Source organism: Streptomyces sp. NPDC047028 (genome assembly GCF_040644095.1).
Taxonomy (GTDB): Bacteria; Actinomycetota; Actinomycetes; order Streptomycetales; family Streptomycetaceae; genus Streptomyces.
The window spans coordinates 1-111,549 of record NZ_JBEYVS010000028.1 but is presented as its reverse complement, the minus strand read 5'-3'; the positions used below and the strand labels follow the sequence as shown (position 1 = coordinate 111,549).

The following is a 111,549-nucleotide window of genomic DNA, read 5'->3' as shown; positions in this document are numbered from 1 at the left end:
CCGTTCCAGCGGCGGAACGCGGGCTCGGCGAACCGGTCGGCGGTGGTGACGAGGGCGTGCTCCCCGCCCTTCCCGGCGAGCAGCCAGGCGGCCGCGGTCTGGAGGGCCAGGGCGCCGCCGTTGCACATCTGCTGCACCCCGAAGGGCACCGCGCGGCGTGCGCCGAGCCGGTCGGCGATGTGGTGCGGCGGCGACCAGAAGTCGTGCCCCTGGTGGTAGAGCCAGGAGTGCACCAGTACGTCGATCCCGTCGGCGTCGGCGCCGGCCGCGCCCAGGGTCTGCCGGGCCGCGAGCACCGCCATCTCGGGCGGGGCGAGATCGGAGACGGGCAGCTCGCGGGTGCCGAGCTTGGCCAGGTCGTCCGGGGAGAGCAGGCCCTCGGAGAGGGCGTCGGCCGCAGTGGACCGCTCGTGCGGCAGCCAGGTCGTCACCGCCCGGATGCCGATGCCGTCGCGCAGGTCCATGCCGCTCACTCCCCGGCGGGCAGCGCGTCGCCCAGTTCGACGGTGACGGCGGCGGCCTCGACGCCGTTCTGCCGTACCGACACGCGTACGGCGGTGCCGCCGGCCGGGTCCGCGTCGACCGGGGCGGCCTCCAGGAGGACCGGCGCGTCCAGTTCGACGTATGTGGTGAAGGTGGCGGAGAAGGCGGTGACGGCCTGCCGGGAGAGGGAGCCGCGGCGGTCGTTCGCCGTGAACAGGGCGAGCTGGCGGGCGGCCTCCATCAGCACCATGCCGGGCACGTGGTCCAGCGGGTGGTCGAACATGCTGGGGTGGTCGGCCGGCACGCGCAGCCGCGCTCTCGCGCCGCCCCGGCCGTCGGTCCGGGCGTCGCCGAGCACGACGTTGCGCGGGTCGGTACGGCCCACCTGGTGCGGGGCGACCTCGGGGCCGGCGTCCGGCGCCATATGGGTGTCGGAGCGGGGGGCCGGGGTACGGCCGCGGACGTGGCTGCGCGCGGCCTCGTACATCGGAGCCGACAGGTAGCTCGCCTCCAGCCGTACGGCGCCGACGGGGGCGCCGCCGAGCCAGAGGTCCATGTGGTACTCCAGGCCGCGCAGTTCGCTGCCGCGGTACTGGGGCCGGACGGTGGACACCTGGACGGCGAGGCGGGCCGGTCCGGGCGGCAGCACGGCCGCCGGGCCGAGGCCGCGCCAGGACCACGAGCGCAGGATGAACTTGGCGTCGCGGGGGACGTCGTGGAAGACGTGCGCGGCGTACGTCTCGGCCTGCCGGCAGCACTCGATCAGCAGCAGCGGGTCCGGCACGCGGCCGTCGTGGACCAGGTGGTCGGTGTAGTAGGGGTGCGTCGGCGGCAGCTGGGCGGCGGCCAGGAACCGGGTGTCATCGACGCGCCGGGCGTCGGTGAGGAAGACCTCGCTCAGCGCCCAGCGGTGCAGCAGTGTGCGGTCGACGGTCCGCAGGTACTCCAGGTCGTCGATGCCGGTCAGCTGGTCGACCGTGCCCTCGGTCAGGGGCGGCATGGCAACTCCTCGCGCATCCGGTGACGTTGCAGGTCCGAGGGTTCCGTGTCGGGCGGTCCGCCGATGGCATACATCCGGCCGGAATATCCGTCCTCGAATCTGTATCAGAACCCTGATTCGATGCAGTACGCTACACACCAGAGCCGGGTGGCGCAAGGTTTCCGCCAATCCGGCCCGTCACACACCGACCGCACACCCCGCCCCACCGACTCCACTGGAGGCAGACATGTCCCGCTCCGTCCTCGTGACCGGCGGAAACCGCGGCCTGGGCCTGGGCATCGCCCGCGCCCTGGCCGCCGACGGCGACCGCGTCGCCGTCACCCACCGCAGCGGACCCGCCCCCGAGGGCCTGCTCGGCGTGCACTGCGACGTCACCGACAGCGCGTCCGTCGAGGCCGCGTTCAAGGAGGCGGAGGAGGCGCACGGGCCCGTGCAGGTCCTCGTCGCCAGTGCCGGCATCACCAAGGACGGGCTCTCGCTGGCCATGACCGACGAGCAGTTCGACTCCGTGCTGGAGACCAACCTCTCCGGCGCCTTCCGGGTGGCCCGCCGCGCCGCGCGCTCGATGCTGCGCACCCGGGGCGGCCGTATCGTCTTCATCTCCTCCGTCAACGGGCTGCGCGGCAACGCCGGCCAGGCCAACTACGCGGCCTCCAAGGCCGGTCTGGTCGGCCTCGCCCGCTCCCTCGCCCGCGAGCTGGGCCCGCGCGGCATCACCGCGAACGTCGTCGCCCCCGGGTACGCCCGCACCGACATGACCGCCGCGCTCTCCGAGGAGTTCCTGTCGGGCATCACCGCCCAGGTGCCACTGGGCCGCCTCGCCGACCCCGAGGACGTCGCGGAGGCGGTCCGCTACCTCGCGAGCGACCGGGCCGGCTACGTCACCGGGGCGGTCCTCCCGGTCGACGGCGGCCTCGGCATGGGCCACTGACCCCGTCCCGGCGACTCCGCCGGGCGCTTGGCCATTGAACCCGGGCCCACCTGCCCGCCCCGCGACGGGCCACTGAACCCGCCTTCGACTCCCCACTCCGCGATGCGCCACTGAGCCCGCGCCGGACTTCCCGCCCCGCGACGGGCCACTGAACCCACGCCGGCCTTCCACCCCACGACGGGCCACTGAACCCACGCCGGCCTTCCACCCCACGACGGGCCACTGAACCCACGCCGGCCTTCCACCCCGCAATGGGCCACTGAACCCGCACCGGCCTTCCACCCCCCGACGGGCCACTGAACCCGCACCGAACTCCCGCCCCGCGACGGGCCACTGAACCCGCCCTCGCCCAGCCACCCCGCGCGCCAGTCCACCCAGCCCACACCAACGCCAGGAGGACCCAGCCATGCCCACACCCGCGCCCACGAACACCCCGGCAAGCGGCACGTCCGCACCGGTTCATGTGCCTGCGCCGTTCCGCGTGCCCAGGCCCATCGAGGTGCCGACGGCGGTCCACGCGCCTGCCCTCACCGACATGCCGGCGGCAGCTCACGCCCCGACGCCGGTCCACGTGCCGACGCCCGCCGACAGGGCGACGCCCGTCCACAGGCCGGCGCTCTCCGGTGGGCCGGCCCCCACCGGCTCGTCGGCGGTGGCCACCACGCCGGTCGCCGACGGCGCGCCCACGCTTCTCGCCGCCTCGGCAACCGCATCCCCCACCGCGCCCACGGCTGCGCCGCACTCCCCACCCGCGCCCGCACACGCACACGCACCGGCACCGGCACCGGCACCGGCCCCCATGCGCGCACCCTCGCCCGCACCCGCATCGGCGCCCCCGCTCCAATTCGGCCTCGGCGACCCCGTCGGTGCCTTCTTCGACGTGGACGAGACCCTCGTGACCGTCAAGAGCATGTTCCGCTTCCTGGCGTACTACTGGGCGGCGACCGGACAGCCGCCCGCGCGGTACGAGGCCGTGGCGGCGGAGTTCGCGGGGCTGCCCGCGCAGGGGGTCACCCGGGAGGAGTCCAACCGGCGCTTCTACCGGCTGTTCGCCGGGGACCGGGCGGAGGAGGTGGCGCGCCACGGCCGGGAGTGGTTCGCGGCGGAGTCCGCGCGGCCCGGCTTCTGGCAGCGGGCCGGCGTCGAGGCCTTCCGCCGGCACCTCGCGGCCGGCCACCACACCGTGCTGGTCTCCGGCTCCTTCCGGCCCTGCCTCGACCCGCTCGCCCGCGCGCTCGGCGCCCACACCGTGCTCTGCTCGGAGCCGGAGATCGTCGACGGCCACTACACCGGCCGGCTGGCGACCCCGATGATCGGCGACGCCAAGGGCACCGCCGCCCGCTCCCTGATGCGCCGCCTCGGCCTCTCCCCCGCCGCCTGCCACGCCTACGGCGACCACTCCTCCGACCTGCCCCTGCTGGCCCAGGTCGGCCACCCGGTCGCGGTCGGCGACGACCCCGTACTGCTCCGGCACATACGGACGCACGGGGGCCGGCGACTCGCCGTATGACGGCTTCCGGACGACATGCGGGCGCCCCCGGTACGAATGCCGTACCGGGGGCGCCCGCATGCCGGGGGGAAACCGGCCGCGCGTGCGGTCAGAGCGTGACCAACTCACTCCCCACGGCAGCGAGTTGTTCCGGGGTGGATACAGACACCGTGGACACCGCGGGCGCGATACGACGAGCCAGCCCGGTCAGCACCTGCCCGGGACCGAGTTCGACGAAGCGGGTGCAGCCGGCGTCGGCCAGGGTGCGGACCGTGTGCTCCCACCGCACGGGCGCCGTCAGCTGCCGTACGGCCAGGTCGCGCCAGTCCACGTCGGGCCCCCGGTGCGCGGTGCCGTCGACGTTGGTGACCACCGGCACGCGGCCGGGTCCCGGAGCCACCGCGGCCCAGGCCGCCGCCAGCCGGGGCCGGGCGGAGTCCATCAGGGGGCTGTGGAAGGCGCCGCCGACGGGGATCCGGGCGACCCGCGCCCCCACTTCACCGGCGCGCGCGGCGACCGCGTCCACGCCCTCCACCGTGCCGGAGATCACCGTCTGCCCCGGTGCGTTGAGGTTCGCCACCCAGACCTGTCGGCCCGCCGCCCGCTCCTCCTCGACCAGCGCGCGCAGCCCGTCGGCGTCGCCGCCGAGCAGGACCGCCATGGTGCCGGGGGCCCGTCGGGCCGCGTCCGCCATCGCGGCGCCCCGCTCGGCCACCACCCGCCCGGCCTCCTCGGCCCCGAGCACCCCGGCCGCGACCAGGGCGCTGTACTCGCCGAGACTGTGCCCGGCGGTGCAGGCGACGGGAAGCTCGCCGGCCCGGTCCCGGACCGCCGCGAGAACGATCATCTCCAGCGTGAACGTGGCGAGTTGGGCGTTGTCCGTGCGGCGCAGCTCCTCCGCATCCGCCGTCGTGAGCAGCGCCGCCAGGTCCCGTCCGACGGCCTCGGACAAGGACTCGACGACGCCCCAGTAGGGGGTGTCCCGCCAGGGCTCGCCCATCGCGGGGCGCTGGGCGCCCTGCCCGGGAAAGACCAGGGCGACCCGCTCACCACCGTCGCTGTCACTGCCGTACGTCATCTACTGCCTCCTGCGTTCCATAGGGTGGGTGGGGTGGGACGGGTCGGACGCTCAAGTCGGACTGGTCGGACTGGTCGGAAGGGGTGTGCCGGGGTCCTCATCGGACCGGGGAAGCCGCCACCGGCCGCAGCGCCAGGGCCTCGTCGAAGCGGGCGGCTAGCGTGCGCAGGTGGGCGGCGTCGTGGAACATGCTGTAGTGGTCGCCGGGCACGTCCAGCAGGCGCGGGGCCGGTTCGAACCGCTCGGCCCACAGGTCGGTGCGCCCGGTCTCCACGCCCAGCCGGCGCAGCAGCGCCGGGGTCGGTTCCTCGGCCCGCAGCAGCGTGGCCGGCGCCCGCAGCGCGCCGTCGTCGCGCCAGCGGTACCCGGACAGCGCACGGTAGTTGAGCCAGAGGATCCGCAGCACCCTGCGGTACTCCTCGGCGACGGTCTCGCTCCACTCGGGGTGCCGCAGCAGTTCGACGGCCGCGTCGAAGTCGGCGGGCGGCTCCATGGCGGCGGGCTCCAGGCTCAGGACGCAGCGCGCGAGTTCGGGTACGGCGGCCAGGAACTCCCGTTCACCCGCCGCCGGGCGGGTCACCGGCTGCGGTACGTCCATCAGCAGCAGGTTGTCGACACGCTCGCCCTGCGCCTGGAGGGTGCGGGCCATCTCGAAGGCGACGACGCCGCCGAAGGAGTAGCCGCCCAGCAGGTACGGGCCGCGCGGCCGGACCCGGCGGATCGCCTGCACGTAGGCCCGGGTGAGCGCCGGCACGGTGCGCAGCTCGCGCAGCCGGTCGGCGGGGAAGCCGAGGCCCCATACGGTGCCCGGTTCCCGGCTGTGGCGCAGCAGGTTGTGGTAGCAGAAGACGTTCCCGCCGGCCGGGTGGACGAGGAAGACGTCCCGGCCCGGGGTGCCGGCCCGCAGCCGGGTGAGCACGGACACGCGGCGCGGCACGCGGGGTGCGTCGGGTTCGAGGTGGGCGGCGATCCGGGCGGCGGAGCCCAGGGTGAGCACCTCGGGGCCGGTGAGGGGGGCCGAGAAGCGGGCGGAGAGGGCGGCCGCGGCCTGGGCAGCGAGTGCCGTGTCGCCGCAGACCGCTTCGAACGCGTCGTGCATGCCGAGGTCGTCGGCTCCCAACTGGGTGCGCAGGGTGCGCAGGACCTCGATGGACGCGTCCTCGGGTGCGGGACGAGGTCCGGTGGGCAGCGGCGGGGGGCCGGCCCAGTACCGGGTCTCGTCGAGGGGCCGCGGGGGGAGGGTGACGCGCCGGGCGTACCGCAGGGCGACGGGGTCGGGGGCGCCCTGTGCGGGGTCGGCCTCCACGGTTCCGGTGATGAGCAACTCCGTGAGTGCCGCGCGCACCTCACCCACATCGCGGGCCGTGAACTCGACGGCGAGGCTTTGCCGTTCGCGTTCGGCCAGCGTGCGGGCGAGATCGTCGGCCCGGATTCCGGGTCGCGCCCGCAGCGCACCGATCAGTTCCTCGGCGGCCCGCCGCAACAGCCCGTGCTCCCGGGCCGACAGCACGAACCGCCAGGGCCCTGCGGGAGTGCTGGGCCGGGGCGGCGCGGGGGGCGCGAGGCTCACGAGGCGGGCCTCGGCACACTCCCCGCGCTCCAGTCCGGCCACCTCGGCCAGCAGGCGTGCCATTCCCGCCGCCACGTCCAGCTCGCGGGCGTCGGTGCCGGTCGCGGTGCCGGTGCCGGTGCCGGTGCCGGTGCCGGTGCCGGTGCCGGTGCCAGGCAGCGTGTGCGGCAGCTGCTCGCGGAGGAGGGCCAGCAGGGGCGCGCCCTCGCGGCGGGCGTCCTCCTCGCGTTGCAGGAGCACGACACCGCAGCCGTCGGCGTGACCGGACACGGTCACAGGCGCGGTCACAGGGACCGACGAGAGTGAAGGCGACGGCGAAGGCGAAGGCGCCGACGACGGCGTTCCGTCGGGTGCGATGTCGATGCGGACCGCGCCGGTCACCGCGAGGTCGCATTCACCGGCCTCCAGGGCGGCGCGTGCGGCGCGTAGTGCGGCGAGGGCGTCCGGCGCGCTGTGCTCGACGGTGACGCGGGCGCCGCGCCCGGTCAGCCACAGGCCGGCCCGGGTCGCGAGGTAGTCGCGGTCGTTGTCGAGCAGCAGCCGGGGATCGAGCCCGCGCGCGCCGAGCACCGGGTCCTTGGCCAGCCGGTGCTCCAGGTAGCCGCTCGGGGCCGCGGCGACGAAGACGCCGACGCGTACGGCGGGCCCCAGGGGTGGTCCGGCGCTGTCCAGGGCCTGCCACAGACAGGTCAGTAGCGCCCGGTGCTGGGGATCGAGGGTGCGGGCCCGTGCGGCCCGTACCCCGAAGAACTCCGCGTCGAACCGCTCGGCCCCGTACAGCGGGAACCGGCCGGCGAGTCCGATGACGGTCACGGCCATGATGCCTCCTTCGCTCGGCCGCGGGGACCGACCCACAGTATCAGAACTCTGATTCAAATACGTATACACGTTACGCAAAGAGCCCTGCTTGACGGCCACTCGAAATCAGATATCGCCTACTTGCTTGCATCAGAACCCTGATACATGCCAGACTCATCGCACCGGCCTCGGCTGGACGAGATCGACAGATCCCTCTCGCAGAGCTACGAAGGAGTGCCTTCCCATGTCCACTCGCGCCTCCACGGAGCGCACACCCCGCACCCGTACGGGAGCCGTTCTCGCCGCCGTTGTCTTCGCCGGCGCCCTGCTCCCCATCTCCCTCACCGGCGCCTCCGTGGCGCTTCCCGGCATCAGCGACGACCTCGGCAGCTCGCTGCCCGCCGCCCAGTGGGTCGTCAACGGCTACGACCTCACCTTCGCCAGCCTGATGCTGGCGGCCGGCTCGCTCGCCGACCTCTTCGGCCGCAAGCGGATGTTCCGCGGCGGCCTCATCATCTTCACGCTGACCGCGCTGCTCGCGGCCTTCTCCCCCAACGTCCTGGTCCTCGACATCCTGCGGGCAGTGGCCGGCGTCGGCGCGGCGGGCGTGCTCACCGCGGGCTCCGCGATCCTCGCCCAGACCTTCCAGGGCCAGGCCAGGGCCAAGGCGTTCGCCGTCCTCGGCACGGCCTTCGGCGTGGGCATCTCCTTCGGCCCGGTGCTCTCCGGCTTCGAGGTCAACACCCTCGGCTGGCGCGGCATGTTCCTCAGCCACGCGGCCGTCGGCACCGCCGTACTCCTCTTCCTCGTACGTCACATCAAGGAGTCCAAGGCCGGCGAGGCCGGCAAGGTGGACTGGCCCGGCACGCTCACCTTCACCGCGAGCCTGTTCCTGTTCATCCTCGCGCTGGTGCAGGGCCCGCAGTGGGGCTGGGGCAACCCGGTCATCATCGGCTCGCTGATCGGCTGCGCCGTCCTGCTGGCCGCCTTCGCGGTGGTCGAGAAGCGCCAGGCCCGCCCGATGTTCGACATCTCGCTGTTCGCCAACCCGCGCTTCGTGTCCGTCTCGCTCGTCCCGGTGGTCCTCGCCTTCGGCTTCACCGCCGTGCTGATGTTCCTGCCGTCGTACTTCATGTCGGTGGACGGCGTGTCCGCCTCCACGGCCGGTCTGATCCTGCTCTTCCTGACCGTGCCCACCCTGTTCCTGCCGATGATCGCCGGCACCCTCACCAAGTACCTGTCCAACCGCGCCCTGATGACCCTGTCCCTGCTGGTCACCGCCATCGGCGCGGCCTGGCTGACGGTCATCGCGCCGCACGCCTCCATGGCGCTGCTCGCCGGCCCGCTGATCACCATCGGCGTCGGCTTCGGCATCTCGCTGGGCATCCTGGACGGCGCGGCCGTCTCCACCGTCGAGGCGGAGCGGGCCGGCATGGCCGCGGGCATGTTCAACACCATGCGCCTGGCCGGTGAGGTCGTCGCCATCGCCGCGATGGGCTCGCTGCTGGTCTCCTTCACCCAGAACGAGGTCTCCGGCGGCATCGGCCGGTTCTCCGGCGCCTACGACGGCTCCGCGTCCTCCCTCGCCAACACCCTGGTCCAGGGCACGCTGCCGAGCGAGGCCGGCAAGGTCGGCTCCGGCGCCCGCGGTGCCTTCGAGACCTTCGCCTCCGGCGGCTACACCAGCGCCCTGCACTCCGCACTGTGGCTGCTGGCCGCGGTCTGCGCGGTGGGCGCGGTGGGCATCTTCGCCCTCCTGCGGGAGAAGAAGCCGGCCACCGCCTCCGCCGTGGTCACCTCCGCCCAGGACGCCGCCGAGGTCCCGGCGAAGGACAAGGAACTCGTCTGACCCGCCCCCTCCCCCGGGGCGCCCCACCCCGCAGGGCCCACGCTCCCCCCGTGGGCCCTGCGGGCATGGACGGCACGTACAAGCACAGGCCCGCACACCAGCAGCGACAGAAAGGCAAGCGCCATGCAGCAGTCCACCACCCTTGCCGTCGGCAACGCGCTCGTCGTCTTCGAGGGCGCGCCCCGCCTGAAGTGGCAGTGGCAGAGCCTGACCCAGTGGACGCCGACGGGGCTGTGGCCCAGCCCCGAGGAACTGAGGGAGATCACCGCCCGGTTCGACCGCGGCGACCCCGTCCTGATCGTGCTCGGCGAACGCGAGGCCGGCGTCACCGTCACCCAGGAGGAGATGTCCCAGGCCCCGCCCGAGCTGCGCTCCCTGGCCACGTTCTCCGAGGGCACCGGCGGCATAGGCGAACTGCGAATCCCCCAACTCGACTGGCTCCCCGAGGACCTGCGCGCCCGCGGCCTCCGCTTCTTCGACGACTCCGACCTCGTCATCGCCCGCACCCCGGCCCCCCTGCGCCCCCCGCTCCTGCTGGACGAACCGGCCCCCTACGACGCCCAGGTCCGCTTCGTACGCCAAACCGGCCCCGGCGGCTGCTCCCCCGCGGCCCTGACAGCCCTGGTCAACCACGCCTTCCCGGAACAGCCGACACCGCCCACCCCCGAACCCCTCACCGAGCCGGACCCGTTCGCCTGGTCAGTAGCCCTCCCGGAAACGGACTGACACCGACCGCGTTCAACGCGCCCTTCAGGGGCACGGGGCTGTGTCGCCATGCGGCTCCGCCGCGCGGGCGCGAGAAACCACAACACCCCCGCAGGCGCACACCGCGCCGACGGGGCAGCGCCCCTCAAGGAGCGCGGGGAACTGCGCGAGCAACCACCACGCACCCGCACCCGCGCATCCCGAGAAGCCCACCCCCCTTGGGCGAACCCAAACTTGAACAAGGAGTAACCACATGCGCAAGGGACTGATCCTCACCTCAGTCTGCCTGGCCGGAGGCATCCTCCCCGCCTCCCTCACCGGCTCCTCCGTAGCCCTCCCCGGCATAGGCCACGCCCTCACCCCCTCCCTCGCCACCCTGCAGTGGGTCGTCAACGCCTACAACCTCACCTTCGGCGCGTTCATGCTCGCCACCGGCTCCCTCGCCGACCGCTTCGGCCGCCGCCGCATGTTCACCTTCGGCACCGCCCTGTTCGCCCTCTGCTCCCTGATCAGCGCACTCTCCGGGAACATCTACCTGCTCGACGCCGCCCGCGCACTGGCCGGCGTCGGCGCCGCCGCCGTCCTCACCTCCGGCAGCGCCATGCTGGCCACCGTCTTCGAAGGCCCCGCCCTCGGCCGGGCGTTCGGCATCCTCGGCTCGGCCTTCGGCGCCGGCCTCGCCCTCGGCCCCTCCACAGCCGGCCTCCTGGTCAGCGGCTTCGGCTGGCGCGGCGTGTTCCTGTCCCACCTCGCGGTGACCGCCGTCGCGATGCTCGCCATCCCGCTGATGCCGGGCGAGCACCACGCACCCGCGGGCGGCCGCGTCGACTGGCCCGGCACCCTCACCTTCACCGGCGCCCTGTTCCTGCTCACCTTCGCCCTGGTCGAGGCCCCGCAGACCGGCTGGCTGAGCGGCGGCGTCGTACCCGCGATGATCGTCGGCAGCGTCGTCCTGCTGGCCGCGTTCGCCGTCGTGGAGCGCCGCCGCCGGGACCCGATGTTCGACCTCACCCTGTTCCGCAACCGCTCCTTCGTCGCCGTCTGCCTGATGCCGGTCGTGCTCGCGTTCGGCTTCGTCAGCCTGCTGGTGCTGCTGCCCTCCTGGTTCGTCACCGCCGGCGGCTACAGCACCACCCGCGTCGGCGTGACGATGATGGCGCTCACCCTGCCGGTGCTGCTGCTCCCCGCCGTCGCCGGCCACCTGGCCCAGCGGATCCCGGCCCGGGTGCTGCTCGGCCTGAGCCTGCTGCTGATGGCGGGCGGCACCGCGTGGCTCACCGTGATCCACCCGGGCGTCTCCACCGCCGTCCTCGCGGGCCCGCTGCTGCTCATCGGCAGCGGCATGGGCGTCTCCGCCGGACTGCTCGACGCGGCCGCCGTGTCGTCGGTGGAGCCGGAGCGGGCCGGCATGGCCGCGGGCATGTTCAACACCATGCGGCTTTCCGGGGAGACCCTGGCGATCGTCATCATGAGCGCCTTCCTGGTCACCTCCACCGGCAACCGGCTCTCCTCCGGCGCCGACCGCTTCACCACGGCGGACAGCGGCAGCCTCGCCGACAAGCTGGTCGGTGGCGACCTGTCCGGCGCGCTGTCCCTCGCCCCGCGCGCGGACCGCGACGCCTTCACCTCCTTCCTCGCCGGCGGCTACACCGGCGCCCTGCACCTGACCCTGTGGGTGCTCAGCGGCATCTGCCTGCTCAGCGCCGCCCCGATCGCCCGCCTGCTCCGCCCGCGCACGCAGCCCACGGTCGCCGTGGCCGAGCAGCCGGCGGTGAGCGAGAAGGAGGAGGTCACCGTCTGAGCGGACGACGCGCACGACGACGCCGTACGACGCCGTACGACGAGACCGGCGCCGGTGGACTCCCAAGGTCCACCGGCGCCGGTCTCGTCGTACCGGACACCGCCCTCAGCCGCCCGCCACCTCCCGCTCCTCGCGGACGTCCACCACCAGCTCGGCGGCGACCACGGCGAGCAGCCGCAGCCCCTGGGCCGAGTCGCTGCCCGGCTCCGCCGTGTACGTGACCAGTTGCTGGTCGGCGCCGTCGGGGAGGGTGAGCGCCTCGAAGTCGAGGGTGAGCGGGCCGACGTCCGAGTGCTGGAACTCCTTGCGGCCGAACAGCTTGCCGCTCACGTCGTAGCGCGACCACAACAGCCGGAACTCCTCGCTCTTCACGGCGAGTTCTCCGACCAGGGCGGCGAGTTGCGGATCGTCGGGGTAGGCGCCGCAGATCACCCGCAGCCGGGCGATGGACTCACGGGCGATGCGGTCCCACTCCCGGTAGAACGTGCGCGAGCGCGGATCGAGGAAGACGGTCCGCAGCATGTTCCGCCGGCCGGGCACGAGAGCGCCGACGTCCTTGAGCAGGGCGGCGGCCAGGGGGTTGAAGGCGAGGACGTCCATCCGGTGGCCCAGCACCAGCGCGGGCGTCGTCTGCGACAGCGCCTCCAGCAGCCGCTGCACACCGGGCCGTACCCGTTCCGCGGTCCGCTGCCGCCCGCGCGGGGCGGGGACCGGGGCGTCGGCCAGGGTGAGCAGGTGGCGCAGTTCGTGCTCGTCGAGGCGGAGCGCCCTGCCGATCGCGGTGAGCACCTCCGGGGAGGGGTTGCGGCCCCTGCCCTGCTCGATGCGCACGTAGTAGTCGACGCTCACGCCGGAGAGCTGGGCCACCTCCGAGCGGCGCAGCCCGGCGGCGCGGCGCCGGCCGGTGCGGGGCAGCCCGACGTCCTCCGGCTGCAGGCGTTCGCGCCGGGTGCGCAGGAATTCGGAGAGTTCTCGGCCTCGGTCCATGAAGTTCATCATGAGTCGACTCCCACCCGGTCCGACATGGCTGAAGGGGGGCCTGCGAGAACCAGGTCCGCCATGACCGGGCGAGGGGTTCCCAGGCAGACCGGGGTACTCCCTGAACCCCTTGCCCTCCGGGCAGGCTTGGTCTCGCAGCCACCACCGGACGGCCGTACGGCGAGACCGTCCGCAGGCTCCACCGCAGCTTGCTTCCCCTTGCCCTTGCCCGACGCACGCGTCACCGCACCCAGGAGGACGACCCCATGACCACGCAGACGACCGAGACGACCGCGACCGCCCAGGCCACGCAGGCCCCCCAGTCCGGCACCGGCCGCTACGACCGCGGCATCGAACTCCTCACCAACGCCTACGGCGCCGAGGCGACCGAGCAGACGGTGGCCTACCTCGACACCCTCAGCCCCGACTACTCGCGGTACCTGGTGGAGGCCTGCTTCGGTGACGTGTACGGCCGTGAGGCGATCGACCAGCGGCGCCGCGAGGTCGTGAACGTCATCGCGCTGACCTCGCTGGGCGGTCTGGACGGGCAGCTGGAGCGGCACCTGGAGGCCGCGCTGTCGCTCGGGACCTCGCCGCGGGAGATCGTGGAGACGCTGTTCCACCTCAGCCTGATCGTCGGGCACCCGCGCGCGAACGCCGCGCTGGCGGTGGCGAAGCAGGTCTTCGACCGGCTGGGCCTGGACCCGGTGAAGGCGGCCTAGCGGGGCCGCCGGGCGGCGGGTCCGGGGGACAGGGGTGACGGGGCCGTGGGGGGCTCCGGTCCCACTCGGGGACGACTGTGCTCTCCGTGCGGAATCCATACCCTCAGTTGTATCAGACCTCTTGCATAAGACCTCTGATAACTGACAGGATCAAGCCACGGAGCAGGAGGCGGCACAGCCGTCACCGGGAACACTCCCGTCACCCCCACCCCGCCCTGCCCATCCCGCCCACCCCGGAACGGAACGAGGAACCATGTCCGCCCAGCGCACCTCCCGTCTGCGCACCGCCACCGTGACGGCTGCCGCCTCCCTCCTGGTCGCCCTGTCGGCCCAGACCGCCTCGGCCACCCCGCACGCCGCCCCGCACGGCCGCTGGCACGAGAAGGTCGTCACCGTCCCCGCCAGCCCCGCCCCCGGCCCCAAGAGCACCAAGGAACTGCACGTGCTGGAGGTCGGCCCCGCCGACGCCGGCCGGGTCCTGGTGCTGATCCCCGGCCGGGGCGAGGCGGCGGGCGGCCTGCGCCAGGACGCCGAGCACCTGTCCCGCACCGTGCCCGGCCTCCAGGTGTGGGTGATCGACCGGCGCGAGCAGGGCCTGGCCGACCTCGGCGGCTTCAAGGGCGACGCGGCCTCCGCGACCGACTACTACCTCTCCGGCCGCTACCGCGCCCAGACCTCCGCCACCGCCTCGTACGAGGCCGACTGGGGCCTGGCGACCGAGCTGAACGACGTCCGCCGGGTGGTGAAGCGGGCCTCCGACGACGGCCGCCGCAAGGTGATCCTGGGCGGCCACTCGCTGGGCGCCACCGCCGTACTCGACTACGCAGCATGGGACTTCGACGGCACCCCCGGCTACCGGGACCTGTCCGGCCTGATGGTCATCGACGGCGGCGTGCGCAACGCGCTCAGCGGCGCAGGCATCGACTTCAGCCTCACCAAGGACCAGGAGGACACCTGGCGGCAGCAGATCACCGACGGCGCCGTCTTCGACAACGCCACCAGCGTCTACACCGGCTTCGGCGACTCCCCCGAGGGCGCCGCCCTGTGGTACCAGCTGGCCGCCAAGTGGGCCTTGCAGGACCCGCACGGCCCGTCCGTCCTCGCCGACAAGGTGCCCGCCGCCCACCGCCCCGACCGGCCCGTCACCAACGCCGGGCTGCTCGGCTGGATGGTGGACCAGCACGCCCCGCTGCCCGGCTACTCCGTGCACTCCGGCCACCTCGACGACCAGGGCGACTGGGTCGACGACGGCAAGACCCCGCTCGCCTCCGTCGCCCGCGCCTTCGCCGACCCGCAGCTCGCGGCCTGGGAGTGGTACTCCCCCAACCGCCTGGCCCTCGACTACTTCGCCGGCGCCGCCTTCACCGACGACGCGGTGGCCCGCGCCCAGGGCCTGCGCCTGTTCCACACCAAGGACATCGACATCCCCCTCTACGTCTTCCAGTCCGACCTCACCCACGGCACGGCCGGCCAGGCCGCCCGCGACCTGGCGTCCGACACCCGCATCCCCCGCGTGGACGTCACCACGGACGAGTCGATGACCCACCTGGACATCCTCTTCGCCACCCCGCAGAAGAACACGTTCCTGACCTCGGCGACCCGCTTCCTGGGCACGATCAACCCCTGACACCCCACCACCGGCGAGGTCCCCGCCCGGCCGACCGGCCCGGTGGGGGCCTCGACGTGTCGGTCGCGCGAGTCGTGCGAATCCCCTTGCCCAATGGTCAAGGATCGTTGACCATTACTCGCATGCCTACCGATGAGCTGCCCGAGACGTTTCACGTCACGACGGACGAACAGCTGCGCGCCGTCTCCAATCTGACGCGCCACCGGATCATGGCCGTGCTCCGCTTCGAACCGGCGACGATCACGCAGATCGCCGAGCGCGTGGGCCTCGCGAAGGGGAGTTCCAGCTACCACGTGCGGCTGCTGGAGCGGGCCGGCCTGGTGAAGGTCGTACGGACGCGGAAGGTGCGGGGTGTCACCGAGCGGTACTACGCGATGGCCGCGCGGTCCATCGTGCTGCCGGATCCGGGCGAGGGCGGCCCGGATGTGCTCATGCGGCACGCGGTGGCGGACCTGGAGGAGTCACCCGTGGACGGCGAGCGGCAGGTGCGCATGGCGCATCTGCGGCTCACCGACGAGCAGTTCGCGGAGCTGGGAGCCCGGCTGCACGCGCTGGCGGACGAATACCGGAAGCTGTCCGATCCGTCCCTGCCGGACACGAAACTCGTCTTCGCGCTGTTCCACCCGGCATCGCGGGGGCGGACCGAGGAGGGCGCCAAGTGACCTCCAGCATCAGCAAGTTGCCGGCCGGGTTCGGACGGCTGTGGACGGCGCAGACGGTGTCCTCACTCGGTGACGGGGTGTCGCACGCCGCGCTGCCGCTGCTCGCGCTGACCCTGACGCGGGATCCCATGGCACTCGCCGTCGTCACGGCCGCCGGGACGCTGCCGTGGCTGCTCTTCGGCGTGCTCGGCGGCGCCCTGGTGGACCGCTGGGACCGCCGGCGCACGATGTGGGTGATGGACGCGGCGCGTGCGGTGCTGCTCGCGATACCGGCGGCGGCCGCGGCGCTCGACGGCTTGAGCATCCCGCTGCTCGCGGCCGTCGCCTTCCTGCTCGGCCTCGGTGGACTCTTCTTCGACACGGCCGCCACGGCCTACCTGCCGGAACTGCTCGGCCGCGACCCCGCGCTCCTGGAGCGGGCCAACTCCCGCCTGCGCGGCACCCAGACCGCCATGTCCGGCTTCGCGGGGCCGCCCGCGGGCAGTGCGCTGCTCGCACTCGGACGGTCGGTGCCGCTGCTCACCGACGCGGTGTCGTTCCTGCTCTCCGCACTGCTCGTACGCTCGCTTCCCGCCACCCCCCGGCCCGTGCCGGAGGCCCGGGAGTCGCTGCTCCGGCAGGCGCGCGCCGGGGCCTCGTACGTCTTCCGGGACCGGCTGCTGCTCGGGCTCGCGCTCCGCCCGGCGGTCGGGAACATCGCGTTCCTCGCGGTGGAGACCGTCCTCGCCCTGTTCGCGCACGACCGCCTCGGCATCGACACCTACGGCTTCGGCCTGCTCCTCACGGCGGAGGCCACCGGCGGCCTGCTCGGCGCGGGCATCGCCTCCCGGCTCGGCCGACGACTCGGCACCGGCACGGCACTGACCTGCACAGCCGCCGTCGAGGGGCTCGCCATCCTGGGCCTTGCCGCTGCCCCGAACCCGTACGCGGCCGGGCTGGCGCTCGCCGTCTGCGGAGCCGCCATGGGCGCCACGATGGTGCTCGGCCCCTCCCTCCGGCAGGCCGTCGTCCCGCCCCGCCTCATGGGCCGGGTCGCCTCCACCTCCCGCATGCTGGCCATGTGCGCCGCCCCCCTCGGGGCCTTCGTCGGCGGCTGGCTGGCCACCGGCTACGACATCCGCACACCGCTCTACGCCGCCGCCGGCCTCCTCCTCGCGATGACCGCCGTCACGGCATCCATGACCAACAACCGCCGGGTCGAAGCGGCCCTGCGCACCGCCTCCGCGACCGGCACCCCGGACCACCCGGCACCCGAGGAACCCGAGGAACCGGCCCGGGAGAGTGCGGCCATCGTGTAGCGACGGTCGCCGACACATACGAAGATCCCGCCCGATCTTGCGATCGGACGGGATCTCATGTGCGTGGACCTGAGCGGATTTGAACCCCTGGCCCCCTCGATGCGAGCTACGGGCGGGGAGGTCGCTGAGGTCATCCGGCCTGGTCACTCGGCCGTCAACGGTTTGAGACGACTGCCGGCGGTCGGTCGGCAAGGTTGCTGTACTTCTCTGCGGTACCGCACTCCCCAGTACCGAGGCATTGCGGTGTGGCCTCATTCTTGCCAGGTCCTTCACGGGCTCAGTTCGACGTCGACAGATGCGTCCCGGCTCCGAGACCGCGTGCCGTAAAGAGTGGCGCCGATCAGCTTGGTGCGCGGCTGTTGGTGTCAGGCAGTGACCGCCGGTCGTAGGGGCTGCGTCCGGGTGAACGGAAGGCAAACGGGTCAAGCGGGGCTGCCGATTGATCACGTTCGTCCTATATTCCGAGATATGAACCGTCGCCGCTTGGCCGTATACATCGCTGGGTTCCTTGCGGCACTCGCGCTTGTAGGCTGTGGGGGAACTGCTACCGCCACCCCACTGGCTGCTGCCCCGGCTGTTACTCGGGCCATAAAGCCGCTTGCTCCGCCGGCAGGTGCCCGGCCCGGCATTCTGGGACTGGTGGAAGAAGCGACGTGCAGCATCCTGTCTAACGAGGGCAATTGTTATAGCGCAGGCGAGTTCTGTCGTCAGAGCGACCTCGGCAAGACCACTACCGATGCTTCCGGCCGGTCGATCACATGCAACATCGAGTCAGGACGACCGCACTGGCAATACACGAATCCAGCTTCACCGTCCATGAGCTCGACAGGACCTACCCGGACGCCAAGCGGAGGAGTGGCTGCTGGCGACGGCGCTAGTCAGACCGGCGAGTTTTCCCTGGTCATCTTGTTGACAGCGGTAGGTGTAGCCACCGTGGCAATCGCCTTGTTGATTCTGCCTGGGCAACGTCGTGGAGCACACCGGTGATACGTCGTTTCTGAGCGGTCCTCGAGACTGGCGCTGCCTGCTTGGGTGGACGAGTACGTGCAGCACGTGGCCTCCCAGGCTGAGGCGGTGTCGGCGTGACCGGGAAGCGTGGCGACGGCGAGGGATCGATCTACCCGTACAAGAACGGCTTCGCCGCGTACGTCTGGGTCGACACCCCGCACGGTGCAAGACGCGCGCGCTGTTCTGCGGTCGGCGCTCACCAACGCGATGACGGAGGAGCTGATCTCCAAGAGCGTCGCGGCCCTGTCAACCTGGGCGCCGGCGAGATCACGGTGCAGACGCAGCTACAGCGGATCAACCGGCGCTTGGTCCATGACGTGACCAAGACTGAGGCGTCGACGGCCACGCTGCCGCTTCCCGAGATCTGCGCAGCGGCCCTGCGACTGCGGCGCAAAGAACAGGAGCTCTCTCGGCAGGCGGCCGGTGAGGTGTGGACGGCCAACGGCTTCGTGTTCACCACGCGTTGCGGCACTCCGTTCGAACCGCGCAACTTCAACCGCCGGTTCATGGACCGTTCCGCCCGTGCCGGCGTCCGCCGAATCCGGTCGCACGACACCCGTCACACGTGCGGCTCGCTGCTCGCGGCCTTGGACACGCATCCCCGCGTCCCCATGCAGATCCTCCGGCACAGCAAGATCGCGATGACCATGGAGGCGTACACGCACGTGCCGTTGGAAGCCACCCGCCGGGCACTGCGCAAGCTGGGCAAGCGCCTGGGGAAGCAAGATCCGAAGTAGTTGCTGTACTTCGCTGCTGTACGACACGTCAAAGCCCCGGTCGGGAGATCCCTACCGGGGCTTTGAGCTGCGTGGACCTGAGGGGATTTGAACCCCTGGCCCCCTCGATGCGAACGAGGTGCGCTACCGGACTGCGCCACAGGCCCTTGCAACGAGTGAAACTCTAGCATCCCGGGGACAGTGCTCGGAAATCCGTTGGCGGACTGGTCAGGGGCGGGATGCGGGGCCCGTGACCGGGGTCACTCGTTGGCGGCGCGGGGGCGGTCGCCGTCCTCGTACTGGTCGAAGAGGGGGGTACGGCCGCGCTCGCGCGAGCGGCGGGCCGAGGCGGCCGGGGACGCGGAGGAGGCGCCGCCGCGGGGGCGGGTGCGGGCGTGCGGGAGGCCGTCCGCCGGGCGGTCCTCGGCGGCGGAGGCGGCCGGCTGCTCGGCCGCGGGCGGCGCCGCCGCGTCCTGCTCCGGGATGACCGCGCTGGAGCGGGCCGAGCTCCAGGTGCCGGGCGCACCGAGGTCGACGTCGGAGGTGGCGCGCGGGGCGACCGGCGCGGTCACGTACGTCGGCAGCGGCACCGGTACCGGGTCCCAGCTGTCGCCGTGGCCGGGCCGGCGCTGCCGCTCGCGCTGCTGGTCGACCCACTCGGCGTGGTCGGTCTGCTCGACGAGGGCGCGGCGGTCGGCGGCGAGCGCGGACATGCCTGTGCCGGTGTGGTGGGTCTCGGTGGCTGGGCCCTCGTCCGGTTCGTCGGCGCCGAGTTCCGCCTCGACGGCCACGGCCGCGGCCGTGCGCCGGCGCGGCTGGCGCTCGCGCAGCCGCTGGGCCGCGATCTCGGCGCGGCGGCGGTCCATCTGGTAGGCGAAGCGGCGGCGCTCCTGGGAGCGCAGGTAGACGATGTACGCGCTGAGCATGACGGCGGGGACGCCGGGCGCCCAGAGGAAGGCGAGTCCGCCGACGGCGGCGACGACCGCGCCGATCGTGAAGCCGAGGAAGAGCAGCACGGTGGTACGCCGACGGCGCGCGAGCACCTTCGAGCGCCGGGCGCGCGCTGCCGCCGCCTGCGCCGAGGGCGCGCGCTGCGGGGCCGGCCCGCGCTGCTGCGCCGGGAGGGACGGGGCTTGAGGGGTCGTCGGCGCCGGGGCGCCGGCCTCGTCGTGGGCCGGCTCCGGGCGCGCGGACGCCTTGGGGTCGGTGTCCGCCCGCGCCTGACGGCGAGCCGGAGGCAGATCCGTGTCCGTCCGCGCCTGACGGCGGGCCGGAGGCAGGTCCGCGTCCGCCCGTACCTGACGGCGGGCCGGGCGCATGGCGAAGGCCCGGACGTCCACCGAGTCGGTGACCGCGCCCGGTTCGCCGGAATCCGGCTCCCCCTCCTGGGCGGAGCGCGTCCGCAGGTCCTTGGCGTACCGGCGCTCCATACCCGCCCGTCCGGACAGCAGCCGGATGGCGGTGCTGAAGCGTTCCGTCGGACGGGCCTCGTTCAGCTCGTCCTGCCTACGGAGCCACATCGGCACCAAGTAGGCGGCCCAGGCCCCGACGATGACTGCGTAGATGAGGCCGCTGCTGCTCACGTCTCACACGGTAGAGGGGTTTGCGTGAGGCCATCTGCCAATTGAGCCGGTGTGTCGCACGATCTGGCTGATATTTCGAACTTTTTTTGCGACCGATGCGATCAGCGGACTGCCCGAACCCGCGAATTCAATGCCAAGAGATGGTCACCAGGCGATCAATTTCGAACACATATTCAATTCGAGAGCGGGGTCACTTGAGGTGCTCGGGATTGCCCGGCGCCCCGCCGCTCGTGTGCCGCGCGGCCCTCTCGGAGCGTGCCCGCTGCCAGCGGGTGAGCAAACCGTCCGGCACCTCTTCCGCGGTGAGCGCGAAGACCATGTGGTCGCGCCAGGCCCCGTCGATGTGCAGATAACGCGGCCGCAGCCCCTCCTCGCGGAATCCGAGTTTCTCCACCACCCGGCGGCTCGGCCGGTTCTCGGGGCGAATGCAGACCTCGATGCGGTGCAGCCCGACGGAACGGAAACAGTGGTCCACGGCGAGCGCGACGGCCGTCGGCATCACCCCGCGCCCGGCCACCGACTCGTCCACCCAGTAGCCGACGTGCCCGGAGCACATCGACCCCCAGGTGATCCCGGCGACCGTCAACTGGCCGACCAGCCGCCCCTCGTACTCGATGACGAAGGGGAGCATCCGGCCGGAGTTGGCCTCCGAGCGCAGGTGGCGGACCATCTGGCGGTAGGTCGGCCGGTGCGCGATCGGCCCGCTCGGCGTGGGCGGCGGGATCGTCGCCTCCCAGGGGCGCAGCCAGTCCCGGTTGCGCCGGTTCACCTCGCGCCAGACCCGCTGGTCGCGCAGCCTTATCGGCCGGAGGACGACTCCCGCGTCCGCCAGCACGACCGGCCAGGAGGGGGTGTTCAGCTCGCACCCCCGGTGCCGGGCCCGGGGTGGTCGCCGCCGCGGATCTGCTCGACGGCGTGGACCAGCAGCGGCTCCAGGACGGCGAGGCCGTCGCGGACCCCGCCGGTGGACCCGGGCAGGTTGACGATCAGCGTGCCGCCGGCCACCCCGGCCAAACCCCGGGAGAGCGCGGCGGTCGGTACCTTGTCGCGGCCGTACGCGCGGATCGCCTCCGCGATGCCCGGCACCTGGCAGTCCAGGACCGCGCGGGTGGCCTCAGGGGTCCGGTCGGTGGGCGAGATGCCCGTGCCGCCGGTGGTGACGACCACGTCGTAGCCCGCCGCCACGGCCGCGCGCAGGGCGGCCTCCACGGGGTCGCCGTCGGGCACGACCTGTGGACCGTCCACGGCGAAACCGAAACGCTTCAGGGCGTCGGCGATCAGCGGGCCGCCGCGGTCCTCGTAGACCCCGGCGGCGGCCCGGTTGGAGGCAGTGACCACCAGGGCGCGGCGGGCCGTGCCCCCGGCCGACGCGTCCTGTGTCATGCCCGGCTCCAGTCGCCCGACTTGCCGCCCGTCTTCTCCTCCACCCGTACGTCCGTGATGACCGCTCCCTTGTCGACCGCCTTGACCATGTCGATCACGGTGAGCGCGGCAACGCTCACCGCGGTGAGGGCCTCCATCTCGACGCCCGTACGGTCCGTCGTCTTCACGGTGGCCCGGATCTCCACGGCGTCGTCCGCGACCGACAGGTCCAGTTTCACACCGGACACCGACAACGGGTGGCACAGCGGGATCAGGTCCGGTGTCCGCTTGGCCCCCATGATGCCCGCGATGCGCGCGGTGGCCAGGGCGTCGCCCTTGGGCATCCCCTCACCGCGCAGCAGCTCGACCACGCGGGGCGAGACGAGGACCCGGCCGCTCGCGCGGGCGGTGCGCGCGGTGACGTCCTTGCCGGACACGTCGACCATGCGGGCCGCGCCCGCGTCGTCGATGTGCGTCAGTCGGTCCTGCGCAGGGGCTCCGGGGGTCTCCCCCCGGGAAGGCTCAGTCATGCTGTGTGGCGCTCCCGGTCCTGGCCCGTCGCGGTGCGGTGCACGGACCTGCTCTGTGCGCGACACGGTACCGCCAAGCCGGGCCGCTCAGCCGAGCAGGACCACCCCGACCTCGGCGCCGGGCTCCACCGACTCGGTGTCCTCGGGTACGACGATCAGCGCGTCGGCCTGCGCGAGGGCCGCGATCAGATGGGAGCCGGCACCGCCGACCGGGGTCACCGCACCGTCGGCGAAGCTGCCCCGCAGGAACTGTCTGCGGCCCTTCGGCGAGGTCAGGGCCTTGTCCCCGGCGAGCGTCGCCCGGGTCGTCGGCCGGTGCACGTCCGGCAGGCCCATCAGGGTGCGGATCGCGGGCCGGACGAACAGCTCGAAGGACACGTACGACGACACCGGGTTGCCGGGCAGCGCCAGCAGCGGGGTGTGCTCGGGGCCGACGGAGCCGAAGCCCTGCGGCTTTCCGGGCTGCATGGCGAGCTTGCGGAACTCCACGCCCGCGCCCGGCTCGTCCTCGTCCCCGACGTGGGACAGCGCCTCCTTGACGACGTCGTACGCCCCGACGCTCACGCCTCCGGTGGTCACCATCAGGTCGGCACGGACGAGCTGGTCCTCGATGGTGGACCGCAGGGTGTCGGCGTCGTCGGCGACGGCACCCACCCGGTAGGCGATGGCTCCCGCGTCCCGGGCGGCGGCGGTCAGGGCGAAGCTGTTGGAGTCGTAGATCTGCCCGGTGGCCAGCGACTCGCCGGGCTGGACGAGCTCGCTGCCGGTGGACATGACGACCACGCGCGGGCGCGGGCGCACCCGCACCGTGCCGCGGCCGATCGCGGCGAGCAGCGCGATCTGCGGCGGGCCGAGGACCGTCCCGGCCTCCAGCGCGAGAGCACCGGCCTTGACGTCGCTGCCCTTGGTCCGCACGTGCGCGCGTGCCTCCGCGGGGCGGTGCACCCGCACCTGTCCCTCGGCACCCTCGGGTGACAGGCTGCGCGCCCGCATCCCGCTGACCGGCCCCTCGCCGAGCCCGCCGTCGGTCCACTCGACGGGTACGACGGCCTCGGCACCCGGGGGCAGCGGGGCGCCGGTCATGATCCGGGCGGCCTGGCCGGGGCCGACCCGGACGAGGTCGGCGGCGCCCGCCGCGACGTCCCCGACGACCTCCAGAACGGCCGGGTACTCCTCGCTCGCGCCCGCGACGTCCGTGACCCGCACCGCGTAGCCGTCCATGGAGCTGTTGTCGAACGGCGGCAGGGAGAGCGGCACCGTGACGTCCTCGACCAGGACGCAGCCCTGGGCGTCGAGCAGCTGCAGCTCGATCGGGTCGAGGGGGCGGACGGTGCTGAGGATGTCCTCCAGGTGCTCGTCCACCGACCACAGGTGGTCCTGGCCGGCGGAACGGGTCGCGGTGCTGCTCAAGGTGCTACATCTCCTCGGCTACGTAACTGCGAAGCCAGGCACGGAAGTCCGGGCCCAGGTCTTCACGTTCGCACGCGAGTCTGACAATGGCACGCAGATAGTCGCCACGGTCCCCGGTGTCGTAGCGCCGGCCCTTGAAGACGACGCCGTGCACCGGGCCGCCCGCCTTCTCCTCCTGGGCGACCTGCTGGAGGGCGTCGGTGAGCTGGATCTCGCCGCCGCGGCCCGGCTCGGTCTTGCGCAGCACGTCGAAGATGCCCGCGTCCAGCACATAGCGGCCGATGACCGCGTAGTTCGACGGGGCGTCCGCCGCGTCCGGCTTCTCGACCAGGCCTGTCACCCTGACGACGTCGTTGTCGACCATGCCGTCCACGGCGGCACAGCCGTAGAGGTGGATCTGCTCGGGGGCGACCTCCATGAGCGCGATCACGCTGCCGCCGTGCTGCTCCTGCACGTCGATCATGCGCTGGAGCAGGGGGTCCCGGGGGTCGATCAGGTCGTCGCCCAGCAGGACGGCGAAGGGCTCCTGCCCGACGTGCGGGGCGGCGCACAGCACGGCGTGACCGAGCCCCCGGGGGTCGCCCTGGCGCACGTAGTGCATCGTGGCGAGATCGCTCGACTCCTGCACCTTGGCGAGCCGCGCGGCGTCGCCCTTCTTACCGAGCGCCGACTCCAGCTCGTAGTTGCGGTCGAAGTGGTCCTCCAGGGGGCGCTTGTTGCGCCCCGTGACCATGAGGACGTCGTCCAGTCCGGCCGCCACGGCCTCCTCGACCACGTACTGGATCGCCGGCTTGTCCACGACCGGCAGCATCTCCTTGGGAGTCGCCTTGGTCGCGGGCAGGAACCGGGTGCCGAGGCCTGCCGCGGGAATGACAGCCTTGCTGATCCTGGGGTGGGGGGACTGAGTCATGCCCGCAACCTTATCCGGTGTGTTTGTGGGGAATCTGTGGCTCTGATGAGAGAGCCCTCATCTGAGCATATTGAGAAGGGTAAGAGAACGGCCTGTGGAAAACGTCGGACGGACGGCCGAGCCTGACAAGCGGAGGTTGCGGCGCGAGTTCCTCGCGGTGAGGAACGGGTTGACGGCGGATGTCGTCACGGAGACGGGCCGCACGCTGGCGGAACGCGCGCGGGAGCTGCCCGAACTGGCGCGTGCGCGCACGGTGGCGGCGTACGTCTCCGTGGGGAGCGAACCCCCCACGCGCGCGCTGCTGGACGCGCTGCGCGCGCGGGACGTGCGGGTGCTGCTGCCCGCGCTGCTGCCGGACAACGACCTGGACTGGGGCGAGTACAGCGGTCCGGACTCCCTGGCCCGGGTCCAACATGGCGGGAAAATGGCGTTGTTCGAGCCGTCGGGCGAGCGTCTCGGCCCGGACGCCGTGATATCCGCGGACTGCGTGCTGCTGCCCGGTCTCGCGGTGGACGGGCGCGGGATGCGGCTGGGCCGCGGCGGAGGGTCGTACGACCGTGTCCTGGCCCGCCTGGACCGCGCGGGCGCGCATCCGGCCCTGGTGGTGCTGCTCTACGACACGGAGGTCGTCGACCGGGTGCCGGCCGAGGCGCACGACCGCCCCGTGCACGCCGTGGTGACGCCGTCGGGTGTGCGCCGCTTCCGCGCGTGACGCCCTGCATCCCGTAGGGCGGACGAACGGCCCCCCACGCGCGCGTGGAGGGCCGTGTGCCGGGCTGGGCCGGGCCTCAGGGCTTGAGGACCAGCGTGTCGCTCGTGCTGTCGTCGACCGCCTTCGTCGAGAACGACCAGGGCAGTAGTTCACCCTTGACCCATTTGTCGGTCTGGTCGGTGTAGTGGGCGCTGTACGCGTGCCCGGAGGCGCCGGTCAGGTTGATCCACTTCGACTTGTCGAGGTCGGCCATGTTGACGACCATCCGCATCGACGGCACCCATTCCACGCCGTAGCCGCCGGCCGCGTTCCAGCCGGTCGCGTCGACCGCGGCCTCGCCGCCGCCGAGCTTCCAGGGACCGCGGTTGAGGACGTACTGCAGGATTCCGGGGCCCTCGGTGCCGAGGGTCTGGTTCTTCAGGAACAGCCGGTGCAGCCGTCCCCAGCTCCAGGTGTCGATGTCCTTGCCGAGCTTGGCGGTCAGCTCCCAGCGGGCGTCGATCATGGCGCGGGCGAACAGCTGGTCGCGGTTGACGGCGCCGGGGCGGGCGTTGGCACGCGAGGCGGGGGTCTTCCACCAGTCGCTGTCCGGCTTGTCCAGCAGGTTGCGGACCACCTCGAACCAGCGGTCGCCGCCGTCGGGCTGGGCCTGGTCGGCGTCGCGCTCGCCGCACTCGCGCACCTTGGTGTCGTCGTCCAGCGGCCCGGTGCTGTCGATCTTGTCGACCCACAGGCACTGGCCCTTGACCCGCAGCTCCTTGGGCAGCTTGTTGCCGAAGGCGAGCTTGAGGATGTTGCGCCAGACGGCGTTGAAGTAGGCGGCGGCCGCGGAGTCGGAGGTCTGGGTGTAGTCCCAGCCCTCCAGGAGCTTCTGCGCCTGGCGGACGTCGGGGTCCTTCAGGTCGATCTTCAGCAGGTAGGGCGTCAGCATCCTGGCGATCTCACTGCTGTCGTCCAGTTGCATCTGCCGCATGTCGTCGGGGGAGATCCTGCCGCCGTCCTTGATCTTGGACTCGATCAGGTCGGTGATGCGCTGGCTGCGGGTGCCGTAGCCCCAGTCGGTGGTGAGGGTGTACGGGTACTTGTCCTTGTCGATCACGGCCTGGTTGGCGGTGACGATGTACCCCTGCTTCGGGTTGAACTCGTACGGCAGTTCGTCCTCGTTGATGAAGCCGGTCCAGCGGTACTTCTTGTCCCAGCCCGGCGCCGGGATGGAGCCGTCGTCCGACGCGGAGCGCGTGGGGATCTTGCCCGGCAGGGTGTAGCCGATGTTCTTCTTGTCCGCGTACACCAGGTTCTGCGAGGGCACGTCGAACAGGGCGGCGGCGGCTCGGAAGTCCTTCCAGTCCTTCGCCCGGTCCATCGCGAAGACGGCGTCCATGGTGGTGCCGGCGTCGAGGGCGGTCCAGCGCAGGGCGATGCCGTAGCCGTCACCGCGGTCGGGGGCGGCGGCCGCGACGCTCGCCTTCTTGCCGACCTCGACGAGTTCGTCGTCGCGGTCGGACAGCAGGGGCATCCCGTCGGCGGTCTGGCGTACGACGATCTTCTTGGCCTTGCCGCCGGCGACCTCGATGGTCTCCTCGCGGTTGGTGAACGGGCGCACCTTGCCGTCGTACAGGTAGCCGTCGCCGGTGAGCTTCTCCAGGTAGAGGTCGGTGACGTCGACCCCGGAGTTGGTCATGCCCCAGGCGATGTCGGCGTTGTGGCCGATGACCACGCCGGGCATGCCGGCGAAGGTGTAGCCGGTGACGTCGTACGGGCACGCGCCGGAGACCGTGCGGCAGTGCAGGCCCATCTGGTACCAGACGGAGGGCAGCGACGGGGACAGATGCGGGTCGTTGGCGAGCAGGGGCTTGCCGGTGATCGTGTACTTGCCGGCGACGACCCAGGAGTTCGAGCCGATACCGTGGCCGTTGACGCCGACGGCGGTCGGGACGTTGTCGAGGACCTTGTAGAGGCTGGTCAGCTGCGACGTGAGGGCCGAGCCGCCCGTGCCGGAGCCGGTCCCCGTGCCGTTCGTCGTGCCGTTCGCGCCGGTCGTGCCCGTCGCGACCTGGGAGCCGCTCTGCGAGCCGCCCTGCTGGAAGCTCTTGGTCAGCGTGTCGTACTGGCCCTCGCGCACGATCGGCTTGTTCCGGCTGTACGGGTACTCCGGGTACAGGTCGGCGATCTGCTGCGGGCCGAGACGGCTGGTCATGAGGGCGCGGTCGATCTCGTCCTGCATGTTGCCCCGCAGGTCCCAGGCCATGGCCTTGAGCCAGGAGACCGAGTCGACCGGCGTCCACTGGGCGGGTTTGTAGTCGTTGGTGAACCCGAGGGCCGCGTACTCCAGGGAGATGTCCTTGCCGCTCCTGCCGTGCAGGTAGGCGTTGACTCCCTTGGCGTACGCCTGGAGGTACTTCTTGGTGGAGGCCGACAGCTTGGTGTCGTACTCCTTCTTCGCCACCCGGTCCCAGCCGAGGGTCCGCAGGAACTCGTCGTTCTTGACCTGGCTCTTGCCGAACATCTCAGACAGGCGCCCGGAGGTCATGTGGCGGCGCACGTCCATCTCGTAGAACCTGTCCTGCGCCTGGACGTACCCCTGCGCCATGAACAGGTCCTGGGGCGAGGAGGCGTAGATCTGCGGGATGCCGTAGCCGTCCCGCTTCACGTCGACCGGGCCTGACAGGCCGTCGAGCGTGATGGTTCCCGTGGTCTGCGGGAAGGAGGCGCGGACGGTGCTGATCGACCAGTACGCCCCGTAGGCGATGCCGCCGATGATGGCCAGGACGAGCACCAGCACGACGAGTCGGGCTTTTCGCCCCTTCTTCCTGCCGGACTTGCCGGGCTTGTCACCCGTTGTGGCGGTGGTGTTGGGGGGCATCGCTGTCCTTGCTGTCCTAACGCGAGCGGCAGGCGGTACTGGAGTGCTGGAGCAACCATAGGCGCAGGGCTCCGTGCCACTTGACGCGGAGTCGGGAACAAGCACGCACGGACGTTCGATCTTGCCCGGGCCGAGCGTCAAGAAAGCGTCAAGAGTTAGGTAAGGTAACGAAGTAACGGGACCGCGCAAGCAAGTACCGGGACCGCGCAAGCACTGCCGTGAAAGTACTCAGGGGAGGAAGCGCCGCTGACTGTTCACCACCTCAACCAGCTTCTGCTCGTCGGCTCGATCGTCCTGCTCGTCGCCGTGGCGGCCGTACGGCTCTCGTCCCGCAGCGGGCTCCCCAGCCTGCTCGTCTACCTGGGCATCGGCATCCTCATGGGCCAGGACGGCGTGGGGGACATCCACTTCGACAACGCCGAACTGACCCAGGTCATGGGATACGCGGCCCTGGTCGTGATCCTCGCCGAGGGCGGTCTGGGCACCAAGTGGAAAGAGATCCGGCCGGTGCTGCCGTCCGCCTCCGTGCTCGCCACGGCGGGCGTCGCGGTGAGCGTCGGGGTCACGGCGGCGGGCGCGCATCTGCTGGTGGGGCTGGAGTGGCGGCAGGCCCTCATCATCGGGGCCGTGGTGTCCTCCACGGACGCGGCTGCGGTGTTCTCGGTGCTGCGCAAGATCCCCCTCCCCGCGCGCGTGACGGGCACGCTGGAGGCGGAGTCCGGCTTCAACGACGCCCCGGTGGTCATCCTCGTCGTCGCCTTCTCCACGGCGGGCCCGGTCGACCACTGGTACGTCCTGCTGGGCGAGATAGCCCTGGAGCTGGCCATCGGCGCCGCGATCGGCCTCGCGGTGGGCTGGTTCGGCTCCTGGGGACTGAAGCACGTGGCCCTGCCGGCCTCCGGTCTCTACCCGATCGCCGTCATGGCGATCGCCGTCACCGCCTACGCGGCCGGCTCCCTCGCGCACGGCAGCGGCTTCCTGGCCGTCTACCTGGCCTCGGTGATGCTCGGCAACGCCAAGCTCCCGCACTGGCCGGCCACGCGCGGCTTCGCCGAGGGGCTGGGCTGGATCGCCCAGATCGGCATGTTCGTCCTGCTCGGCCTGCTGGTCACCCCGCACGAACTGGGCGACGACGTCTGGCCCGCCCTGGTGACCGGGCTGGTGCTCACGATGGTGGCCCGCCCGCTGAGCGTGGTGTTCAGCCTCGCGCCGTTCCGGGTGCCGTGGGCGGAGCAGGCGCTGATGTCCTGGGCGGGACTGCGGGGCGCGGTGCCCATCATCCTGGCGACGATCCCGATGGTGAACGGCGTCGTGGGCAGCCACCGCATCTTCAACATCGTCTTCGTCCTCGTCGTCGTCTACACCCTGCTCCAGGGGCCGACCCTGCCCTGGCTGGCGCGGACCCTGCGGCTCGGCGAGAAGGGCGAGGCGGCCGACCTCGGCATCGAGTCGGCGCCCCTGGAGCGGCTCAGTGGGCACCTGCTGTCCATCTCCGTCCCCGAGGGCTCGCGGATGCACGGCGTCGAGGTGGCCGAGCTGCGGCTGCCCGCCGGCTCCGCGGTCACCCTCGTCGTCCGCGGAGGAGAATCGTTCGTTCCGTTGCCGTCGACCGTGCTGCGGCACGGGGACGAACTCCTCGTGGTCGCCACCGACCCGGTCCGCGACGCGGCGGAACGCCGGCTGCGCGCGGTCGCCCACGGCGGCAAGCTGGCGGGCTGGCTGGGCACGAACGGGACGCGCTAGCGGCAGCGGGGGTTCATTCCGGTTGAAATAGGCCCCAATTGCGCCCCCATGGGTCGCTATGGGTCGTTCAATCCCAGGCGTACGGCCCTGACGTGCTCGCTTTCACAGGCGCACAAGCCTTTGATCCCTGTAGGATAAAGGCACACTGATCGAACCAACTCCGCCTGACGCAGAGCTGGCGCGACCGTATGGCGGCCGGGACACCCTTATCGCAGAGGCTCCGGTATCTACCGCAGTTCCGCGCGAGAGGACAGCTTTCGGCGCCCCCACGACGGGCGCGCTACCAGGCCGAAGAAAGGCACGGGCCGTGGCGTCCACGGTCACCAGCGAGCAGGCGGCGAACTCGCCCGCTCCGCCCCGACCGGGATACGGCCGGCTGCTGCGCACCCGCGGCGCCTGGACGTTCCTGCTCCCCGGCTTCGCGGCACGCCAGCCGTTCGCGATGCTCACCATCTCCATCGTGCTGCTCGTCCAGCACACCACCGGCTCGTACGGCGCCGCCGGTGCCGCCGCGGCCGTCACCGGCGTGGCCATGGCCCTGTTCGCGCCGTACAGCGGCCGTCTCGCCGACCGCTACGGGCAGCGCGCCGTCCTGCTCCCCGGCGTCCTCGTGCACACCCTGTCCGGGCTGTCGCTGACGGCGCTCGCCCTCGCGCACGCCCCCCTGTGGGCGCTGTTCGTCGCGGCCGTCCCGACCGGCGCCTCGGTGCCCCAGATCAGCCCCATGGTGCGGGCCCGCTGGGGTGTGAAGCTGCGGAACTCGCCGCTGATGACGACCGCCGCCGCGTTCGAGTCCGTCACCGACGAGCTGACCTTCGTCTTCGGCCCGCTACTGGCCACCGCCCTGTGCACCTCCGTCACCCCGGCCGCCGGTCTGGTCACCGAGGCCGGGCTGACGCTCGTCGGCGGCCTGCTGTTCGCCGCCCAGAAGGGCACGCAGCCGTCGGTGACGCCCCCGGCCGGCCACGCGCGCGTGGAGCACGTCTCCGCACTGCGCGTACCGGGCGTGCGCGTGCTGGCCGTGACCTTCCTGGGCATCGGCTCGGTCTTCGGCGGCATGCAGGTCGCCCTGGCGGCGTTCACCGAGTCGATCGGCGAGCCCGGCCTGAACGGCGTCCTGTACGGCACCTTCGCCGCCGGCAACATGCTGTCCGGCATCGCCTGCGGAGCCATCGCCTGGAAGGTCGCCCCGCAGCGACGTCTGGTGATCGGCTACGTCGCGCTCGCGCTCACCGCGTCCGCCCTGTGGACGGCGCACTCCGCGCTGCTGCTGGCGGGGCTCGGCCTGCTGGTCGGCATGTGCATCGCCCCGGCGCTGATCACCGGCTACACCCTGGTCGAGAGCCTGGTCCCGGCCGGCGCCCGCACCGAGGCGTTCACCTGGCTGACCGGCGCCGTCGCGCTGGGCCAGGCCGCCGCCGTCACCGTCGCCGGCCAGCTGGAGGACCGGCTGTGGGGCGGCGCCGGGTTCCTGGTGCCGATGGGCGGCACGGTCCTGGCGCTGGCGACCCTGCTGGCGCTGCGCTCACGGCTCGCGCCCCGCGCGCGGAACCGTACCGTCGCACGTGGCGTCGGTCACCGCGTGCCGGTGACAGTGGACTGATCCCCGGGAATGCGTCACTATGGACCGTCGTTAGCACTCATTGAGTGAGAGTGCCAGGAGGAAGACAGTGCCGACCTACCAGTACCAGTGCACCGCGTGCGGCGAGGGCCTCGAGGCGGTGCAGAAGTTCACCGACGACGCCCTGACCGAGTGCCCCAGCTGCCAGGGACGCCTGAAGAAGGTGTTCTCCGCGGTCGGCATCGTCTTCAAGGGCTCCGGCTTCTACCGCAACGATTCCCGCGGCTCCTCGTCGAGCAGCAGCCCGGCGTCGAAGCCGTCCGCGTCGAGCTCGTCGTCCGACGCGAAGTCGTCGTCGGCCTCGTCGTCCTCCTCTTCGGCGTCTTCCTCGTCGACGTCCTCGTCGTCCTCCTCCTCGACGGGTTCCGCGAGCAGCTCGGCCGCCTGAGAGGCCGACTGAGACCTCTTCCGGGGACCCTGCCGCCGTACGACGGCAGGGTCTTCGGCGTTGTCCGGCACCGGCTCCGGCTCCCCCGCCGCCGGTCTTCCGCGTCCCCGCAGGGGCGTCTCGCGGGCTCGCACGCTCGTCTAATGTGCTTGTCATGGCGAACGCAGAGATCGGCGTAATCGGCGGCTCGGGTTTCTACTCGTTCCTCGACGACGTGACCGAGGTCCGGGTGGACACCCCCTACGGGCCGCCCAGCGACTCCCTCTTTTTCGGCGAGATCGCCGGCCGGCGGGTCGCCTTCTTGCCCCGGCACGGCCGCGGCCACCATCTGCCGCCGCATCGCATCAACTACCGCGCCAACCTGTGGGCGCTGCGCTCCGTCGGCGTCCGCCAGGTCCTCGGCCCGTGCGCCGTGGGCGGCCTGCGCGCCGAGTACGGGCCGGGCACGCTGCTGGTGCCGGACCAGATGGTCGACCGTACGAAGTCCCGCGAGCAGACCTACTTCGACGGACTGCCGCTGCCGGACGGCGGCCTGCCGAACGTGGTGCACGTGTCCATGGCCGACCCGTACTGCCCGAACGGCCGCGCCGCCGCGCTGAAGGCGGCCCGGGGCCGGGACTGGGAGGCGGTGGACGGCGGCACCCTGGTCGTCGTCGAGGGGCCGCGCTTCTCGACCCGCGCCGAATCGCTGTGGCACCAGGCGCAGGGCTGGTCGGTGGTGGGCATGACCGGCCACCCGGAAGCGGCCCTCGCCCGTGAGCTGCAGCTCTGCTACACCTCGCTGACCCTGGTGACCGACCTCGACGCGGGCGCCGAGACCGGCGAGGGCGTCTCCCACGAGGAGGTGCTGCGCGTCTTCGCCGCCAACGTGGACCGGCTGCGGGGTGTTCTCTTCGACGCGGTGGCGGCCCTGCCGGCGACGGCGGCGCGGGACTGCCTGTGCGTGGACTCGCTCGGCGGGATGGATCCGGGGTTCGAGCTGCCCTGAGGGTGTTGGGCGTTGCGAGGGCGGAACTCCACGTTCGAGTGAGCGAGTTGTCCACAACCCGTCGGTAGTCCACGGGCTCCGACGGACTTCGGCGCGAGGCGTCATCGTGGCAGGGCCAACCGAATCCCTCGTCGCAGGCGGTGACCCCCATGCCCGTCATGTCCTCGCCCTCCTCCCTCTCCTCCCTCTCCTCCCCGTCCTGGTCCTCCTCGGCCTTGCCGCACTCCCCCGCCGGGCCGCCTGGCCGCCTCCCGCGTCCCCTCGGCACGGACGCGCCCGCGACCCGTGAGGTCCCGGACTTCGCGCCCGTGCGGGTGCGCGGCGGGCGGTACCGGCTGCAGCGTCTCGTACGGCGGCGCGGGCGGGCCGTGGCCGCCGGTCTCGTCGTGACCGCGGCGGCGCTGGTGGCGGCCGGCCCGCGGACCTCCGCGGACCCGCACCCCGCCGAGCGGGCCCGTGGGCGTCCCGTGGCCCGGCCCGCCCAGCGGCCCGGCCCTCCGGGAGCGGCCGTCGCTTCCGTCGGCGCACGGATGGTGACGGCGCCGGTGCGGATCGCGGACGCGGCGACCGTCCGGCTGCTGCGCCCCGGCGACCGGGTGGATGTCATCGCTGCGGAGGATCCTGCGGCAGGAGGCCGGGCGCGGGTGATCGCGCGCGGGGTGCGGGTGGCGCAGGTCCCCGAGCCCCTGGCGGGCACGGAGGGGGACGGCGCGCTGGTCGTGCTGTCGGTGCCGCGCGGTGCGGCGGCGCGTCTGGTGGGCGCGACGGCACGGCTGGCGGTGACCCTGTGCTGACCCCGACCCCACGGCCCCGTCCGCTCGACGGCCCCCCGGCGGGACCCGCGATCAGCCTTCCGATCGGTCCCTCGGCCGGTCCCTCGATCGGCCCCACGATCGAGCTACAGGATTGGACACGACGGCCGCCCGGTGCCGTATGTTGCGGAGCGCTTTGTTCCACACCCTGTCGATACGAGGAGAGTCCCCGAGGTGAGCGCGAAGAAGGAGAAGACGGAAACGAGCGTCTTGCAGGGCTTCAAGGCCTTCCTGATGCGCGGCAACGTCGTCGATCTGGCGGTCGCGGTGGTCATCGGCGCCGCCTTCACGAACATCGTGAACTCGGTGGTGAAGGGACTCATCAACCCGCTGGTCGGCGCGGTCGGCACGCAGAACCTGGACAACTACAGCACGTGCCTCAGCAGTTCGTGCAAGGGGACGCACGGCATCCAGCTGATGTGGGGCTCCGTGCTCGGCGCGACGCTCACGTTCCTGGTGACCGCGTCGGTGGTCTACTTCCTGATGGTCCTGCCGATGGCGAAGTACCTGGCCCGGCAGGAGACCCGCCGCAAGGCCCGCGAGGGCGTTCCTGCGACGGAGGAGATCGTCGAGGTGACCGAGCTGGAGGTGCTCAAGGAGATCCGGGACGCGCTGGTCGCCCAGCGCGGTGGGCAGCACGACGCGATCATCAACCAGCGGGGCCCCCGGCACGACGCCCGCTGAGCGCTCTCCGGGCGGTCGCTCAGAGGTGGTGGGGCGGCTTCTCGTCGAGGAAGCGCTTCAGGTCGGCCGCGCTGTCGGCGTTCCCACGCTCGCCCCACCCGCGGTCGGTGTCGTCCGAGGACTGCTGGTTCAGCGGGTCGTCGAAGATCAGCGCGGCCTTCGGGTCGCGGGGCGCGGGCTCGGGGGCGGTACTCATGCCTCAAGGGTACGGCCCTCCCTCCGGCCCACCGGGGGTACGAGACGGGCGGCCAGGGGCCCAGGGCAGTCCATCCGTTTGTGCGCTTGTGAATCCGGCAACAGGATTTCGGCCCGGATTTCTGCTGTCCTGGGGGCATGACGTCGAGTTCCGCTGCCGCCTCCGCCTCACCGAGCGCACCCCAGCGCCAGGGGCCCCTGCGCCGACTGACCGCACGCGGGCGCGACGAACCGCACCGCGTCTCGTCCCCGCTGGAACTCTTCTTCGACCTGTGTTTCGTCGTGGCGATCGCCCAGGCGGGTGTGCAGCTGGTGCACGCCGTGGCCGAGGGCCACGCGGGGGCGGGGATCCTCAACTACGCGATGGTGTTCTTCTCCATCTGGTGGGCCTGGGTCAACTTCACCTGGTTCGCGTCGGCGTACGACAACGACGACGCGCTCTACCGGGTCGTCACCCTGGTGCAGATCGCCGGTGTCCTGGTGCTTGCGGCCGGTGTGTCCCGGGCCTTCGACCACCACGACTTCCTGCTGGTCTGGCTGGGCTACCTGATCATGCGCGTGGCGATGGCCGCGCAGTGGCTGAGGGCCGCGAGGTCGGCGGCCGGCGCGGAACGGACCGTGGCTCTCAGGTACGCGGCCGGGGTGCTGCTGTGCCAGGTCGGCTGGCTGGGCCTGGTGCTGCTGCCGGAGCCGGCCCGGCCCTGGGCGTTCCTGGTGATGGTGATCGTGGAGCTGGCGGTGCCGGTCTTCGCCGAGCGGGCCCAGGAGACCCCCTGGCACCCGCACCACATCGCCGAGCGGTACGGCCTGTTCACGATCATCGTGCTCGGGGAGAGCATCGCCGGGGCCACGGTCGCCGTGAAGTCCGCGGTGGACGACCACGACGCGCTGGGCGAGCTGCTGCCGATCGCGGCGGGCGGGCTGCTGATCGTGTTCGCCGCGTGGTGGATCTACTTCGTGGTGCCGATCCACGGACACCTGCGCTCCAACGGCCAGGCGTTCCTGTGGGGCTACGGCCACTACCTGATCTTCGCGTCGGCCGCGGCGATCGGGGCGGGGCTGGAGGTGGCGGTGGAGCAGGCGGTCGGCGCGGCGCACATCTCCACGCTGTCCGCCTCGGCCGCGGTGACGCTGCCGACGGCGCTGTACCTGCTGACCGTGTGGGTGCTGCACTCACGGCACTTCAAGGTGGGCATCGCCCAGCAGTTGGTGCTGCCGGGCACGGCGCTGCTGGTGATCTGCTGCACCTTCCTCGGCACCTGGGCGGTCCTCGCGGCGGGACTCGTGTCGGCCGCGGCGGTCGCCACCGGCACCACCCTGACGGCCCGCATGGCCTCCCGGAACCGGACCCTGCCCACCACACCGGCGGCCTGACCCGACGGGGTCCCCGGGCCCGGGCGACGCCGACAACCCGTGGAGCGGCGGGCCACGACGGCCTCGCCGTCATCCTCCGCCGCTGCGCCAGACTGGCCCCCATGACAGTGGACGCATTGACGGACGTGGCCGGGCTGCGCGTGGGGCACGCCGATCGCCGTGGGGACGGCTGGCTCACCGGCACGACCGTGGTCCTCGCCCCGGAGGGCGGCGCGGTGGCCGCGGTGGACGTGCGCGGCGGCGGCCCCGGCACCAAGGAGACCGACGCGCTCGACCCGCGCAACGTGGTGCGACGCGTGGACGCGGTGGTGCTGACCGGGGGCAGCGCATACGGACTCGACGCGGCGTCCGGGGTGATGGCCTGGCTGGAGGAGCGGCGGCGCGGGGTGCCGGTCGGCGTGGACCCGGCGCACGTCGTGCCGGTGGTGCCCGCCGCGTGCGTCTTCGACCTCGGCCGGGGCGGGGACTTCGGCGCCCGTCCGGATGCCGCGCTGGGGCGCGCGGCGGTGGAGGCGGCCGCGGCGAGCGAGCGCGGCGCGCCGGTGCGGGAGGGCTGTGTGGGCGCCGGCACGGGAGCCGTGGCGGGGCGGCTCAAGGGCGGGGTGGGCAGCGCGAGCACGCTGCTCGGCTCGGGGATCACCGTGGCCGCCCTGGTCGTGGCAAACGCCGCCGGATCGGTGCTGGACCCCGAAACGGGCACTCTGTACGGGGAGTTCTTCCAGGGGCGGGTGGAGTACCCGCGGGCGGCGGTGCACGAGGCCGCGCGGCGGCGGCTCGACGGGGCCGCCGCCCGGAACGCGCCGCCGCCGCTCAACACCACGCTCGCCGTGGTGGCGACCGACGCGGACCTGTCCAAGGCGCAGGCGCAGAAACTGGCGGGCACGGCGCACGACGGCATCGCCCGCGCCGTACGACCGGTGCACCTGCTGCACGACGGCGACACCGTGTTCGCCCTGGCGACCGGTGACCGCCCGCTCGACGGCCACCCCCTGGCCCTCAACGAGATCCTCGCGGCCGGCGCGGACCTGGTGACCCGCGCGATCGTCCGGGCGGTCCGGGCGGCCGAGCCGGTGGACGGACCCGGTGGAGTGTGGCCGTCGTACGGCGAGTTGTACGGCTCCAGACCGTGAATTGTCGCGGTTCTGTCACGTCAGGGCGCTGACGGTCACCGGCGGGAACCTCCCCCGGTGTCCCGGCCCTCTCTCCTGACGCCTGGACGGACCACGCACATCACAGCAACCTGGAGCAGCCCGTGACAACGCCGGACACCGCAGCACGGCGCACACTGGTGGCCTGTGCCGCCCTGATGGTCGGCGCCCTCACCCTGACCGCCTGTGGCGGCAACGCCAGCGCCAGCGACGACGGCAAGGCCACCGGCAGTCACAAGGAGAACACCCCGAAGACGTCGACGGCGAAGATCGTCATCTCGTCCGAGGACGGGGCGACCAACGCGTCCATCAACGCGACCGGTGTGAAGGTCAGCGGCGGCAAGCTGACCGATGTGAAGATGACGGTCGCCGGGTCGGGACAGGCCGTGGCGGGGGCGATATCGGCGGACGGCACCAGCTGGAAGCCGAAGGCCCAGCTGGAACGTGGCACGAAGTACCAGATCGCGGCGACCGCGAGGGACGCGCACGGGCTCACCGCCGCGGCCAACTCCATCTTCACCACCGTCACCCGGGCGAACAGCTTCATCGGCACGTTCACGCCGGACAACGGCACGACCGTCGGCGTGGGCATGCCGGTGCGGTTCGACTTCGACAAGGCGATCACCGACAAGAAGGCCGTGCAGTCGCACATCACGGTCGACTCCAGCAGCGGCCAGCAGGTGGTGGGCCACTGGTTCGGGAACAACCGGCTGGACTTCCGTCCCGAGCACTACTGGAAGGCCGGCTCCAAGGTCACGGTGAACATCGACCTGGAGGGCGTGCGGGGCGCGAAGGGCGTCACCGGCGTGCAGAAGAAGACGGTGTCCTTCACCGTCGGACGCTCGCAGGTGTCCACGGTCGACGTCAGCACCCAGACCATGACGGTGGTCCGGGACGGCAGGACGATCAAGACCGTGCCGGTCTCCACGGGCAGCCCCCAGCACACGACGTACAACGGGCAGATGGTGATCTCCGAGAAGTTCCAGCAGACCCGGATGGACAGCAGGACGGTCAACCTGGGCGGCGAGTACGACATCCCGGACGTGCCGCACGCGATGCGCCTGACGCGGTCGGGCACGTTCATCCACGGCAACTACTGGTACAGCCAGAGCAATCCGCCCTTCGGCCGTGAGGGCACCAGCCACGGCTGCGTCGGCATGGCGGACGTGAAGGGCGGCCAGGGCGCCACCAACGCCAAGTGGTTCTACGACAACTCGCTCATCGGGGACGTCGTCGTCGTGAAGAATTCCCACGACCGGACGGTGGACCCGGACAACGGCCTCAACGGCTGGAACATGTCCTGGAGCGCCTGGGTCGCCGGAAGTGCCACCTGACCGGCAGGGTTTGACGGCGGGGCCGGGTCGCGCGGGAACTTCTCGCGCGGCCCGCGCGTTTTCCGGGCAGACGTTTTCCCGGTTCCCGGGCACGATGTCCGACCGAGGGGCTACGGTATGCACCCACAAGGTGACATGCAGCGATGCCGGGAGAAACCTTGAGCGTTCCGTACGAGACGGCAGCGTACGAACCCGCCGAGTCGCCGGAGTCTCCGGAGGAGCACCTCGCGCGACTGCTCGGCCGGGCCCTGAACTCCTTCGAGCTGCCCGACGAGGTGCTGCGACGGTTGGACTGCGCGCTGGCGCACGACAGTTCGCTGCACTCCGCGCACCACAGCGCGGGCCTGCACCGGGAGACGTACCGGCACACCTGGCTGCTCGCCGACGGCTCGGCGGTCACTCTGTGGGAGCTGGTCCACAACACCGCCCCGGGCGGCGGCGCGCAGCACGAGGTGTACGTCGACGAGGAGGAGCTGCACACGGCCACGAGCCGGCTCGGGCTCCCCCCGCACACACCGGACTTCGAGCTGCCGGTGCTCACACAGCTGTCGGCGATCCCCGAGCCCCGGCACGTGTACGCGCCGGAGGACTCCGCGGACCACGTGCGCCGGCTGCTGCGCCGGGCGGAGAACACGGACCGGCCGGACCGCGAGACGGCGGCCCTGCTGGCCACCGCGGCGGGCCACCAGATCACCCAGGCGTTCGGCCGCCCGGCCCGCACCGGCCGGACGAACCTGAGCCTCGCCCTGTACGAGCACGCGTTCCTGCTCCCCGACGGCAGCGAGGTCTCCCTGTGGGAGGTCGAGCACACGGCCACGCCCGACGGCCGCCACATGTGCGAGGTCTACACGACAGAAACAGCAGCCCGCACAGCTATGGAACACCGAGCCACTCGCCAGTCCTGACCGAGGCAGAAACGGCCCGCGCCTCGCAGGGGCCGGGGCCGGGGGCCGTGCCCCGAAGGGGCGCGGGGCTGTGTCGATATGCGGCTCCGCCGCGCGGGCGCGACCAGCCACGACGGACCCGCGCCGAAGAGACGACCGCACACCCCCGAACTCGGCGGCCGCCATACTCACCCGTGCCCGAGCCGCCGAACCAATCCAGCGAACGCGTCCTGTTCGGCCGGAGTCAGTTCGACCACCTCTCTCGGCGGCCCCGCCTGCCGCTGGTGCGGCAGGCCCATGAGCGCACCGGCGCGATACCCCGCCGCGGACTCGACGCCGGGACGGCAGAGCTGGCGAACCAGGCGGGTCAGCCCGATCAGCCAGGCCAGGGACGCGACGGCGAGAAAGACCACGCCGGCCAGCTGGAGAGTCGAGACATGCTCAGGCATAGCCCCCAGTACACACCACGGCCCCGGACTTTGGTCCCGGACCGTGACGTATCTCGCAGGTGCCGTGAACAACTCACAGCGCGCCAAAGGGACAAGGGACGGGCCGCCCGGGTCAGGCCGCGACCGGCGGGGGCGCCTCCCTCGCCGCCGCCCCGGAGTCCACGGCCACGTCGCCGTCCGCTGCCCTCGGCGCCCCGCGCCTGCCCTTGAGGACGACCACCAGTCCCGCCGTGACACACGTGCCGACGGCGATGGCGAGCAGGTGGAGGAACGGGTTGCCGATCAGCGGCACCACGAAGACACCGCCGTGCGGGGCGCGCAGCGTCGCGCCGAAGGCCATCGGCAGGGCGCCGGAAAACAGGTTCGGAAACGAACCGGGCGCGATCGGACTTCCCCTCCCGCGCCCCCGCACGGAAGTGATCCGGCCCGCGGACAGCACGAAGCCCGGCACCGCCGCTAGGTGCCGGGCCTCGGGCTGCGAATCCCCGCTCAGGACACCAGTTCCCGCTCCCGCTCCTCCGCCCCGGCGGAGGCGGGCTCCTCGGCCGCACCGCCCTCCACGTGCTGCGCCGGGCGCTTCGGCAGCGCGGACATCAGCAGGAAGATGACGCCCATGATCGCGGCCACCCACCACAGGGCGTGCTGGAAGGCGTGCACGAAGGCCGCTCCGACCTGGTCGCGGGTGAGCCGTTCGCCGACGCTCCCGAAGAACACCACCGACACCAGGCCGAGGCCGAGCGCATTGCCCATCTGCTGCACGGTGTTGATCAGCCCGGACGCGGACCCGGCGTGCTCGCGCGGCACCTCGGAGAGCACCGCGTCGGTCAGCGGGGCGACGATCAGGCCCATCCCGGCGCCCATCACGACCAGCGGCAGCGCCATCTGCCAGGAGGCGATGGACTGGCCGTACCGGTGCGCCTCCCAGATGTAGATGAGGACGCCCGCCGCCATCACCAGCGCGCCCGCCTGGAGCACCTTCCGGCCGAACCTCGGCACCAGCTTCTGCACGCTCATCCCGGCCGCCGTGGACACCGCGATCGAGAACGGCACCCCGGTCAGCCCGGCGCGCAGCGGGGACCAGCCGAGGCCGATCTGCATGTACAGCGTCCAGACCAGGAAGAAGACGCCGAGCGCGACACCGAAAACGGTCTGTACGGCGATACCCGCGGCGAAGCTCTTGACCCGGAACAGGGACAGTTCGATCAGCGGGGAGCCGTCCCGGCCGGCCTTGCGCCGCTCGTACGCCACCAGCGCCGCGAACACCACGACCGCGCCGCCCATCGAGAGGTATCCCCACAGCGGCCAGCCCAGCTCGCGGCCGCGGGTGAGCGGGTAGAGCAGCATCAGCAGGCCCAGCGTCACCAGGGCCACGCCGACCAGGTCCAGCTTGAGGGCCTTGGGGGCCTTCGACTCGGTGATGAAGCGGCGGCCGAGGAAGAAGGCGACGACGCCGACCGGCAGGTTGATCAGGAAGATCGGCCGCCATTCGAGGCCGAACAGGTTCCACTCGGTCAGCAGCGCGCCGAGCAGAGGCCCGGAGACCGCGCCGAGCCCGATGATCGCGCCGAACAGGCCGAACACCTTGCCGCGCTCGTGCGGCGGGAAGGTGGCGTGCACGATCGACAGCACCTGCGGCACCATCAGCGCGGCCATGGCGCCCTGGAGGATGCGGGAGGCGACCAGCATCTCCGGGTTCGCGGCGAAGCCGCACAGCGCGGAGGCGACGGTGAAGCCGCCTATGCCGACCAGGAACAGCCGCCGGCGGCCGTGGATGTCGCCCAGCCGCCCGCCGGTGATCAGACCGGCGGCGAAGGCCAGTGCGTATCCGGCGGTGATCCACTGGATCTGGCTGAAGCTCGCGCCCGCGTCCTTCTGGATCGAGGGGATCGCGATGTTGACGATCGTCACGTCGACGAGGTCCATGAAGGCCGCCGTCATGACGATGGCCAGCGCGAACCACCGCCTCCGGTCGGCCGCGGTTTCGGCAGGCGCGGCGGATCCGGGAAGCGCCGCGCGCTCGGGAAGCGAGGTGTTGTGGCTGTCGTTCGGGGTCATGAGAACAAGCTAGAACCCCAGTAGGTCAGATCATGTCCTACTTATGGGGCATGCTCGATGGCATGACGACGGACACTCCGGCACGGCTGCTCCAGCTCCTCTCCCTCCTCCAGACCCCGCGAGAGTGGCCCGGCGGCGAACTGGCCGACCGGCTCGGGGTGTCCCGCCGTACCGTGCGGCGGGACGTCGACCGGCTGCGCGAGCTGGGCTATCCCGTGCAGGCCACGATGGGCGCCGACGGCGGGTACCGGCTGGTCGCGGGCAAGGCGATGCCACCGCTCGTGCTGGACGACGAGGAGGCCGTGGCCATCGCCGTCGGCCTGCGCGCCGGCGCCGGACACGCCCTGGAGGGCGTCGACGAGGCGTCGGTACGGGCGCTCGCCAAGCTGGAGCAGGTGCTGCCGGCCCGGCTGCGCCACCGGGTCTCCACGCTCCAGGCCGCGACCACCCCGTTGACCAGCGGCGACGGGGCGACCATCGCACCCGAGACGCTGACCGTCATGGCGTCCACGGTGGCCGGCCGGGAACGGCTGCGGTTCGCCTACCGGGCGAAGGACGGCAGCGAGTCGCGCCGGCTGACGGAGCCGTACCGGCTGGTCTCGACGGGTCGCCGCTGGTACCTCGTCGCCTACGACCTCGACCGCGAGGACTGGCGCACGTTCCGCGTGGATCGGGTGAGTGAGCCGTTCGCGACCGGGGCCCGGTTCACCCCCCGGGAGCTGCCGACGGGCAGCGCGGCGGAGTTCCTCCGGCAGTCCATCCACCGCCGGCAGGAGACGTACGCGTTCGAGGTGCGGTTCGCGGCGCCGGTGGAGTCTGTTGCGGCACGGGTACCGGCCTGGCTCGGGACACCGGAGGCGGACGGCGCCGACGGCTGCGTGCTGCACGGGACGTCGGGCGACCCCGTGGAGTGGCTGGCGGTGCGGCTGGCGATGACGGGGTACGAGTTCACGGTCCGGTCGCCGGATGAACTCGTCGAGTGCGTAAGCGCGTTGGGGGCGCGGCTGAGCCGGGCGGCGGGGTGAAACCGGGCCTGGTGGAGACGCGGTGCCGATGTGGCAGAATCTGGCATCCGGCGGTGCCACCCCGGCGTTCAGGTACGGGGTGGCCCGCCGTATTCGACACTCGGCGCGCAGGAGCCTCCGTCGCCCGCCCGCCGCCGCCTGCCACGGCCCGCGCCGCCCCGCCGTCGCGCCCCCCACGAAGAACAGCCGGGCTCCGGCGCCCGGGGGGGGTAGGCGCCGAAGCCCGGCTCTGGAAGGTCCCGACGCCGGGGGGGATGTGCGTCGGGACGTGGCTCTCAGGTGGTGGCCGGCCGTGCGGTACTGCGTGGGGGTGTGGAACCGGACGTGCGGGCTGGGGTCAGGCTGGTGAACCGTGGGGGGAGTGCGGTCCTGGGAGTGCTGTGAGGGCCCAACTCCGGGGCCCTGGAGGGTTTTTCCCGCGAACCCCGGCCTTGAAGCGGCGGTACCGCGCCATGTTTGCGCCGTCTTTCGCCACCCGGCGTACGCCGGTACGGCACACTCCGCTTGTGCCGCTACGGCGAACAACTCCCCGAGTCACGCGGCCGCGTGGGCGAGGACCGCGCCCGATCACGTGGTCGAGGACCGAGTCCGATCGCCTGGGCGAGGACCGCGCCCGGCCGCGTAGGCCAAGACCGCGCCCCGTCGTGTCGGCGAGGACCGTACTCGGCCGCCCCCAACGGTCACCTGGCACCGGACCAGTCGGCGAACCGCCTACGCCGCCGCGTCGAACCCGGTGTCGCGGGCCAGCTTCTTCAGCTCCAGCAAGGCGTGCTTCTCGATCTGGCGGATGCGCTCGCGCGTGAGGCCGTGCTCCTTGCCGACCTCGGTCAGCGTGCGCTCCCGGCCGTCGTCGATGCCGTACCGCATCTTGATGATGGAGGCCGTGCGCTGGTCGAGGCGGCCGATCAGGTCGTCCAGTTCCTCGCTGCGCAGCAGCGTGAGCACCGACTGCTCGGGAGACACCGCCGAGGTGTCCTCCAGCAGGTCGCCGAACTGCGTGTCACCGTCGTCGTCCACGGACATGTTCAGCGAGACCGGATCACGGGCCCAGTCCAGCACGTCGATGACGCGCTCCGGGTTCGAGCCCAGCTCGGCGGCGATCTCCGCCGGCTCCGGCTCCCGGCCGTGCTCCCGGTTGAACTCCCGCTGGACACGGCGGATACGGCCCAGCTCCTCCACCAGGTGGACGGGGAGCCGGATCGTGCGCGACTGGTCGGCGATGGAGCGGGTGATGGCCTGCCGGATCCACCAGGTGGCGTACGTCGAGAACTTGAAGCCCTTGCGGTAGTCGAACTTCTCGACGGCACGGACCAGACCCGCGTTGCCCTCCTGGATCAGGTCGAGCAGGGGCAGGCCACTGCGCGGGTAACGCCGGGCCACCGCCACGACCAGGCGGAGGTTGGAGCGGATGAAGACGTCCTTGGCCCGCTCGCCCTCGGCGACCAGCGCCTCCAGCTCCTCGCGGGAGGCTTCCGCCCTGGTCTCCTCGTCCCCTTCGAGAACCTGCCGCGCGAACACGCCCGCCTCGATGGTCTGGGACAGCTCGACCTCCTTGGCGGCGTCCAGCAGCGGCGTACGCGCGATCTCGTCGAGGTACATGCCGACCAGGTCGCGGTCGGCGATCTCGCCGGCGTGGGCGCGAACACTGCCTGCCGAGCCGCCTGTCTCGCCGGTGGCGGACTGACGACGGGCGACGGCACGGGTTGCCATGCGTGCTCCCTTGCGATGGTGGACTGGCGGGTGATCCTGACGAACGCTCGGCACTTCGGGGGCGGTCTCCGGTCTGTCTGCCGGAACTCTGGCCGAGTGCCCTGCATCCGATGGAAACAACGACTGGAATCCGGACAGAATTCCCAACCCGCCCCTCGATTTTTCTGATCTTGCAGTACCCTGTCGCCCCACGACGATTGCGCTCGGCCACCGGACCGTACGGAAGCGCAGGTCAGGCGAGGATTCGCGCCCGTCCCGCCGCCCCCGTGGATCTCCGTGGGCACCGCCGGAAAGAGACGCCCATCACGCCACTGTGCTGCTCGGCTCTCCCACACCGGTAGACGGCCCACTCCCCCGGAAGGTTGCCGCGACAGCGGACCGCGCCCTTCCCCGCCCCCCCCTGGCCGGCCCCTCAGCCGAACTGCACCGACCGCTTCGCCAGTCCCATCCAGAACCCGTCGATCACGGACCTCTGGTCGGCGAGTTCGCCGGCGGCCTCGGCCGCGCCCATGGTCACGAACAGCGGGGCGAAGTGCTCGGTGCGCGGGTGGGCGTAGCGGCCGGCCGGGGCCTTGTCCATGAAGTCCAGCAGGGTGTCCCAGTCGCGGTCCTCCAAGGCGCGCCGCCCCCAGTCGTCGAACTCGGCGGACCAGCTCGGCACGCCGCCGCCGGTGTGGCGCAGGGCGGCCAGGTTGTGGGTGAAGAACCCGGAGCCGACGATCAGCACGCCCTCGTCGCGCAGCGGGGCGAGCCTGCGGCCGATGTCCATCAGGCGGGCGGGATCGAGCGTGGGCATGGAGATCTGCAGGACGGGGATGTCGGCAGCCGGGAACATCTCGACGAGCGGGACGTAGGCGCCGTGATCGAGGCCCCGGTCGGCGATGTCCTGGACGGGGGTGCCGGGGGCGCGCAGCAGCTTGCGGACGGAGTCGGCCAGCTCCGGCGCGCCGGGGGCGCCGTAGCGGACCCGGTAGTAGTGCTCGGGGAAGCCCCAGAAGTCGTACACGAGGGGCACGGTCTCGGTGGCGCCGAGGGCGAGCGGGGCCTCCTCCCAGTGGGCGGAGACCATGAGGATCGCCCGGGGGCGGGGCAGGCCGGCGGCCCAGGCGGCGAGCTGGCCGGGCCAGACGGGGTCGTCGGCGAGCGGCGGGGCGCCGTGGCTGAGGTACAGGGCGGGCATGCGCTCCGGGGTGACGGGGCGGTGCTCCTCGGCGGCGAAGGACGACATGGCGGCGGCTCCCCAGGAAAAGTCCTTTAACTCTCAAACTTTTCTCTCCACCGTACGCCTCACCCACAACTAGTTCAAGTTTCAAGAACCCGCCCCGTACAGTGGATCCCATGAACACGGCAACGGACCCCGCCGACCGGCACCGCTGGCTCACCGACGACGAACAGCGCGTCTGGCGCGCCTATCTGCACGCCACGACCCTGCTGGAGGACCACCTCGACCGGCAGCTCCAGCGGGACGCAGGGATGCCGCACATCTACTACGGCCTCCTCGTCACCCTCGCCGAGGCGCCGCGCCGCCGACTGCGGATGACCGAGCTGGCGATGAGGTCGAAGATCACCCGCTCCCGGCTGTCGCACGCCGTCGCGCGCCTGGAGAAGAACGGCTGGGTGCGCCGCGAGGACTGCCCGGGCGACAAGCGGGGCCAGTTCGCCGTGCTCACCGAGGAGGGCCTGGAGGTGCTGCGGCGGACCGCGCCGGGCCATGTGAACGCCGTACGCCAGGCCATGTTCGAGCGGCTGACGCCGGAGCAGCAGAAGGCCCTCGGCGAGATCATGGAGATCGTCGCCGAGGGCCTTCAGCCCAACGAAGCGGGTGCGGACCTGCCCTGGCTCCGCTAAGCCGTCGCCGTACGCCCGGTCAGTGGGCCACCACCGGCACCGGCACCTCGTCCTCGACGCCCTGGCCGTCGCCCGTGGCCACCGTGGTGGAGCCTGGGCGGCCGGCGTTGATGAAGGTGAAGGCGATCAGCGCGGCCAGGCCGAGGATGCCGACGGCGAACCAGATCGCGGTGGTGTAGCCGTGCACCATGCCCTGCAGCCCGACCAGCTGCTGCTGCGGCTTGGAGGCGGCGCCGGCGATGTGGTCCTTGATGTACGACGTCTTCGCGGACGCGGCGATGGTGTTCAGCAGGGCGGTGCCGATCGCGCCGCCCACCTGCTGCGAGGTGTTGACCATCGCGGAGGCGACACCGGCGTCCCGGGGCTCGACACCGGTGGTGGCCAGGGACATGGCCGGCATGAACGCCGTACCCATGCCGAGGCCGAGCAGCAGCATCGCGGGCAGCAGCAGAGCGGCGTACGACGACCCGATCTCCATCTGCGTCAGCAGCAGCATGCCGATGCCGGCGACCAGGAAGCCGGGGCCCATGAGCAGCCGGGCCGGGGTCCGGGTCATCAGGCGGGCGCCGATCTGGGTGGAGCCCGTGATCATGCCGACGATCATCGGCAGGAACGCGAACCCGGTCTTGACCGGCGAGTAGCCCTTCACGATCTGCAGGTAGTAGGTCAGGAAGAGGAACAGGCCGAACATGCCGATGATGGCGAGGCCGAGCGAGAGGTAGACACCGCCGCGGTTGCGGTCGCGGACCACGCGCAGCGGCAGCAGCGGGGCCTTGACCCGGGACTCGACGAGCACGAACGCGAGCAGCAGCACCACGGAGGCGACGAACATCGAGACGGTCAGGGTGTCGCCCCAGCCGTCGGACGCGGCGCGGGTGAAGCCGTAGACCAGGGCGACCAGGCCGAGGGTGGAAAGGATCACGCCGGGGATGTCGAGCGGGGAGCGGTTGCGGCCGCCCTTGGGCTCACGGATGACGAAGTACGCGCCGAGCGCGGCGACGATCGCGAACGGCACGTTCACGAAGAAGGTCCAGCGCCAGTCCAGGTACTCGGTGAGGAAGCCGCCGAGGATCAGGCCGACGGCACCGCCGCCACCGGCGATCGCGCCGTAGATACCGAACGCCTTGGCGCGCTCCTTGGCGTCCGTGAACATCACGGCGAGCAGGGACAGCGCGGCCGGGGCCAGCAGGGCGCCGAAGACACCCTGGAGGGCGCGGGCGCCGAACATCATCGCGCCGGTGGTGGCGGCGCCGCCGAGCGCGGAGGCCGCGGCGAACCCGGTCAGACCGGTGACGAAGGCCCGCTTGCGGCCCCACAGGTCGGCGATCCGGCCGCCGAACAGGAGCAGGCCGCCGAAGGCGAGGGCGTAGGCCGTGATGACCCACTGCCGGTTGCCGTCGGATATGCCGAGGTCCTGCTGGGCGGAGGGCAGGGCGATGTTCACGATGGTGGCGTCGAGGACGACCATCAGCTGGGCGAGCGCGATGAAGACGAGCGCTTTCCAGCGGTTCGCGTCGCCGCTGTTGGCGGTGGCGCCGGGAGCCTTGAGGGCTGTTTCGGACATGGTGGTACCCACTTCGGGACTTCGTGACGGAAAAAGAGCAGGTGAGGGCAGGGTCGGGTGGGGGCAGCGGTCAGTGAGGCGGTGGGCGCCGGGCGCGGCGCGCGTACACAGAGGGAGACTGGTGCCGTCCCCCGGACTCATCGGCTACGGCGTGGTCGGTCGCGGCCGGATTCGGTTCCGCTGCCGGACTCGAAACGGTGACCGGACTCGGTTCGGTGACCGCCGGACCGGGCGGTTCAGTGACCGCCGGTCCGCGTGGTCAGCACTGACGCAGTTCCTCCAAGGTGATGGCCGTACCCGGAAGGACGGCGTGGGCCGGGGCCCGCAGCCCGTCCAGGAACAGCTGCAGATGACGGTGGACGAAGCGGTCGGCGACCAGGCAGTCCGTGCCGGCCGGGGGCCGGCTGATCTGCGCGACGCCTATCAGCAGGTCGCCGACGCCCACGTCGGGGCGGAGCTGGCCGGCCGACTTGGCTCTGATCATGACCTCCTCGACGAGGTGCTCGACCCGGGTGCGGGCCGCTTCCAGGTCGGGGTGGTGCTGGTCGAAGGTGCTGGACACCATCGGGCACAGCGCGCTGATCCGCTCGTCGGCGGCGCTGTGCGCGAAGCGTTCCAGCGCGGCGAAGGCGTCCCCCTCCGCGAGGGCCCGCTCGGCCGCCTCGGACGTACGGTCCATGACGGTGCAGACGACCTCGCGGACGAGGGCGTCGCGGTCGGGGAAGTTCCGGTACAGCGTGGCGTTGCCGACGCCGGCCCTGCGGGCGATCTCGTCGAGCGGCACCCCCGCGCCGTGCTCGACGAACATCTCCTGGGCGGCGGTGACGATCCGCTCCCGGTTGCGCAGGGCGTCGGCGCGGGGCCGGGGCACCTTGCGCTGTACGGGGGTGGCGGTCTGCACGGCGGACTCCTCGACTGCTGGGCTGATGGTGGCCGGCTGAGGCCGGCGACCTTCTCGAAGCTGGTGGCGATCCGGGGAAGCTCTCCCCGTTTCGTTCGGACACACTGCTAAACGGGGAACGGCTCCCCGTTTGTTTCCCATCTCGGGAAAGATTTCCGGTGACCTGGCTCACAGCACACACGGCGGCCCTCCGGGCGGCCGACTCACCCCACTTCACCCCGATTTCACACCCCTGCGGGCTGTAAATCCCACGATCGGTCGCCTCCAGCGCGCGCCTCCCGCGCCCGCGACACAGGGTGAGCGCATGGGTGCAGTCGGAAACCGGCGGCTGCCGTGGAGCGAAGGGTCCATGCATGCAGCCGCAGCCGCACCGCCGTCTCATACGCCCGCGCCGTGTGGCCGCCCTCGCCCTCGTGACCGCCCTGACCTTCGCGCTGAGCACCGCGGCCGGCACCGGCCACCTGGCCACTCCGACCACCGCGGGCCCCGTCGGCCAGGCCCGCACCCCCGCGCTCGCCTCCTGCATGATCAACGGCGGTCTCGGCGTCCAGATGACCGAGGGCATCCCCACCCCGGGCGGCTACGCCCCCTCCACCGGCACCGTCCACGCCCTCACCCTGATGATCGACTTCTCCGACGCGCCGGGCCGGGGCAGCGCCCTCAGCCGCTTCCACGAGTTCTTCCCGCAGACCCGCAAGTGGTTCGCGACCGCGTCGTACGGCCGTCTCGACTACCGCCCCGAGACCCCCATCCCCACCTGGCTGCGCATGCCCAGACCCTTCCGGTCCTACGGCATAGAGCGCGGCGCCCCCTTCGACCCCGGGTACCGGCAACTGGTCCAGGACATCGTGGCCGCCGCCGATCCCAAGGTGGACTTCCGCTCGTACGACCTGCTGAACGTGCTCGTCACCCCCAACGCGGGCCCCTCCGCACTCGACACGGTCCTGTCCGTGACGTTCGCGGGCAACAGCGAGGCCCCGGTCGCCGACGGCGTGCCCATCGCCAACGCGTCCTTCGTCTACTCCCGCCAGGACGACGGCTCCGGCTCCTACGCCAAGACCGGCTACCGCGTCCTGCCCCACGAGAACGGCCACGTCTTCGGCCTGCCCGACCTCTACACCCAGGCGGGCGGCGGCTCCGTCGGCCACTGGGACATCATGAGCGAGGACTGGGGCGCCGACAACGACATGCTCGCCTGGCACAAGTGGAAACTCGGCTGGCTGGACGCCTCCCAGGTCGCCTGCGCCGCCCGCTCCGGCTCCACCGACTACACCCTGACCCCGCTCTCCCGGGCGGGCGGCGGGAAACTCGTCTTCGTCCCGCTGGACGGGCGCACCGGCTACGCCCTGGAACTGCGCACCCAGAGCGGCAACGACGAGGACGTGTGCCGGCCGGGCATCCTCATCTACAAGGTCGACTCCACGATCGACACCGGCCGCGGCCCGGTCAAGGTCTACGACTCCCACCCGAACAGCGGCGGCTGCACCCGAAGCCCCAACGTCCAGGCCGAACTCTCCGACGCCCCCTTCACCCCGGGCGAGTCCTTCAGGGACGTACGGCACGCCGTGACGATCCGGGTCCTGGGAACCGACATGGACGGGAACTACCGGGTACGGGTGACGCGGGGCTAGCAGACACCGGCCCTCTCCACCAACATCCGCACACATTTCCTCAAGCGCGGCGTGCAACGGCGGCACGAAGGCGGCCAGTTCAAGATCCGGCACCTCATCCCCCGCCTCCAGCACGGCCCCCAGCACGGCGAGGAGCACCGCAGCCGCCTCCACAGCGTGCACATCGGCGAGCGCCTCCGGATACCCCCCCCCGTCCCGCGCGACGACGAACGCCTCCTTGCCGGTAGCCGGATCGACCCCGATGCTGCGGGCCCGCCCACACCCGCTCATACGGCACCCCCGATGCCGACGCACCCCTCAAGGGCGTCCCGCTCGCGCTCCCACAGCACGAGGTACGGCCGCACCAGCGGGGCTCCGTCAACGAAGACGACCTCGACCTGCGGCCGACTCCGGACCCCCTGACCGGCCCACCTCGCCGCGAGGTACGACGGCACGGCACCGGCCCGGCGCCTGCCGCGCGGCGGCAAAAGGAGGTCCAGGACAGCGCCCACTGGGCTGCGCACAGGTCGACTCCTACTCAGTCGTCTGTGGCCCTGGTGAGGAAGCAGCCGCTTCCCACCGCGGCCGCTGCGTTTCGAGCCCACCATATCCATAGATAACCGTGGATAACTACGGATGCATGGAAAGCCGTGGTCACCCACGCTGAACGGATGGAGCTTGATCGCACCCGTCCACTCTGGCGGCAGATCGCGGCAGAGATCATCAGCCGCATCGAGAACGGCACCTACCCGCCGGGCAGCCGCGTGCCGTCCACCTTGGAGATCGCCCAAGAGTTCAGCGTCGTCAACGCGACGGCGGCCAAGGCGATGCGCCACGTACGGGAGAAAGGTTGGACCCGGGGCGAAGTCGGCCTCGGCACCTTCGCCTCCGACCCCCTGCCCGGCTCCCCCGGCGCACCAAGCTAGCCATGCGGGCCTGACGCACCAGGCTCCATCCCCCATGCGGCCGCATCCGCTACCCTGTTCCTCAGTCAGCCGGTTTCCCGGCGACCACTTTGCCGGGGACTCCCGACATCGCCCCGCCTTCGTAGCTCAGGGGATAGAGCACCGCTCTCCTAAAGCGGGTGTCGCAGGTTCGAATCCTGCCGGGGGCACCAGGCAAAGGCTCCGGACCGATCGTGGTCCGGGGCCTTTGACATCTACTTTTGACATCAGCGGGGCGGTCACTGACGACCGGGGCGCTTCCGCAACAGCCGATCCAGGTGGCTCATGGCCTCGCGCTGCGTGTCCTGGACGACGTGGGTGTACAGGTCCGTGGTGATGCTGATCCGGGAGTGCCCCAGAATCTCCATCACGACGCGGGGCGCCACTCCGGCCGCCGTGAGCAGGGTCGCCGTGCCCTGGCGCGCATCGTGCAGCCGGATCACGCGGAGGCCGGCGGACTGGGCGACGCGGGTGAAGGAGCGGTAGAGGTTGCGCGGCTCGACCGGGCGGCCTGTCCGAGTGGTGAAGGCGTACGCGGACTCCTGCCACCCTCCCCCGCCTTCACGCGAGCAGCCGCCTGACGCCGGCGATGCCGGCGCAGGGGCGCGATGCAGAGGGCGGGCAGAAAGAAACGGCACGGCGGCAGCGGCTCTTCGGATCGTCGTGGTGGAAGACGCCAGGGCGACGCTGCATCTACTGGCGGACGTAGAGCACCCGGTTGTCGAGGTCGATGTCCGACCAGCGAAGCCCGACGATCTCTCCCCGACACAGCCCCACCCCGACAGCGAGCGCGAAGGCCGCGCGGAGCTGGTCGGTGCGGGCGGCTCGCCGATCGGGTCTTCGACCACGACAGCGACCAGGGCCACACAGTCACCGCGGAGCTGTACGCAAAAGCACTCCGGGGAGGTCATCCGTGCTGCGTCAGGAAAGTCCCAGCGGCTTCCGGCGCGAGTGCTGGAACGAAGACCTCCTGAGCAGCTGGGGCCGGCACCTGGCATCCTTCGACGCCTACTCGGCACCACAGGCCGACCGATGGGTGACGGTGGCACTCCGCACGATCTCACCGGCCTTGCACCCGGACGCTTCCGACGAGGCGCGGGAGTGGCTGCACGACGGCCGCACGGAGACCAGACGAGACCTACTGCGCTCGGAGCTCTGCACGGTGTCGGTCACACACGTCGGCACCCGCGCCCACTTGGACCATCCGACCAATGGCCTTCCTGCCATTCGCACACCGCCAGAGTGCCGAACTCCCGCCTTGCTCAGAGGAGTTCAAGCCCACGCCAGGCCGTCAACAGCACATGACCCTCAGTGAGGTGATCGCGTGGCGGAGACGCACGAGACAAGGCGCATACCCAAGCAACGCGGAGAACTCACCGATGTGTACTGGCGCCTTCAGCCAGCGATCTTGGCTCGAGCCTCGAAGACCATGGCCCCAACGTCGTGCTTTACCGGGCAGGTCCACAGACTGCCCGACGCGCCGGAAGCTAACGGGGCCATGATCACTCGCGCCAAAGCAGCTCCCGGCCGAAGCCGCTCCACCGCCCACGGGGTCACAGCTTGGACCATGGCCGGTTGGCGCCCAGGCTTAGTACGCTCAAGGACTCGGTGCGGGACTCAGGGGGACAAATGGTGGGCATTCTGATCTGGCTTATCGGAAGCTGCTTCCTCTTTTTCGGATTGTTCTGTTTCTTCATAGCCCTTCTGATGTTCTCGAGCTGGCGGCAGGGCATAGAGCGAGCGACGTTCCCGAAGTTCCTGCTGTGGGCAGGCGCGGGGTTCGGCTCGGAGGGGCTCATGTACGTTTTCTACTCGTGGAAGCCGTGAAGGCTGACGTCGGCTGCGGTTCATGAGCCGTACGCCGGCTCGATCGAATCCGGGGCCGCCGGCGGGCCGTCCAAGGGCGCTCAACGACAGCCAACGCTGACAACCGCCGACGGCTAAGTCACAGGTCGCAGCGTTGGTCGAATCCAGAGCCGCAGGTCAGAGCCCGGCCCTTCACTTCTTCTACTGCCCCGCCACCGGCGAGAGGAACGGCTCCGCCACTCCGCTGTCAGTGCCACATGCTCTACTACGGCACAGAACAGGACCGGTGAGCGACGGAGACCGACATGGGCGTGTTGTACGACTACTTCCACGCGATCGACCACGCCACGGCGGTTACCCAGGCAATCGGCCCCGATGGCGACTGGCTCCGCGGGACACCGCTGGAGGAGACGGGCGCGGACTGGATCGACGCGAAGGGATTTGACCCGAACGTCGTGGTGGCCCAACTGGTCGCGTACGCCCATGGCGTCTCCTTCTCCGGTGAGCAGGATGCGCCGGAACTGATCTGGCCCGAACCGCCGTGCCCCGAGGGTGAGTCCACCGACCTTGACTCGCCCTGGAACACGGGCCTGGTGCTCGAACAACTCCCCGATCGCTGGCGGGATGTCCTCGCCACCCTCCCAGAGGACGCAGTGCCGATGGTGGCGGCTCAGTGGTACGAGATCGAGGAGGTCGACTTCGCCGACTACCTCCACGCCAAGGAGGCGGTCGCCATGTTCACGGCCCTGGCCCGCCGCGCGCAGATGGCGGGCGCCCACCTTTACTGCCGATGCAGCCCGTGAAGCTGCCCATCAACCAGCGTCTGCAAATGGCTCGTAGCGTGTGTCCGATTCTCTGTTGCCAGGACCCGTACGGCGATCTGATTCCACCTTCACGGGCAGGTCACTGCGTCAGTCCGCGCAGCCTCGGGGTAGTTTCCGGGCCGGCCGGGGGGGGGACAGCGGCGGCCGCAGACGGGGAGCGTCGGAGACAGGTGCGACATTTCTCCCGCCCGACGCCGCACGGGGCGCGTGGGTGGCTACGAGAGACCAACGGCTGACTACGTCCGTTTTCAGCCAGTGGGTTCGGCGGTCCAGATGATGGCCGGGGGAACGACGCGGGCGCACAGTGGGCAGCCGGTCGCGTCGGTGAGGCCGAGGCGTCCGACGAGCAGACCGGTGTGCGTCGCGGCGTCGAGTACGTCGGTGGGTACGGCGCCGAGGAGCAGTTTGGCGCGGCGGAACATGGTGAAGGTGCCGGTGTCTTCGACGGTGCCCCAGGAGAGGTAGATGAACCGTTCGCCGCAACGGCCCTGGATGTACGGGCCCTTGACGTCGATGCCGCTGGGCGCGGCGGTCGCCGTGCACGGCAGGGTCCAGGTCACCGCGGTGGCGTTTCCGGGCTGAGGGTCGAGGAGTTCGCCGGGGGGGGCGCTGCGCTGTACGGCGACGTGAATGTTGCGGTAGGCCTGCGCAGCGGCGTCGGCGAAGGCCGCCGGCGGGCAGAAGAGGCCGGGCAGGTCGGTGGCGTCGATGCGGATGCGCAGGTCGTTCGTCATGTCCACCGTCCTCGTCGCGCGAACCGGTGCGCACGTTCGTCTCCCACGGCTGCTCCAGCGAGTTCCAAGTGTGCCCGCAGGGCGCCCGATGCAAAGCGGTCCGGTGCCTCCACGCGCTCCTGGGCATGGCTTCGCCGGTGAATTCCGGGTGCTGGGTGAGACTTCTCCCCGGGGCCTCGTGCACTCATCGGCGATAGGCGGTGGCTGCGACGGCCGGCAGGACGGCGAGGGCGAGGACGCCGCCGGTGAGGGCCAGGACGGGGTAGCTGGTCGCGGCGACCACGATCCCGGAGGAGATGCCGCCGGTGGCGCCGGCGATCGCGATGGAGACATCGACCATGCCCTGGGTCTTCGCACGGGTGGCGAGCGGCACGGTGTCGGTGATGATCGCCGTGCCCGAGACGAGCCCGAAGTTCCAGCCGAGGCCCAGCAGGGCCAGGGCGAGCGCGAGGACTGCCACGGAGTCACCTGGCGCGTCGGCGGCGACGATGCCGGCGGCCAGGAGGGTGAGGCCGGAGGCAGCGGCGACCTTCAAGCGGCCGAAGCGGTCGACGAGCCAGCCGGTCAGCGGTGACGGCAGGTACATGGCCCCGATGTGGACGGCGATGACGAGGCCGGAGGCGGCAGTGCCATGACCGTGGTCGCGCATGTGGACCGGGGTCATCGTCATGATCGCGACCATGACCAGTTGGGTGAGGACCATGATGAGCGCGCCCAGAACGACACCGCCACGACCCGCCTGAGCGGACGCGGTTGGGTCGGCGGTGGTGGCGCTCGGCTCGGTGGCGGCGAGGCTGCGGGCCACCAGCAGCGGGTCGGGGCGCAGGCGGGTCGCCAGGACGAGGGCGGCGAGGGCGTAGGCGGCGCCGGACAGCAGGAACGGGCCTGCCAGGCTGGGGATGCCGAGGCCGTCGGCGAGGTGGCCGGCGGGGGCAGCGAGGTTGGGTCCCGCGACGCCGCCGAGGGTGGTGGCGACCAGGACGGTGGAAACGGCGCGGGCGCGGTGGGCGGGGTCGGCGAGGTCGGCACCGGCGTACCGGGCCTGAAGGTTGGTGGCGGTGCCCGCGCCGTAGACGAACAGGGCGAGGAACAGCAGGACCGGGTTGTCCAGGACGGCTGCGGTGATGACGCCGACGCTGCCGATGGCTCCCGTGAGATAGCCGGCGGCCAGGCCCGGTCTGCGGCCCCGGGCCTGGGAGACGCGGCCGACGGCCACCGCGGTGAGCGCCGACCCGGCGGTGAACAGGGCGCTGGGCAGCCCGGCGAGGCTGGTCGTGCCGAGCATGTCCTGGGCCAGCAGGGCGCCGACGGTGACGCCGGCGGCGAGACCTGCTCCGCTGAGGATCTGGGAGGCGACCAGGACACGCAGAATGCGGCGCTGTGCTTGGGCGGCGTCGGGTATGGAGCCCGTCCTACTGGACGGTGCGGTACTGGTCATGTCTCTTCCCAGGTCAGGGGCGGCCAGGGCCGCGTCGCCTTGAGGCGGGCGGTAGGGGGGCGGGTGGCGGGCAGACGGTCAGGTGGCTGCCGGGGACCGTCCCCGGAGATGAGATGTGCGCCCGGCTCCGGACGTACGCGCCCGGCCCCGCCTCACTCCGGATCCCTGGGATCGACGGTCAGCTCGGCCAGGCGCCACTCCAGCATGCCGTCGTCGAGGCGGATGGCCCGGCGTCCCCGATCGGTCAGCAGCCGTACGGCGTCGTACGCCAGTACGCAGTACTCACCTCGGCAGTAGACGACGATCTCTGTCTGTTCGGGCAGCTCGTCGATGCGGTCGGCCAGTTCCTCGACCGGGATGGAGACCGCCCCCGGGATGTGCCCGGCCCGGTACTCCTCCGCCGGCCGCACGTCCAGCACCACCACGTCACCCGCCGCCGCACGGGCACGCAGCTCCTCGCGGCTGACCTCGGCCGTGCCGTCGTCACCCAGGTAGGCGTCCCGCGCTGCGGGCACAGCGGCCTGATGGCGCTCGGCGACCTTGCGGAGCAGCGCGAACAGTTGCGCCACGTCGTCCCCGGCGAGCCGGTAGTGGATGCGCACCCCCTCACGGCGGGTGGCGACGAACCCGGCCTGCTTGAGGGTCTGCAGGTGCGCCGAGGCCGTCGTCAGGTTCAGTCCCGCCGCCTTGGCCAGGGCGTCCACCGTGCGCTCGCCCTGCGCCAGGAGGTCCAGCAGCTCCAGGCGTTTTCCGCTGGCCAGCGCCTTGCCGCTGGTCGCGAAGGCGTCGTACAGCCGCGTCTTGGCATCCGCCCTGCCGTTTCCCGTCATGCCATCCTCCATAGATCCATGGAATAGTGTAGATGGAAGGGGAGGCCGTGACCACACGCCCTCCCGCATCCGCCTCCTGGAGGACCCATGGGCTTCGCCGACGATCACCTGATACCCCTGGTCGACAACGGACTGGGCAACAGTGCCTACCTGGTCGACCTCGGCGACGGCCGCGCCCTGGCCGTGGATGCGAGCCGCGACCTGCGCGCACTGCGGGAAGCCGCCGAGCGGCGCGGCCTCGTGGTGGCGTACGCGGCGGATACGCACCTGCACGCGGACTTCCTCTCCGGCGCCCTCCAGCTCGCGCACGACCAGGGAGCCACCGTCCTGGCCTCCGCCGCCGGCCGGCGCGCCTTCTCACACCGCGGTCTGGCCGAGGGGGACGAGGTCGATCTGGGCGGACTGACCCTGCGTGCCCTGGCCACCCCCGGCCACACGGACGAGCACCTCGCCTTCCTCCTCCTGGACGGCAGCCGCGAACTGGGCGTCTTCACCGGGGGCTCGCTGATCGTGGATTCCGCCGCCCGCACCGATCTGCTCGGCGCCGAGCGCACCGAGGATCTCGCCCGCGCCCAGTATCGCTCGCTGCGGCGGCTGGCCGCCCTGCCCGACGAGACCCGGGTGTGGCCCACCCACGGAGCGGGCTCCTTCTGCTCGGCCCCGCCCGGCACCGAACGCACCTCCACCGTGGGAGAGCAGCGGAAGGCCAACTCACTGCTGACCGCCCCGGACGAGGACACCTTCGTACGACGGCTGCTGGCCGGCCTGGGCAGCTACCCCGCCTACTTCGACCGGCTCGCCGAGGTGAACCAGCGGGGCGCCGCCGTTCTCACCTCCACCCGACCGCTGCCCGCCCTCGACGTCGGTCAGGTCAAGGCTCTGCTCGCCGACGGCGGTCACGTGGTCGACGTGCGCCCGGCGGCCGACTACGCGGCCGGCCACATCCCCGGCTCCCTGTCCATCCCGCTTCGCGACCAGTTCGCCACCTGGCTGGGCTGGCTCCTGCCCGACACGGCCCCGCTCGCCTTCGTCGCCGACCACGACCAGGACCTCAACGAGATCGTCTGGCAGGCGTACAAGATCGGCTACGAGCGTCTCGCGGGGCACCTCGCAGGAGGCATGGCCGTCTGGCCGGCCGACGGCGACCAGCGATCCACCACCACGTTCGCCACCGCCGACCGCATCGGCGACGGCCCCTACCTCGACGTACGGCAGGAAGCCGAGTTCGCCGCCGGGCACGTCCCCGGCGCTGTCCACATCGAACTCGGCGACCTCGCCGATCGCGCTGCCGAAGCCCCCGTGGAGCCGATCGTGGCCTGCGGCCACGGGGAGCGCGCCATGACCGCCGCCAGCCTCCTCGAACGCGCGGGCCACACCGGCATCACCGTCCTCGACGGCGGACCGGCCGACTACGCCACCGCCCACGGTCAGCGGCTCACCGACGGCTCTGAGGGAACAGAGGGAACTGAGGGCGAGCGCACCGTCTCATGAAGACCCCACCAGGGACCACGGCACCGTCCGACGCGGCCGGGCGTCCCGTCCGCCTGGGCCTGCGGGAGAACCGGCTCCAGTTCACCCTGCTCGTCGTGGTCAACATCTGCGTCGGCGGCCTCGTCGGCCTCGAACGCACCACCGTCCCCCTGATCGGCGGCCGCGTCTTCGGCCTCACCAGCGACCTGGCCGTCTTCTCCTTCATCATCGCCTTCGGCGTCAGCAAGGCACTGACCAACCTCGCCGCAGGTGCGCTGACCGCTCGGTTCCGCCGCAAGCAGCTCCTCGTCACCGGCTGGCTGATCGGCATCCCCGTCCCCTTCGCTCTGGCCTGGGCGCCCTCATGGGGCCTGATCGTCGCCGCGAACGTCCTGCTCGGCCTCAACCAGGGCCTGACCTGGTCGATGACTGTCAACATGAAGATCGACCTCGTGGGCCCCGCTCGCCGAGGCTTGGCGACCGGCCTCAACGAAGCCGCCGGCTACACCGCCGTGGGCGCCACAGCCGTCCTCACCGGCTACCTCGCCACCACCCACGGCCTGCGCCCCGTCCCGGAGCTCATCGGCGTGGTCTTCGTCGCCGCCGGGCTCGCCCTGTGCCTCGTGGTCCGCGACACCGCCGCCCACGTCGCTCTTGAAGTCGCCCAGCACGACAAGCCCCTGACCACCGGCGAGGACACCGGCCTGAAGGCCACGTTCGCCCGTACCTCCTGGCACGATCGCTCCCTGCGCGGCGCCAGCCAGGCCGGACTCGTCAACAACCTCAACGACGGTCTGACCTGGGGCGTTTTCCCCCTGCTCTTCACCGATCACGGACTCGGTCTGGCCGCCGTCGGTCTCATCAAGGGCCTCTACCCGATCCTGTGGGGCCTCGGGCAGACCTACACCGGCCATCTCTCCGACCGCGTCGGCCGCAAACCCCTCATCGTGTCCGGCATGCTCGTCCAAGCCGTCGGATTCGTCCTCGCCCTCGCCCTCCTCGGCCACCCCCTGCTCGCCGGAATCCTCTCCGCGGTGTTCCTCGGCATCGGCACCGCCATGGTCTACCCGGCCCTGATCGCGTCCGTATCCGACCACGCCCACCCCGCCTGGCGCGCCAACGCCCTCGGCACCTACCGCTTCTGGCGCGACGTCGGCTACGCGGCGGGCGCCCTGGTGGCCGGCGTCCTCGCCGACACCCTCGGCCTGAACGCCACCGTCATCGCCGCCGCCGTCCTCACCGCGGCCTCCGGCCTCCTCGCCGCCCGCTGGATCAGCGAACACCGAACCCTACGAACCTGCCCGTGACGTCGCTTGTGGCGCCGCAGCTCTCGCATCCGGGGAGACGTCTCCGAGGTGCCCCTCGTCCTGGTTCCTCAGTGAGCGGGCTCGCTGGTCGGGCACCGGCAGAGGGGGGAGGCGTGAGCGACATCAGCGTGTCGGTCAGGAGGGCGGTGAGGGTGGGGTGGTGTTGGCGGGCGTGGTGGATGGAGGCGGCCTTCATCCAGTGGCCGTGGCCGTGGCCGCGGTGCCGGGGGAGGACGGCGGTGCCGTAGTGCTGGGCATCGCCCTTGCCGTCGCCGGGGACGACCAGTTCGGTGAAGCCGGCGATGGAGCCGTCCGACTCGGCGGCCCCAGGAACGTGGTTGCACCGCTTCGGACTCGGCAAAGGGTTGAGCAACGGCACGTCGAATCCGGCGAACCGCCAGGTCACGGGGCCGACGAGCAGCCGGGGTTCCGGGCCGGTTACCGCTTCGCGCGCGCTCCCTCTCTGGGTGCGGCCATCCTGGAGGCGACGGCACGGACTCGCCGGGTCCGGCCCGGGAATGACTGGACGGTGGCGCGATGACCATCGATGTGACCAGGCAGCGTGTGATCCCTCTGTCTGTGGAGGAGGTGGCCGCCTATGCCATGGACTGGCGTCATGACGTGGAATGGACGCAGGGGATCCGCAGGGCGGAGCTTTCGCGGCCGGCGGACGGGGGTGGGTTCGGGACCGGGGCCGAGGTCACTCGTACGGCGTACTTCCTGGGCCGGCGCATCGACTACGTGCTGCGTGTGGCCGTCTGGGAACCTCCGCGGCTGCTGGACATGGTCTCCGTGACGGCTCCCATGCCGATGCACGTCACGTACTCCTTCGACCCGCACCCGGGCGGCGGCACCCTCGCCGGCATCCGCGTCCGGGGCGGCTCCGGGGGCGTCTTCCGCCTGCTCTCGCCCCTTCTGGCCCGGCAGGTCCACTCCTCCATCGGCAAGGACCTACGCGACCTGGAACGCCGGCTCACCGTCGCGAAGGGAGCGAGCTGATGGCGTACGACGAGGGGCTCGCCCAGCGGGTCCGGGAGCGGCTCGGGACGGACCCCGGTGTCACCGAAAGGAAGATGTTCGGCGGCATCGCCTTTCTGTGCCACGGCAACATGGCGGTCGGTGTGACCGGCGACGACCTCCTGGTCCGTGTCGGACCGGACGCCACCGATGCCGCCCTGGGCCGCCCGGGCGTGCGGCTCTTCGACATGACCGGCCGTCCGATGCGCGGCTGGGTCGTGGTCGCGGGCGAGAGTGTCGCGGAGGACGTGCGACTGGATGCCTGGATCGACGAGGGGCGTGCCTTCGCGGCAAGCCTGCCCGCCAAGTAGCGTCCCTGGGGCCCCGGGGATTCCCTACGACCTGCCTATCGTCAGGTCGGCCCGTGCCGCCCTGTGCAGGGTGTTCATGGCGTCGATGAGGGCCGAGCCCAGATCGGCGCGGCGGGCGGCGGGGGCGCCGGCCGGTTGCCGGGCGGATGTCAGCAGGGCCCAGAGCCGTTGGTTGACGGTCGCGGCGGCCTCGGCGGCGGCCTCTTCCGCCAGCAGGACGAGCCCTTCGAACAGTACCGAGCGGCGGGCCTCCGAGGTCTCCATCTCCACGAGCGCCTCGGCAGGGTCCTCGCCTCGTTCACGGGCTTCGAGTACGCGACGGGCGGCGCGGGACGCTTCCTTGACGCAGGCGACGTACTCGACGTAGGTGTCGAGTTTGCGCTCGTCCCACCGGGTGGCCATGCCCTGACGGAACTTGGCGCGCTCGGCCAGGGTCGTGGCGATGAACGAGGTGACCGCGCCCAGCAGAACGCCGATGATGGTGATGATCTGACTCGCCATGAGGTCAAGTTAGCGGGTGACTCTCACCCGACTGCCGTACGTGGGCGTGGGCCATCAGGCCGAGCAGGACTGCGAGGAGGACGGCGGACGAGCCGGCTGTGCCCAGGTTCAGGCCGCCCTTGACGGCCGGCTTGGTGAGGAGGTCCCCCGCGGTGGCGCCCAGGGGGCGGGTGAGGACGAAGGCGATCCAGAACAGGAGCACGTTGGGGACGGCGGGCACCCTCGTCAGGGCCAGCAGCGCGGCGAGTGCGGCGGTGACCAGCAGGGCGCCGCCGCCGTAGCCCAGGCCGGAGCTGTCCGAGAGGAAGTCGCCCATGGAGGTGCCCAGGGTGTTGGAGACGAGGATCGCGGACCAGAAGAAGGCCTCGCCCCGGAAGGTGACGATGTCCTGGATCTGGAATGTCAGACCGCTCAGCTTCCAGGCCAGGAAGATCGCCAGGAGGAGCGAGACGAGGATCGCCGCGCCGGTCGGGTAGCCCAGGCCCAGGCCCTGCGGTCCCCAGCCGAGCCTTGTCGCGCCGGGGGTGAGGTAGGCGGCGCTGGCGTCGCGGTTCATGAAGTCGGACATGGTGGTGCCGGCCATGGAGGTCGACAGGATCACGGTCCAGTAGAAGAACGGGTGGTAGCGGGACGAGCGCAGCTGGACCACCAGCGTCACCACGAAGACCAGGAACAGGGCGACCGTGGTGAGGAAGTAGCCGAGCTTCAGCGTCTGCGAGAAGAGGTCGCCCGCCGTCTCGCCCAGGGTCGTGGCGGCGATCTTCATGACCCAGAACGCCAGGGTGACCTCGGGCAGCTTCTTCATCACCGATCTGGCCGGGGCCGGGGTCCCCTCGGCCGTACTCGCGCCGTTCACACCGGTGAGGACCTCAGGTTGCTGCAAGCCGACCACTCCTGTGCGATGAGCCGGCCGCCGAAACGACGGCCCACTCCTGTGCGATGAGCCGGCCGCCGGAACGACGGCCCACTTCCGTGCGATGAGCCGGCCGCCAACGAGGGCCCACTCCTGTGCCGTGGAACGGCCGTCGGTGACGGCCGCTGTCTCCGACCGTGGCAGGGCAAGGCAAGAGGACCGGTGAAATGGGTCGCGTGGCTGGTCGGCTCGCGTGTCGGGCGGTGGGGGCGGGGGGGCGTCGGCTCACTTTCCTTCCTTGGCCGCGCACCGGGTCGTAGTACCGCGGTACCACCCGGACTCCGCCGTTCAGCCCCCGGTGCCACCGGATCCCGTGGCTCCCGCGCCTAGCGTGAGTGAGGAGGCGTCAGGCGGTTCGGGCGCCGGAGTCCGAAAAGAGAGAACGCCCATGATCGAGGCACAGCGGCTCACCAAGAGGTACGGGGAGAAGACGGCCGTCGACGGTCTGGACTTCACCGTGAAGCCGGGCACGGTGACCGGTTTCCTGGGCCCCAACGGCGCGGGGAAGTCCACGACGATGCGCATGATCGTCGGGCTGGACGCGCCGACGCACGGGTCCGTCACGGTGAACGGACGCCGTTACGCCCGCCACCGGGCACCGCTGCAGGAGGTCGGGGCGCTGCTGGAGGCGAAGTCGATCCACCCGGGCCGCTCGGCCTACAACCACCTCCGCGCGCTCGCGCTGACCCACGGCATCCCGCGCCGCCGCGTCGACGAGGTGGTCGACCTCGCCGGGCTGGGCAGCGTCGCTAAGAAGCGCGCCGGTGCGTTCTCGCTCGGCATGGGGCAGCGGCTGGGGATCGCGGCGGCCCTGCTCGGCGATCCGCAGACCGTGATGCTGGACGAGCCCGTCAACGGCCTCGACCCCGAGGGCGTCCTGTGGATCCGGAACCTGCTCACCTCCCTCGCGGCGGACGGGCGCACGGTGTTCGTCTCCTCGCACCTGATGAGCGAGGTGTCCCTGGTCGCCGATCACCTGATCATCGTGGGGCGCGGCCGGCTGCTGGCCGACACGACCGTGCGGGACCTCGTGCGCGAGGCGGGCGGTGACTCCGTGAAGGTCGCCACCGACGCCCCCGCGCGGCTGCGGGACGTGCTGGCCGGGCCCGGCGTCGACGTCACCGGCCGCATCGGTACGGAGGAGTTGCAGGTCACCGGGATGTCCGCCCGGGAGATCGGGCTGAAGGCCGCCGAGCACGGCATCCCGTTGTTCGAGCTGACCACCAAGGCGGTGTCGCTGGAGGAGGCGTTCATGGAGCTGACCCGGGACGCGGTGGAGTACCACGGCTCGACCACCACCGGCACCGGCACCGGCACCGACGCCTTCGACGGCACCGACACCCCTTCCTCCCCCGTCGAGACCTCCGGGAGCGCCGCATGAGCACCCTGACCGCCGCACCCCAGACCCCCGGCAGCCCCGGCACCCCCGAGACCGCCCCGGCGGCCCAGGACCGGCCCGCCTACCGCGTGACCGGCCGGCGCGTGCTCGCCTCTGAGTGGGCCAAGCTGTGGTCCCTGCGTTCCACCTGGATCACCCTCGGCCTCGGCCTGCTCTTCCTCGTCGCCTTCGGCGTCATCGCCGCGAGCCACTACAAGTCGAGCCTCGACTCGGGCCGCCACCTGGACCGCGACTTCGCCACCGCCACGGCCGTGAGCCTGTCCCTGTTCGGCACGAACTTCGCCCAGCTCGCGCTCGGCGTGCTCGGTGTGCTGGTCACGGCGGGCGAGTACTCCACCGGCATGATCCGCTCGTCCCTCGCGGCCGTACCGCGCAGGCTGCCCGTGCTGTGGTCCAAGGCGGCGGTGTTCGGCGTGGTCGCGCTGGTGGTCGGGACCGTCGGCGCGTTCGTCGCCTTCCTCGTCGGCAGCCAGGTCGTGTCGGGCACGCCCGCCGCCATGGGCCTCGCTCACGCCGGTGTCGTACGCAGTCTGCTGGGCGCCGGGCTCTACCTCGGCCTGGTCGGGGTGATCGGCACCGCCCTCGGGGCGCTGCTGCGGTCGGTCGCCGGGGGCATCTCGGTCCTGGTCGCCTCCCTCATGCTGGTGCCCGGACTGGTCTCGCTGCTGCCCACCTCGTGGCAGGGGAACATCGACCCCTATCTGCCGAGCAACGCGGGCGAGTCGGTCTTCGCGCTGACCCACGACTCGACCAGCCTGTCGCCCTCCGCCGGTCTGCTGGTCTTCCTCGCCTGGACGGCACTGGCGCTGGCCGGGGCGGCGTACCGGCTGCTGCGCAGCGACGTCTGAGCGCGTCCGTCCCGACCGCGGCGCGCATCATGGGCGGGTGAGTTCGACGACCACGACCACCGATGGACAGATCGCGACGGCGATGACCGCGATGACCGCGACCGCTGACGACCTCGGCGGGATGGGGCCGCTGGTCGCCCGGCTGGGCCGGGTGGGCCAGCGGCTCCGGCACGCCGACCGGGCCCGTCCCTGGGTGCTGGACACCGCGGTGGTGGTGCTGATCTTCCTGTTGTTCTGCCTGCCGGACCTGCTGCAGGCGGTCGGCGCGATCAGCGGGGACGGGGACGGGGACGGTCCGCGCCGCCTCCGCCTGGTGTTCACCCGGCTGCCCGCGGCCGGCATGCTGCTCCTCCAGGCCGGTCTGGTGCTGCCGCTGCTGTGGCGGCGGCGGGCGCCCGCGGCCGCGTTCGGCGCCGTGACGGCCGTGTTCGTCGTCCAGTGGTCCGTCGGCGCGGCCCTCCGTGCGGACGTCGCGCTCTTCGTCGCCCTGTACAGCCTGGCCCTGCACGGCCCGCTACGGCAGCTGCCGTGGGGCTGCGCGGCCACGGCGGGCGCGCTGGGCCTGGTCGCGGCGCGGGCCTCGGTGGCGGTGTCGGTCTGGGACGCGCTGTTCTTCCTGCTGAGTACGGCGACCGCGGCCCTCGCGCTCGGCCTGATGATCCGTATCCGGCGGGCCCAGCTGGCCGGGCTGCGGGACCGTGCGGCACGGCTGGAGACGGAGCGCGACCAGCGGGGCAGGCTCGCCGTGGCGGCCGAGCGGGCGCGGGTGGCCCGCGAGATGCACGACATCGTCGGCCACAACCTGGCCGTCATCATCACCCTCGCCGACGCGGGCGCCTACGCCACCGCCGCGGCCCCGGAGCGCGGGAGGGAGGCCCTGGGTCTCATCGGGGACACCGGCCGTCAGGCGCTGAGCGAACTGCGGCGGGTGCTCGGCGTCCTGCGTGAGCCCGACGGCCCGCGGACCGAGCCCGAACTGGCCCCGCAGCCGGGCCTGGTGGACGTCGAGGCGCTGTGCGAGGGGGTACGGGCGGCAGGTCTGGAGGTCGTCTACCGTACGGCCGGCGAGGTCGACGCCCTCGACAGCGGGGTGCAGCTCACGGTCTACCGGATCGTGCAGGAGGCGCTGACGAACACCCTCAAACACGCGGGCGCGGGGGCGCGTGCGAACCTGGCGATCGTCGCCGAGGACAGCCGGCTGACCATCACCGTCCAGGATTCCGGGCCGACCGAGCCGGGCGCCCGTGCCGGTACGGCGAACGAGGAAGGACACGGTCTGGTGGGCATGAGAGAACGCGCGGCCCTCTACGGGGGTCACGTCAGCGCGGGCCCCGCCGGCGCCGGCTGGACGGTGCGGGCCACCCTCGACCTCGCTCCCGAGGACGAGGCCGGGGACCGGGACAGGGACGCGGCCCGGGACCGGGGCGGGGTCGGCCGATGACCACCGTGCTCGTCGTGGACGACCAGCCGCTGCAGCGCTACGGCTTCCGCATGCTCCTCGACTCCGTGCCCGAGACGGACGTGGTCGGCGAGGCCGCGCACGGCACGGAGGCCGTCCGCAAGACGGCCGAGCTGCGTCCCGACGTCGTCCTCATGGACGTACGCATGCCGGGCATGGACGGCATCGAGGCCACGCGCCGCATCGTCGCCGCCGGTGACCGCTCCCGGGTCCTCGTCCTGACCACCTTCGACCTCGACGAGTACGTCCACGCGGCCCTGCGCGCCGGGGCCAGCGGCTTCCTGCTCAAGGACGCCCGTCCCGAGGAACTCCTCGCGGGCATCCGTGCCGTGGCGGGCGGCGACGCGGTGATCGCCCCCGCCCTCACCCGCCGGCTGCTGCACGAGTTCGCGCGGCTCGTGCCGGCGCGTGCGGCCGGCTCCGCCGAGGACCCGCGGCTGGCCTCCCTGACCGAGCGCGAGCGCGAGATCCTCGTCGCCATCGGCAAAGGCTGGTCCAACGGCGAGATCGCCGCCCGTTTCGTCCTGTCGGAATCCACGGTGAAGACGCATGTCGGCCGCGTCCTGGCCAAGATCGGCGCCCGTGACCGCATCCAGGCGGTGATCTTCGCCTACGACCACGGTCTGGCCCGCCCGCAGGCGGACTGAGCACCCGGCGCCCTTGCGCTCCCCCGGCTCCTCCCGCTGTCAGCCCGCGTTCGTCCACGCGTCCGGACGGGGCGTCAGTACGGCGGTGACGACGACGCGGGACGAGGCCATGCCGTCGGCGACGAACCGCGCGGTCCACTTGGCGAAGTCACTCGTCCGCACCCGTCCGTCCTCTCCCCGGTACCGCCTCCGGGCTGTGGAGAAAGACGACGCGGGCGGGCGCCGAACCGTTTCCCCGGCCGAGCGCCGCCGATCGGGTGCGCGTAGGGTACGCTCCGTCGCGCCACGGCAATTCGCTGTCGAGGACGGCGAGTTGGGCCTCCGGCAGCGTCCGGCACCGGCGGACTTCGACGGCTCCCGCCGGGGGTGCTCACCCGCTCGGATGCGCTCGGCGGGCAGCGGGTCGCGGGGGCGTGCATGGTGAGCACATGATCACTACACCTCACAGCAAGAAGTCCGTTTCCCGTGTCTCGCGCGCGTTCGTGGTGAGCGCCGCCCTGGGCAGCGCCTGTGCGGCGGGCCTGGCGACGGCCACCTCCGCGGTCGCGGCGACGCCCGTCACCCACGTCACCACCAAGGCCGCGGCCCCGGCGCTGGGCCACGGCGGCGGCGACGGGGACGGCGAGCACTTCCAGTGCGGCAACGGCCTCCTCGACCTCCTCAACTTCTGCAACTGACGTACGGCTGAGGGCGTTCACCGCCCTCGCAACACCCCCCATGGAAGACCCCCACCCCAGGGCGGTCGGGAGCAGGGAAGATCCCCGCTCCCGACCGCCCTGGCGTTCGTCGCGGGAATCGCCGCGCCCTGGCGGATCAGGACGGGGGATCCTGCCCGTTGGTCGGGGGGCGGAGTGGGTCTATCGTCGGAAACCTGGGGCCAGGACGAGGAGGACGGCCGGTGATGCCGCAGGACGAGGCCGTGATCGGCTGCACGGGGAAGCTGCTGGTCGGAACCCGCGGACCCGCGGGCCCCGGCGAGGTCCTCGTGCGGGTCAGGGGCGGCTCCGAGACCTTCCTCGCCTGGTCGGAGGACCCCCTGCCGCTGGGTGCGGCGGTCCTCGTGATCGAATCTCGTGGATGCCGGGAGGTCGGCGTCATCGAGTGGGTGGATCCATTGGACGCGCTCGGCGAGAACAGCGCCGGCGCCGGCTGAGGAGTACGAGCATGTTCGGTTATCGCGTCCCCGCCCCCGACGAGGCGATGTTGATCTCGGGGGGCAGGCGGGGACTGGGGGGCGCGCCGTTCCGGGTGGTGACGGGGCACGGCAAGTTCGTGCTCCCGGTCTTCCGCAAGGTCCGCTTCCTCACCCTGTCCATGTGCGAGTCCGAGGTCACCGAGACCTGTGTGACCAAGCAGGGCATCGCGTTGCACGTCCGCGCGGTCATCGCCTTCAAGGTCGGCAACGACCACGAGAGCATCATCAACGCGGGCCAGCGGTTCCTCTCCGACCAGGACCAGATGTCGGTGCTCACCGGCCGGATCTTCGCCGGTCATCTCCGGGCCATCATCGGCTCGATGACGGTCGAGGAGATCGTCACCGAGCGGCAGAAGCTGGCCGCGGAGGTCCTGGACACCTCCAAGACGGAGATGGCGAAGATCGGCCTGATCGTCGACTCGCTTCAGATCCAGTCGATCGACGACGGCGACACCGGCTACATCGACGCGATGTCCGCACCGCACAAGGCGGCCATCCAGCGCCAGGCGCAGATCGCCCAGGCGCAGGCCACCCAGGCCTCGGTCGAGGCGGAACAGGCCGCGGCGCGCAACCAGGCGGAGTACGCCCGGCAGACCGCGATCGTCCAGGCGGAGTACTCGGCCGAGGTGGACCGCGCCCAGGCACAGGCCGCACAGGCCGGACCGCTGGCGCAGGCCCACGCCCAGCAGGAGGTGCTGGCCGCCCAGACGGAACTGGCCCAGCGCCAGGCCAAGCTGCGCCAGCAGCAGCTGGTGGCCGAGGTGGTGAAACCGGCGGAGGCCGAGGCCGAGCGGGTCAGGATCCTCGCGGCCGCCGAGGCGCAGCGGATGAAGATCCAGGCGGAGGCGGCGGCGTCGTACGACCGGGTGGCGCTCGACCGGATGCTGATCGACCAGCTCCCGCAGATCGTCAAGGAGGCCGCCGGCGGCCTCGCGGGCGCCAACGTCAACGTCCTCAACGGCGCGGACGGCCTCGGCGAGATCGCCGCCGGCCTGGTGTCCCAGGGGCTCACCATCCTCGATTCGGTCCGGCAGAACCTGAGCGGCCCGGACTCCGACGGTCACCGTTCCGAGGAGAACAAGAGCAACGGCAGCATGCTCCAGCTTCCGGGCGCCAAGGGCCGGAAGTCGGACGACGGTCCGGTGGACGTCGACTAGGCGGACAGTGGCTGGTCAAAGGCCGAGGCCCACGGCTCCGAACAGGTCGGAGTCGTGGGCCTCGGGTGTGGTGTCAGGGAACGTGGCCGCCGGGGGCGGTCAGGTCAGTGGTGGCGACGGTCGTGGTGGCCCCAGGAGATGTCGGCGACGAAGCGGCCGTGCTCGTTGCGCAGGGTCGCGGTGTCGCGGCTGTCCCAGACGGAGTGCCGGCGGTCCTGGAAGAGGTCCCGGCGGGTGTCGTGGCCGTAGCCGGTGTGGACGCGGACCGTGGCGTGACCGCCCAGGGTGTAGTGGTGGAAGGTGTAGGTGTGGCCGGCGCGGTCGGAGAGCTTCCAGCCGCTGAGGTTGACCGCACGCCGCGAGTCGTTGGTGATGGCCACCCACTCCTGGTTCAGGGCGCGGACGCCGCGACCGGAGTCGGCGTGTACGCCGCTGATGCGGACGGTGCTGTGGTGCGGCCGGGCCGTCGGGTGGCCGGCGGCCGCGGCGGGCAGGGCCGTGACGGCCATGGCGGCGGCCGCCACGGCGGCGACGGCGGTCATGCGACGCACAGAAGCGGAAACGGTCACGAGGAACTCCTACAGAGGTCCAGAGCACCACGTGGCTGCGGACGCCGAAGCGCCGCCAACCGGGCGGTGGTGCGTTGTGCGGGTGGCGGCCGGATGACCGCGCACGCACACTCTGCAATCCGGGCGACCGGTTCTGGGGGATTTACGGACCCCATTACCTTTCCAGAACATTTCTGTGACTCTCCACTCGAATATGCAGGTAGGAGGGGATACGCGCGTAACAGGCTCAGTGACGGGCCGACGCCCCCCACCGGGCCGTTCGAGTCGCCCGTGTCGTTCGAACCGTCCGGCCCCGGTACAGCCGGCCCGGCACGTCACTGAACGCCAGGTCCAGTCCCACGCCGTCGCGTTCGGCGTGCAGGTGCAGGTGGGGCTCGGTGGAGTTGCCGCTGTTGCCCACCTCGCCGAGGAGTTGTCCCGCCTCGACCTCGTCGCCCGCGCGCACCCTCAGCGAACCCGGCCGCAGATGGGCCAGCTTGACGACCTCCCGCCCGGTGTCGATGAACACGTGGTTGCCGTACAGGGGTTGGCGGCGGACGGCGCCCGGACGCTGGTCCTCGATGCCGTCGCCGGCGGAGACGACACGCCCCCGGCAGGGAGCGAACACCGGGCGCCCGTAGGCGGCGTAGGCCGTCACGTCGGCACGGTCGCGGGCGCTGCGGGTGCCGTACCGGCCCAGGCCCGTCAGGTCCACGGCGCCGCGCTGCTCGGGGAAGGGGGCGTGATGGTTGGTCAGCCGGCCGCCGCCGTGGACGACGTACCAGGTGCCCTCCAGCGGAAAGCGGAGCGGCCGCGACAGCGGGGCGCCCCAGCGGTGCAGCCGGGCCCGGGCGACGGCGGCGAGCGCGACGGCCAGGAGCACCAGGGACATCAGCAGGTACGGCAGGTCGTGGCCGGCCCGGAGGGACGGCAGGCGGCACACCGAGAGGACGGCCGCCAGGCCCACGCCCTCCACCGTACGGCGGACCGGGCGCGGTTGCTGTGCCGGTGCGCCCAGCCCCTCCAGAACCACGAAGAAGGCCGCCAGGGTGGCCGTCGACGCGAGCCAGGAGACGCGGTCGCCCGCGGTCCAGACGCTCAGAACGGTCCAGGCGGGGAACAGGAACGGCAGCAGGGACAGCAGCAGCGGATACCAATGCCGGACGAGCCGCCGGGCACGGCGGCGGGCGGTCTCGTGGGCCTCCGGCGGACCGTCGGTGGGCCCCGGTCCAGGTGTCCGCTCTCCCATGTCTGCTGCTCCCCCGACGACTCGACTGGCACGGCTGCCACGGCGATACGGCCGTACGGTCATACGCCGGCACGGCGCTGGGGAAGACGGCCGGTGGGACGTCGAGGTTGGTCCGGCGTCTTGTCCGGCATCTTTACGGATCCCTGACGCCGGACCCCGCATCCAAAGCTCCCGCGCCGGTGTCATTCTCCTTGTCCGGAACCCGTCAGAGGCGGGGTCCGGAGCCGGTCCGGAGCCGGACCGACATCGCGTTGGAGAATGGAGTGCCATGGAAGGCGCTGTCATCGCAGTCGTGATCGCGGCCGTACTCGTGCTGCTCGTGCTGCGGAGCGGGATGCGGGTCGTGAACCAGGTCGAGCGCGGGGTCGTGTTCCGGTGGGGCAAGGCACTGCCGGGCTACCGGCAGCCGGGCATCACCTTCCTGATTCCGTTCGCCGACCGGATGCGCAAGGTCAACACCCAGGTGATGACCATGCCGGTGCCCACGCAGGAGGGCATCACCAAGGACAACGTGTCCGTGAAGGTCGACGCGGTCGTCTACTTCCGGGTGACCGACCCCGCCCGCGCAGCCATCGAGGTGCAGGACTACGTCTTCGCCGTCGGCCAGGTCGCCCAGTCCTCCCTGCGGTCCATCATCGGCAAGAGCGACCTGGACGACCTGCTGACCGACCGGGAGCGGCTGCACGAGGGACTCGCCCTGATGATCGACAGCCCGGCCGCCGGGTGGGGCGTCCACATCGACCGCGTCGAGATCAAGGACGTCCAGCTGCCCGAGTCGCTGAAGCGGTCCATGTCCCGGCAGGCGGAGGCGGAGCGGGAGCGGCGGGCGCGCGTCATCACCGCCGACGGCGAGTTCCAGGCGGCGCAGCAGCTCGCCAACGCCTCGCGGATCATGTCCGACTCCCCCGAGGCGATGCAGCTCCGGCTGCTGCAGACCGTCGTCGAGGTGGCCGCCGAGAAGAACTCCACCCTCGTGATGCCCTTCCCCGTCGAACTCCTCCGCTACTTCGACCGCGCCACGAAGCGCATCGACGCCGACCTGGAGAACCTGGACAAGCCCGCGGAACCGGGCAGCACGAAGACCCCGATGACCGCGGCGATGGAAGCCCTGACCAAGGTCGCCACAGAGGCCCTGCCGACAGGGCAGGAAGCCCCGGCCATGACGTCCGAGCATCCGGCCGCCGACCCTCGGACGCCCCAAAGCTAGGGCTCGCCTTGCAATTGCGGATCAGCTGAGGCGCCCCGATAGGGGCGCCGGGAACTACGCGCCCAGCCACAACGGCGCTGTAGCCGAAGAACGGCCGAACCCAGCCCCCACCCCACAACGCTTAACATCCGCACATGACGAACACCGACCACACCGACACCACCACCCCCGCCCTGGACGGAGTCCGGATCAACTCCCTCCAGGGCGGCTCAGCAGACCTCGCCGAATACACCGGCCGGCCCATCCTGATCGTGAACGTCGCCTCCAAGTGCGGCCTCACCCCCCAGTACACGGGCCTGGAGAGGCTCCAGCAGCGGTACGCCGCGAAGGGCTTCACCGTGCTCGGCGTGCCCTGCAACCAGTTCGCCGGGCAGGAGCCGGGCGGCGCCGACGAGATCGCCGAGTTCTGTTCGGCGACGTACGGCGTGACGTTCCCGCTGACCGAGAAGGCCGAGGTGAACGGCGAGGGCCGGCACGAGCTGTACCGGCGGCTCGTCGGGTTCGCCGACGCCGAGGGGCACAGCGGGGACATCCGCTGGAACTTCGAGAAGTTCCTGATCGGCCGCGACGGCACGGTCGTCGCCCGGTTCTCCCCGCAGACGGAGCCGGAGTCCGCCGAGATCACCGCGGCGATCGAGGCCCAGCTCGGCTGAACAGGCCGGTTGACCTTGCCCCTGGGGCAGGGCCGAGCGTTCTCGTCACCGGGCGGAGGAACCGTCCGGTGACGGAGGATGGCACGGTGGACGAGGACCTGCTCACCATCGGCGCGTTCGCGGCGCGGGCCCGGCTGTCGGCCAAGGCCCTGCGGCTGTACGACCGGCTCGGTCTGCTGGCGCCCGCGCACGTCGACGCGGCCAGCGGCTACCGCTACTACCGCGCCGACCAGGTGTCGCGTGCCCGGCTCGTGCCCCTGCTGCGGCAGCTGGACATGCCGCTCGCCCGGATCGCCGGGGTGGTGGCGGCCGAGGGCCCCGAGGCCGCCCGCCTGCTCGCCGCCTACTGGGCGGACGTGGAGGCCAGGGTGGCCGGGCAGCGCACGCTCGCCGCGTACCTCCGTGGACGACTGTCAGGGAGGAGCTCCGAGATGTACGGCGAGTTCGTGGTCGAGACGGTGGACGTACCGGCGCAAGTGGTGATCAGTGAGTCGCGGCACACGCTGGCGGACGAGTTGCCCGCGTGGATCGGCGCGTCGCTGGGGCGGCTGGAGGAGGCCGCGCGGGAGTGCGGGGGCGTGGCGGGGCCGCCGTTCGTCGTCTACCACTCCGAGGTGTCCATGGAGAGCGACGGGCCAGCCGAGTCGTGCGTGCCCGTGGCGGACGAGACGGCGGCGCGCGCCTGGGCGGAGCGGCACGGAGGGCCGCGGGGGGCCGGGGTGCGGGTGGAGCCGGCGCGCAGGCTGGCGTACACCCGGATCACCAAGGCACAGGTGGCACATCCGCAGATCCTCGCCGCGTTCGAGGCGGTGGAGCAGTGGATGGGCGGGGAGGGCCTGGAGTACGACGGTCCGTGCCGGGAGGTCTACTTCGCCGACTGGCCGTCTGCGGGGGCCGAGGACCCGGTGTGTGACGTGGCGTTCCCGGTGAAGCGGACGAAGGAGCGGAGTACTGGCGGCAACGCGGCAACGCCGGAGCCCTCTCGGCAAGGACGGCGACTGGTCGAGAGGGCTCTGGGTGATGCCTGTGCGGTTGTGGTGCAGTGTCGGTCCTGCGTGTCTACGGCGGTGGGTCAGGGAGAGCCCCCTAGGCCTTGACCGAGGTCACGAAGGCGTTCCAGGCGTCGGCCGGGAAGGCCAGGATCGGACCCTGGGTGACCTTGGAGTCGCGTACGGCGAGTTCCGCCGTGGTGGGCGACTTGACCTCGACGCAGGCTCCGTTCCCTGCGGAGTAGGAGGACTTCGTCCACGTCTCGGTGGCGCCCTGAAGCAGTGCCATGTCCACTCCTGTTGCGAGTTGCGGTGGTGCGATTCACGCCAACCGTGTCGGCTGATTGGCGTGATCGACGCTACCGGGCAACTTCCTCCGCTGGAGTAGTCGTTCACTCAAGTGGATGGCATATTCCAGGTGACCCTTCCGTGGGAGCGATGCGCCAGTGTACGATCCGGCGCCACACGCCCCAGGACCCTTACTCGCCCTACTCGGCGTACTCTTTGGCCACTCTCGCAATGTATTGCCGGGATTGCTCCACATTGAGGGACTGTGCCCGCAAGTGCTCGTACATCACGGCGTACTTCTGCACGTCCTGCGCCTTCTCCAGGTACAGGTCGCTGGTGACGCCCTCCAGGTAGACCACGCTGGAGTCGGCCGCGTCGGAGAACTCCAGGATCGCGTACTGCCCGTTGAGCCCGGGATGCGCGCCCACCTCGAACGGCAGCACCTGCACGGTGACGTGGGGCAGCTGGGACATCTCGATGAGGTGCTCCAGCTGCTCGCGCATCACGAGCTTGCTGCCGACGATGCGGCGCAGCGCGGCCTCGTCGAGCACGACCCACAGCCGAAGGGGGTTGTTCTCGGCGGTGATACGTTCCTGTCGGCGCATGCGCACGTTGACGCGTTTCTCGATGTCGGCCGCCGACGTCTCCGGCAACGCGCCCTGCACCAGGGCCTCCGCGTACGCCTTGGTCTGCAACAGGCCGGTCACCAGCTGCGGTTCATACACCCGCAGGGACTCCGCGTCCGTCTCCAGGCCGATGTAGACGCTGTACGGGATGTCGCCGAACGCGTGCCACCAGCCCTGTTGCCGGGAGTCCCGCGCCATCTCCATCAGGGAGTCGACGATCCGCTGGTCCTCGACCTCGTACACCCCGCACAGGTCGCGCACGTCGCGCTGGCTGATGCTTCTGCGGCCGTTCTCCAGCCGGCTGATCTTCGACTGCGACACCAGCAGTCGTTCCGCCACTTCCTCGGCCGTCATGCCCTTGAGCTCGCGGAGCCTGCGCAGCTCCTGGCCCAGCCGGCGTCGCCTGACGGTGGGGTTGACATTGGACGCCACGGGACGTGCACCTCCGGCTGCATGGCTGTCTTAACACTTTCCGTATCTGCTGTTGAGCAGACTGCCACCAAGGTGCTTCCTACCGCTGGGAAACGGTGGATATGCGGCGCGTACGCGTCAGTTCGGGCACGGATGTTCCCGGTCGGCCCCGGGTGCGGGCGCAGCCGAGCGGGGCGGCGGGACCATGCGTGTCCCGCCGCCCCGCTCGAACGGACGGCTGCGGTGCGGGCCTGGGGCCGGGGCGCTCAGTGGGCCACGACGCGGGCCGCCATGGGCGACGACCCCCGGTGCGGCTGCATCGGCACCCCGCGCGCGGGTTCGGCGGTGCGGCCGCCGGGCCCTGCCGGGCGGCCCGCCGAAGCGGCACCTCGGCGTGTCTGGGCGCCGGCGCCGTTCTGCACGTCCATCACGGCGTGCGCGACGAGCCCGCCCATCGGGTCGTGCCGGATGAGGTCCCGCAGCCGGGAACGGGACGAGCGTCCCTCGTTCCCCGGGTACAGGTGCTTGCCGAGCCCGACGGCGTGCGCGAGCGCGGCCAGCGCCGCGGTCCGCGGGTCCGGCGGCACGCCGGTGCGGATCGCCGAGTCCAGCCGGGACCTGATCTCCCGGCTGATGGCGTTGTCCGTCGCCTGGTAGCGCGTCGTCGGCAGCACCCCGCACATCTGGCCGGCCACGGCGTGCACCATGCCGCACCGCTCCAGATGCGACAGATACGTCTGCCGGAGCCCCAGCCGGGGCCCGCCGATCCAGTGGACGGCCCGTACCGGAGCGCCGCGCCTTCGCAGCAGCTCCAACGCGCAGTCCAGAGTCGGATCTCCTGTCGGCCGTGGCACCACCACGGCGATACGATCCCCGTCTGGGGCTATCCGTCCGGCCAGCGCCAGCTCCACTAGCTGCGCTCCGGCCAGACCGAGGTCGAGCGACTGCGGCTGCGCAGTGGTACCCGTGGCCGGGTCCAGTGCGAGCAACAGAAGCTCCTCCGGAATTGTTCTGCGGCTCCTGCCCATCCATGCCTCCCCGCGTGGATGAATGACAGGGTGACCCCTCTCACATTCATCTGTCGAGGGTGCGTGACCGGTTCGTAGTGGAACCAGTAGGTATGTCGTTCTCGTCTACCGCGTGGGACAAGCCCGCACACAGGACACTGGTACATGGTTCGGACAGCGGCGGTGCGGTGCTGTCCGGTGGGTCGGTTCGGTCAGACGCGCACGCTGGGACGTGCGGTGGAGGAGGCATCGGTGGCGGGCGAGTCCCCCGACAGGTCGAAGCAGCGCGAGTCGTCGGCAGAACCGACGCCGGGGAGCGGGCCATCGGTTCCCGAGGCACGTGATCCCCGGCTGGCGGTGTCCCGCGAACGGGAGTCCGCCGAGGGCACTCCGGACACCTCGACGAAGATCCTCTCGATCCGCGACACCAAGTCCGCCGACGACGACGCCGACCTCCGCGAGGCCGTCTCGGCCTGGGTCCGCAGCTCCGCAGAGCCGGCCGCTCCCACCGAGGAGACGACCGACGAGGCCGAGCCCGCCTCCGCGGAGACAGCGGAGGAGGACGAGCCCGGGAAGCCCCCGGCGGAGCCCGCGCCCACGGACGCGACGCCAGAACCTGAGGACCGCGCCCCGGAGACCGAGGCGCCGGAGGACGAGGTCTCGGAGGACGAGGTCTCGGAGGACGAGTCCCGGGAGTCCCAGACGTCGGACGCCGACGCCTCGGACGACGACGCCTCGGACGACGCTTCGGCGGACGACGACCCGCAAGCCGCCGACGGCGAGGACGCCCCACAGGGGCCACGGTCAGCCGACGACGAGACCCGCACGGGTGGTGCGGGTGGGAACGAGGACGCCGAGGGCGAAGCCGAGGCGGCACCGCAGGACGCCCCGCAGGAAACCGCCGAGGCGGCACCGCAGGACGCCCCGCAGGAAACCGCCGAGGCGGCACCGCAGGACGCCCCGCAGGCACCCGAGGAGGCGGATCCACCGACCCCCCGGGACGGGATCGACCAGCCGACCGCCGTCTTCCAGACCCTCCGCCCCAAGAAGCCCCAGCCCGACCAGCCGACGACGATGCTCAAACTCGGCACCCCCTCCAAGTTCGTCGAGCTGAAGCCGGACATCCCCGCGCCCACCACGCCCACCGCCCACGTGGGCCCGGAGCGCACGACCCAGCAGCCGCTGCCCCCGAAGCCCCCGCTCGACCTCCTCGCCGAGCTGACGAACACGCCGCCGCCCCCGGAGACCCCGGTCCGCACGATCGTGCGCCGGATCAAGATCTGGACCCCCCTGGTCCTCCTCCTGGCGATCATCTTCGCGGTCGTACAGACCCTCCGCCCGCTGCCGCAGCCCACCCTCGACCTGACCGCCGAGGACAACTACACCTTCGACGGCAGCAAGCCCGACATCCCGTGGCCGGACACGGGACAGGCCGCCCTCGACGTCCAGGGCATCGGCAGCTTCGGCTCGTCCGGTCAGCAGAAGCCGGTGCCGATCGCCAGCGTCGCCAAGGTCATGACCGCGTACATCATCCTGCGCGACCACCCGCTCAAGAGCGGCGCCAAGGGACCGATGATCAAGATCGACCAGGCGGCGGAGGATCAGTCGGAGGCGGGCCAGGAGTCCACGGTCCACGTCACCGCCGGTGACCGGATCAGCGAGCGCGAGGCCCTGGAGGGCATCCTCATCGCGTCCGCGAACAACGTGGCCCGTCTCCTCGCCCGCTGGGACGCCCACTCCGAGAAGGCCTTCGTGGCGAAGATGAACGCCACCGCCAAGGACCTGGGCATGACCAACACGACGTACACCGACCCGTCGGGCCTGACGAACACCACGGTCAGCACGGCCGTGGACCAGGTGAGGCTGGCCAAGACCGCGATGACCGAGCCCGCCTTCCGCGAGGTCGCGGCGATGATGTCGTACGACGACTACAAGGGTGTCAACCACTCCAACTGGAACACGCTGGTCGGCCGGAACAACGTCGTCGGCATCAAGACCGGCACCACCACCTCCGCCCAGGGCAACCTCGTCTTCGCGGCGAAACAGCAGGTCGGCGGCGAGACCCGGACCGTCATCGGCGCCGTGCTGCGCCAGCCCCCGGACCCGGTGCACCACTCGATCCTCGTGGGTGCGACGAACGCCGCCGACAAGCTGATCCGGGCCGGGCAGGGCGCCCTGAAGTCGGCGACGATCATCAAGAAGGGCACCGTCGTCGGTTACGTGGACGACGGGGTCGGCGGCCGGACGCCCGTCGTCGCCACCCAGGACGTGAGCGCGGCCGGCTGGGCGGGCCTGAAGGTGAAGCTGTCCTTCACCGCCGGTGAGGTGCCGCACACCGCGAAGGCCGGCACCAAGGTGGGCCACCTCACCGTGGGCGACGGCTCGGCCGGGGCCGTGCAGGTGCCGGTGGCCCTGGAGAAGGACCTGACCGAGCCGGGCTTCCCGGCCAAGCTGACCCGCCTGGGCTGACCACCCGGTCCGCCCCCGCCGCACCCCGCCGACGGAGCCCCGCGGCGGGGTGCGTGCTAGCGTCACGAATCGGGGCAGCTCGCCGGTCGGGGGGACAGGGCCGCGAACTGGACATGAAGCGGCCGGGAACACCGAGGAACCCGGCCGAGAACAGAAGACGGGACACGGGGAGTGCCTTCAGGTGGCCACAGCGGAGCCGACACGCGCCGACGACGCCGAACCGGGCCCGGGATCCGGCCCGCGAATAAGCCTGTCCGCGCCTGACGCGGACAGGAACGCGGGCACAGGCGCCCGCACGGCCGAGAACCGGACCACGGACCAGACCACGGCCCGGACCACGCATCAGACCACGGTCCGGACCGCCGACCGGCCCGGCACCGCGCCCGGCGACACGGCCGGCGCCCGGGACGGTGGCCACCCGCGGCCGGGCCCGGGCAGGCGTGCCCGGTTCCTCGCCGCCCTCGAACCCCTCCGCCGCCGGATGCTGGTGCACCCGGTGCTGTCCGTCACCGCCCTGTCCGGCGTCCTGCACATCGTCTGGTTCTTCACGTTCGCGAACAGCGGCGGGGACCTCGCCGCCCAGGACGCCTGGGCGGAGTTCGTCGGCCGGCACCCGGACTCGGCGTACAACCTCGCCTGGTACGGCGGCATGCACCCGGTGTCGTACAGCGTCGTCTCGCCGTACCTGATGTCGGTCCTCGGCGTGCGGACGACGATGATGATCGCCGGGACCGTCTCGGCGGGCCTGCTGACGCTGATCCTGATCCGCTGCCGGCCGGTGAAGAACCCGCTGTGGGCCTCACTCGCCGGCGTCTTCGGCTTCCTCTGCAACGCCCTGTCCGGCCGCGTGACCTTCGGCCTGGGCACGATGTTCGCCCTCGGCTCGGTCGCCGCCGTGTTCTGCTGGCCGCACCGGTGGCGGTACAAACGCTGGGCGAAGGGCCTGGTCGCCGCCCCGCTGGCCGCGCTCGCCACCATGGCCTCGCCGGTCGCGGGGCTGTTCGTGGGCCTGGTCGCGGTGGCGCTGTTCCTGCAGAAGCGGCGGCCGGGCGCGTGGTCGCTGGGGCTCGCCCCGGCCGCGGTGGTCGCCGTGTCGTGGTGGCTGTTCCCGTTCTCGGGCACCCAGCCGATGACGATCGGCTCGGTGATCCTGCCGCTGCTGTACGGCCTGCTGTGCCTGTTCCTCGTACCGAAGGAATGGGTCACCGTACGGTGGACGGCCGCCGTCTACAGCGTGGGTGTCGTCCTGGTGTGGCTGATCAGCTCCCAGATCGGCACGAACATCTCCCGGCTGCCGATGCTGTTCGCGGGCGCGACGATGATCGCGGTGCTGCCGTACACGGTGCCGCGCTCGCGCAAGTGGTACGTGGCCGTGCTGGCCTTCTGGGGCTTCGTCGGCTGGATCGGCGTGAAGTCCATCGACGACATCATCCACTCCGCACCGGCCGCCTCCTGGGCCCGGGAGCTGGCGCCGCTGGTCCACGAGCTGCAGAAGAGCGGCGCCGAGCGGGGGCGCGTCGAGGTGGTACCGGCGCGCTCGCACCGCGAGGCCTCCGCGCTCGCGCCGTACGTCAACCTGGCCCGCGGCTGGAACCGGCAGGCCGACATGGAGCGCAACCCCCTCTTCTACGACGACACCCTCAACTCGGCGAACTACCACGAGTGGCTCCAGCGCTGGGCCGTGCACTTCGTGGTGCTGCCGAAGGGCGAGCCGGACCCGACCGGCGCCCAGCGCGAGCGGGCGCTGGTGCAGCGCGGGATGCCGTATCTGAAGCAGGTGTGGGGCGACGCCAACTGGCAGCTGTTCCAGGTGACCGACCCGGCGCCGCTCGCCGAGCCCGACACGGTGGTGGACCGGGCCGAGCAGGGCGAGATGACGCTCGACGTGCGCAAGCCGGGGCGGATCCTGATCCGGATCCCGTACTCGCCGTGGCTGAGCATCGTCGACGAGCACGGCAAGAGCCTGAAGCCGCCACAGCGGGTGAAGGGGAACGCGTACGTCAACGTCAACGGATGTCTGGCCGAGACGCCCGAGGACGCCAAGGGCGACAAGTGGACGATGCTGCTCGCGCCGAAGGCGGGGACGTACCGGCTGGCCGCGCCGTACCAGCTGCACAGGGGCACGCCGTGTCCCGACGAGCTGAAGTAGCGGGGTCCTCTCCGAGCCGGTCCCCTGCGAGCCGCGCGGCTCAGCCGCGCAGCTCCGTCACGTACCGGTCCGTGCCCGGGACGGTCGGGACGAACGGGGCCATGAGCTGGAGCGTGCCCAGGCCGGTGGCGGCCAGCTCGTCGTCCAGGCCGGTGAAGTGCTCCTCCCAGCAGTCCCTCGGGTCGCTCTCCAGGAACCACAGCAGGGTCAGCCGGGTGTCGACGCCCTCGACCTGTTTGACGTAGGTCATGCGGTCGCCGGGCAGCGGGGTGGGGCGGAAGACGGTCGCCATGGCCGCCGGGGAGCCCGCCAGGCGCGCCGGGAGGTGGCGGGTGTGCAGCCACCTCAGGAGCCGGTCGCGCTGCTCGGCGGAGTCGGTGTCGACGACCTCCAGCACCAGGCCCGCGTAGGGATGGTCGAGGGCGTGGTAGTCCCGGGGGCCGGCCGCGCCGTCGCGGTAGACGGTCAGTGCGTGGTCCTGGAACGCGGTGAAGACGTGGGTGCGGTCCTGGTAGACGCGGGCGTCCCGGTTGAGTCGCTTGTTGATGGCCACCGTCCACTTCATATGGTCGTCGTAGCGGCCGGCGGTGATCCAGTAGGTGGAGAGGTAGCAGCCGGTCGTGACGGGCTGGGCGACCGCCGACTTCTCCGGGTAGCGCAGGAGCTGGAGTTCGCGGGTGGCGACCCAGCGGCGACCGGCGTACATCCAGGGCATGGCCATCGCGCCGGCGTAGAAGTGGTCGTCCTCGTACCAGCGGTTGTACGCGTACTCGTGGCCCGGGTGCGGTTCGACCAGGGTGATCAGGGCGTGTCCGGGGCGGACGCCGTACGGGCCGACGGCGGCCAGGTCGGCGTACAGCTCGCTGCGGGTGTCGTCGCTCATGCGGTTCCCCTTTCCTGCGCTCGCCCATACTCTGACGCTCCGTCAGATGAAGCGCCAGGGTTCGGGAGGCTCCATGTCACTGCTCGCGGGCAAGACCGTCCTCGTCTCCGGGGTCGGGGCCGGGCTGGGTCACCAGGTGGCTGCGGCGGTCGTACGGGACGGCGGGAACGCGGTGCTGGGGGCGCGCACCGGTGCGAACCTCGCCAAGAGCGCCGCCGAGATCGATCCGGACGGGGCGCGGACTGCGTACCGGGAGACGGACATCACCGACGAGGCGCAGTGCGGGGCGCTGGCCGCCCTGGCCCGGGAGCGGTTCGGCGGGATCGACGCGCTGGTGCAGGTGGCGGCGTGGGACTCGTACTTCGGCGGGGTCGAGGACGCGGACTTCGCGACCTGGCAGTCGGTCATCGACGTGAACCTGCTGGGGACGCTGCGGATGACCCGGGCCTGCCTGCCGGCCCTGAAGGAGGGCGGGGGCGGTTCGGTGGTGTTCATCGGGACGCAGTCGGCCGTCGCGGCGCCCTCACAGGTGCGGCAGGCCGCGTACGCGGCGTCGAAGGGGGCGCTGACGAGCGCGATGTACTCGCTGGCGCGGGAGCTGGGGCCGTACCGGATCCGGGTGAACACCGTGCTGCCGGGCTGGATGTGGGGGCCGCCGGTGCAGGCGTTCGTGCGGTTCACCGCGCAGACCGAGGGGGTGCCGGAGGCGGAGGTGCTGGGGCGGCTGACGGAGCGGATGGCGCTGCCGGAGCTGGCGACGGACGGGGATGTGGCGGACGCGGCGGTGTTCCTGACGTCGGACCGGGCGCGGGCCGTGACGGGGCAGTCGTTGCTGGTCAACGCGGGGGAGCTGATGCGGTGAGGGCATCGGGCGGACACCGAGCTTGTTCCTGTATGTGAACAAGGATCATCTCTCAGAACGATTTTACCGTCACTTGACTCTACTCTTGCTTGTCGTGTTCATGTGCCGAGACCCACGATCGGGCACATGAACAGTCTCGACTGGGCCGTGCTGATCGGCTATTTCGGTGTGATGGTCGCGATCGGTGTCTGGTCGCACAAGCGCGTGGACGATGTCAGCGACTTCTTCACGGCCGGCGGCAAGATGCCGTGGTGGCTCTCCGGCATCTCGCACCACATGTCGGGCTACAGCGCGGTGATGTTCACCGGGTACGCGGGCATCGCCTACACCTACGGTGTCACGTCGTTCGTCACCTGGTCCCTCCCCATCGCGGTCGGCATCGCCATCGGCTCCAGGCTGTTCGCGCCGCGCATCAACCGGCTGCGCTCACGGCTGCACGTGGCGTCGCCGCTGGAATATCTGAAGAACCGGTACGACCTGACCACGCAGCAGGCGCTCGCCTGGTCCGGGATGCTGCTGAAGATCGTGGACGTCGGCGCCAAGTGGGCGGCGATATCGACCCTGTTGTCGGTGTTCACCGGCATCTCGCTGAACCAGGGCATCCTCATCACCGGTGTGATCACCGCCGTGTACTGCACGATCGGCGGCCTGTGGGCGGACGCGCTGACCGAACTCGGTCAGTTCGTCATCCAGTTGCTGGCCGGGGTGTCGATGTTCGTCGCGGTCGTGCTGAAGCTGAACGACAAGCACATCGGCTTCTTCGGCGCGTGGGACGAGCCCGCCCTGCACGGCCACGGCAAGCCGCTGATCGGCCCCTACGGCACGGTGTTCCTGCTCGCCTTCCTGTTCATCAAGCTGTTCGAGTACAACGGCGGCATGCTCAACCAGGCCCAGCGCTACATGGCGACGGGCAGCGCGCGGGAGGCGGAGCGCGGGGCGCGGCTGTCGGCGACGCTGTGGCTGGTCTGGCCGGTGGTCCTGTTCTTCCCGATGTGGGTGTCCCCGCTGCTGGTCCACGCGGCCAAGCCGGACGGCTCCGACTCCTACGCCCTGATGACCGAACAGCTGCTGCCGCACGGGCTGTTGGGGCTGGTCGTCGTCGGGTTCTTCTCGCACACCATGGCCATGTGCTCCTCCGACGCCAACGCGATCGCGGCGGTGTTCACGCGGGACGTGGCGCCGGTGATGTCGCGGCGGGCGCGGGCGTGGGGCGAGCGGTCCGGGCTGGTCGCCGCGCGCGTGACGACGGTGCTGTTCCTGGCACTGTCGATGGCGGTGGCGACGCAGGTCGACTCCCCCACGTTCAAGGACATCATCACGGTGGTCATCAAGTGGGTGGCCGGTCTGATGGGGCCGATCGCGATCCCGATGATGCTGGGTCTGCTGCGGCCGTTCCGCCGGTCCGGGCCCACGGCCGCGCTCACCAGCTGGGGGCTGGGGCTGCTGGCCTTCTGGCTCGTCAACTACCCCATCAACTGGCAGGTCGCCGGGGGCGTCCCGCTGGAGTACCAGGTGTCCGTCCCGCTGGCCGTCTCGCTGGTCCTGTACATCGTGATCGGCTATGTGAAGCCCGAGGACACGCCTGCGCGGCTGGCGGTCATCGAGAAGGTCAACACGGACGGGGATGCGGTGGCGGCGCCGGTACGAGTGGACGAAGGCGCAGCGCCGTTGAGCTGAGGGTTCGCGGCCGGGTGCGGGTGCGGGTGCGCTGTGGCTTGTCGCGCAGTTCCCCGCGCCCCTTACGGGGCACGTACGTAAGTAGCTGCGGGCATGCGTGCCTCCCCCCAGTGCCTCAAGGGCCTGGGGGGACCCCCAGGGCGGCACGGGTGGGAGCAGGTGAGCGGACCCACGCCCGCCCCGGTTCGGCGGGGCTATGCCCGGGGGTACCGGGCCAGCCAGCCCGGGGAGGAGCCCGCTGGGCCGTGGAGGGCTGGGCCCTGGGTCATCTCCATGGCGAAGTCGTCGGCGAGTTCGAGGATCGTCGGGCGGCCTTCCAGCTCGGCGAGCCACGCCGGCGGGAGCGCCGTCTCGCCGTGCAGGGCCCCGAGCAGCCCCCCGGTGAGGGCGCCCGCCGCCGCGGAGGGCCCGCCCTGGTTCACCGCCAGGCACAGCCCGTGCCGTACGTCCTCCCCCACCAGCGCGCAGTACACGGACGCCGCCAGCAGGCCGTCCGCCGTGCCGTCGCCGGCCAGCTCCTCCACCCGGGCGGGGCTCGGCATCCCCTGCCGTACCGCCCCCAGCGCGTGCTGGAGCGCGTCCGACACCGGCTGGTGCCCGGGCCTGGCGGCGAGCAGCGCCAGCGAACGCTGCACGGCGGCGTCCAGGCTCTCCCCGCGCGCCAGAGCGTGCATGATCACGGCGTACGCCCCCGCCGACAGGTAGGCGAGCGGATGCCCGTGCGTCTGTGCCGCGCACTCCACGGCCAGCTGGGCGACCAGTTCCGGCTCCCAGCCGACCAGCAGCCCGAAGGGCGCGGACCGGGCGACGGCCTCCGGCCCCAGCTCGCCCGAGTTCTTGGGCGCCTCCAGCGTGCCCATGACCTCGTCGCCGAAGCCGATGAGCAGCGCCCGGCTCGGGTCGCGGCGGGCGTAGAGCCACTCCTCGCGGGCGAGCCAGCCGTCGTCCTCGCGCCGCTCGTCGGGGCCCCAGTCCCGCTGGGTCGCCGCCCACCGACGGTAGGCCCGGTGCAGATCGGTCGGCGGGTGCCAGGCACCGGTGTCGCGGCGCACCTGGGCCCGGATCAGCCCGTCCACGGTGAACAGCGTGAGCTGGGTGTGGTGGGTGACGGCGCCGCGTCGGCCGTGGGCGAAGGCGAGGTCGAGGAGGCCCTCCGCGCCGTAGGCGGCCCGGATCTCCTCCAGGTCGAGCGCGTCGGCGGGTCCGCCGAGGGCGTCCCCGACGGCCGCGCCGAGCAGGGCGCCCCGCACCCGGCTGCGGAAGTCCTGCTGCTCGGCGCGACCCCAGACAGCGCCGGACGTGCCACTCACGCGAACCTCCTCCCGGACCGTGCACCCGTACGACGCTCAGCACTGTAATCGACCGGGAACGGCCCGTTCAGGTGGGCAATTCCGCAGGGGTCGCCCATTTCCCGTTATCGCGCGGCGTCCGGATCCCGCCCGAGACTGGCGTGATCCCGACGTCAGAATCCCGTCCCGGCGGGCAGCAACAAGCCATGACCCAGACCCAGACACCGGCCCCCGCCACCGCGCCCGCCCGGCGTACCGCCCTGCCGCTCGCCGCGGGCGTGCTCACCGGCGTGCTCGCGCTGTACATCACACTCGTCGCCATCGGGAACATCACCGATTTCGGGACGAACCAGGCGTTCGTCCGGCATGTGCTGGCGATGGACACGACGTTCAAGGACGACGACCTGATGTGGCGGGCGATCACGGACACGGGAGTGCAGGACGCCGCCTATGTCGCGATCATCGTGTGGGAGTCGGTGGCGGCGCTGGTGCTCGTCGCGGGCACCTGCCTGTGGGCCCGGCGGTCGTACGACCTGGCCCGGCGCGTCTCCACGTACGGCCTGCTGATGCTGATGCTGCTGTTCGGCGCCGGGTTCGTCGCGATCGGCGGGGAGTGGTTCGCCATGTGGCAGTCGAAGGACTGGAACGGGCTCCAGGCGGCCACCCGGATCTTCCTGATGAGCGGGGTCGTCCTGATCGTCGACCAGTTGCCGGTGGGCCGGCGGGACGCTATTTGACCACCGTCACCCGGGTCCCGGTGTCGCCGAAGGCCCACAGGGCTGCGCCGTCCTTCTTGCCGAGGCGGATGCCGCCGGTCGGCTTGCCCTTGGCGGGCGGGGGCGAGGAGCCGTCGACGGCGTTGGAGAAGCCTATGTTCACGCCGGACCGCGCGGTGAAGTACAGGATGTGCTCGACGGGGACGCCGTCCGAGCCGGTGGTGGCGTCCTTGCGGTACAGCACCGAGTAGCGGCCGGGGCTGGGGTCGACCGTGCCCGGCCACACCTTGAACGTCCGTGTCGTCCCGCCCGTCGCGTCCACCAGCCACACCCGGTCCAGGGCGACCGAGTAGACGATCCGGCGGCCGGCGCCCGACAGGTCCGGCAGCGCGGGCAGGGACGGTTTGGGGTGGCCGGACGGCTTGTGGGACGCCGGCGCGGACGCCGAGGGGCGGGGCTTGCTCACCGCGGCCGTGGGGTGCGGGCCGTTGTCCGCCTGTACGGCGAGGGCGACGACGGCCGCGGTGGCCCCCGCCGTCAGGCCGGAGACCCAGACCCAGGAGGGCAGCAGTCGGGCAGGCACGGGTACGCATCTCCTCCGCTACGGGTCCCCTCAGTACGGGGGTCGGATCATCGTACTCAGTTCGGACGCACGGTCCCCGTCCCGGGCCGGGGGCTCAGTCCAGGACGGGCAGCAGTTCCGGCAGGTGGCCGTCGGACGCCTCGGCGGCCCGCAGGCGCTCCTCGGGGACCTCGCCGTACAGCGTGGTGCGGGGCCGCGCCGGGCGGCCGGCCGCCTCCGCCACGGCGACCAGGTCGCGGACCGACTTGTACGAGCCGTAGGAGGAGCCCGCCATACGGGAGATCGTCTCCTCCATCAGCGTGCCGCCCAGGTCGTTCGCCCCGGAGCGGAGCATCTCCGCGGCCCCCTCCGTGCCCAGTTTGACCCAGCTTGTCTGGATGTTGGGGATGTGCGGGTGCAGGAGGAGGCGGGCCATCGCCGTCACCGCCCGGTTGTCCCGGGTGGTCGGGCCGGGGCGGGCGATCCCGGCCAGGTAGACCGGGGCGTTGGTGTGGATGAAGGGCAGCGTCACGAACTCGGTGAAGCCGCCCGTGCGCTCCTGGATCCCGGCCAGGGTGCGCAGGTGGCCCAGCCAGTGGCGGGGCTGGTCGACGTGGCCGTACATCATCGTCGAGGAGGAGCGGATGCCCAGTTCGTGGGCCGTCTCGATCACCTCGGTCCAGGTGGCCGTCGGCAGTTTGCCCTTGGTGAGCACCCAGCGGACCTCGTCGTCCAGGATCTCCGCCGCCGTGCCCGGGACGGAGTCCAGGCCGGCCTCCTTCGCCGCGGCCAGCCACTCCCGGATCGGCATGCCCGTCCGGGTCGCGCCGTTGACGACCTCCATCGGGGAGAAGGCGTGGACGTGCATCCCGGGGACGCGTTCCTTCACCGCGCGCGCGATGTCGAAGTACGCCGTCCCCGGCAGGTCGGGGTGGATACCGCCCTGCATGCACACCTCGACCGCGCCGACGTCCCACGCCTGCTGGGCGCGGTCGGCGACCTGCGCCAGGGAGAGGGTGTAGGCGTCCGCGTCCGTACGGCGCTGGGCGAAGGCGCAGAACCGGCAGCCGGTGTAGCAGACGTTGGTGAAGTTGATGTTGCGGGTGACGATGTAGGTGACGTCGTCGCCGACCGCCGACTTCCGTACGTCGTCCGCCACTTGGCATAGGGCGTCCAGCGCTGTGCCGTCCGCGTGCAGCAGGGCGAGGGCCTCGGCGTCGGTGAGCCGGGTCGGGTCGTCGGCCGCCGTGCGCAGCGCCTGCCGTACGTCGGTGTCGATGCGTTCCGGGACCATGCCGGGCGCCGCCGCCTCGCGCAGGGCGTCCCAGTCGCCGTACACCTCGTCGAAGTCGTCCCGCCGGTCGGTCGTACGGCCCTCGGTGTCGATGGTGCGGTGCAGGTCGGTGCGGCCGGAGGGGATGAACGCCTCCTCCGGTTCCTGCCACGGCAGGCCCTTCGGGAGGGTGTCGGGCCGGGCGAGGCCGGTCTCCGGGTCGGCGAGGGCCGCCACGTGCGGGCGCAGGCGCGGGTCCAGCCAGGGTTCGCCGCGGCGGACGAACTCCGGGTACACGCAGAGTCGTTCGCGCAGCTCGAACCCGACGGCGGCGGACTGGGCGGCGAGTTGGTCGATCCGTGGCCACGGCCGCTCGGGGTTGACGTGGTCGATGGTGAGGGGGGACACCCCGCCCCAGTCGTCGATGCCGGCTCCGATGAGACGGGCGTACTCGCCGTCGACCAGGTTGGGCGGGGCCTGCAGGCAGGCGCTGGGGCCCATGATGTGCCGGGCGACGGCCACCGTGGCGACCAGTTCGTCGAGTTCGGCGTCGGGCATGCCGCGCATCGCCGTGTCGGGCTTGGCGCGGAAGTTCTGGATGATCAGTTCCTGGATGCCGTGGTGGGCGCGGGCGACCTTGCGCAGCGCGAACAGGGAGTCGGCGCGCTCCTCGTACGTCTCGCCGATGCCGATGAGCAGGCCGGAGGTGAAGGGCACGGAGGAGCGGCCGGCGTCCTCCAGCACGCGCAGCCGGACGGCCGGTTCCTTGTCCGGGGAGCCGTGGTGGGGGCCGCCGGGCTCCGACCACAGTCGGGTCGCCGTCGTCTCCAGCATCATGCCCATGGACGGGGCGACGGGCTTGAGCCGCTGGAAGTCGGTCCAGGTCAGGACGCCCGGGTTGAGGTGCGGCAGCAGGCCGGTCTCCTCCAGGATGCGGATGGAGACGGCGCGGACGTAGGCGATGGTGTCGTCGTAGCCGTGCGCGTGGAGCCACTCGCGTGCTTCCGGCCAGCGGTCCTCGGGCTTGTCGCCGAGGGTGATGAGGGCTTCCTTGCAGCCGAGCCGGGCGCCCTTGCGGGCGATGTCCAGCACCTCGTCGGGGGCCATGAACATCCCGTGCCCGGCCCGCTTCAGCTTGCCGGGCACGGTGACGAAGGTGCAGTAGTGGCACTTGTCCCGGCACAGCCGGGTGAGCGGGACGAACACGCTCTTGGAGTAGGTGATGACGCCGGGCCGGCCGGCCTCCTCCAGGCCGGCGTCCCGCACCCGGGCGGCCGACGCGGCCAGGTCGGTCAGCGCCTCGCCGCGGGCCTGGAGCAGCACGGCCGCCTCTGACACGTCGAGGGCGACACCGTCCCGGGCCCGCTTCAGGGCACGACGCATGGAGTTCTCACTCGGCCCGGTTCCGGGGGTCACGGAGGTCGTCATCCCTTGAGCATACGGTTGGGCTACCGCCGGGTCGGTTGGGGCGGGCTTCCGGCTCGGGGGGCTCTGTTCTGTGCCGGGTGCGGGCTCGTTGTGGCTTGTCGCGCCCACGCGGCGGAGCCGCACATCGACACAGCCCCGCGCCCCCCAGGGGGTTGGTGGCTAGCTTCGTTTACAAGTGCTCGTGCCTCAGCCCGGCCACACGAGTGACTGGATCTCGCTGTAGGCGTGCAGGGCGTACGAGCCTACGTCTCGGCCGACTCCGCTCTTTTTGAAGCCGCCGAAGGGGGCCTCCATGTTGCGGCCGACGGTGTTGATGCCGACGCCGCCGGCGCGCAGGCGGCGGGCGATGCGGAAGGCTCGGGCGACGTCGCCGGACCAGACGTAGTCGATGAGGCCGTAGTCGCTGTCGTTGGCGAGGGCCACTCCCTCGTCCTCCTCGCCGAAGGGGATCACCGCGACGACCGGCCCGAAGATCTCCTCGCGGGCCACCCGCATGTCGTTGGCGCAGTCGGCCAGCAGGGTCGGCGCCACGTAGAAGCCCCGGTCCAGCGGCGGCCGTTCCCCTCCGGCCACCACCGTCGCGCCCTCCTTCCGCCCGAGTTCGACGTACGACTCGACGCGCGCCCGGTGCTCGTGCGAGATCACCGGCCCGACGACCGTGTCCGCAGCCGCCGGGTCGCCGATCTTCAACCGGCCTGCGTATGCCGCCAGTTGGTCGACCAGGCGGTCGTAGATCCCCCGTTGGGCCAGCACCCGGGTCGGGGCCGTGCAGATCTGGCCGCTGTAGAAGGAGAACGTCGTGCCGATGCCGGCGACCGCGGAGGCGAGGTCGGCGTCGTCGAAGACCAGGGCCGCGCCCTTGCCGCCCAGCTCCATCAGCCGGCGGCGCATGTCCCGCCCGCACACCTCGGCGATACGCCGCCCCACGGCCGTGGACCCGGTGAAGCTGACCATGTCGACGTCGTCCGACGCGACCACCGCCTCTCCGACCGCCACGGACCGCGCCGAGACGACGTTCACGACGCCGGGCGGCACCCCGGCCGCCTCCAGGGCCTCAGCCATCCGGTACACCGACAGCGGGTCCTGCGGGGCGGGCTTCACCACGACCGTGTTGCCCATCGCCAGGGCCGGGGCGATCTTGCCGGCCGGGTTGGCCCACGGGTTGTTGTACGAGGTGACGCAGGTGACCACGCCGACGGGCTGCCGTACCGCCAGCGCGCCCATCACGGCGGCCCGCCCCATCGGGCCGGCCTCGTTGATCTGCGGCGCGATCGCCCACTCGGCGGGCTCCACGGTGGCGTACCGGCGGAACCGGGCCGCCGCCACCCCGACCTGCATCGCCCGCGCGGTCCCGGTCGTCGCGCCGGTCTCCGCCCGCGCCAGGTCGGCGTACGGCACCAGGTTCTCGCGGATGATCCGCGCCGCCCGGCCCAGGAGCGCGGCCCGCTCCTCGGGCCGGGTCCGCGACCAGCCCTCGAACGCCTCCCGGGCCGCCGCACACGCCGCCCGCGCCTGCTCGGGCGAGGCCTCGGGCGCCCAGCCGACGGTCTCCTCGGTCGCCGGGTCCGTCACCGCGTAGTGCCCGGCGTCCGGCTCCACCCACTCCCCACCGACGAACAGCCGCTGCCCGTCGCCTCGGTCCTCGCTCACCTGGTGCTCACCGTCCTCGTGTCCCGGCCCGAGCGCAGCACCCGGCCCGGAACGGCCCCGCTCACCACATCGTCCCGGATCGCCTCGACCCCGTTGACCCAGACGGCCCGCACGCCGAGCGCCTTCGCGTCCAGCCGTGGGCTGTCGCCCGGCAGGTCGTGCACCAGGGTGGCCTGGCCCGCGTCGATCCGCTCCGGGTCGAACAGCACCAGATCGGCATGCCAGCCCTCCTGGATCCGGCCGCGCTCACGCAGCCCGAACAGCCGCGCCGGGTCGTCCGTCAGCATCTTCACCGCCTGCTCCAGCCCCACCAGCTTCCGACCGCGCAGACAGTCCCCGAGGAACCGGGTGGTGTACGGCGCCCCGCACATCCGGTCCAGGTGCGCGCCGGCGTCGGAGCCGCCGAGGAGCACGTCCTCGTGCTGCCAGGTCTCGGCGCGCAGCGCCCACGACCCGGGGTCGTTGTCGGTCGGCATCGGCCAGAGCACCGTACGCAGGTCGTCGGCCGCGCAGATCTCCACCAGGCAGGCAAACGGGTCCTGCCCGCGTTCGGCGGCGATGTCCCGCACCACCCGGCCGGTCAGCCCCCGGTTGGCCTCGCTGTAGGTGTCCCCGATGACGTAGCGCCCGAAGTCCGCGAGCCGCCGGAAGACGCCGGCCTCCTTGGACCGGGCCCGGCGCAGCATCTCCGCCCGCACCTCGGGGTCCCGGAGCCGGGCGATCCGCTCGGGCACGGGCAGTCCGAGCACCTCGCCCCAGCCCGGAATGAGGTTCAGCGCGCAGAACGTGCCGAGCGACATGTTCATCGGCGTCAGGATCGGCATGGTGAGCGCCACCACCCGGCCCCCGGCCTTCCGGGCCCGCTCACTGGCGCTCAGCTGCCGGGGCACCCGCTCCGGTACGGCGGCGTCGACGGTAAGCACGTTCCAGTTCAGCGGCCGCCCGGCCGCCACGCTCATCTCCACCAGCAGATCGATCTCGTCGTCGCTGAACTGGTCCAGGCAGCCGGCGACGATCGCCTCGATCTGTGTCCCCTCGTGCTCCCCGACGGCCCTGGACAGCGCCAGCAGCTCCTCGGGCCGGGCATGCCGCGAGGCCACGGGCCGCCCGTCCCCGTCGGCGTGCGTGCTCGACTGGGTGGTGGACAGCCCCCAGGCACCGGCGTCCATGGCCTCGTGCAGCAGGCCCAGCATCTCGCCGAGCTGCTCCTCGCTCGGCTGCCCGCCCACCGCGTCGGCACCCATCACATACCGCCGCAGCGCACAGTGCCCCACCATGAACCCGGCGTTGACGGCGATCCGCCCCTCCAGCGCGTCCAGATACTCCCCGAACGACCGCCAGTTCCACGGCGCCCCCTCCTCCAGCGCCACCAGCGACATCCCCTCCACCCGGGCCAGCATCCGCCGCGTGTAGTCGGCGTCCTCCGGCCGCCCGGGATGCAACGGCGCCAATGTGAACCCGCAGTTCCCCCCGGCCACCGTGGTCACCCCGTGATTGAGCGAGGGGGTGGCATACGGATCCCAGAAGAGCTGAGCGTCGTAGTGCGTGTGAGGGTCGACGAACCCGGGCGCGAGCACGAGCCCCCGGGCGTCCTCACTGGAGCGGGACTCCTCTTCGATCCGGCCTACAGCGGCGATCCGCCCGTCCCGTATCCCGACGTCGGCGACAAAGGCGGAGGCACCGGTCCCATCGACGACGGACGCCCCCCGTACGACGTGATCAAGCATGGCTCAGCCTCTTCGAGTAGGAGCCGGTAACCCACCCGGGGGCGCGGGGAACTGCGCGACAAGCCACAACGCACCCGCACTCGCCAACGGCGCTCACACAGCCGCCCGGAACCGCGAAGTCCGATGCACAGGATCCGTGTCGATCTCCGGAATGACCTTCTCCCCGATCAACCGGATCGTCTGCAACGTCTCCTCCTTCGGCACCCCCACCGGCAACCCGAACGACAACTGATCCGCCCCGGCCTGCTCCCACCTCTTGCACTGCCGCAACACCTCGTCCGGATCCCCGCAGATCAGCAGCTCCTCCTCGATGAGCAGCTCCACGAACTCCGGCGTGTACCGCGGCAGCGTCTCCGGCCACACCGGGAACCCCTCGGGACGAGGAAACGTGTCGTGGTACCGGAAGACCAGCGACGGCAGGTAGTGCAGCCCCCCGTTGACCGCGATCTCGATCGCCTCGTCGTGCGTCGGCGCGCAGATCGCGGTCGTCGTCACCATGACGTTGTCGTTGACGAAGTCACCGACGGGCTCCGCGTCGACGACGGCCGTCTTGTACTGCTCCAGCACCCACTCCATGTCGGAGACCTTCTGGATGCTGAAGCCGAGGACGCCGAGGCCCTTCTTCGCGGCCATGGCGTACGAGGGCGGGGAGCCGGCGGCGTACCACATCGCGGGGTGGGACTTGCCGTACGGCTTGGGCAGGACCTTCCTCGGCGGGAGCTGCCAGTGCTTGCCCTGGAAGCCCGCGTACTCGTCCTGGAGCCACATCTTGGGGAACTCGGCGATGGTCTCTTCCCAGATCTCCTTGGTGTAGTTCATGTCGGTGATGCCCGGCAGGAACCCGAGGATCTCGTGCGAGCCTGCGCCGCGCCCGCTGCCGAACTCGAAGCGGCCCTCGCTGAGGTGGTCGAGCATGGCGACCTTCTCGGCGACCTTCACCGGGTGGTTGACCTGGGCCAGCGGGTTGAAGATGCCGGAGCCGAGGTGGATGCGTTCGGTGGCGTGGGCGAGGTAGCCGAGGAAGACGTCGTTGGCGGAGAGGTGCGAGTACTCCTCCAGGAAGTGGTGCTCGGAGGCCCAGGCGTACTTGAAGCCGGACGTGTCCGCCTGGATGACGTACTCGGTCTCCTCCATCAGTGCCTTGTGCTCGGCGAGCGGGTCGGTCTCGGCGCGCTTGCCCACGTATCCCTGTACAAAGAGCCCGAATTCCAAGGCGGTTCACCGTCCCGAGTGAGTTTTCTGACGTACCGTCAGTTTCAGCCTGTCGGCCGACTGTCGCACCGGCCGCAGCCACCGTCAATAGCTGACTGGCAGTCAGATGACACTGACCCCCGCCAGCCACCCCCCGTCGATCACGAACGGCTGCCCCGTGATGTACGAGGAGTCGTCCGAGGTGAGGAAGAGGGCGAGCCTGGCCACCTCCTCCGGCTGCCCGACCCGGCCGAGCGGCACGAGCTTGCGGTACAGCTGGTCCAGGGCGCGGCTCATCTCCTCGGGGTCGGCGTCCGGGTCGAGTCGGGCCGGGTTGGACATGGGGGTGTCGATGGCCCCGGGGCACACGGCGTTGACCCGGATGCGGCGGCCCGCCAGCTCCATCGCGGCGACCCTGGTCAGCCCGAGCACGGCGTGCTTGGTCGCGGCGTACGTGCCGACGGCCGGCATCCCGGTGACCGCCGTGTAGGAGGCGGTGTTGACGATCGTGCCGCCGTCCTCCATCTCGGGCGCCACCGTCTTCATGCCGAGGAAGCAGCCCACCTGGTTGACCTGGACGACCTGCATGAACTCGTCCAGCGGGGTGTCGACGAGGGCGTTGAAGCGCAGGATGCCGGCGTTGTTGACCAGCCCGTCGATCCGGCCGTAGGCCTCCTTGACGGCCGCGACGGCCTCCCGCCAGCCGTCCTCCGTGCCCACGTCGAGGTGGACGTAGAGCGCGCCGATCTCCTTGGCCAGCGCCTCCCCGAGGTCGTCCAGCACGTCCGCGACGACGACCCGCGCGCCCTCCTGCCGGAACAGCCGCGCCTCCTGCTCGCCCTGCCCGCGTGCCGCCCCGGTGATGAGGACGACCCGCCCGTCCAGCTTGCCCATGCCGACTCCTCAGTCCAGTTCGGGCGCGACTGCCGCCCCGAACACGGCGATCTGGTCAATGAGTTCGTCACGGTTCCGGCTGCGGAACCGCACCTGTATCTGGTCCACGCCCATCGCGCGGTACGCCCGCAGCGACTCGGCGATCTCTTCCGGCGGCCCGGTGAGGGTGCGCCGCCCGACGTCCCAGCCGGCGGTGCCGACGTACAGGGGCTCGGTGATCGCACCGACGGTGAGGGGCTCCTTGACACCGGCCTCCTCGCGGAGCGCGCGCAGCTTCGCGATCTGTCCGGGCAGCCGGTCCCGCGGGTCCCCCTGCGGCAGCCAGCCGTCGCCCTTCAGCGCGGCCCGGCGCACGGCGGCGGGGGACGAACCGCCCACCCACACCGGTACGGCCGTCTGCGTGGGCCGGGGCCGCTGCCCGAGGCCGGCGAAGTCGAAGAAGCCCCCGTGGTGTTCGGGGAACTCCTCCTCCCCGAGGGCCGCCCGCAGCGCGTCGATCGTCTCGTCGAGCAGCGCCCCGCGCCGCCCGAAGTCGACGCCGAGCACCTCGAACTCCTCGCGCACGTGCCCCGCCCCGACCCCGAGGATCAGGCGGCCGCCGGAGAGGTGGTCGAGGGTGGCGTACTGCTTGGCGCTGAGGAGGGGGTGCCGCAGGGCGACGACGGCCACATGACTGAGCAGCCGCACCCGGCCGGTCACGGCCGCGAGGTGCGCGAGGGTGGCGACGGGGTCGTACCAGACCGTGCTCATCGCGGGCGCGAGCCGGCGCGGGATCACCACGTGGTCGCAGACCGCGAGGTAGGCGAAGCCGGCCCGGTCCACGGCGCGGGCCACCTCGACCAGGTCGGCGGCCCCGGCGGCGGCCTCCCAGCCCTCCGTGTAGAGGGTGCTCTGGGACTGCACGGGCAGCTGGATGCCGTACGCCAGGCTCACCGGGACCCCTGCCAGAGGCCGTCCTCGGTGAGGCCGAGCAGGTCGATGGCGTTGCCCCGGACGATCCGTTCCACCACGTCCGCCGGGAGGTGCCCCATCTGCGCCTCGCCGACCTCCCGGGACTTCGGCCAGGTGGAGTCGGAGTGCGGGTAGTCGGTCTCGTACAGCACGTTCCCGACGCCGATCGCGTCGAGGTTGCGCAGCCCGAAGGCGTCGTCGAAGAAGCAGCCGTGGACATGGTCGGCGAAGAGTTCGGACGGCGGCCGGTGCACCTTGTCGGCGACCCCGCCCCAGCCCCGGTTCTCCTCCCACACCACGTCGGCGCGCTCCAGGATGTACGGGATCCAGCCGACCTGGCCCTCCGCGTACATCACCTTCAGACCCGGGAAGCGTTCGAACTTGCCGCTCATCAGCCAGTCGACCATCGAGAAGCAGCAGTTGGCGAAGGTGATGGTGGAGCCGACGGCGGGCGGTGCGTCCGGGGAGGTGCTGGGCATACGGCTGCTGGAGCCGATGTGCATGGCGACGACCGTGCCAGTCTCGGCGCAGGCGGCGAGGAAGGGGTCCCAGTCGTCGCCGTGGACGGACGGCAGGCCCAGGTGCGGGGGTATCTCGGAGAAGGCGACGGCCCGGACCCCGCGCGCGGCGTTGCGCCGGACCTCGGCGGCGGCCAGCTCCGCGTCCCACAGGGGGATCAGGGTGAGCGGGATGAGCCGGCCGTGCGCCTCGGGGCCGCACCACTCCTCCACCATCCAGTCGTTGTAGGCGCGCACGCACAGCAGCGCGAGCTCCTTGTCGCGGGCCTCGGTGAAGGTCTGGCCGCAGAACCGGGGGAAGGTGGGGAAGCAGAGCGCGGACTGAACGTGGTTGACGTCCATGTCGGCCAGGCGCTGCGGCACGTCGTACGACCCCGGGCGCATCTGCTCGTAGGTGATGACCTCCAGCTTGATCTCGTCCCTGCCGTAGCCGACGGCGGTGTCGAGGCGGGTGAGGGGGCGGTGCAGGTCCTCGTAGACCCACCAGTCGCCGACGGGACCGTCACCGGTGCTGCCCGGGTCGCCCATGACGGGCCTGAAGTGCCCGCCGAGGAAGGTCATTTCCCTGACCGGGGCGCGGACCGTGCGGGGCCCGGTGTCCAGGTACTTCTTCGGCAGCCGGTCCTGCCACACGGTGGCGGGCTCGACCGTGTGGTCGTCGACGGAGATGATCAGCGGGAAGGCGGAGCCGTCGGTCGTGCCGGTGGTGTCGGTGTCCATGACGCTCACGGTAGCGCCGATCTGACGGGGCGTCAGCTAGCGGTTCGGCCCTCCCGGCCGCCCCCGCGGGTGCGGAGAGCGTGTGAGGGCCTTGTGGACTCCCGTGTGCCTGGCTGTGATCGGTGTCTCGCACGGCTGACGCAACCGCCCTGAACAAGGCAAACTGGCGGAGTTGTTCGTGACACCCAGGGGGGCGAACGCATGGACGATGGGCCGCGAGTGCCGGAGCAGCGGCGTCCCGGATCCGTGAACGCCACGGATCCGGTGGCGGCGCGCTTCAGCGTGCTCGGTCCGGTGCGGGCCTGGCACGGCGAGGAGGCGCTGAACACCGGCTCCCCCCAGCAGCGTGCCCTGCTCGCCGCCCTGCTGCTGCGCGAGGGCCGTACGGCCACGGCGGCCGAGCTGATCGACGCCCTGTGGGGCACCGAGCCGCCCTCCCAGGCACTGGCCGCGGTGCGGACGTACGCCTCCCGGCTGCGCAAGGTGCTCGACCGCGGCGTCCTGGTCAGCGAGTCCGGGGGCTACGCGGTCCGGGGTCTCGGCGAGGACGCGCTGGACCTGGCGGCGGCGCAGGAGCTGGCGGCCGGGGCGGAGAAGGCTCGGGGCGCCGGTGACCTGACCCACGCCCGGGAGCTGCTGAGCCGTGCACTCGGCCTGTGGGACGGCGAGGCGCTGGCCGGCATACCCGGCCCGTACGCCGACGCCCAGCGGGTCCGCCTGGAGGAATGGCGGCTCCAACTCCTCGAATCCCGCCTGGACATGGATTTGGAGCAGGGCTGCCACGCCGAGGCGGTCTCCGAGCTGACGGCGCTGACCGCCGCCCAGCCGCTGCGCGAGCGCCTGCGCGAACTCCTCATGCTGGCGCTGTACCGCAGCGGCCGCCAGGCCGAGGCCCTCGCCGTCTACGCCGACACCCGCCGCCTACTCGCCGAGGAGCTGGGCGTCGACCCGCGCCCCGGACTGAGCGAACTCCAGCAGCGCATCCTCCAGGCCGACCCCGCCCTCGCCGCACCCTCGGCACCCGTCGCGGAACCCGCCCGGGTCCCCGTCCGCCCGGCCCAGCTCCCGGCCTCCGTACCCGACTTCACCGGACGCAGCGCCGTCGTGGACGAGCTGAGCGAGGTGCTGGCGTCGGCGTCCGAGGCGGAGGGCCGCGTGATGGCCGTGTCCGCGCTCGCCGGGATCGGCGGCGTCGGCAAGACGACCCTCGCCGTGCACGTCGCCCACCGGGCCCGCACCGCCTTCCCCGACGGCCAGCTCTACGTCGACCTCCAGGGCGCCGGCCACCGCCCCGCCGAACCGGAGACGGTCCTCGGCTCGTTCCTGCGCGCCCTCGGCACCGCGGACTCCGCGATACCCGACTCCCTGGAGGAGCGGGCCGCCCTCTACCGCTCGGTCCTCGACGGCCGCCGGGTCCTGGTCCTGCTGGACAACGCCAAGGACGCCGCCCAGGTACGGCCGCTGCTGCCCGGCATGGAGGGCTGCGCGGCCCTGGTCACCTCCCGCGTGCGCATGGTGGACCTGGCCGGCGCCCACCTGGTCGACCTGGACGTGATGTCCCCCGACGAGGCGCTGGCCCTCTTCACGAAGATCGTCAGCGAGGAGCGGGTCGCCGCCGAACGCGAGGCCGCCCTCGACGTGGTCGCCGCCTGCGGCTTCCTGCCCCTCGCCATCCGCATCGCCGCCTCCCGGCTGGCGGCCCGCCGCACCTGGACCGTCTCCGTCCTCGCCGCCAAGCTCGCCGACGAACGCCGCCGCCTCGACGAACTCCAGGCCGGCGACCTCGCCGTCAAGGCCACCTTCGAACTCGGCTACGGCCAGCTGGAGCCGGCCCAGGCCCGCGCCTTCCGCCTGCTGGGCCTCGCCGACGGCCCCGACATGTCCCTCGCCGCCGCCGCGGCCGTCCTCGACCTCCCCCCGGAGGACACCGAGGACCTCCTGGAGTCCCTGGTCGACACCTCCCTCCTGGAGTCCGCCGCCCCCGGCCGCTACCGATTCCACGACCTCGTCCGCCTCTACGCCCGCTCCTGCGCCGAACGCGACGAACAGCCCCCCAGCGAACGGGACGCGGCACTGTCGCGGCTGCTGGACTTCTACCTGGCGACGGCCGCCGGGGTGTACGCCATCGAACGCCCCGGTGACCGCCTGGTGGACCACCTGGAGGCCACGGAGTACCCGGGGCTGGCCTTCACCGGCCCCAAGGCCGCCGTGGACTGGCTGTACGCGGAGGGCGACTGCCTCCTTGCCTGCGTGCGCCAGGGCGCGGGACACGGCATGCTGCGCCGGGCGGTGGACCTGCTGTGGGTCGCCAAGGACCTCACCGAGTCCGGAGCCAACTCCCACCAGTACGAGAGCACCGCGATCGCCCTGCGGGACACCGCCGAGGAGGCCGGCGACCGCCGCGCCGAGGGCCGTGCGCGCACCGCGCTGACCAACGCGCTCCTGGTCTCCGACCGGTTCACCCAGGCCGACGAGGAGGCCCGGCTGGCCATCCTGTGCGCACAGGAGGCGGGTGACCTCGCGCCCTGCTGCTGGGCTCCCAACGACCGCGGGATCATCGCCCTCTACCAGGGGCGCAACGACGACGGCGAACGGCACCTCCAGGAGGCCATCGCCAACTACCGCGCGGACGGCAACCTGCCGGGCGAGGCCAGCGCGCTGTGCAACCTGTCCCGGATCCACGTCAAACTCGGGCGGCTGACCAGCGCCGTCGAACTGGCGAGGCGGGGCCTGGCGATATACGACCAGCTCGGCCTGACCCTGCGGGTCGCCAACGCCCGGCTCGCCCTCGGTATCGCGCTGAGCGCCGCCGGCCGGCGCCCGGAGGCCCTCGAACAACTCCAGGAGGCCCTGCGGCTGTTCCAGGAGAACCGGCAGCGGCTCTGGGAGGGCACGGCCAACTTCCGTATCTCCGAGGCCCATCTGGGCGCCGGGCAGGCGGCGCAGGCGGCACGCCACGCCGAGCAGGCCCTGGCCCTCCAGGTCATCGGGGGCGACTGGATGCGGGCCAACGTCCTCACCGTACTGGGCCAGGCCCTCGACCGGCTCGGTCAGACCGACCGGGCCCGCGCCTGCTGGAGCGAGGCCCTGACCGTGCACGAGAAGTTCGGGGCGGCCGAGGCCGAGCAGGTGAGGGCGCTGCTGCGCCCCGCCACCGCGGCCTGACGGTCACCGGAGGGCGCCGTTCATTGTTTGTTTATCGCCGCCCGTCATTCTCATCAGTGCCGGTCCGTCGCGTCGGGGGGCAGACGGTCCCGGCACTCGGCCCCACCGTTAGGGTGAACGGCCTTGACGCCCGTCCGGAGGCCCTCGGGGGAGTCGCCGGGCGGGCCCATCACCTTACGACGCGAAGGAAGTTGCCGACGATGAGCGAGACCTCGCCGAAGCACAAGATCAGCACGCTGGAGAACCACGCCGGCAGCCCGGACGACGGCTCCACCGTCGACCCGCTGGAGAACCACGCCGGCGGCACCACGGACGGCGGGACCATAAAGCCGCTCGAGAACCACGCCGGTCTCGTCCAGGAGAACATCGTCAAGACCCTGGAGAACCACGCCGGCACCGAGAAGGCGTAGCACGTCCACACACTTCCACGAACGACGGGGGATCGGCCGCGGCGGCGCGGAGGGGGAGCCGCCGCGGCCGAGCTGTGTCCGGGGTCAGGAGCGGCGCACTTTCCGCAGCTCCCCCTTCAGGACCTTGCCGCTCGCGTTTCTCGGGAGGGTCGGGACGAACTCCACTGCTCTCGGGACCTTGTAGTTGGCCATTTCGCGGCGGGACCAGGCGGTGAGGTCGGGGGCGGTGAGCAGGGAGCCGGGGCGGCGGACGACGTAGGCCTTGGCCACCTCGCCGAGGCGGGGGTCGGGGATGCCGACCACCGCCACGTCGGCCACGTCGGGGTGGGTGCCGAGGAGTTGCTCTATCTCCGCCGGGTAGGCGTTGAAGCCGCCGACGATGAACATGTCCTTGATCCGGTCGGTGACGCGCAGGTTGCCCGCGTCGTCCAGGACACCGACGTCGCCGGTGTGCAGCCAGCCGTCCGGGGTGATGACCTCGGCGGTGGCGGAGGCGTCCTCGTAGTAGCCGCGCATGACGGTGAAGCCGCGGGTGAGGATCTCGCCCGTGGTGCCGGGGGGCACCGGAAGACCGGCCCCGTCCACCAGGCGTAGCTCCGTGCCCGGGATCGCTCGGCCCGACGTGGAGGCGATCACCTTCGCGGGGTCGCCGCGCCGGCACATCGTGACGATGCCGCTCGCCTCGGAGAGGCCGTAGGCGGTGAGGACGGTATCGACGCCGAGTTCGTGGCGGAGGCGTTCCACGAGATGGAGCGGGACGACCGCGGCGCCGGTCACCACCAGGCGCAGGGCCGAGAGGTCGTGGGCGTCGCGGGAGGGGTGGTCCAGGAGGGACTGGTGGAGGGTCGGGGGGCCCGGGAGGACCGAGACGCGTTCGGCGGCGATGTTCGCCAGTGCCGTCTCCACGTCGAACACCGGCTGCGGGATCATCGTCGCCCCGCGCATCAGGCAGGCCAGGACACCCGCCTTGTAGCCGAAGGTGTGGAAGAACGGGTTCACGATGAGGTAGCGGTCGTCGGCGCGCAGCCCCGCCAGCTCGGCCCAGATGTCGTACGCCCTCAGGGTCTGGCCGTGCGTGATCATCGCGCCCTTGGGGCGGCCGGTCGTGCCCGAGGTGAAGATGATGTCGGAGAGGGAGTCCGGGGTCAGGGCCGCGGTGCGTCGCAGTACTTCGACGGGTCCGACCGCCTCCCCCGCCGCCAGGAAGTCCTTCCAGGTGAGGAAGGTCCGCGGCGCGTCGCCCGAGAGGACCACGATCCTTTCCAGGGCGGGGAGTTCACGCAAGGGCCGCCCCTCGCCCTCCGCGGGTCCCGCCGCCCTCCGCAGCGCCGCCACGTACGACGTACCCAGGAACGTTCCCGTCACGAACAGCAGCCTCGCCCCGCTCCTGCGCAGGACGTCCGTCGCCTCGGCCCCCTTGAAGCGGGTGTTGAGGGGGACGAGGACGGCGCCGGCACAGACCGCGCCGAGGGCGGCGGTGATCCAGTCGAGGGAGTTGGGGGCCCAGACGGCGACGCGGTCGCCGATCCGTACGCCGTGGGCGAGGCAGGCCGCGGTGGCGCGTTCGACGCGGGCGCCGAGTTCGGCGTACGTGATCCTCGTCCGGCCGTCGACCACCGCCTCGGTGTCCCCGTACCGCTCGGCCGAGTGCCGTACCAGGCCCGGGATGGTGCCCCAGTCGTTCATCGCAGCCCCCTCCGGTGTAGCTGACTGACCGTCAGATTAGCTGTAACCTGACGATCTGTCAGGAGAGGAAGGCAGGTGCACCCATGGCCGGACCGGGGCTCAAAGACGCCACCGCGATCGTCGGGATCGGACAGACAGCGTTCGCCAGGCGACTGGCCGAGGACGAGAGGACCCTGGCCTGCCGTGCCGTGCTCGCCGCCCTGGACGACGCGGGGATCGCGCCCGGCGAGGTCGACGCCCTGGCCTCCTACACGATGGAGGAGACGGACGAGGTCGAGCTGGCCAAGGCGGTCGGGTTCGGGGACCTCACCTTCTTCAGCAAGGTCGGCTACGGGGGCGGGGGTTCGTGTGCCACCGTCGCCCACCTGGCCGCGGCCATCGCCGCCGGACAGGCCACGGTCGGGGTCGCCTGGCGGTCCCGGAAACGGGGCAGCGGAGCCCGCCCGTGGACCAACACGGCCGTGCAGTTGCCCACTCCGGGACAGTGGACCCGGCCCTTCGGGCTGCTGCGGCCCGCCGACGAGATAGCGATGCTGGCCCGCCGCTACATGCACGAGTACGGCGCCACCCGCGACCACCTCTTCAACGTCGCCCTCGCCTGCCGCAACCGGGCCAACCAGAACCCGGCGGCGGTGATGTACGAACGGCCGCTCACCCGCGAGATGTACATGACCTCCCGGTGGATCAGCGAGCCGCTCTGCCTCTTCGACAACTGCCTGGAGACGGACGGCGCGCTGGCCTGCGTGATCGTCAGCCGGGAGCGGGCGCGGGACTGCCGGCAGCGGCCCGTGTACGTCCACTCCGCCGCCCAGGGGCTGCCCGCCCAGCACCACGGCATGGTCAACTACTGGAACGACGACCCCCTCACCGGTCCCGCCTGGACCGCCGCCCGGCACCTGTGGAAGCACGCCGACGTCACCCCGGACGACGTCGACGTGGCCCAGATCTACGACGCCTTCACCGCCCTCGTACCGCTCTCCCTGGAGGGGTACGGCTTCTGCGGCCGGGGCGAGGGCGGGGCGTTCACCGAGCAGGGCGCGCTGGAGATCGGGGGCCGGCTGCCCCTCAACACCGGGGGCGGCGGACTGTCCGAGGCGTACGTGCACGGCTTCAACCTGATCAACGAGGGCGTGAAGCAACTGCGCGGCACGAGTACCGCGCAGGTCCCGGGCGCCACCACCTGTCTGGTCACCGCCGGCGAGGGTGTGCCCACCTCCGCCCTGCTGCTGAGGAGCTGAGCCGCATGCTGAAGCCCGTCACCGACGCCGACGGCGCGCCCTTCTGGGAGTACGCCGCACGTGGCGAACTGCGCGTCCAGACCTGCTCCGACTGCGGCGAGGCCCGCTTCCCGCCCCGGCCGTGCTGCCCGCACTGCCAGTCCTTCGCGAGCGAGTGGCGGCCGGTCTCGGGGCGGGGCAGGGTGTGGTCGTACGTCGTGCCGCATCCACCACTGCTGCCCGAGTACGCGGAGCAGGCGCCGTACCACGTGGTCGTCGTGGAACTGGAGGACGCGCCCCGGATACGGCTCGTGGGAAACCTGGTGGAGCGGGCCGGGGCCGGGCTCGACTCCGTTGGTCCCGAGCGGGTCCGGATCGGGGCGCGGGTGCATGTGGTGTTCGCGGACGGGACGCCGCAATGGGTACTGTCGTGAAGACCGTTCGCCTGGACGTCGACGAGGACTCCGGTGTCGCCGTCGTCACCCTGGACCGGCCCGGGCGGCTCAACGCCGTCGATCTGGAGATGGTCCGCGAACTCGGCGAGATCTGGGGCGCGTTGCGGTTCGACGACCGGGTGCGGGCCGTCGTGCTCACCGGCGCCGGGGAGCGGGCCTTCTGTACGGGGATCGACCGGGACGTGGTCGTGCCGCAGCCGTCGTCGCCGTACATGGCGGACGATCCGCTGCTCGGGATCGGGCCGAAGGCGTGCGGTCTGTGGAAGCCGGTGGTGGCCGCCGTGCGCGGGATGGCCTGCGGCGGCGCGTTCTACCTCCTCGGGGAGTCGGACTTCGTCGTCGCCGACAGCACCGCCACGTTCTTCGACCCGCACACCGCCTACGGCATGGTCAGCGCCTACGAGTCGGTGCTGATGGCCCAGCGGATGCCGTACGGGGAGGTCGCCCGCATGGTGCTGATGGGCACCGCCGAGCGGATGACCGCCGAGCGGGCGCATCAGGTGGGGCTGGTGTCGGAAGTGACCGGGGCGAGCGGTGCGTTGGCGGCGGCGGTCGGCTGCGCGGAGGTGATCGCCGGGTATCCGGCGGAGGGGGTCCAGGGGACCGTGCGGGCCCTGTGGGCGGCCAAGGGGGCGGCCCGGGAGCGGGGGTTCGCCGAGGCCCCGGCGCTCATCGCGCTGGGGAACCTGCCGACCGAGCGGCAGGCCGAGTTGTTCGCCGGACGGCGGCGGGGCGGCGGCTTCCGGACGCGGTGACGGCCGCGGTGACGGCCGCGGCCGGTGTCAGGCGGCCGGCCGTACCTCCGGGTCGAGCGCGCAGTGGTCGACCTTCGCGGCGAGCCCGGCCGTGCTGACGCCGGCCGTGTCGGAGAGCTTCACGCGCACGCGGGCGGAGTCGTAGGCGGGCACGGTGACGGTGGCGTCGTTCTGGGCGACGGTCGTGCCGTGCGCGTCCTCGAAGTCGACGTGCACGGTGTAGTCGCCTCCGGTGGAGCCCGCGTTGGTGACCTCGACGGTGGCGTACGGGGCCTTCTCCGTGGCGCAGCTGATCAGTTGGGCGGTGACGTCCGTGGCGCTGTCGGTGCCGGTCGGCGTGGGGGTGCTGGTGTAGCCGCCGGTGCCGGAGGAGGTGCTCCCGCCGGTGTAGTCGTCGTCATCGTCGTCGTAGTAGTGGTGGTGCGTGACGGTGTCGTGGTCCTGGTGGGAGCTGCTGCAACCGCCGCCTCCGCCGTGCCCGTGACTGTGGTGGCGGCTCGTGAAGCCGGTCAGGGCGAGGACGACCAGGGACGACACCGCTGCGAGCTTGAGAGTCTGACCACGTCGTTGCATGTGGGAAGGCTAGCGATGGGGTGTCACGACCATGTCACCGCGCGGCGACCATCGGGTACTCGGCGCGGGGAGGCCGGGTGGTACGGCCTCCCCCGGCCCGGCGTCACGTCGTACGTGCCGTGCCCGTGCCCTTCTCCGCGTCCAGGGCGTACACGCAGCGGTCCTTGCTGCACGCGTACACCACCCCGTCCCTGACGACGGGCGAGCCGGTGATCTCGCCGCCCGTGGCGAGCTTCCAGCGGAGCCGGCCGTCGTCGGCCTTGAGGGTGTAGAGGAGGTGGTCGGTGGAGCCGAAGTGGATGCGGCCCTCGGCGACCGAGGGGGCGCCGACGACGTCTCCGCCGGCCTGGAAGCGCCACTTGGGGGTGCCGGTGACGGCGTCCAGGGTGTAGAGACCCTTGCCGCTGCCGACGTGGACGTGGCCCGCGGCCACCAGCACCGGTTCGATCGAGGCACGGGACTCGGTGGCGATGCGCCAGCGGTCGCGGCCGTCGGTGGCGTCGAGGGCGTAGACGGTGCCGAGGTAGTCCGCGAGGTAGATGCCGCCGCCGGTCACGGCCGGGCCGGGGGTGAACGCGGGCGGGCACAGGAAGACCGCGGGGGCCTCGAAGTGCCAGCGCACCCTGCCGCTGGCCACGTCGACGGCGAGGGCCCGGGTGCCGGCGGCGACGTAGACGTAGCCGTCGGGGGCCGGGGTGATGCGGACCGGGACGCCGCCGCAGGAGGCCGCGTCACCGATGGGGTACGACCAGCGTTCCTCGCCGGTGCGGGCCTCCAGGGCGCGCAGCCGGGCGTCCTGCCAGACGTAGACGGTGCCGTCGTGGACGGCGGGCCCGGCCTCGGGGGACTCGAAGTCGGTCTGGCAGCCGCTGATCTCCCACAGTTTCTGTCCGCCGGACGCCTCCCAGGCCTGGACGCCGCCGCCGCGGGTGCCGGTGACGACGGTGCCGCGGTCGGCCTGCAGGGAGTACACCCAGCCGTCGGTGTTCAGCCGCCACAGGTCGCCGCCCTCGCGGGCGTCCAGGGCGAACAGGGTGGGGCCGTCGGAGGCGTGGATGCGGCCGTCCGCGACCGCCATCGACCAGGCGACGTCCCGGGTCTTGAAGCGGCGCCGGCCGGTGGCCACGTCCAGGGCGTGCACCTCGAAGGAGGTGACGTAGACGAGGTCGCCGTCGACGGCCGGGGTGCCCCAGACGTCGTTGGACATGCGGAACCGCCAGGGGCGCCAGCCGCTCGCCGTCTCCGGGGGCGGCGGCGCGGCCACGGCCGGGTCGGCGCCGCCCACGCCGGGGCGGGGGCGGGACCAGCTGGCGACCAGGCCGGCTTCCGGCGGGGGCGCCTTGACGGCGGCGGCGCGGGCGTCGGCGACCCGGGGGCCGGGGCCGATCGGCACCTTGGCGCCGGCCAGGTGGACGGGGCCGGTGTCGGGGGCGCCGACGGGGGCGGGGTCGTACGACGGTGGCGGCGGGACGGGGTTCCGGCCGGCGCTGCGCGGGCCGGTGGGGCCGGCCGGGGCGGGCCGCACGGCGGGGCGGCCGCCGCGGCGGGCCTCGATGAGGGCGACGGCCTTCTCGGGCAGCCACGCGGAGGCGGTGCCGCTGTCGTCGGTGCCGGAGCCGAAGAGGTGCGGGGCGAGCTGGGCCTGGAGGTCGGCCGGGCTGGGGCGTCCGGTGGCCTCCATCTGCATGCAGACCTCGATGAGCGGGCGCAGCTCGTCGGGCAGGCCGGTGAGGTCGGGGCCCTCGCGGAGCAGCATGAACACCGTCTCGACCGGGTTGGCGCCGTGGAAGGGCGGGTGGCCGGTGGCGGCGAAGACCAGCATGGAGCCGAGGGAGAAGACGTCGCTGGCGCCGGTGACGCTGCGGGAGTCCTTGGCCTGCTCGGGCGACATGTAGGCGGGGGTGCCGACGGCGACGTTCGTCATCGTCAGACGGGTGTTCGAAACACCGGAGGCGATGCCGAAGTCGATGACCCGGGGGCCGTCCTCGACGACGAGCACGTTGGACGGCTTGAGGTCGCGGTGGACCAGGCCGGCGCCGTGGATGGACTGCAGGGCCTCGGCGACGCCCGCCGCGAGCCAGCGCACGGCCTGGGCCGGGAGCGGCCCGCAGTCGTTCACTATTTCCTCGAGGGAGGGCGCGGGCACGTACGCGGTGGCGAGCCAGGGCACGGCGGCGCGCGGGTCGGCGTCGACCACGGCCGCGGTGTAGAACCCGGAGACCGCGCGGGCCGCCTCCACCTCGCGGGTGAAGCGGACGCGGAACAGCTGGTCCTCGGCCAGCTCGGTGCGGACCGTCTTGATCGCCACGCGCCGGCCGGATGCCGAGCGTGCGAGATAGACCAGCCCCATGCCGCCGGCGCCCAGCCGGCCCAGCACCTCGAACGGCCCGATCCGCCGCGGATCGTGCTGCGTCAGCTGATCCACCACTTGCCTGCCACCTCCCCGTACGCGCCGCGCCACCCACATATGTACGCGAGCGGAGTGCAGCGTCTCACCACCGCACCGCCCCGGCGGCACGCACCCCGATTCTTCCTGGCCGGGGCGCTGGTTGCGAACCCGGTGATTAATCGGGGTGTCTCAGGACGGATACGGTCATAGCACCGCCGGAGCGGTGGTGTGCGTCACCGCCGCGTGCGCGTCACCGTCGCAGGAGTGCGAACGATGCTCCCTGATTGTCGGTGACGACGGCCACGTGTCCGTACGACGTCTCGAAGGGCGGAGCCTGCACCCGGCCGCCGAGCCGCTGGACGGCGCCGAGGGCCTCGTCGAGGTCGGCGACCCGGAAGTGGGTGAGGAAGTGCGGGGGCATCTCGGGCGGGTAGACGTCGGTGACGTCGGCGCGGCCGAAGTCGGGCCGGGCGCCCTCGCCGAAGAGGGCGTCGTGGAAGAGGTCGCCGTAGAAGGCGTTGGCCGCGGCGGTGTCCCGGGTGTACAGCTCGGCCCAGACGAAGGTGCCCACCTCGCGGCGGCGACCGAATCCGGGATGGCTGCCCGCCTGCCACAGGCCGAACACGGCGCCCTCGGGATCGGTGGCGAGAACGGCGGTGCCCAGCTCGCCCACCGGCGTCGGCGGGATCACGAGCTGTCCGCCGGCCGCGGTGATCCGCCGGCTCAGGGCGGCCGCGTCCGGCGTCACGAAGGACACGGTCCAGACGGTGGGCATACGGCCGTCCGTCTTCGGGGCGAGCGCGGCGACGGGCTCACCGTCCAGCAGGGCCCACACGGACGTCCCGTGCGCCTCCTCGAAGGACCAGCCGAAGAGGTCGCCGTAGAACCGCCGGCCCGCTTCCACGTCGGCGAGCTGGGCGTCCACCCAACAGGGGACACCCTCGGCGTACGCCTCGGCGGGAGTCACGGCGGACGCCTCCGTACGCGGCCCGGCGGAAGCCTCCGCGGGCGGCTCGATCGGCTCCCCGGTCCCGGTCGCGCTCTCCTCGGTCGCCGCCGCTTGCCCCTCTTCATTCCCCGATGCCCTGTTTTCGGCCATGTCGTCAAAGTAACCGGGCCGCGCGCACCCCGCAGACCAGGCACACCACCCCCAATACCCCCGTGCACCCCATTTGCAGTCGGCCGAATAGCGCTCCGATCACCCCTCGGTAAGCTGACGACATGACAGGACAAGTGCGTACCGTCGACGGCCGCGTGGCCGGCCGGCGTGGGCAGGCGACCCGGCAGAAGCTGCTCGACTGCCTCAGCGAGATGCTCAGCTCCTCCCCCTACCGGGACGTCAAGGTCATCGATGTCGCCCGGAAGGCGGGTACTTCGCCCGCGACCTTCTACCAGTACTTCCCGGACGTCGAGGGCGCCGTCCTGGAGATCGCCGAGCAAATGGCCACCGAGGGCGCCGGGTTGACCGAGCTGCTGGCGGGCCGGGCGTGGACCGGCAAGGCGGGCTGGCAGACCGCGCAGGAACTCGTGGACGGGTTCCTGGAGTTCTGGCGAAAGAACGACGCGATCCTGCGCGTGGTCGACCTCGGTGCCGCCGAGGGGGACAAACGGTTCTACAAGATCCGGATGAAGATCCTGAACTCGGTGAACAACTCCCTCGCCGACTCCATCGCGGAACTGCAGTCCAAGGGCAGGGTCGACAAGGACGTGAACCCGGCTGCGGTGGCCGGCTCCCTGGTCGCGATGCTGGCGGCGGTCGCCTCGCACCAGAAGGGCTTCTCCTCCTGGGGTGTGAAGCAGGCCGAACTCAAGCCCAACCTGGCGTTGTTGGTCCACCTGGGCGTGACGGGCAAGAAGCCGACGAAGTAGGCGGCGCCTCCTCCCCTTTCGGGTTGTCCGGATTCCAAGTCCTGTCTGGCGGGCGGTGGTTCACGCGAGTGAACCACCGCCTGCCGCGTCTCGGGGCACGCCCGCGTTCAGGGCTGCCGTCCCGCCGGCAGCGGCCGGTCCCGTACGACGTGCTTCATCACCAGGGTCGAGGTGAGCCGCTGCACGCCCGGCAGGGTCGCCAGCCGGTCGTCGTAGAGCCGCTGGAAGGCGGCGAGGTCGGCGGTGGCGACGCGCAGCAGGTAGTCGGGTTCGCCGAAGAGACGCTGGGCGTCCAGCACGTACTCCAGCTCGCCGACCGCCCGCTCGAAGTCGGCGACCGTGTCCCGGTCCTCCTGGCGCATGGAGACGAACACCAGCGCCTCGAAGTTCAGACCGAGCGCAGCCGGGTCCACCACCGCGCGGTAGCCCTCGATCGCCCCGGACCTCTCCAGCTCGCGCAGCCGGCGGTGGCACGGCGAGACGCTGAGGCGCACGCGGGCGGCCAGCTCGGTCACGGTCAGCCGCCCGTCCTGTTGCAGCTCGGCAAGGATTTTCCGGTCTACGTCGTCCATGGGGCAGATCTTTCCCCACACCGGCCGCCTGGCAGCAAACTTAGGCAACACTTTCGGGCCATTCACGCCTAATGTCGCCGGTATGGACTCGGCACACCTCCTCTCCTTCCTCGCGCTCGACCTGCTGCTGGTGTGCGTGCCGGGCGCCGACTGGGCGTACGTCATCGCGACCGCCCTGCGCGGCAGCCCGGTGCCGCGCGCGGTGGCGGGTCTGGTCTCGGGTTACGCCCTCCACACGGTCCTGGCGACGGCCGGCCTCGCCGTCCTGGTGGCGGGCTCGCCCCGGCTGCTGACCGCGCTGACCGTGGCGGGCGCCGGGTACCTGCTGTGGCTGGGCTGGAGCGTGCTGCGCCGCCCGGCGGTCCCGGCCGCCGCGGCCGACCGGAATCCCGGGGGTGCCGAGCCGGTCGGGGACCGGCCCTTCCTGCGGGGCGCGACGATCAGCGGCCTCAACCCCAAGGGCCTGCTGCTCTACTTCTCCGTGCTCCCCCAGTTCCTGACCCTGCGCGGCCACCACCTGCCCGTGCCCGTGCAGACGGCGGGCCTCGGCCTGCTCCACATGGCCTGCTGCGCCGCCGTCTACCTGACCGTCGGCCTCCTCGCCCGCGCCCTCCTCGCCGCCCGCCCCGCGGCGGCCCGCGCGGTCACCCGCACCTCGGGCGCGGCCATGCTGGGCATCGGGGCGATGCTGCTGGTGGAACGCCTGTGAGCCGCGAGGTTGAGGGCACTACCGCCGGGTGAGCCGGAACACCCGGATCTCACGCTCCACCCGGGCCTGGTAGGTGGCGTACGGCGGCCAGAACGCGAGCAGTGCCCGCCAGGCCGCCGCCCGTTCCTCCCCGGTCAGCCGCCGGGCCGTGACCGGGATCTCCGCGCCCTTCCAGCTGATCGAGGCGTCCGGGTGGGCCAGCAAATTGTGGGTCCAGGCGGGGTGGCCGGTCCGCCCGAAGTTGGAGCCGACCAGCAGCCAGCCGCCGTCCCCGTCCTCCGGCATGCAGGCCAGCGGGGTCCGGCGGGACTGCCCGCTGCGGGCGCCGGTGGAGGTGAGGATCACCCCGGGCAGCATCCGCGCGCTGAGCAGGACCCGGCCCCGGGTGAGCCGGTGCACGGCCCGGTCCAGCGCGGGCACCACATGCGGGGCGACCTTCGCGAACCCCCGGGTGGACGACACCTTCTGCACGAACCGCACACCGACGGCGCCCGTCATACCGCCCTACCTTCTTGAGTGCGTCCCGTGAGTTCGCGACTCTGGGACGGCGCGGGTGGGGCAGGGATGGTTTTCATGCTGGCTGCCCTAGATGGC

100 protein-coding genes, 2 tRNA genes and 5 pseudogenes (1 of these 107 only partly in view) are annotated in these 111,549 nt (G+C 71.8%); 55 read left to right on the top strand and 52 right to left on the bottom strand.

The features are described from left to right. Both ABZ854_RS24440 and ABZ854_RS24435 read right to left on the bottom strand, forming a co-directional pair. On the bottom strand, nucleotides 1-464 hold the 5' end (the start) of the coding sequence (locus tag ABZ854_RS24440; protein WP_361214381.1) for a ketoacyl-ACP synthase III family protein. The gene continues 685 nt to the left of window position 1, outside the view; only the first 464 of its 1,149 coding nucleotides appear in the window; the start codon lies at nucleotides 462-464; the stop codon falls past the left edge of the window. A 5-nt stretch (nucleotides 465-469) separates the two neighbouring features. Continuing rightward, nucleotides 470-1,483, bottom strand: coding sequence for a ScbA/BarX family gamma-butyrolactone biosynthesis protein (locus ABZ854_RS24435; RefSeq protein WP_361214379.1), 1,014 nt, complete (start codon nucleotides 1,481-1,483; stop codon nucleotides 470-472). A gap of 226 nt (nucleotides 1,484-1,709) precedes the next feature. On the opposite strand from ABZ854_RS24435, the gene fabG reads away from it, so the two are divergent. After that, complete coding sequence (gene fabG, locus ABZ854_RS24430) at nucleotides 1,710-2,414, top strand: 3-oxoacyl-ACP reductase FabG (protein ID WP_361214377.1); 705 nt, start codon at nucleotides 1,710-1,712, stop codon at nucleotides 2,412-2,414. A 549-nt stretch (nucleotides 2,415-2,963) separates the two neighbouring features. Here fabG and ABZ854_RS24425 read toward each other — a convergent pair. Then, nucleotides 2,964-3,101, bottom strand: coding sequence for a hypothetical protein (locus ABZ854_RS24425; RefSeq protein ID WP_361214375.1), 138 nt, complete (start codon nucleotides 3,099-3,101; stop codon nucleotides 2,964-2,966). A gap of 112 nt (nucleotides 3,102-3,213) precedes the next feature. On the opposite strand from ABZ854_RS24425, the gene ABZ854_RS24420 reads away from it, so the two are divergent. After that, nucleotides 3,214-3,924, top strand: a complete 711-nt coding sequence (locus tag ABZ854_RS24420; RefSeq protein WP_361214374.1) for an HAD family hydrolase — start codon at nucleotides 3,214-3,216, stop codon at nucleotides 3,922-3,924. A gap of 88 nt (nucleotides 3,925-4,012) precedes the next feature. On the opposite strand, the gene ABZ854_RS24415 is transcribed toward ABZ854_RS24420, so the two are convergent. Continuing rightward, nucleotides 4,013-4,981 (bottom strand): ACP S-malonyltransferase, encoded by a 969-nt coding sequence (locus tag ABZ854_RS24415; RefSeq protein WP_361214372.1) that lies wholly within the window; start codon nucleotides 4,979-4,981, stop codon nucleotides 4,013-4,015. Nucleotides 4,982-5,078: 97 nt separating this feature from the next. After that, nucleotides 5,079-7,370: a thioesterase domain-containing protein gene (locus ABZ854_RS24410; RefSeq protein WP_361214370.1), complete on the bottom strand. Its 2,292-nt coding sequence runs from the start codon at nucleotides 7,368-7,370 to the stop codon at nucleotides 5,079-5,081. Nucleotides 7,371-7,593: 223 nt separating this feature from the next. Here ABZ854_RS24410 and ABZ854_RS24405 point away from each other — a divergent pair, with 223 nt between their 5' ends. The 3 genes from ABZ854_RS24405 (at nucleotide 7,594) to ABZ854_RS24395 (ending at nucleotide 11,704) form a co-directional block, all read left to right on the top strand. Next, nucleotides 7,594-9,198: an MFS transporter gene (locus tag ABZ854_RS24405; protein ID WP_361214368.1), complete on the top strand. Its 1,605-nt coding sequence runs from the start codon at nucleotides 7,594-7,596 to the stop codon at nucleotides 9,196-9,198. Between the two features lie 123 nt (nucleotides 9,199-9,321). Next, the gene (locus ABZ854_RS24400; protein ID WP_361214366.1) at nucleotides 9,322-9,924 is read left to right on the top strand and encodes a hypothetical protein; all 603 of its coding nucleotides are present in this window, start codon (nucleotides 9,322-9,324) and stop codon (nucleotides 9,922-9,924) included. A gap of 232 nt (nucleotides 9,925-10,156) precedes the next feature. Then, nucleotides 10,157-11,704 carry an MFS transporter gene (locus ABZ854_RS24395; RefSeq protein ID WP_361214364.1) on the top strand — a complete coding sequence of 516 codons (1,548 nt, stop codon included), beginning with the start codon at nucleotides 10,157-10,159 and terminating at the stop codon, nucleotides 11,702-11,704. Nucleotides 11,705-11,809: 105 nt separating this feature from the next. On the opposite strand, the gene ABZ854_RS24390 is transcribed toward ABZ854_RS24395, so the two are convergent. Further along, complete coding sequence (locus tag ABZ854_RS24390; RefSeq protein ID WP_361214362.1) at nucleotides 11,810-12,691, bottom strand: helix-turn-helix transcriptional regulator; 882 nt, start codon at nucleotides 12,689-12,691, stop codon at nucleotides 11,810-11,812. A gap of 257 nt (nucleotides 12,692-12,948) precedes the next feature. On the opposite strand from ABZ854_RS24390, the gene ABZ854_RS24385 reads away from it, so the two are divergent. The 5 genes from ABZ854_RS24385 (at nucleotide 12,949) to ABZ854_RS24365 (ending at nucleotide 18,736) form a co-directional block, all read left to right on the top strand. Beyond that, nucleotides 12,949-13,404 carry a carboxymuconolactone decarboxylase family protein gene (locus ABZ854_RS24385; protein WP_361214361.1) on the top strand — a complete coding sequence of 152 codons (456 nt, stop codon included), beginning with the start codon at nucleotides 12,949-12,951 and terminating at the stop codon, nucleotides 13,402-13,404. Between the two features lie 253 nt (nucleotides 13,405-13,657). Further along, complete coding sequence (locus tag ABZ854_RS24380) at nucleotides 13,658-15,031, top strand: alpha/beta hydrolase (protein WP_361214360.1); 1,374 nt, start codon at nucleotides 13,658-13,660, stop codon at nucleotides 15,029-15,031. Between the two features lie 122 nt (nucleotides 15,032-15,153). Next, complete coding sequence (locus ABZ854_RS24375) at nucleotides 15,154-15,693, top strand: winged helix-turn-helix domain-containing protein (protein WP_361214358.1); 540 nt, start codon at nucleotides 15,154-15,156, stop codon at nucleotides 15,691-15,693. Further along, a complete protein-coding gene (locus tag ABZ854_RS24370; RefSeq protein ID WP_361214356.1) occupies nucleotides 15,690-16,991 on the top strand; it encodes an MFS transporter in 1,302 nt (433 codons plus the stop codon). The genes ABZ854_RS24375 and ABZ854_RS24370 overlap by 4 nt, the downstream gene beginning before the upstream one ends. A 1,082-nt stretch (nucleotides 16,992-18,073) precedes the next feature. After that, complete coding sequence (locus ABZ854_RS24365) at nucleotides 18,074-18,736, top strand: tyrosine-type recombinase/integrase (protein ID WP_361214354.1); 663 nt, start codon at nucleotides 18,074-18,076, stop codon at nucleotides 18,734-18,736. 72 nt (nucleotides 18,737-18,808) lie between these two features. Here the strand turns inward: ABZ854_RS24365 and ABZ854_RS24360 are convergent. The 7 genes from ABZ854_RS24360 to galU all read right to left on the bottom strand — a co-directional run bounded on the left by ABZ854_RS24360 (nucleotide 18,809) and on the right by galU (nucleotide 24,510). Continuing rightward, a tRNA-Ala gene (locus ABZ854_RS24360) sits at nucleotides 18,809-18,882 on the bottom strand. A 93-nt stretch (nucleotides 18,883-18,975) separates the two neighbouring features. Continuing rightward, on the bottom strand, nucleotides 18,976-20,298 hold the full coding sequence (glpR, locus tag ABZ854_RS24355) for a gephyrin-like molybdotransferase receptor GlpR (protein WP_361214352.1): 1,323 nt from the start codon (nucleotides 20,296-20,298) through the stop codon (nucleotides 18,976-18,978). Between the two features lie 190 nt (nucleotides 20,299-20,488). Next, nucleotides 20,489-21,133, bottom strand: coding sequence for a GNAT family protein (locus ABZ854_RS24350; RefSeq protein ID WP_361214350.1), 645 nt, complete (start codon nucleotides 21,131-21,133; stop codon nucleotides 20,489-20,491). A 20-nt stretch (nucleotides 21,134-21,153) separates the two neighbouring features. Then, nucleotides 21,154-21,681, bottom strand: a complete 528-nt coding sequence (locus ABZ854_RS24345) for a MogA/MoaB family molybdenum cofactor biosynthesis protein (protein WP_361214348.1) — start codon at nucleotides 21,679-21,681, stop codon at nucleotides 21,154-21,156. Then, the gene (gene moaC / locus ABZ854_RS24340) at nucleotides 21,678-22,190 is read right to left on the bottom strand and encodes a cyclic pyranopterin monophosphate synthase MoaC (RefSeq protein WP_129308591.1); all 513 of its coding nucleotides are present in this window, start codon (nucleotides 22,188-22,190) and stop codon (nucleotides 21,678-21,680) included. The genes ABZ854_RS24345 and moaC overlap by 4 nt, the downstream gene beginning before the upstream one ends. An 87-nt stretch (nucleotides 22,191-22,277) precedes the next feature. Next, nucleotides 22,278-23,600 carry a gephyrin-like molybdotransferase Glp gene (gene glp, locus ABZ854_RS24335; RefSeq protein ID WP_361214346.1) on the bottom strand — a complete coding sequence of 441 codons (1,323 nt, stop codon included), beginning with the start codon at nucleotides 23,598-23,600 and terminating at the stop codon, nucleotides 22,278-22,280. A gap of 4 nt (nucleotides 23,601-23,604) precedes the next feature. Next, nucleotides 23,605-24,510, bottom strand: coding sequence for a UTP--glucose-1-phosphate uridylyltransferase GalU (gene galU / locus ABZ854_RS24330; protein WP_361214344.1), 906 nt, complete (start codon nucleotides 24,508-24,510; stop codon nucleotides 23,605-23,607). Between the two features lie 94 nt (nucleotides 24,511-24,604). On the opposite strand from galU, the gene ABZ854_RS24325 reads away from it, so the two are divergent. Beyond that, entirely contained in the window at nucleotides 24,605-25,222 is a 618-nt protein-coding gene (locus tag ABZ854_RS24325) for a 5-formyltetrahydrofolate cyclo-ligase (protein WP_361214342.1), read from the top strand. A gap of 76 nt (nucleotides 25,223-25,298) precedes the next feature. Here the strand turns inward: ABZ854_RS24325 and ABZ854_RS24320 are convergent, their stop codons facing one another. Continuing rightward, complete coding sequence (locus ABZ854_RS24320; RefSeq protein ID WP_361214341.1) at nucleotides 25,299-28,085, bottom strand: penicillin acylase family protein; 2,787 nt, start codon at nucleotides 28,083-28,085, stop codon at nucleotides 25,299-25,301. Between the two features lie 246 nt (nucleotides 28,086-28,331). Between ABZ854_RS24320 and ABZ854_RS24315 the strand changes: the two genes are divergently transcribed. From ABZ854_RS24315 to mscL, 6 genes are all read left to right on the top strand, one after another. After that, nucleotides 28,332-29,828 (top strand): potassium/proton antiporter, encoded by a 1,497-nt coding sequence (locus tag ABZ854_RS24315; protein ID WP_361214403.1) that lies wholly within the window; start codon nucleotides 28,332-28,334, stop codon nucleotides 29,826-29,828. A gap of 307 nt (nucleotides 29,829-30,135) precedes the next feature. Further along, a complete protein-coding gene (locus ABZ854_RS24310) occupies nucleotides 30,136-31,431 on the top strand; it encodes an MFS transporter (RefSeq protein ID WP_361214339.1) in 1,296 nt (431 codons plus the stop codon). Between the two features lie 67 nt (nucleotides 31,432-31,498). Then, nucleotides 31,499-31,837 (top strand): FmdB family zinc ribbon protein, encoded by a 339-nt coding sequence (locus ABZ854_RS24305; RefSeq protein WP_361214337.1) that lies wholly within the window; start codon nucleotides 31,499-31,501, stop codon nucleotides 31,835-31,837. Nucleotides 31,838-31,991: 154 nt separating this feature from the next. Continuing rightward, on the top strand, nucleotides 31,992-32,825 hold the full coding sequence (locus ABZ854_RS24300) for an S-methyl-5'-thioadenosine phosphorylase (protein WP_361214336.1): 834 nt from the start codon (nucleotides 31,992-31,994) through the stop codon (nucleotides 32,823-32,825). A gap of 158 nt (nucleotides 32,826-32,983) precedes the next feature. Continuing rightward, nucleotides 32,984-33,619: a hypothetical protein gene (locus ABZ854_RS24295; protein ID WP_361214401.1), complete on the top strand. Its 636-nt coding sequence runs from the start codon at nucleotides 32,984-32,986 to the stop codon at nucleotides 33,617-33,619. Nucleotides 33,620-33,811: 192 nt separating this feature from the next. Then, nucleotides 33,812-34,321, top strand: a complete 510-nt coding sequence (mscL, locus tag ABZ854_RS24290) for a large conductance mechanosensitive channel protein MscL (protein WP_361214334.1) — start codon at nucleotides 33,812-33,814, stop codon at nucleotides 34,319-34,321. 19 nt (nucleotides 34,322-34,340) lie between these two features. Here the strand turns inward: mscL and ABZ854_RS24285 are convergent, their stop codons facing one another. Next, complete coding sequence (locus tag ABZ854_RS24285) at nucleotides 34,341-34,517, bottom strand: hypothetical protein (RefSeq protein ID WP_361214332.1); 177 nt, start codon at nucleotides 34,515-34,517, stop codon at nucleotides 34,341-34,343. A gap of 137 nt (nucleotides 34,518-34,654) precedes the next feature. On the opposite strand from ABZ854_RS24285, the gene ABZ854_RS24280 reads away from it, so the two are divergent. From ABZ854_RS24280 to ABZ854_RS24265, 4 genes are all read left to right on the top strand, one after another. Then, nucleotides 34,655-35,890 (top strand): low temperature requirement protein A, encoded by a 1,236-nt coding sequence (locus ABZ854_RS24280; protein WP_361214330.1) that lies wholly within the window; start codon nucleotides 34,655-34,657, stop codon nucleotides 35,888-35,890. A 101-nt stretch (nucleotides 35,891-35,991) separates the two neighbouring features. Beyond that, entirely contained in the window at nucleotides 35,992-37,020 is a 1,029-nt protein-coding gene (locus tag ABZ854_RS24275) for a P1 family peptidase (RefSeq protein WP_361214328.1), read from the top strand. A gap of 122 nt (nucleotides 37,021-37,142) precedes the next feature. Continuing rightward, a complete protein-coding gene (locus ABZ854_RS24270; RefSeq protein WP_361214326.1) occupies nucleotides 37,143-38,372 on the top strand; it encodes an Ig-like domain-containing protein in 1,230 nt (409 codons plus the stop codon). Between the two features lie 158 nt (nucleotides 38,373-38,530). Further along, a complete protein-coding gene (locus ABZ854_RS24265; RefSeq protein WP_361214324.1) occupies nucleotides 38,531-39,277 on the top strand; it encodes a DUF6227 family protein in 747 nt (248 codons plus the stop codon). Nucleotides 39,278-39,444: 167 nt separating this feature from the next. Here the strand turns inward: ABZ854_RS24265 and ABZ854_RS24260 are convergent, their stop codons facing one another. From ABZ854_RS24260 to ABZ854_RS24250, 3 genes and pseudogenes are all read right to left on the bottom strand, one after another. Then, nucleotides 39,445-39,705 (bottom strand): hypothetical protein, encoded by a 261-nt coding sequence (locus tag ABZ854_RS24260; RefSeq protein ID WP_129308578.1) that lies wholly within the window; start codon nucleotides 39,703-39,705, stop codon nucleotides 39,445-39,447. A gap of 112 nt (nucleotides 39,706-39,817) precedes the next feature. Next, nucleotides 39,818-40,060: pseudogene (locus ABZ854_RS24255) on the bottom strand (PTS lactose transporter subunit IIC); the annotation flags it as partial. A gap of 134 nt (nucleotides 40,061-40,194) precedes the next feature. Beyond that, nucleotides 40,195-41,643, bottom strand: coding sequence for an MFS transporter (locus tag ABZ854_RS24250; RefSeq protein WP_361214400.1), 1,449 nt, complete (start codon nucleotides 41,641-41,643; stop codon nucleotides 40,195-40,197). Nucleotides 41,644-41,822: 179 nt separating this feature from the next. Between ABZ854_RS24250 and ABZ854_RS24245 the strand changes: the two genes are divergently transcribed. Continuing rightward, a complete protein-coding gene (locus tag ABZ854_RS24245) occupies nucleotides 41,823-42,785 on the top strand; it encodes a WYL domain-containing protein (protein WP_361214322.1) in 963 nt (320 codons plus the stop codon). A gap of 711 nt (nucleotides 42,786-43,496) precedes the next feature. Here the strand turns inward: ABZ854_RS24245 and ABZ854_RS24240 are convergent. Further along, nucleotides 43,497-44,495 carry a sigma-70 family RNA polymerase sigma factor gene (locus tag ABZ854_RS24240; RefSeq protein ID WP_361214320.1) on the bottom strand — a complete coding sequence of 333 codons (999 nt, stop codon included), beginning with the start codon at nucleotides 44,493-44,495 and terminating at the stop codon, nucleotides 43,497-43,499. Between the two features lie 412 nt (nucleotides 44,496-44,907). Then, the gene (locus ABZ854_RS24235; protein WP_361214398.1) at nucleotides 44,908-45,675 is read right to left on the bottom strand and encodes a class III extradiol ring-cleavage dioxygenase; all 768 of its coding nucleotides are present in this window, start codon (nucleotides 45,673-45,675) and stop codon (nucleotides 44,908-44,910) included. 158 nt (nucleotides 45,676-45,833) lie between these two features. Here ABZ854_RS24235 and ABZ854_RS24230 point away from each other — a divergent pair, with 158 nt between their 5' ends. Then, a complete protein-coding gene (locus tag ABZ854_RS24230; RefSeq protein WP_361214318.1) occupies nucleotides 45,834-46,343 on the top strand; it encodes a MarR family transcriptional regulator in 510 nt (169 codons plus the stop codon). Between the two features lie 19 nt (nucleotides 46,344-46,362). Here the strand turns inward: ABZ854_RS24230 and ABZ854_RS24225 are convergent, their stop codons facing one another. Both ABZ854_RS24225 and ABZ854_RS24220 read right to left on the bottom strand, forming a co-directional pair. Continuing rightward, nucleotides 46,363-47,907, bottom strand: coding sequence for an MFS transporter (locus tag ABZ854_RS24225; RefSeq protein WP_361214316.1), 1,545 nt, complete (start codon nucleotides 47,905-47,907; stop codon nucleotides 46,363-46,365). Nucleotides 47,908-48,166: 259 nt separating this feature from the next. Continuing rightward, nucleotides 48,167-48,808 (bottom strand): TetR/AcrR family transcriptional regulator, encoded by a 642-nt coding sequence (locus ABZ854_RS24220; RefSeq protein ID WP_361214314.1) that lies wholly within the window; start codon nucleotides 48,806-48,808, stop codon nucleotides 48,167-48,169. 353 nt (nucleotides 48,809-49,161) lie between these two features. Between ABZ854_RS24220 and ABZ854_RS24215 the strand changes: the two genes are divergently transcribed. After that, nucleotides 49,162-50,439, top strand: coding sequence for a M6 family metalloprotease domain-containing protein (locus tag ABZ854_RS24215; RefSeq protein WP_361214312.1), 1,278 nt, complete (start codon nucleotides 49,162-49,164; stop codon nucleotides 50,437-50,439). 266 nt (nucleotides 50,440-50,705) lie between these two features. On the opposite strand, the gene ABZ854_RS24210 is transcribed toward ABZ854_RS24215, so the two are convergent. After that, nucleotides 50,706-50,942 (bottom strand): hypothetical protein, encoded by a 237-nt coding sequence (locus tag ABZ854_RS24210; protein ID WP_361214310.1) that lies wholly within the window; start codon nucleotides 50,940-50,942, stop codon nucleotides 50,706-50,708. A 147-nt stretch (nucleotides 50,943-51,089) separates the two neighbouring features. On the opposite strand from ABZ854_RS24210, the gene ABZ854_RS24205 reads away from it, so the two are divergent. Together ABZ854_RS24205 and ABZ854_RS24200 are read left to right on the top strand one after the other, a co-directional pair. Continuing rightward, nucleotides 51,090-51,344: a winged helix-turn-helix domain-containing protein gene (locus ABZ854_RS24205; protein WP_361214308.1), complete on the top strand. Its 255-nt coding sequence runs from the start codon at nucleotides 51,090-51,092 to the stop codon at nucleotides 51,342-51,344. 115 nt (nucleotides 51,345-51,459) lie between these two features. Further along, nucleotides 51,460-51,535: transfer RNA gene (locus tag ABZ854_RS24200), tRNA-Arg, on the top strand. A gap of 66 nt (nucleotides 51,536-51,601) precedes the next feature. On the opposite strand, the pseudogene ABZ854_RS24195 reads toward ABZ854_RS24200, so the two are convergent. Further along, nucleotides 51,602-52,191 (bottom strand): annotated as a pseudogene (locus tag ABZ854_RS24195) (site-specific integrase); the annotation flags it as partial. A 141-nt stretch (nucleotides 52,192-52,332) separates the two neighbouring features. On the opposite strand from ABZ854_RS24195, the pseudogene ABZ854_RS24190 reads away from it, so the two are divergent. From ABZ854_RS24190 to ABZ854_RS24180, 3 genes and pseudogenes are all read left to right on the top strand, one after another. Next, a pseudogene (locus ABZ854_RS24190) lies at nucleotides 52,333-52,642 on the top strand (hypothetical protein); the annotation flags it as partial. A gap of 349 nt (nucleotides 52,643-52,991) precedes the next feature. Next, a complete protein-coding gene (locus ABZ854_RS24185) occupies nucleotides 52,992-53,189 on the top strand; it encodes a hypothetical protein (protein WP_361214307.1) in 198 nt (65 codons plus the stop codon). A 284-nt stretch (nucleotides 53,190-53,473) separates the two neighbouring features. Further along, nucleotides 53,474-53,971 carry a hypothetical protein gene (locus tag ABZ854_RS24180; RefSeq protein WP_361214305.1) on the top strand — a complete coding sequence of 166 codons (498 nt, stop codon included), beginning with the start codon at nucleotides 53,474-53,476 and terminating at the stop codon, nucleotides 53,969-53,971. A 269-nt stretch (nucleotides 53,972-54,240) separates the two neighbouring features. Here the strand turns inward: ABZ854_RS24180 and ABZ854_RS24175 are convergent, their stop codons facing one another. The 3 genes from ABZ854_RS24175 to ABZ854_RS24165 form a co-directional block, all read right to left on the bottom strand. Beyond that, entirely contained in the window at nucleotides 54,241-54,726 is a 486-nt protein-coding gene (locus ABZ854_RS24175; protein ID WP_361214303.1) for a DUF5990 family protein, read from the bottom strand. A gap of 184 nt (nucleotides 54,727-54,910) precedes the next feature. Continuing rightward, complete coding sequence (locus tag ABZ854_RS24170; protein ID WP_361214301.1) at nucleotides 54,911-56,164, bottom strand: MFS transporter; 1,254 nt, start codon at nucleotides 56,162-56,164, stop codon at nucleotides 54,911-54,913. A 152-nt stretch (nucleotides 56,165-56,316) separates the two neighbouring features. Continuing rightward, the gene (locus ABZ854_RS24165; RefSeq protein ID WP_361214299.1) at nucleotides 56,317-56,994 is read right to left on the bottom strand and encodes a metalloregulator ArsR/SmtB family transcription factor; all 678 of its coding nucleotides are present in this window, start codon (nucleotides 56,992-56,994) and stop codon (nucleotides 56,317-56,319) included. An 87-nt stretch (nucleotides 56,995-57,081) separates the two neighbouring features. On the opposite strand from ABZ854_RS24165, the gene ABZ854_RS24160 reads away from it, so the two are divergent. After that, the gene (locus ABZ854_RS24160) at nucleotides 57,082-58,485 is read left to right on the top strand and encodes an MBL fold metallo-hydrolase (protein ID WP_361214297.1); all 1,404 of its coding nucleotides are present in this window, start codon (nucleotides 57,082-57,084) and stop codon (nucleotides 58,483-58,485) included. After that, nucleotides 58,482-59,771: an MFS transporter gene (locus tag ABZ854_RS24155; RefSeq protein WP_361214295.1), complete on the top strand. Its 1,290-nt coding sequence runs from the start codon at nucleotides 58,482-58,484 to the stop codon at nucleotides 59,769-59,771. Before ABZ854_RS24160 ends, ABZ854_RS24155 begins: the two co-directional genes overlap by 4 nt. Nucleotides 59,772-59,898: 127 nt before the next feature. Here the strand turns inward: ABZ854_RS24155 and ABZ854_RS24150 are convergent. Next, a pseudogene (locus tag ABZ854_RS24150) lies at nucleotides 59,899-60,144 on the bottom strand (GNAT family N-acetyltransferase); the annotation flags it as partial. 164 nt (nucleotides 60,145-60,308) lie between these two features. Here ABZ854_RS24150 and ABZ854_RS24145 point away from each other — a divergent pair. After that, nucleotides 60,309-60,770, top strand: coding sequence for an SRPBCC family protein (locus ABZ854_RS24145; RefSeq protein WP_361214293.1), 462 nt, complete (start codon nucleotides 60,309-60,311; stop codon nucleotides 60,768-60,770). Next, nucleotides 60,770-61,099, top strand: a complete 330-nt coding sequence (locus ABZ854_RS24140; RefSeq protein ID WP_361214292.1) for a TfoX/Sxy family protein — start codon at nucleotides 60,770-60,772, stop codon at nucleotides 61,097-61,099. The genes ABZ854_RS24145 and ABZ854_RS24140 overlap by 1 nt, the downstream gene beginning before the upstream one ends. A gap of 24 nt (nucleotides 61,100-61,123) precedes the next feature. On the opposite strand, the gene ABZ854_RS24135 is transcribed toward ABZ854_RS24140, so the two are convergent. Together ABZ854_RS24135 and ABZ854_RS24130 are read right to left on the bottom strand one after the other, a co-directional pair. Then, complete coding sequence (locus tag ABZ854_RS24135) at nucleotides 61,124-61,600, bottom strand: hypothetical protein (protein WP_361214290.1); 477 nt, start codon at nucleotides 61,598-61,600, stop codon at nucleotides 61,124-61,126. A gap of 4 nt (nucleotides 61,601-61,604) precedes the next feature. After that, on the bottom strand, nucleotides 61,605-62,483 hold the full coding sequence (locus ABZ854_RS24130; RefSeq protein ID WP_361214288.1) for a hypothetical protein: 879 nt from the start codon (nucleotides 62,481-62,483) through the stop codon (nucleotides 61,605-61,607). A 418-nt stretch (nucleotides 62,484-62,901) separates the two neighbouring features. On the opposite strand from ABZ854_RS24130, the gene ABZ854_RS24125 reads away from it, so the two are divergent. The 4 genes from ABZ854_RS24125 to ABZ854_RS24110 all read left to right on the top strand — a co-directional run bounded on the left by ABZ854_RS24125 (nucleotide 62,902) and on the right by ABZ854_RS24110 (nucleotide 66,866). Further along, nucleotides 62,902-63,894: an ATP-binding cassette domain-containing protein gene (locus ABZ854_RS24125; RefSeq protein ID WP_361214286.1), complete on the top strand. Its 993-nt coding sequence runs from the start codon at nucleotides 62,902-62,904 to the stop codon at nucleotides 63,892-63,894. Then, a complete protein-coding gene (locus ABZ854_RS24120) occupies nucleotides 63,891-64,760 on the top strand; it encodes an ABC transporter permease (RefSeq protein ID WP_361214285.1) in 870 nt (289 codons plus the stop codon). Before ABZ854_RS24125 ends, ABZ854_RS24120 begins: the two co-directional genes overlap by 4 nt. A gap of 91 nt (nucleotides 64,761-64,851) precedes the next feature. Next, on the top strand, nucleotides 64,852-66,201 hold the full coding sequence (locus ABZ854_RS24115) for a histidine kinase (protein ID WP_361214396.1): 1,350 nt from the start codon (nucleotides 64,852-64,854) through the stop codon (nucleotides 66,199-66,201). Beyond that, a complete protein-coding gene (locus ABZ854_RS24110; RefSeq protein ID WP_361214283.1) occupies nucleotides 66,198-66,866 on the top strand; it encodes a response regulator transcription factor in 669 nt (222 codons plus the stop codon). Before ABZ854_RS24115 ends, ABZ854_RS24110 begins: the two co-directional genes overlap by 4 nt. 39 nt (nucleotides 66,867-66,905) lie before the next feature. On the opposite strand, the gene ABZ854_RS24105 is transcribed toward ABZ854_RS24110, so the two are convergent. Then, complete coding sequence (locus ABZ854_RS24105) at nucleotides 66,906-67,028, bottom strand: hypothetical protein (protein ID WP_361214281.1); 123 nt, start codon at nucleotides 67,026-67,028, stop codon at nucleotides 66,906-66,908. A 266-nt stretch (nucleotides 67,029-67,294) separates the two neighbouring features. On the opposite strand from ABZ854_RS24105, the gene ABZ854_RS24100 reads away from it, so the two are divergent. From ABZ854_RS24100 to ABZ854_RS24090, 3 genes are all read left to right on the top strand, one after another. Beyond that, entirely contained in the window at nucleotides 67,295-67,543 is a 249-nt protein-coding gene (locus ABZ854_RS24100; RefSeq protein WP_361214279.1) for a hypothetical protein, read from the top strand. A gap of 224 nt (nucleotides 67,544-67,767) precedes the next feature. Then, on the top strand, nucleotides 67,768-68,019 hold the full coding sequence (locus ABZ854_RS24095; RefSeq protein ID WP_361214277.1) for a hypothetical protein: 252 nt from the start codon (nucleotides 67,768-67,770) through the stop codon (nucleotides 68,017-68,019). 11 nt (nucleotides 68,020-68,030) lie between these two features. Next, entirely contained in the window at nucleotides 68,031-69,218 is a 1,188-nt protein-coding gene (locus ABZ854_RS24090) for an SPFH domain-containing protein (RefSeq protein ID WP_361214275.1), read from the top strand. 104 nt (nucleotides 69,219-69,322) lie between these two features. On the opposite strand, the gene ABZ854_RS24085 is transcribed toward ABZ854_RS24090, so the two are convergent. After that, on the bottom strand, nucleotides 69,323-69,760 hold the full coding sequence (locus ABZ854_RS24085; RefSeq protein ID WP_361214273.1) for a lamin tail domain-containing protein: 438 nt from the start codon (nucleotides 69,758-69,760) through the stop codon (nucleotides 69,323-69,325). A 253-nt stretch (nucleotides 69,761-70,013) separates the two neighbouring features. Further along, entirely contained in the window at nucleotides 70,014-71,015 is a 1,002-nt protein-coding gene (locus ABZ854_RS24080) for a M23 family metallopeptidase (RefSeq protein WP_361214271.1), read from the bottom strand. A 268-nt stretch (nucleotides 71,016-71,283) separates the two neighbouring features. Between ABZ854_RS24080 and ABZ854_RS24075 the strand changes: the two genes are divergently transcribed. The 3 genes and pseudogenes from ABZ854_RS24075 to ABZ854_RS24065 form a co-directional block, all read left to right on the top strand. Continuing rightward, nucleotides 71,284-72,222, top strand: a complete 939-nt coding sequence (locus ABZ854_RS24075; RefSeq protein WP_361214270.1) for a slipin family protein — start codon at nucleotides 71,284-71,286, stop codon at nucleotides 72,220-72,222. Nucleotides 72,223-72,356: 134 nt separating this feature from the next. Then, nucleotides 72,357-72,875: a glutathione peroxidase gene (locus ABZ854_RS24070; RefSeq protein WP_361214268.1), complete on the top strand. Its 519-nt coding sequence runs from the start codon at nucleotides 72,357-72,359 to the stop codon at nucleotides 72,873-72,875. 68 nt (nucleotides 72,876-72,943) lie between these two features. Further along, a pseudogene (locus tag ABZ854_RS24065) lies at nucleotides 72,944-73,804 on the top strand (MerR family transcriptional regulator); the annotation flags it as partial. A gap of 157 nt (nucleotides 73,805-73,961) precedes the next feature. Here the strand turns inward: ABZ854_RS24065 and ABZ854_RS24060 are convergent. From ABZ854_RS24060 to ABZ854_RS24050, 3 genes are all read right to left on the bottom strand, one after another. Further along, nucleotides 73,962-74,153, bottom strand: a complete 192-nt coding sequence (locus tag ABZ854_RS24060; protein ID WP_361214266.1) for a DUF397 domain-containing protein — start codon at nucleotides 74,151-74,153, stop codon at nucleotides 73,962-73,964. Nucleotides 74,154-74,352: 199 nt separating this feature from the next. Then, nucleotides 74,353-75,210, bottom strand: coding sequence for a helix-turn-helix transcriptional regulator (locus ABZ854_RS24055; protein ID WP_129308522.1), 858 nt, complete (start codon nucleotides 75,208-75,210; stop codon nucleotides 74,353-74,355). A 245-nt stretch (nucleotides 75,211-75,455) separates the two neighbouring features. After that, a complete protein-coding gene (locus ABZ854_RS24050; RefSeq protein ID WP_361214263.1) occupies nucleotides 75,456-76,217 on the bottom strand; it encodes a GPP34 family phosphoprotein in 762 nt (253 codons plus the stop codon). A 231-nt stretch (nucleotides 76,218-76,448) separates the two neighbouring features. Between ABZ854_RS24050 and ABZ854_RS24045 the strand changes: the two genes are divergently transcribed. Both ABZ854_RS24045 and ABZ854_RS24040 read left to right on the top strand, forming a co-directional pair. Then, a complete protein-coding gene (locus ABZ854_RS24045) occupies nucleotides 76,449-78,665 on the top strand; it encodes a D-alanyl-D-alanine carboxypeptidase (RefSeq protein WP_361214261.1) in 2,217 nt (738 codons plus the stop codon). A gap of 181 nt (nucleotides 78,666-78,846) precedes the next feature. Beyond that, nucleotides 78,847-80,814: an MFS transporter gene (locus ABZ854_RS24040; protein WP_361214259.1), complete on the top strand. Its 1,968-nt coding sequence runs from the start codon at nucleotides 78,847-78,849 to the stop codon at nucleotides 80,812-80,814. Between the two features lie 40 nt (nucleotides 80,815-80,854). Here the strand turns inward: ABZ854_RS24040 and ABZ854_RS24035 are convergent, their stop codons facing one another. Then, the gene (locus ABZ854_RS24035) at nucleotides 80,855-81,697 is read right to left on the bottom strand and encodes a hypothetical protein (protein ID WP_361214258.1); all 843 of its coding nucleotides are present in this window, start codon (nucleotides 81,695-81,697) and stop codon (nucleotides 80,855-80,857) included. A 73-nt stretch (nucleotides 81,698-81,770) separates the two neighbouring features. Here ABZ854_RS24035 and ABZ854_RS24030 point away from each other — a divergent pair, with 73 nt between their 5' ends. Both ABZ854_RS24030 and ABZ854_RS24025 read left to right on the top strand, forming a co-directional pair. Next, nucleotides 81,771-82,559 carry an SDR family oxidoreductase gene (locus tag ABZ854_RS24030; protein WP_361214257.1) on the top strand — a complete coding sequence of 263 codons (789 nt, stop codon included), beginning with the start codon at nucleotides 81,771-81,773 and terminating at the stop codon, nucleotides 82,557-82,559. Between the two features lie 126 nt (nucleotides 82,560-82,685). Beyond that, complete coding sequence (locus tag ABZ854_RS24025) at nucleotides 82,686-84,236, top strand: sodium:solute symporter family protein (RefSeq protein WP_361214255.1); 1,551 nt, start codon at nucleotides 82,686-82,688, stop codon at nucleotides 84,234-84,236. A 194-nt stretch (nucleotides 84,237-84,430) separates the two neighbouring features. On the opposite strand, the gene ABZ854_RS24020 is transcribed toward ABZ854_RS24025, so the two are convergent. Further along, entirely contained in the window at nucleotides 84,431-85,546 is a 1,116-nt protein-coding gene (locus ABZ854_RS24020; protein WP_361214253.1) for an ADP-ribosylglycohydrolase family protein, read from the bottom strand. Between the two features lie 185 nt (nucleotides 85,547-85,731). Here ABZ854_RS24020 and ABZ854_RS24015 point away from each other — a divergent pair, with 185 nt between their 5' ends. Continuing rightward, the gene (locus tag ABZ854_RS24015) at nucleotides 85,732-86,262 is read left to right on the top strand and encodes a DUF2165 domain-containing protein (RefSeq protein WP_361214251.1); all 531 of its coding nucleotides are present in this window, start codon (nucleotides 85,732-85,734) and stop codon (nucleotides 86,260-86,262) included. Here ABZ854_RS24015 and ABZ854_RS24010 read toward each other — a convergent pair. The 8 genes from ABZ854_RS24010 to ABZ854_RS23975 all read right to left on the bottom strand — a co-directional run bounded on the left by ABZ854_RS24010 (nucleotide 86,255) and on the right by ABZ854_RS23975 (nucleotide 97,155). Then, nucleotides 86,255-86,824: a hypothetical protein gene (locus ABZ854_RS24010; RefSeq protein WP_361214249.1), complete on the bottom strand. Its 570-nt coding sequence runs from the start codon at nucleotides 86,822-86,824 to the stop codon at nucleotides 86,255-86,257. The genes ABZ854_RS24015 and ABZ854_RS24010 overlap by 8 nt on opposite strands. 94 nt (nucleotides 86,825-86,918) lie before the next feature. Then, the gene (locus ABZ854_RS24005; RefSeq protein ID WP_361214247.1) at nucleotides 86,919-89,504 is read right to left on the bottom strand and encodes a bifunctional FO biosynthesis protein CofGH; all 2,586 of its coding nucleotides are present in this window, start codon (nucleotides 89,502-89,504) and stop codon (nucleotides 86,919-86,921) included. 186 nt (nucleotides 89,505-89,690) lie between these two features. Further along, nucleotides 89,691-91,154: an aldehyde dehydrogenase family protein gene (locus tag ABZ854_RS24000; RefSeq protein ID WP_361214245.1), complete on the bottom strand. Its 1,464-nt coding sequence runs from the start codon at nucleotides 91,152-91,154 to the stop codon at nucleotides 89,691-89,693. Then, nucleotides 91,151-92,881, bottom strand: coding sequence for a D-aminoacylase (locus ABZ854_RS23995; RefSeq protein ID WP_361214243.1), 1,731 nt, complete (start codon nucleotides 92,879-92,881; stop codon nucleotides 91,151-91,153). The genes ABZ854_RS24000 and ABZ854_RS23995 overlap by 4 nt, the downstream gene beginning before the upstream one ends. A gap of 93 nt (nucleotides 92,882-92,974) precedes the next feature. Then, nucleotides 92,975-94,093: an LLM class flavin-dependent oxidoreductase gene (locus tag ABZ854_RS23990; protein WP_361214241.1), complete on the bottom strand. Its 1,119-nt coding sequence runs from the start codon at nucleotides 94,091-94,093 to the stop codon at nucleotides 92,975-92,977. Nucleotides 94,094-94,195: 102 nt separating this feature from the next. Continuing rightward, on the bottom strand, nucleotides 94,196-94,966 hold the full coding sequence (locus ABZ854_RS23985) for an SDR family oxidoreductase (protein ID WP_361214239.1): 771 nt from the start codon (nucleotides 94,964-94,966) through the stop codon (nucleotides 94,196-94,198). Nucleotides 94,967-94,975: 9 nt separating this feature from the next. Beyond that, complete coding sequence (locus tag ABZ854_RS23980) at nucleotides 94,976-95,899, bottom strand: LLM class F420-dependent oxidoreductase (protein WP_361214237.1); 924 nt, start codon at nucleotides 95,897-95,899, stop codon at nucleotides 94,976-94,978. Further along, complete coding sequence (locus ABZ854_RS23975; RefSeq protein ID WP_361214235.1) at nucleotides 95,896-97,155, bottom strand: amidohydrolase family protein; 1,260 nt, start codon at nucleotides 97,153-97,155, stop codon at nucleotides 95,896-95,898. The genes ABZ854_RS23980 and ABZ854_RS23975 overlap by 4 nt, the downstream gene beginning before the upstream one ends. Nucleotides 97,156-97,356: 201 nt before the next feature. Between ABZ854_RS23975 and ABZ854_RS23970 the strand changes: the two genes are divergently transcribed. After that, nucleotides 97,357-100,320 (top strand): BTAD domain-containing putative transcriptional regulator, encoded by a 2,964-nt coding sequence (locus ABZ854_RS23970; protein WP_361214233.1) that lies wholly within the window; start codon nucleotides 97,357-97,359, stop codon nucleotides 100,318-100,320. Nucleotides 100,321-100,520: 200 nt separating this feature from the next. Beyond that, nucleotides 100,521-100,730, top strand: coding sequence for a hypothetical protein (locus tag ABZ854_RS23965; RefSeq protein WP_361214232.1), 210 nt, complete (start codon nucleotides 100,521-100,523; stop codon nucleotides 100,728-100,730). A gap of 84 nt (nucleotides 100,731-100,814) precedes the next feature. Here the strand turns inward: ABZ854_RS23965 and ABZ854_RS23960 are convergent, their stop codons facing one another. Further along, nucleotides 100,815-102,416, bottom strand: coding sequence for a FadD3 family acyl-CoA ligase (locus ABZ854_RS23960; RefSeq protein WP_361214230.1), 1,602 nt, complete (start codon nucleotides 102,414-102,416; stop codon nucleotides 100,815-100,817). An 83-nt stretch (nucleotides 102,417-102,499) separates the two neighbouring features. On the opposite strand from ABZ854_RS23960, the gene ABZ854_RS23955 reads away from it, so the two are divergent. From ABZ854_RS23955 to ABZ854_RS23945, 3 genes are read left to right on the top strand one after another with little or no spacing between them, the layout of a single operon-like run. Next, a complete protein-coding gene (locus ABZ854_RS23955; protein ID WP_361214228.1) occupies nucleotides 102,500-103,654 on the top strand; it encodes a lipid-transfer protein in 1,155 nt (384 codons plus the stop codon). 5 nt (nucleotides 103,655-103,659) lie between these two features. Continuing rightward, nucleotides 103,660-104,067 (top strand): OB-fold domain-containing protein, encoded by a 408-nt coding sequence (locus tag ABZ854_RS23950; protein WP_361214227.1) that lies wholly within the window; start codon nucleotides 103,660-103,662, stop codon nucleotides 104,065-104,067. Continuing rightward, complete coding sequence (locus ABZ854_RS23945; RefSeq protein ID WP_361214225.1) at nucleotides 104,052-104,843, top strand: enoyl-CoA hydratase/isomerase family protein; 792 nt, start codon at nucleotides 104,052-104,054, stop codon at nucleotides 104,841-104,843. Before ABZ854_RS23950 ends, ABZ854_RS23945 begins: the two co-directional genes overlap by 16 nt. A gap of 27 nt (nucleotides 104,844-104,870) precedes the next feature. Here ABZ854_RS23945 and ABZ854_RS23940 read toward each other — a convergent pair whose 3' ends face one another. The 3 genes from ABZ854_RS23940 to ABZ854_RS23930 form a co-directional block, all read right to left on the bottom strand. Further along, nucleotides 104,871-105,416: a hypothetical protein gene (locus ABZ854_RS23940; RefSeq protein ID WP_361214223.1), complete on the bottom strand. Its 546-nt coding sequence runs from the start codon at nucleotides 105,414-105,416 to the stop codon at nucleotides 104,871-104,873. Nucleotides 105,417-105,519: 103 nt separating this feature from the next. Beyond that, complete coding sequence (locus ABZ854_RS23935; protein WP_361214221.1) at nucleotides 105,520-107,844, bottom strand: serine/threonine-protein kinase; 2,325 nt, start codon at nucleotides 107,842-107,844, stop codon at nucleotides 105,520-105,522. A gap of 211 nt (nucleotides 107,845-108,055) precedes the next feature. Beyond that, a complete protein-coding gene (locus ABZ854_RS23930) occupies nucleotides 108,056-108,904 on the bottom strand; it encodes a VOC family protein (protein ID WP_361214219.1) in 849 nt (282 codons plus the stop codon). Nucleotides 108,905-109,026: 122 nt separating this feature from the next. On the opposite strand from ABZ854_RS23930, the gene ABZ854_RS23925 reads away from it, so the two are divergent. Beyond that, nucleotides 109,027-109,674, top strand: coding sequence for a TetR family transcriptional regulator (locus ABZ854_RS23925; RefSeq protein WP_361214218.1), 648 nt, complete (start codon nucleotides 109,027-109,029; stop codon nucleotides 109,672-109,674). Nucleotides 109,675-109,781: 107 nt separating this feature from the next. On the opposite strand, the gene ABZ854_RS23920 is transcribed toward ABZ854_RS23925, so the two are convergent. After that, nucleotides 109,782-110,246 (bottom strand): Lrp/AsnC family transcriptional regulator, encoded by a 465-nt coding sequence (locus tag ABZ854_RS23920; protein WP_361214217.1) that lies wholly within the window; start codon nucleotides 110,244-110,246, stop codon nucleotides 109,782-109,784. 82 nt (nucleotides 110,247-110,328) lie between these two features. Between ABZ854_RS23920 and ABZ854_RS23915 the strand changes: the two genes are divergently transcribed. Then, nucleotides 110,329-110,955, top strand: coding sequence for a LysE family translocator (locus ABZ854_RS23915; RefSeq protein ID WP_361214215.1), 627 nt, complete (start codon nucleotides 110,329-110,331; stop codon nucleotides 110,953-110,955). An 18-nt stretch (nucleotides 110,956-110,973) separates the two neighbouring features. Here the strand turns inward: ABZ854_RS23915 and ABZ854_RS23910 are convergent, their stop codons facing one another. Then, nucleotides 110,974-111,453, bottom strand: a complete 480-nt coding sequence (locus tag ABZ854_RS23910; RefSeq protein WP_361214213.1) for a nitroreductase family deazaflavin-dependent oxidoreductase — start codon at nucleotides 111,451-111,453, stop codon at nucleotides 110,974-110,976. Nucleotides 111,454-111,549: the final 96 nt, after the last annotated feature.

Bases quoted from the DNA above. Each gene is read 5' to 3' on its own strand.
- ABZ854_RS24380 (WP_361214360.1), top strand. From the start codon at position 13,658: ATGTCCGCCCAGCGCACCTCCCGTCTGCGCACCGCCACCGTGACGGCT.
- ABZ854_RS24345 (WP_361214348.1), bottom strand. From the start codon at position 21,681: ATGACACAGGACGCGTCGGCCGGGGGCACGGCCCGCCGCGCCCTGGTG.
- ABZ854_RS24140 (WP_361214292.1), top strand. From the start codon at position 60,770: ATGGCGTACGACGAGGGGCTCGCCCAGCGGGTCCGGGAGCGGCTCGGG.
- ABZ854_RS24250 (WP_361214400.1), bottom strand. From the start codon at position 41,643: ATGACGGCGGCCTTCATGGACCTCGTCGACGTGACGATCGTCAACATC.
- ABZ854_RS24060 (WP_361214266.1), bottom strand. From the start codon at position 74,153: ATGGCACTGCTTCAGGGCGCCACCGAGACGTGGACGAAGTCCTCCTAC.
- ABZ854_RS24185 (WP_361214307.1), top strand. From the start codon at position 52,992: ATGGTGGGCATTCTGATCTGGCTTATCGGAAGCTGCTTCCTCTTTTTC.
- ABZ854_RS24205 (WP_361214308.1), top strand. From the start codon at position 51,090: ATGGAGCTTGATCGCACCCGTCCACTCTGGCGGCAGATCGCGGCAGAG.
- ABZ854_RS24050 (WP_361214263.1), bottom strand. From the start codon at position 76,217: ATGGGCAGGAGCCGCAGAACAATTCCGGAGGAGCTTCTGTTGCTCGCA.
- ABZ854_RS24100 (WP_361214279.1), top strand. From the start codon at position 67,295: ATGATCACTACACCTCACAGCAAGAAGTCCGTTTCCCGTGTCTCGCGC.
- ABZ854_RS23970 (WP_361214233.1), top strand. From the start codon at position 97,357: ATGGACGATGGGCCGCGAGTGCCGGAGCAGCGGCGTCCCGGATCCGTG.
- ABZ854_RS23960 (WP_361214230.1), bottom strand. From the start codon at position 102,416: ATGAACGACTGGGGCACCATCCCGGGCCTGGTACGGCACTCGGCCGAG.
- ABZ854_RS24400 (WP_361214366.1), top strand. From the start codon at position 9,322: ATGCAGCAGTCCACCACCCTTGCCGTCGGCAACGCGCTCGTCGTCTTC.
- ABZ854_RS24005 (WP_361214247.1), bottom strand. From the start codon at position 89,504: ATGACGACCTCCGTGACCCCCGGAACCGGGCCGAGTGAGAACTCCATG.
- galU (WP_361214344.1), bottom strand. From the start codon at position 24,510: ATGACTCAGTCCCCCCACCCCAGGATCAGCAAGGCTGTCATTCCCGCG.
- ABZ854_RS24320 (WP_361214341.1), bottom strand. From the start codon at position 28,085: ATGCCCCCCAACACCACCGCCACAACGGGTGACAAGCCCGGCAAGTCC.
- ABZ854_RS24175 (WP_361214303.1), bottom strand. From the start codon at position 54,726: ATGACGAACGACCTGCGCATCCGCATCGACGCCACCGACCTGCCCGGC.
- ABZ854_RS24030 (WP_361214257.1), top strand. From the start codon at position 81,771: ATGTCACTGCTCGCGGGCAAGACCGTCCTCGTCTCCGGGGTCGGGGCC.
- ABZ854_RS24110 (WP_361214283.1), top strand. From the start codon at position 66,198: ATGACCACCGTGCTCGTCGTGGACGACCAGCCGCTGCAGCGCTACGGC.
- ABZ854_RS23915 (WP_361214215.1), top strand. From the start codon at position 110,329: ATGGACTCGGCACACCTCCTCTCCTTCCTCGCGCTCGACCTGCTGCTG.
- ABZ854_RS23995 (WP_361214243.1), bottom strand. From the start codon at position 92,881: ATGCTTGATCACGTCGTACGGGGGGCGTCCGTCGTCGATGGGACCGGT.
- ABZ854_RS23945 (WP_361214225.1), top strand. From the start codon at position 104,052: ATGGGTACTGTCGTGAAGACCGTTCGCCTGGACGTCGACGAGGACTCC.
- ABZ854_RS24120 (WP_361214285.1), top strand. From the start codon at position 63,891: ATGAGCACCCTGACCGCCGCACCCCAGACCCCCGGCAGCCCCGGCACC.
- ABZ854_RS24170 (WP_361214301.1), bottom strand. From the start codon at position 56,164: ATGACCAGTACCGCACCGTCCAGTAGGACGGGCTCCATACCCGACGCC.
- ABZ854_RS24085 (WP_361214273.1), bottom strand. From the start codon at position 69,760: ATGACCGCCGTCGCCGCCGTGGCGGCCGCCGCCATGGCCGTCACGGCC.
- ABZ854_RS23975 (WP_361214235.1), bottom strand. From the start codon at position 97,155: ATGGACACCGACACCACCGGCACGACCGACGGCTCCGCCTTCCCGCTG.
- ABZ854_RS24230 (WP_361214318.1), top strand. From the start codon at position 45,834: ATGAACACGGCAACGGACCCCGCCGACCGGCACCGCTGGCTCACCGAC.
- ABZ854_RS24410 (WP_361214370.1), bottom strand. From the start codon at position 7,370: ATGGCCGTGACCGTCATCGGACTCGCCGGCCGGTTCCCGCTGTACGGG.
- ABZ854_RS24280 (WP_361214330.1), top strand. From the start codon at position 34,655: ATGACGTCGAGTTCCGCTGCCGCCTCCGCCTCACCGAGCGCACCCCAG.
- ABZ854_RS23940 (WP_361214223.1), bottom strand. From the start codon at position 105,416: ATGCAACGACGTGGTCAGACTCTCAAGCTCGCAGCGGTGTCGTCCCTG.
- ABZ854_RS24385 (WP_361214361.1), top strand. From the start codon at position 12,949: ATGACCACGCAGACGACCGAGACGACCGCGACCGCCCAGGCCACGCAG.
- ABZ854_RS24080 (WP_361214271.1), bottom strand. From the start codon at position 71,015: ATGGGAGAGCGGACACCTGGACCGGGGCCCACCGACGGTCCGCCGGAG.
- ABZ854_RS23965 (WP_361214232.1), top strand. From the start codon at position 100,521: ATGAGCGAGACCTCGCCGAAGCACAAGATCAGCACGCTGGAGAACCAC.
- ABZ854_RS23920 (WP_361214217.1), bottom strand. From the start codon at position 110,246: ATGGACGACGTAGACCGGAAAATCCTTGCCGAGCTGCAACAGGACGGG.
- ABZ854_RS24275 (WP_361214328.1), top strand. From the start codon at position 35,992: ATGACAGTGGACGCATTGACGGACGTGGCCGGGCTGCGCGTGGGGCAC.
- ABZ854_RS23930 (WP_361214219.1), bottom strand. From the start codon at position 108,904: ATGGCCGAAAACAGGGCATCGGGGAATGAAGAGGGGCAAGCGGCGGCG.
- ABZ854_RS23985 (WP_361214239.1), bottom strand. From the start codon at position 94,966: ATGGGCAAGCTGGACGGGCGGGTCGTCCTCATCACCGGGGCGGCACGC.
- ABZ854_RS24415 (WP_361214372.1), bottom strand. From the start codon at position 4,981: ATGACGTACGGCAGTGACAGCGACGGTGGTGAGCGGGTCGCCCTGGTC.
- ABZ854_RS24075 (WP_361214270.1), top strand. From the start codon at position 71,284: ATGGAAGGCGCTGTCATCGCAGTCGTGATCGCGGCCGTACTCGTGCTG.
- ABZ854_RS24115 (WP_361214396.1), top strand. From the start codon at position 64,852: ATGACCGCGACCGCTGACGACCTCGGCGGGATGGGGCCGCTGGTCGCC.
- ABZ854_RS23925 (WP_361214218.1), top strand. From the start codon at position 109,027: ATGACAGGACAAGTGCGTACCGTCGACGGCCGCGTGGCCGGCCGGCGT.
- ABZ854_RS23910 (WP_361214213.1), bottom strand. From the start codon at position 111,453: ATGACGGGCGCCGTCGGTGTGCGGTTCGTGCAGAAGGTGTCGTCCACC.
- ABZ854_RS24405 (WP_361214368.1), top strand. From the start codon at position 7,594: ATGTCCACTCGCGCCTCCACGGAGCGCACACCCCGCACCCGTACGGGA.
- fabG (WP_361214377.1), top strand. From the start codon at position 1,710: ATGTCCCGCTCCGTCCTCGTGACCGGCGGAAACCGCGGCCTGGGCCTG.
- ABZ854_RS24180 (WP_361214305.1), top strand. From the start codon at position 53,474: ATGGGCGTGTTGTACGACTACTTCCACGCGATCGACCACGCCACGGCG.
- ABZ854_RS24235 (WP_361214398.1), bottom strand. From the start codon at position 45,675: ATGCCCGCCCTGTACCTCAGCCACGGCGCCCCGCCGCTCGCCGACGAC.
- ABZ854_RS24435 (WP_361214379.1), bottom strand. From the start codon at position 1,483: ATGCCGCCCCTGACCGAGGGCACGGTCGACCAGCTGACCGGCATCGAC.
- ABZ854_RS24165 (WP_361214299.1), bottom strand. From the start codon at position 56,994: ATGACGGGAAACGGCAGGGCGGATGCCAAGACGCGGCTGTACGACGCC.
- ABZ854_RS24070 (WP_361214268.1), top strand. From the start codon at position 72,357: ATGACGAACACCGACCACACCGACACCACCACCCCCGCCCTGGACGGA.
- ABZ854_RS24225 (WP_361214316.1), bottom strand. From the start codon at position 47,907: ATGTCCGAAACAGCCCTCAAGGCTCCCGGCGCCACCGCCAACAGCGGC.
- ABZ854_RS24090 (WP_361214275.1), top strand. From the start codon at position 68,031: ATGTTCGGTTATCGCGTCCCCGCCCCCGACGAGGCGATGTTGATCTCG.
- ABZ854_RS24375 (WP_361214358.1), top strand. From the start codon at position 15,154: ATGCCTACCGATGAGCTGCCCGAGACGTTTCACGTCACGACGGACGAA.
- ABZ854_RS24215 (WP_361214312.1), top strand. From the start codon at position 49,162: ATGCAGCCGCAGCCGCACCGCCGTCTCATACGCCCGCGCCGTGTGGCC.
- ABZ854_RS24240 (WP_361214320.1), bottom strand. From the start codon at position 44,495: ATGGCAACCCGTGCCGTCGCCCGTCGTCAGTCCGCCACCGGCGAGACA.
- ABZ854_RS24135 (WP_361214290.1), bottom strand. From the start codon at position 61,600: ATGGCGAGTCAGATCATCACCATCATCGGCGTTCTGCTGGGCGCGGTC.
- ABZ854_RS24155 (WP_361214295.1), top strand. From the start codon at position 58,482: ATGAAGACCCCACCAGGGACCACGGCACCGTCCGACGCGGCCGGGCGT.
- ABZ854_RS24395 (WP_361214364.1), top strand. From the start codon at position 10,157: ATGCGCAAGGGACTGATCCTCACCTCAGTCTGCCTGGCCGGAGGCATC.
- ABZ854_RS24015 (WP_361214251.1), top strand. From the start codon at position 85,732: ATGACCCAGACCCAGACACCGGCCCCCGCCACCGCGCCCGCCCGGCGT.
- ABZ854_RS24390 (WP_361214362.1), bottom strand. From the start codon at position 12,691: ATGGACCGAGGCCGAGAACTCTCCGAATTCCTGCGCACCCGGCGCGAA.
- ABZ854_RS24160 (WP_361214297.1), top strand. From the start codon at position 57,082: ATGGGCTTCGCCGACGATCACCTGATACCCCTGGTCGACAACGGACTG.
- ABZ854_RS23955 (WP_361214228.1), top strand. From the start codon at position 102,500: ATGGCCGGACCGGGGCTCAAAGACGCCACCGCGATCGTCGGGATCGGA.
- ABZ854_RS24420 (WP_361214374.1), top strand. From the start codon at position 3,214: ATGCGCGCACCCTCGCCCGCACCCGCATCGGCGCCCCCGCTCCAATTC.
- ABZ854_RS24095 (WP_361214277.1), top strand. From the start codon at position 67,768: ATGCCGCAGGACGAGGCCGTGATCGGCTGCACGGGGAAGCTGCTGGTC.
- ABZ854_RS24025 (WP_361214255.1), top strand. From the start codon at position 82,686: ATGAACAGTCTCGACTGGGCCGTGCTGATCGGCTATTTCGGTGTGATG.
- ABZ854_RS24245 (WP_361214322.1), top strand. From the start codon at position 41,823: ATGACGACGGACACTCCGGCACGGCTGCTCCAGCTCCTCTCCCTCCTC.
- ABZ854_RS24295 (WP_361214401.1), top strand. From the start codon at position 32,984: ATGTCCTCGCCCTCCTCCCTCTCCTCCCTCTCCTCCCCGTCCTGGTCC.
- ABZ854_RS24145 (WP_361214293.1), top strand. From the start codon at position 60,309: ATGACCATCGATGTGACCAGGCAGCGTGTGATCCCTCTGTCTGTGGAG.
- ABZ854_RS24285 (WP_361214332.1), bottom strand. From the start codon at position 34,517: ATGAGTACCGCCCCCGAGCCCGCGCCCCGCGACCCGAAGGCCGCGCTG.
- ABZ854_RS24260 (WP_129308578.1), bottom strand. From the start codon at position 39,705: ATGCCTGAGCATGTCTCGACTCTCCAGCTGGCCGGCGTGGTCTTTCTC.
- ABZ854_RS24300 (WP_361214336.1), top strand. From the start codon at position 31,992: ATGGCGAACGCAGAGATCGGCGTAATCGGCGGCTCGGGTTTCTACTCG.
- ABZ854_RS24125 (WP_361214286.1), top strand. From the start codon at position 62,902: ATGATCGAGGCACAGCGGCTCACCAAGAGGTACGGGGAGAAGACGGCC.
- moaC (WP_129308591.1), bottom strand. From the start codon at position 22,190: ATGACTGAGCCTTCCCGGGGGGAGACCCCCGGAGCCCCTGCGCAGGAC.
- ABZ854_RS24035 (WP_361214258.1), bottom strand. From the start codon at position 81,697: ATGAGCGACGACACCCGCAGCGAGCTGTACGCCGACCTGGCCGCCGTC.
- ABZ854_RS23950 (WP_361214227.1), top strand. From the start codon at position 103,660: ATGCTGAAGCCCGTCACCGACGCCGACGGCGCGCCCTTCTGGGAGTAC.